A 105,772-nucleotide genomic window follows, 5' to 3' on the forward strand; every position below is an offset into this window, starting at 1 on the left:
TGTGCGAATATTGGTCAACGAAGGTACCGTGCGCAGAATTCGCGATACCCCCGTGTATATTCTAGCCACCGACTCTATCTGGGCGGGCAAGCCAGATCTGGATAAATGTTACGCTAACCACAATGGCGAACCCGTCATCGCGCTGGTTCATGAGCCAGATTATTTTGACGAATTCACCAGCAAATACCCGCTAGACCTGCAGCTCTCGGGCCACACACACGGTGGCCAATGCCGTATTCCTCTGGTCGATGTTGCTCCCTTCTCCGTCCCCTACGGTCGTAACTACGTCTACGGTGAATTCCCTCATCCAACCCAACAAAACGCCCGCTTGTTTGTCAGCCGCGGGCTTGGAACTACAGCCATCAGAGTGCGTTTCGCCTGCCCGCCAGAACTCGCAGTGCTAACATTGCGAAAGAGCTAGCTGGATTTAGCGTAGTGGTAATGACGCATCCAGCTGGGAAATATCAACTAAGCAGTTCATCACGATTAGCTTAGATGATTGCAATCTCAGCGGCACTGGCTATCGTCACCAATCTCATAAATTAGCACTATCAATACACATGGATCTGAAAACTAAGATTGTAGCTTCTGTTGGAGCCCTAACTGTAGCTACGACGCCGCTCACTACCCTCGCCGAAGAAAAAGATGAGCACATTGAAAAACTCATCGCCCAGATGAATGTCGTGGAAAAAGTCGGCCAGCTCAACCTGCCTGGGGTTGGCGCGGCGCTCGCCAAACAAGACCAACTGGCAAAGCTCAAGAAAGACATCCACAGCGGACGTATCGGCAACTTATCTAACGTTTTCAATTTCGAAGGCAAACGCATGCTACAGCGCGAAGCGGTGGAAAACTCACGCCACGGCATCCCGCTGTTATTTGCTACCGACGTCATCCACGGATACAAAACCATTTTCCCCATCCCGCTAGGTGAAGCCGCTTCGTGGAATATTGAGGCGATGGAACAAAGTGCTAGAGTAGCTGCTAGAGAGGCCTCTGCAGCTGGTGAAGCTTGGACCTACGCACCTATGGTGGATGTATCTCACGATCCACGCTGGGGACGCAACATGGAAGGTGCTGGCGAAGACCCGTATCTATCATCATTGGTAGCCGCCGCTCGAGTACGAGGATTCCAAGGCGACGATCTATCACAACCTGATACCATCCTCGCCTGCATGAAACATTACGTTGGCTATGGCGATGTGCAGGCTGGCCGCGACTACCACGCCGTGGACATGTCTGAGCGCCGGTTGCGCGAATTCCACCTACCGCCATTCAAAGCCGCTGTGGAAGCTGGCGTGGAAAGTACCATGTCAGCCTTCAACGAGATCAATGGCATTCCATCAACAACTAACAGCTACCTACTGCGCGACATCCTGCGCGACGAATGGGGCTTTGAAGGATTTGTGGTTTCCGACTACACCGCCATCGAAGAACTGATCCACCACGGCACCGTAAAAGACGCTGCCGACGCAGCTCTGCAGTCATTAGAGGCGGGCATCGATATGGATATGGTCTCCGATGTTTATGTCGACGAGCTACCAGCTCTGGTGAAATCAGGCAAGGTGGACATGAAACTGCTAGATGACGCAGTACGCAATGTGCTGCGCGTGAAAAAGAAACTGGGTCTGTTTGACGACCCATACCGCTACCTTGACACAGCCCGTTTCAAAGAGCTCAATGAAGCATCAATTGACAGCGATTTAGCCTATCAGCTAGCTGCCGAGTCATTAGTGCTACTGCAAAATGAAAATCAAGTTCTCCCTCTATCAGCTGGCAAAAACATTGCCGTTGTTGGTCCGCTAGCTGAAGCCAAACGCGACCTGCTAGGCTGGGCTATCTGCACCGGCAAGTGGGAAGACATGGAGACAGTAAAAGAAGGCATCGAGCGCAATAACAAAGGCGGCAATGTCATCTATGCCAAAGGCTGTGACTTTGACGATGATGACCGCAGCGGATTTGCCGAAGCGCTCGAAGCAGCCAAACAAAGCGACGTCGTTGTCATGGTACTAGGTGAAGCCTGGGCAATGAGCGGTGAAGCTACTAGCCGCAGCGACATCACCATTCCCGGCGTTCAGACCGAGTTGTTAGCTGAAATCAAAAAACTCGGCAAACCAATCGCCCTAGTAGTTATGAACGGACGCGCACTCGCGCTGCAAGATGAAAGTGAACTGGCTGACGCCATCCTCGAAGCTTGGTATCCAGGCAACGAAGGCGGCAAAGCAGTAGCTGATACACTCTTTGGCCACAACAACCCACAGGGTAAATTGCCAGTCACCTTCCCACGTTCTGTTGGCCAAATTCCTATCCACTACGATATGAAAAATGGTGGCCGCCCACAAGATCCTAACGATCTCAAGAACCGTTGGGTTTCACGTTATACCGACATCCTCAATACCCCACTCTATCCATTTGGTCACGGCTTGAGCTACACCACCTTTGAATATGCAGATGCCAAGATGTCTAGCGAGACCATGGACTCAGGTGGCAGTGTGGAGCTCACCGTGCAACTCAGCAATACTGGCGAGCGCGAAGGCACCGAAATCGCCCAGCTGTATATCCGCGACCTCGTTGCTAGCGTCACGCGCCCAGTGCGCCAGCTCAAAGGCTTCCAGCGCGTTGCCCTCAAGCCAGGTGAAAGCAAAACGCTCAGCTTCACCATCGACGAAGAAATGCTCTCATTCTACCGCCGCGACATGAGCTGGGGAACTGAACCCGGCGAATTCCAGGTCTTTGTTGGCGGCTCTAGCGATGCCGAGCTGATGACCAGCTTCACGCTCACTGAGTAAATCTACCATCCATCTATCAATAAAAAAAGCACCGCCAGCTGGCGGTGCTTTTTTGTGACTAGATCTAGCTGTGGATCAATATCCAGCCAGCTAAGCTGACTAACATTCTATCTTAGTCTTCAGAAATATCGACATCGACGTAAAACTCTTCAGCCAGCCAGTCGCGGCCTAGCAGCAGCTTGTAGGTCATTGCTGAGCGGTCGCGCAGGTTGACGTCGATGGTTTTGCTGACGCCACCCCAATTTAACGTTAGAGGCACCTGATAGCGAGTCTCGCTACCTTGAGCATTACGCACGTGAACTACCCCTGAGATCTTAGATTCAAGGGCAAATGATTCGCCATCGGCATTGATGACATTAAAGCTTACAGCTTTGCCGATATTTTCTTTTTCTTCCTCGGAGGCGTCTTTGATCACCACATCCACGGCATTGATAGATGTTGTTCTCGCTCCCGTATCAGTACGCGCGAGCAGCGATTGACCGAGCTCAGTCACTTCAACCAAGGCCGTTTCACCAATGATCACACGATCACTGGTGCCGCCAGTTGATTGTTGTTCACAGCTGTTGAATACGAATAGGGCTGTCACAGCTATTGCTGATAGAGATAATTTCTTAATTTTCATAATAAATGAATGTTGGGAGCTTCGTTATTAGCGAAGCTATTGATTAATAATTTGACGGTCTATTTATCCTGATCCTCACATTGTTTGAGCCCAGCTGCAGAGCGATAGTTATTGGGATACAACTCAATAGCCTTGGCAAAGGCATCGCGGGCTTTTTCCACTTCACCAAGCTCTAAGTACGCTTCGCCAATTAGGTTTTCCATCGGGGTACTGATAGATGAAGGCATCATCATAGATGGACGAGCCTGGCGATCAGCCGCAGAGCGCAGCCAGTTGATAGCAGCCAGCTTGCTGTCATCGTTAGCTTCTAAGGCAATCTGGCCAGCCAGACACATATCTAATACAGCTAAAGTTGAGCCAGCACGGTGAAACTCTGATAATGAGCTAAAGTTATTGGTAAAGCGCACCGATTGTTCCATCGAGGCAATCTTGGAGATCATGCCGCGGAATGCTTGATGGATCCCTTTCGCGGCCGGATAGTCTTTAGCTGCTAGTGCTTTATGCGCACCACAATAATAGGCCAATGCTTCGACGTAGCCGCCAGCTAGGCTTTTCTCGCCAAAAATCTGTTTATCCCCTTTCTTAGGCAGAGTCTCTAATGCCTTCTGATAGTCGCCTGGCTGTCCGCGCCCGATGTACATTCTAGCAGGCAAGGTACGGGCATCCCAAAGCACCATCTGGGCAGTGGCAGAAGCGAGGCGATCTTCTGAAATATTCAGCTTGCTGATTGGGCTCGCCAGTTTGATGGCGAGATCAAACTTACCCATATCATACAGGCAGCTTGAGCGATAGAGATAGGATTTAAGTTCTGTCTGGCAGTCGAAGAATGATACCCCTTGGGCTTTGCGGTATTCTTTGAACAACCTGCTAGAGTTGGCAAATGCTTTGTCCGCTTCTGCTAGTTTGCCGGACCGCCAGAGGAAATGACCTAGCAAATGCTGCCATGGCGCAAACTCAGGATTGATTTCAGCGAGCTTACGCGCATACGGCAGGTATTGTTTTTCAAACTCAGCCATACTAGCTGGCGACTCAGCAACGAGCGCGAGATAGTACTCGATAATCATCAGATCGTTAGGGTTTTTCTCCATCAGCGCCTTCATGTCCTTGATTGCCGCCACCTGAGTTGGCCTCGCGTCACCAAATTCATCGTAACCACCACGCAACAGAAAGATGCCAAACAAACGAGCTAGGGATTCGTTAGGGTAAAAATCAGCTATGCGATAGAACATCTCTCCCGCCTTACGGGGGCTATCCACTAACAATGTCGCCACAGCTGTGGCAAAACGGCATTCGTAGTCAGGAAATACAGCTTCATTGAGCTCATCAACGGCCTCTACCAGATCGAGCATTCTCTCCATCGCCACGTTTCTGTAGGCGAGGTCTTCGTTAAATGGACGAGCTAGAGCCAAACACATACCAGCGTAGGCCATCAGGCATTCAGGGTCTTGCTGAATAGCGGCTGCAAAATGTCGATACGCTTCAAAATCCCACTGCGCGCTGACTAACGCAAAGCCGTGTTCAACGTGTTTTTGTGCCAGCTCTGAGTTGGTAGCCACCATCATGCTCGGCACCGCTGCTTCCAGCTGGAATTTTGGTGGACCAAGTTTTGCCACGCGTGGAGCAATGCAAAATTTAGCATCAAATTTACCTTCTACTTTGATCGCATCAGCAGCGGCCACCGCATTGGCAGGCTTCTCATCAGCCACCAGCGGCAGCGAAGTCATTAGTAATGAGATCAATGGGGGGATGGCAAACAGCTTGTTCATGGCAAACTTTTAGCGCATATCCGAGCTAGTTCCAGAGTAAAAAACGTGCGCTTTGTAGTTCGCGTTTGTCAGACTCAATGGGTTCAGCTAGATGCGCCACTCAGGAGCCGACGATTTACTGATATGCGCCGTATTAGGCTCGACAGCGAGCGTGCTCGTACGCATGTTTTGCGGCATGAAACTCGGACTTATCGGATGTGGAAAAATGGGCACCGCTTTGGTGCAAGGAACAATTCAAGCGGGAGCTGTAAATTCAGCTGATGTGTTCTGTGCAGATCACTTTGCCGAAGCTACCCAGGCAGCCAGCGAGAAAATGAACGCCATAGCTTGCCAGTCAAATAGTGAAGTTGTCGCCAAAGCTGATGTTGTTCTGTTATGTACCAAACCAGCGCAAATCCCTGACGTTCTAGCTGAAGTAGCTGACTCTATTCACGCCAATACCCTTTTCATCTCTGTGGCAGCTGGCGTGAAAATTCAGGCCATGGAAGCTGCTAGCCCAGCGGGCACACGCATTGTTCGCTGCATGCCAAATACTCCGGCGCTAATCGGCAAAGGAGCTGGCGCCTACGCTGCTGGCAGCCAGGCCACCGCTGATGATTTGGAAATTGCTCACCGCATTCTTGGATCTGTTGGAGAAGCCATTGAAGTCCCTGAAAACCTGCTCGATGCCGTCACCGGTCTATCAGGATCTGGCCCCGCTTACACCTATACCTTCATCGAATCTCTAGCAGACGAGGCGATTGAGCAAGGACTCGAGCCGGATCAAGCGGTCAAGCTCGCCGCCCTCACCGTCCTTGGCGGAGCTGCCATGGTGCTGGAAACTGAGTTCACTCCAGCTGAACTACGCCAACATGTCTCATCACCTAACGGCACGACTGTAGCAGGTCTGCAGGCAATGGGTGAAGCGGGCTTTGTTGAGGCATCTCGCGCAGCTGTCAAAGCTGCCACCGCTAGATCTATCGAGCTGGGCAAAGCCTAAGGATTGAGGCAAAAAAATTCGCAAGACTCCAGCTGGAGCCTTGCGAATCACACACGGACTATGGACAAAAATCTTTAGCTACTAGGCCAGTTAGCGGCCTGGTCGCTGTGGTTTTTCAGGCTTTTCTGGGCGCTGTGGTTTCTCTGGCTTTTCAGGTTTTTCTGGTCGTTGTGGTTTTTCTGGCTTCGCAGGTTTCTCGGGCTTGCTAGGTTTCTCCACCTTATTGGGGCGCTGAACTTTGTTCACCTTATTACTTTGCGCGCGCTCAGCTTTAGCCGTTTGCCCTTTATTTTGTTTCTCATTGGCGGCCACTCTATCATTACCTTTGGCTGATTTGTTATTCCCCTTGCCATTAGATTTCCCCTTCTCTGATGCTGCATGTGGCTCTTTTTCTATCTCGGCCTCACCGTCTGAGCCGATGCGCTTTTTATTTTTCGCTGACATCAAAGTACCCATCTTCACACCTAGCAGCTCTTGGCTAATCTCACCCCAGCCAGCTCCGGCAGCACGCATTTCTAGTACCCCTGTACCTAGCTCTGCATTACCACCAAACAAGGCACCTGATAGGTTATCAATATTACCATCAAAGCCATTTTGCTTCAGCATCTCTTCAGCTAACAACAGGCTGATCTTGACGTTACCAAAGCCCATCCCGCCGTTAGTATTTTCTATGGTCACGGTTTCAGAGCCAGATTCAATTTCGATTCTAGTCTCCTGCACAGGATTGCCATTAACATCAACAATCTGTTGGCCGTTGTCGTCTACTTTATAGACGGGATTACCATCAACATCAAAAACTGGTACCTCAACTTCAATCTCAACATCCCTATCGTAGGTAAAATCACTACCATTGCGCAGTGAGTCCACTAATGATTCAGCATGTTCACCAGCCATTTGATCAAAGTCACCAGCTATTTTCTGCGTGACCTTCTCCTGCCCAGGCGATCTAACTCCTCCTTCGATTTCATCCTGCGCTGGCGCTAACAATTGGCCACCACAAAAGGTAAATCCCATCACTGCTGACACAGCAGCTAGTTTATTTGTTTTCATCTCTATTCTCTATTCTAATGATTAGAGGGTATTTTCAGGGGTCATTAGAGGGTAATTCTAATCTGCAGCCCGCCACCAAAGTCTGGGCTCCCATCACTTAAACCAAAATACATGTATGTGGTAAGCAGTCTGTCCTCAGGCAGTCGATATCCAAGGTAGCTGAAGATTTCTAAGGAATCGTCAGATGTGTCTGTACTAGCTTGTTGAAAATCTAATGACGCACCAAAATTAATCTTCTCACTGTAGCGGTAATCGCCCCCAACAGAAGTATAAAAAACATTATCGAGCTTGTATTCATCTGGGCTGCCTTTGACTTTGTAGGCCAGCGTGACCATGGGGCTAAATTTCCCCATAGCTTTGAAATAATCGATCTGCAGTGTGTAATCAAATTCACCAGTGCCTAAGCCTTTATCAGAATCAGCTGTTGGAAGTTTGACTTTACCTACTAAGTCTAGGAATCCCCAATCAGAAGGAAAAGAATCTAGGCTATATGCGGCTGTCGCCCAAATATCACCCAGACCTTCTTCAGTCTTTGTATCCCCTCCCTTAGGGCCAACAATCACGCCTCCTTCACCGCCGCCAATGACTGAGCCATCGCCCGACATGCGAATCCACGGAACTGTTAGTTTGAAGTTCCACGGGCCATTTAGATAGCTGAGATTAAGTGGCAGATAGAGAATTTCCGTTTTCTCAGCATCACCGTATTTACCTGAGCTAAAGTCGATGCCGGTACCAAACCGCCATGTTCCTTCTTCCTCTGGATAGAAACGATCAAAAACGGGTGATAGAGATTCGACAGCTCGAGAAAATGAGAACTCATCGGATGATCCTGATGTCTGATTGGACTGGATGCCAGACTGTGCGCATAGGGGTACCATCATAGCACCAATAAAGGCGCCAGAGACTATGGCTATATACATGACTAAATCGGTAATACAAAAGTGGACTACCGCAGTCAAAAATAAACACCAGCCTAACAAATAGCTCAAATGCCTACCTCGCACACCAATAAACCACCCACACATTGACTTCGAGTCAATTAGACATCACACAAGCTCAGCTACCTATCAGAACAAACGTTCCCAGCCGCGCTGGTAAAATTTATCTAGCTAACTACAATTGATCTGATGGTTCCCGCTAAAGCTGACATTTATCTAATCAAAATTGATAAACGCTGAGCGGATTATGACACAGAAAACCTACGTCTTAGCTACAGTGAGAAAAAAAAACTGAAATCAACTTTGCACATTGTCCATCATCTGACTACATAAAAAGACGTATGGCGAAGAAAGCACTCGGGAAAGGATTGGGCGCACTGATCAAGACACAATCGAACTCAGCTGGAGCAACAAATTCATCAGCTGGAGACAAAGTGCTTCACGTGGCAATTGACAAAGTCATTCCCAGCCCACTCCAACCCCGAAAACATATCCCCGAAGGTCACCTAGACGAACTGCTAGACTCGATCCGTGAGCACGGCATCATTCAGCCGCTTATCGTTCGCAAGGTAGATAACAAGTACGAACTCATTGCAGGTGAACGCCGTTGGCGTGCCTCCACCAAGTTAGGTCTGAAGACCGTACCTCTAATCATCCGCGAAGCTGGCGACCAAGAGGTGCTAGAGATGGCTCTCATCGAAAACCTTCAGCGCGAAGACCTTAACCCGATAGAAGAAGCTGCCGGTTACGTCCGTCTAGCAAAAGAATTTGGCATGAAGCAAGAAGCCATTGCCAAACGTGTGGGTAAATCCCGCGCCAGCGTGGCCAATGCCATGCGCCTGCTCGACTTACACCCAGATATTCAAATCTACGTTGCCAATACCAAGCTCAGTGTCGGCCACGCCAAAGCGATCCTTTCTCTGAAAAAACATGAACTTCAGCTCATGGCTGCAGATCAAATTCTCACCAAGAAACTCACTGTGCGTGCCGCTGAAAAGTTAGCACAAACGCTCAACCGCGGACCACTTGAGCAAAAGGCTAACGATGAGAGTAATCGCGAAATGGATGCCACCATCCAGAATATTCAGACAAAACTTCAAGCTAATTTTTCCACCAAAATCAACATCTCGCACGGCGCTAAAAAAGGCAAAATCGAGCTGGAATACTACGGGCAAGAGGACCTTCACCGCATCATCGAACTCCTTGGTATTCAAGTAGATTGATCATTGCGCAGAGACATTAGTTCGCTTATCTTACACACATCCAGCCAGCTGGAATTCCATCAGCCCACCGTGCAAACCCTGCTGCGATGGGCAATTTCTCGTATCCCAAAATTCGCTTTCACAGCTTTGGGGTTGCCAAGTAGCCCAATCTGTGTCAATCCCAAACTTGCTCTGCCAGCAAGGCATCTACTTATTCATCATGACAGAAACTAAATTTTCCGACCTCGGGCTTAAGCCAGAGCTCCTCTCTGCCGTACAAGCCCTTGGTTTTGAAAGCCCGTCCCCAATTCAAGCCAAAGCCGTGCCAGCTATTTTAGAAGGTGGCGACATTATTGGTTTGTCTGAGACTGGCTCAGGGAAAACTGCCGCCTTTACTCTACCTGCGCTTCAGATGATCGATCTGCAAGCCCGTCACCCCCAAGTTCTCATTCTCTCCCCTACTCGCGAGCTCTCTGTACAGGTATGTGAAGAAGCTCACCGCCTCGGCAAAGATCTCGACGGTCTGCGCACCGTACCTGTTTACGGTGGCACACCTATCGACCGCCAAATCCGCTCACTCAAGGGTGGTGCGCAGTTGGTTGTTGGTACTCCTGGCCGCTTGCTAGACCACATGCGTCGCCGCACGCTCAACCCACGTAACATCCAGCTAGTCGTTCTCGACGAAGCTGACCGCATGCTCGACATGGGCTTCCGTGAAGAAATGGAAGAGCTACTCTCTGCAATGCCTGAGAGCAGACAGACATTGTTCTTCTCCGCTACCATGAACAAGCACGTTGAGCGCTTGATCAAAAAATTTGGCAAGGATCCAATCCCTGTTAGCGTGGAGCGCAAAACCAAAACCGTTTCCACCATTTCACAGTGTTACTACGAAGTACGTAACCGCTCTAAGGTTGAGGTTCTATCTCGCCTGCTAGACATCGAGCCACCACGCTTGGCTGTCATTTTCTGTAACACAAAACGCTCAGTAGATGAGTGTACTGAATCATTGTTAGCCCGCGGCTACACAGCTGATCGCCTACACGGTGACATTAGCCAGCAACTGCGTGATCGTACCATGCAACGTTTCCGCGAAGGCAAAATCGAACTGCTCGTAGCTACTGATGTGGCTGCTCGTGGTCTCGACGTCGACGACGTGGAAGCAGTATTCAACTACGACCTGCCTCAAGATCCTGAAGATTACGTTCACCGTATCGGCCGTACAGGCCGTGCTGGCCGCAAAGGTCGCGCAATCAGCTTCATCTACGGTCGTGACGTTTACCGCTTGCAGAGCATCGAGAAATACACTCGCCAGCAGATCCAGCGCATGGACATCCCTAGCCAAGAGCAAGTGGAAGGTCACCGCGCTGACAAGCTGTTTGAAGAAGTTAAAGAGCAGCTAGCAGCTAGCCCTAACCAAACATTCCGTCACTACATCGACCGTCTGCTTGACCAAGGATACGCACCTACTGAAATCGCCTCTACTCTCTTTGAGATGCTGCGCAAGAAGTTGGGCCGCGAAGGTGAATTCATTGCTGAAGACTCACCTAACTACACTAGCAAAAAGCCTACTCGTCCAAACAAGCGCGATCGTGAAAGACGTGGTCGCCGTGACGACGACCGTGGTGGTAGAGAGCGCCGCGAACGCCGCGACTTCGACAAAGACCCACGCTCAGAGCGTGGTGAGGGAGATCCTCGCCCAAGAATGAGCCGCGACAAGCCAGGTGGCCGCCAGAACCGTATCGGCAACCGCCCAGGTTCATCATGCCTCTTCCTCGGTGTTGGTAAATCTGACGGTGTTCAGCCAGGTGAAATCATCGGCATGATCTACCGCGAAAGCAAAATTGAAGACGGCGCCGTTGGCCAAGTTCTTCTCTTTGAACGTCACACTCTCGTGCAGATCAAAGAAGAATGTGCTCCTAAAGTCATCAAAGCATGCCGATCAAGCAAACTTGCTGGTCGCAACTTCAAGATCGACTTCGACCGCCAGACATAGTCTGACTAATAATTCTATCAATCAAAAAGCCGCAGCTATCAGCTGCGGCTTTTTTTGTGTCGCTAGCCCCCTAGCCGCCCATCTAGAATCCAGCTAGCTGAGCAAAAAAATCAGCTGCTATCTATTCAAGACAGCAGCTGATAGTAGGTCATATTAGATTCCTCTAGCTACAGCTCCAGTCATTATGGTAGCGATGCCTCCACCTTGATGAAGTAGCTTTCAGCTGGCTCAGTGAGCTTGAGATCATAGCTATTCTCAGGAGAAGTCGCTGTAATGTTAGTTTCAGCGGCAGTCCAATCTACCATATTGCTAGAAACCATCACCGCATAGCTACGACCATCCGCACTAGTCCATTTCAATGGAATGCTCACGCCGCTAGCCTCACCTGTGATTTCCACTAAGAAACGTGAGCTCGGGTCTCTAGGATTGGTCCCCGTGATGAATTCATCATAGTTGCTCACTCCATCGCCATCGCTATCGAGCTCAGAGTCATCTGCACCTTCGTCTAAATTGTACATTTTCTCGTAGCTATCAGGCATGCCATCATTATCGCTATCAATAGCTGCGCTAACACTAACGGTCACCGTGTCTGAGGCAATCCCGCCAGCGTCATCGGTCACCTGCAGAGTGAAAGTGTATACACCATCAGCAACGATGAGCTCAACTTGCTCGCCTGAGGCGATCAACTCACTTCCCAGTAACCATCTATAGGAAACAATAGAGCCATCACTATCGCGGCTAGCAGAACCATCCAAAGTGATCCGCTCACCAGAAATGCCATCTGTATCAATCACCACTTGATCTCTCCCAGCGTCTGCTATAGGTGCCGTGTTTCCATTGCTAGGCAGAATGTTATAATCCATCAAAGATCGAATTTCTTCTGTGCTGAGTGCGGAGCTAGTGATCCAAACTTCGTCCACGGCGCCGTTAAATAAGGCCAGCGCGTTGATCACCATTGCCGTATCATCAGCGCTGTCCCAATCGTCATACGCAACGCCATCTTCATAAAAGGTTAGCTTGTTGCTAGATCCATCACAGCTGATAGCAATATGATGCCACACATCTGTATCCAGCGCTCGCGGAGCAGTGGTCGACCACCATGTGACTTCATCACTGTAATGGCTAGCACGCAGGTAGTAATTTCTATCACCACCACGGTGATAGTTATACTCGAAGCTATTGTTCACCTTATTACGTTGATAGGCCAGTTCGTAAGACTTACTTGTATCCCTCTCATCACTCTTGATCCACATGGCTATGCTCCAATCATCACTGGTAGAGAATTGGAATGTTCCCACTGAAATGTAGGCACTGCCGGTAGATTTGAAGCTACCTGCTCCAAAGCGTCCGTCGTTAGATAATCCTCCGCCACTCCCAGCCAGACTGCCGTGACGACCATTACCTGATACATCCGCATAGTCTGCATCAAAGGCATAATGAGCGAGAACATCATCTCTAGCGGCATAAACCATCACTTCTACCGAAGCTGAATCCTCATAAACGCCATCCGATACCGCATAGGTGAAATGATCTATTCCACCAACACCTAGCTCAGCTGTGTAATAAAGAATATTGCCTTCTACACTAACCATGCCTTTTTCTCCATTCGTTACATTGACAATGCGTAGTTCATCACCGTCAGGGTCAACATCATTAGATAGCACAGCTATCGCTGTTTTTACCCCTGCTGTCACTGTGAAACCAAAATCATCATTAGCTACTGGAGCCTCATTGCCATCTAGTAAATCGACAGCCACGGTAGCTATGTTGGAATAATAGATTCCATCGTCGACGCGGAATGTGAAAGTATCTACGCCTATATAACCTGGCACTGGTGTATAAGTCACTACATTGCCTGACAACCTAACTGACCCTGTCAAAGGCTGATCAACAATACTGTATTCGAATGATCGACCAGTAGGGCTAGATGCAGATAGATTGATAACAATGGGCCCGCCATCTTCCAGAGTAGATAAAGACCGGCTATTAGCAACAGGCGCATCAGCGGAACCTTCAACTTGTACTAAGACGGTTGCTTCCACCTCGTTACCATTTTCATCGCTTAGGATATAAGAAAAAATATCCTTCCCCTGGAAGCGTTTGCCCGCTGTATAAACAATCGTCATCGTATTTCTATCCAGACTCACTTGCCCCTGCTGAGCAGGGCTGACGGATACAATCGTCAGGGCGTCGCCATCATCATCTTCGTCATTTGCTAGAACATCAATGACAACTGAATCCCCCTGAACGACAGTGGCATTATCATCTACGCCAACTGGTAGGTCCTCTACTGGATGCACCGTAATCGTTACCGTTGCCGGCGGTGAAGTTAGTCGCAAATCTGATCCCTGATAGACAAAACGATCAACACCATAGAAGTGGTTATCTGGTTTGTAGCTAAATGTTCCATCTGCCTTCAAACTCAACTGACCGTGGCTAGGTGGAGTAATCACCGTGGCAATACGAAAGTCATACTCGCCATCATAGTCATTCGCTAACAGACCTAGATAGGGATCGGTAACAGATAGAATGGTATCTTCATCCATCTCGTAGCTATCATCAGTTGACTGTGGCGCCGTATTTTCAATAGGCACCCCTAAGACCTTAATATTATCCAGTCGGCATTTTGGCCCGTTGCTATCAGACTTAAAATAAAATCTCAGCATGAACCTTGAGTTGCGATCAGCACTCGCGGGAAGATCAAATTTCACAAGCTCCCAATCCATATGACCGTCCTCATCATCTGGGCTTGGTGATTCATTAAGATTGCCGCCGGCAGGAACAACAGAATTATCTAGCGGCACAAACTGGCTACCCGCAAACGCATTCCCTGCAGTCGGACCGCCAATAGATGAATAATCGACACCAGCACCAGCGTTAGTGATTACATAGAGTTGACCGTCTACCAGTGAAGATCCAGACGACAAGGTGGTAACAGTCTCAGTTGCCTGCTCCAACAGACTCCACGACGAGCCCCCGTTATCACTCCAATAAGTATACAAAACGCGGCCATTGGGTAATACATCAGTGAGCTTGCGCGCATATTCTACTGAGATCGTATGATAATTAGAAGTGTCGACCTTTACATCTAGACTGTCTTTAGACGCATCTTGAGTACCACGATTGATCTGTATCGCATGATTATTAAAATCACCTTCTTCAGCTGCCTCTGAAGGCTCATAAGTGTAGTTTAGAAAAGATCCCGCGATCCAGTTCTGAGCGCTGAGCGACCTACTGCTCCAATTCTCAGTGAAAAAAGCACGCTGAGATGAGAAGACTTTTTTCACATTGATATTCACTCTAGCTGGCTGGCTCGTCGATGTTCCATCGGTGATCGTATAGGTAAATGAATCAGCCCCGGCAAAATCACCATCAGGCGTGTAGCTGAAAGTACCATCTGCATTCACCCTAACTATACCACCTTCCACACTACGGCTATCATAGCTAGATACCCAGAAATCTTCACCTTCCGGATCGTAATCATTGGCTAACAATCCATCAGTGGCGTCAGCAATTTCAAAGGTGAGTGTTTCAATCGCCTCATAATAGCCAGAAGTATCATCCACAGCAATAGGCGCGTCATTCACCGTATCATTCACAGTAATGACGACCTTCACGATATTGCTGCGTCCTTCACTACCAATCGCTAGATAAGTGAACCAGTCTTTGCCTGAGAAGGTACGTTTAGGTTGATAGACAAATCCACCATCTGCAGCTAGCGCCAGCGAGCCAAAATTAGTCGACTCAATAACTTCCGCTCTAACTGCGGATCGACCGAATTGCTTATCATTAGCCAATACACCTTGAGCAGAGGAAACCACCAACGCGAGATCCTGATCAATAGTGTAACTATCAGCTAGGGCGCGTGGCACATCCGCTGGATAGCTTGCATAACGTCGCACCTTGAATGCATCAGAAACATCCGCATCTCTTGAACCACAGTAAGCGGTCACCTTGACAATTGCTTCTCCAGAAGCTGAGCCAGCATAACTAAGTGTTAGCTTTGTACCCACTAGTTGTGTGCTGAGAATCTTACTATCACCACTCACCTCAACCTTATAGTGCAAATCCGCGTTTGGAGTCGCGCCCAGAGGTTCAAAAAAGACCTTTGATAGATCGATCACCGACTGTGTTTCCTCGAGCGTCACTGCGATATTTTCGATCGGCTCAACGACGTAGACTTGAAAGCCATCGAAATCAGCTGGCAACTTATCCTCTTGATCGTGAATCCAGTTATCATGCGTTACTGAAGGAATTTCAAAAGCGCTAGCTGGCACATATTCTGCACCGTAATTATATGGTTCCAACTCTTCGTTAGTTTTACCCATCTCGCTCTCAGGAGTAGGCATATTGCCTGTTCCATTAATGAATGGTCTAGCTTCGGCAGTCTGCTCGTAGGCCAAAAATCCTCGGTAGATATTGCCATCGGCAAGGTAGTACATGTGGTTCGCGACTGCATCGGTATAATCTTTACCAGCGTGACCCATCGCGGCAATTCCCTTAAAGTCACTTTGCTTACGACCAGCTAAGGCCCTGGGGCTTAAGTTGCGTGCAAAAGTAACATCTTTGACGAGTCTGAGGTAATAGTTAGAATGAAACTTACGTGAATAAATATTATTGATATTGTTCAGATAGCCACCGACCAGAGCGTCCATATTGCCTCGCCCCGTATTACTAACACCACGTTCAAAACCTTCAAAATGGCAATCAAAGAACTTCCAGCCAGATCCTTTGTTATGGGTCTGAAACGCCTGCCCACGAGGATCATCAATGTCGCCAATAAATACAGAGTCATACATGACCATGTTGTGGAAGTACTTTTGGTTCACCCCTTCTTCTACACCAAAAACCAACAAGTTAGTCATGTAGTTAGCTGGACCGCTTGACTGAGAAAAAGTCGCAAATACCCCGGTCTGGCCACCGTAGAAGGTATTATCCTTCATCCTTGTTGACGCATGAAATAAGCCAGCCATTTCACTTGTTTCTAGCTCTGGTTCTTGTGCGAACTTCGATGGCAAACTTGCAGTTTTAAAATCAACCAAGTCTTCATCAGTCTGCCAGTGAGCGATACCGTGACCAGTGAAACCTGTCGCCACATTCCGATCTAACCTAACGAACTGTGAGTGAATCCAGAAGCCATCCCCTGCATTACCAAAGATTTTGAATAGATCTGTGCCACCATTGTTATGCGTTCCTGTACCATGAGTACGAATTGACACATTATCATAAAACTCACCAATCTCATTTCCAGCTTCGGAGATGAATGAGGCGCCATCGATGTCGTATGAAACATTTCGGTTAATCTTAACGGCGCTGGAATGATTCACGTAGGCCCAGCCAGGTGAGCCAATCACCGAACAACCTTCAACAATTGCTAGATCTTCAGCTGTACCTGCGCGATGAAAGTGAACCGGATAACGCGCAATTGGATTGTACGCGACGCTTACCACCGCTCCATTGTCATCAAATTCGGCACTTAGAAGTTCATCTTTAGACACTAACTTGTTAGTACGCCCCATCTCACGAAACTGTACATAACGAATATCAGCCTTATTGCTGTGCATCATCATCGTATGACCTCGGTAAATATACTCAGCACCAACCTGCACTTCTTCATTACCTGGCGCTGTTTCCACTATGATATTTCTGGTTAAATTGATAATATGCATGCGCAGAATTAACCCATCACGCGTATGGTTAGGCGTGAGGTGATCTTCGCTTAATGCTCTATCTAAAGTCACGATAGCATTTTCATAATCGACAGCGGCGATAGTTCTAACTTCATCCCCTTCAGCATCGCGCCTACAGTTGGCGATGACAATCTCATCGCCTACCAACCAGTTAGATGGCAACCGATCCAGCTGGATAGATATATCGCCAGCACGCGCGGCGGTAAACGTAGCGCTGGGATCGCGCTCCATACCGTAAGCAATCCACGAGCCATGAACAATGACACCTAAGCCAACCTTAAGTGGGTCATAATCCGGACTATTGGTATTCTCAGTTTCAAATTCACCAATATTATTAATGATAATTCTAGCAGTAACTGAATCATCAATAGGCTGGTTTTCAGTTCCCATGGTAAGTTTACCAGAAATTGAAACCACCATAGTATCAACGACTAACTGGGTGTTGCGTTGATTGGCAAAATCTAACTCACCGTCAACCCGAATCGTCTGATAGGAATCGTCGAACACATCGTCAACACGAACGCTAAGGCCTTCAGGAATAAGGATTCTAGCGCCTTCAGCTGGCAAACTTCCCCCCCACGTTTGAGCTTCAGACCAGTCACCGTCTTGCACGGCTGTGTCAGTGACATCGCTGTCAGAAACTAAGTTCATGAGAGCCATGTGTTCATAATACTGCGGCGTACCTTCAGTATGTTGAGCGTGTGAGAGTAACGTCGTTAGGGCAACAGCCGTTGCAAATAGCAACTGCCGGAACAGGTTCTTTATAGGGTACATAATTTGTGCGAATTATAGGTGAAGTCTTCGCATATCCCATAGAACTCAGGAATCTGAGGCTATTGGGGTAAGGATGCACGAACAACCTTTTGGGCTGCAAAATGGCAGTTCGAAATCACTAGTGAGGAGATATGCAATACTGCTGGTCTCAGTTGGGTTGCTGAAAAAAGCACTATTGATTTAGTGATACCGATGCCCCCTAACTAGCTAATCCAACTTTAACGGTCAACGTGAATTTCATATTTGTGCCACCAATTAGAAAACAAACGTCCATCGATCGGCAAGATCTATCAATCCGCTCAAAACAACTAAATCGAAACAATAAAATCAATTATTAAACAGTCAGTTAACATGTCGCCAGATGAGTGTTAGTGAATAATGCACAACTCACAGTAAATAAATCCACTTAGCCGCAAAAGCTGGCCTATTCACCAACTCAAGGAGCACAAGACATTTGACTTTGCTATTGCCTAAAGGCCATTAAGATTAGCTCTATGAGCGACGAGCAAAATCAAAACGAAAAGATGGCTTATGGCATGGTTGGTGATGATGGCCTCACTGACGAGCAGCGTAGGAATAAATACACAGGAGATGTCGACTGTGAATACCTTGAGCCTCACATCAAACAAGGCGTGGTGATCTTTGTAGATCCGAGCATTGATTTAGATGAGGCCGGCGCGGCTTTCAGCTCAGATGACAAAGTAAAAGTAGATACCTGGCTGAAAGCTGGTGATTTAGTCAAGGTAGACGAACTGCACCTCAAGTGGTGGCAGAGCCAGAAAACACGCTTCATGGCTCAGATTGTTAAGCCATTTGTTCTCGTCAAAGAAATCAAATAGCGAGTGCGCTAACAGCTGGGTCCAGCGACCCAGCTCCTAACGAATCCATTCCTAGTTAGCTGAATTTACCTTTTCACGCCATTTTTTCTCAACTTCATAAACCCAATCAGTGCGCGAACCGCCAACCTTCAAATGTGCTGGTGGGTTGAACGGGTCGTTATGTTCTAGCGGCTCAATTGAAGCTAAAACCAAGTTTTTCATCTCGATATAGTTAGGATCCAACGTATCCTTCCAGCCATTTGGCAGCTGGCCCCATCCGCCAGCACCTCTAGCTAGAGGTGCCATCAAGATACGGCTCTTCTCAGGGGCGGCGTTGTTAACTAGCGCAGCATATGGTTCATTGGCTATCCCAGCACCAAACCTTTCAGCGATTCTCTTGCGCAGTGCAGCTTCACCAGCAGAATCAATACCGCGATCTTCCTCGCGCACCCATGAGTAATCACCATAGAACTGGCCATTAGTATCTAACCACTCAATCACAGGTAACGCTTCCTCAGCTGATAGCTTCACCCCATAATGATCATTCATTAGTAGTTCAGGTAGCTGGCTGGCATGCGATAGGAAATCTTTCACTTCACTAAATGACGGCTCTTGGTTGCGGTCTAGCATACGGAAATACTTGTTGTTAGTAATCAAGTAGTCATAAGAATTACTTACACGAATGGTGCGTACATTTTTGGGATAACGGTCAACTTTCTTATCAAAGTAAGTTCCTAGCAAGTTGACTCCACCAGCAATATCTTTGTCCAAGCCGTGGCAAGAAATACAATGTTGGTCGAGCACCGGCTGAACAGAACGCACGTAACTGAAGCCATTTTCATATTCAGAACTTTCACTAGCTTGCAGTGTCTGCACTGGGGCATTCATTGACATGCGAGAGAGTTGCGGCGCAGCATTACGAGGTTCGTGGCAGCCTACGCAGCTCATCGTTTCCCCATCGTGCAAAAATATGAAACTACGCATATTCATCACCGACATTTTATTCTCATCTAGCAGCTGAAGCTGAAGTGGCACGCCAGCTGGAGCTTCAAATGCAACAGATCCGTCATCGGCGACCTCAGCGGTACCAATAACGCGCTTCGGTACTTCTTGCATGACCCAGCTGCGGTGCGGCACAGTCGGTGCGGGCTGATTAAATAGCTGATTCACTCGGATATGTTTGATCTCACCTTGCTTGATATCAGCAGTACTCTGATAGACATTCTGAATCATCATCGTACCTTTACCTGTCTGGCTATTTTCTGGTAACGAAGACGCAATTTCGCGAACGAATTCACGCTCTCTTAGTGGCAGCGGTGTGAAACATGACATCTCAGGATCTCTATAAATCTGTTCACGATAAGCTTTCCCATCCACATGATAGACTAAATAAATACCATAGGCATTATCTGGCACAGGCCTCCATCCGTGATCTCCCTGATTAGCATGCTGGTCTCTAGAATAAGCTGCTAGAAAAATATCTTCAGCTAGAGGAAACGGCGTCGCGTAAGTTGAAGGTTGAGAAATCCGCCCATCTCCTTCAGGAAACAAAACCTCAGGCGTTAGTCTGGTGATAGGCTCAGGACCTTCATCTCCCACACGAGGGTCGATCAACACGATAGAGCCAGCGGTGAACGAATGGTGAGCTGTCGCCGTAGCCATCACTTTGTGAGAGCCAGGAATCGCGCTCGGTTCAGCAATAGACATCGGCATTGCCGTAAGATTACCATAAAAGTTAGCTGTCTTTGTGCCATCTGGACGAGCTGTCCACAATGCATGGAAATTAGTATCATGACGATTGATATACTCCCAGCGGTTGAAGATAACACGGCCATCATTAAGTACAGCTGGGTCAATCTCGTTAGCTTCACCAAAAGAAAACGGGCTGATCTTGGATCCTTCTGGATTTGTTTTGTACAGATAGGATGCTGGTGAATTGCGGCCAGCATGGCAACGCGCCACATTCTGTGAACGTGTAGAGCTGAATACAATATTTCCGTCAGGTAAATAACAAGGGTCGTGGTCTTCTATCAGCACAGTATAGCGTCCGCCTTCACGCTCCATCGGATCTGCAGAAGTGCCAGTCACCTGTCTAAGCCAAGAACCATCAACCGCTGCTTCGTAAATGAAAAATCGACGATGTGACGCTTCGGGCTCGGTATGGTCAGCAAATGAAAAGATCACCTTTTCGCCGTCAAAGGATAAGCTTGGATGCAAAATTGAACCTTGGGGTAGTTTATCTTTAGTTAGGTACTGCAATGGTTCATTGCCTTGTTTCCAATTTTTCATCACCACTAAACCTGGTGACACACGGCTGTGTTTTGCCAAATATTGATCTGAATTATGATAGAACAAAGGCGGCTGACGTTTATTGAATAACAAATCATCAAATGCCATTGACGGATGGTTGAACAAAATCTTACGTCGCAGCTGGCTAGCTCGCGCGGCAACTTTCTCGACATCCCCCGATGACGCAAGTTGCTTGAATTCATTGATTTCAGCAGAAAAGTCTAATTCAGGAACGACACCAGAAATCAACTTCGCCGCCATCTCGACACTTTCTAACTCGCCTGCAATTTTTTCAGCCCTCAGAGTTTCTTGATAGTTTTCCTTATACTGAATTTGTGGATTCTCCCAGATAACCTCAACATCGCTGTTACCAATGATTCTCCTAACAACAAGCTCAACTCTATGAGCCCCCTCTATAGGCACATCCAGCTCAATAGCTGGATCCCCAACAACTAAGTTCCTAGAACGAAACTTAATCTCATCATCAACTCTAAGCTCCAACATACAGGCCCCGCCCTCAGTGTCGGATGTTGCTACAGCTTTTACCTTCGAGGTAAATCTTTCTGCCTGGCCCTCCACCAGAAACCTCAGTATCCCCTGGCTAGAAACATATAGTTCACGCTGGCCTGAGCCATCCAGCTCACGCACCTGCCACGCAGCGATAGAATGTTCAGCTAGAGCAGGGTCGAGTGCCCAATTACTCGTTGGCTGCGTCTCAGCTAACACTGAGCTCACACAAAGAGCTGAAACTCCAAGCGAAGCAACCGCCCGCCTAACTATTTGATACTTAGTCATACTATTGTAAAATAATGATTCCGTGCAAGGTTCCCGCCATCTCGGCATCATGCCATTTCCAAACCAGTTCCCCCTGACGGTTAAATTCTAGCAACTGAGGAGCCTTCTTACTATCCATAGGCTTATGGCCCGTCCAGTGGGCTAACATGATATTGCCATTATCCATATGCTGGATCTGGGATATGAAATGCATTTTGAATCCATCTTGCTCAAGCTTTTCAGGCAAAAGACCAACAACTTTCCAATCACTATCTAACTCGATTAGCTGACCGCCATAACCAGTAGACACCCAGAAGTGCCCCTTACTATCGGGCTCAATACCATACGGCTTTGCCGCTTTAGAGACCGCTTTGGCCAAATCTAACTCGCGCACCACCGTGCCATCCTTTTTCACCTGTTTTACTTTGGTCTTCGCGCTGGTGAATAAAAAATCGCCCTCCTCTGAAAATCGCAGTTGGCGAAAAAATTTCCCCATCTTAAGATCGTAGCTCTTTACCTCATTGTCCTCTGCATCGAGCTCTATAATCTCGTTTGAGTTCGCCACAAAAGTATGACCGTTTTCTGTACGTACAGCGGATTGCACCCCTTTCCAGCGAGAAACGTCTTTGAGCATCTTACCAGTTTGAACATCATACTCTCTATAACCGGTTAGTGTATTCACTAATACTCTTCCCTCCGAGAGCAAGTGAACCTCACGGTTACCTGGCAGCTCAACAGCCCAATTTTCGTTAGGGTTAAATTCATTCACATGAATTAGCTGAGCGCGTGACTCATCGGTTGCTATAAACTGATGTTTTATCACCGCACCGTCATCAGCCATGGCCATACTCCCCCACATGACGGATGCCAAAACCGGCGCAACTAGTACATTAAACAAACCCAATGATCTCATATAGATAAAATACAGAGCTCAATTTCTTGTTCTATCAAGAAGACAATATAATGAGCAAAACAATCAATATATGACGCCTACCATATACAGTCGATTTTTTGATTCATTCCAAAATTAACCGACTACGTAGATTTTGTCGTCAGCCACTGTAATTGATATTAAGAGCGCGATTAACAAATAACATTTGAGCTAGCTGAACGCCCCTAATCGCCCTCCGATCCATGAATCTGGCACATGCTAAGCATGCATGACACTTCAGTTAAGCCATCTGATCAACAAAGTTAAGAAATTGCAACCATTGTAAATAAAGCACTTAAGACAATCATTAATTTAAATCATAACACTCATGAATCTCATGATTGCTCAATGGCACTGTGAGTGCTCAAGCCAGCCATGTGAGTAAAACGACTCTCTTACAAAAATGAAAAAAAGACTTATCATCCCTATTATTGGTCTCCTCGCTAGCGCTTCCCTGCCAGCGGAAACACTCGATCTAGAAAAAGATTCACTTAAGTTTGGTTTCATCAAACTGACTGATTGCGCTCCCATCGTCATCGCCAAAGAAAAAGGCTTCTTCGAAGACGAAGGTCTACAAGTTGAAGTCATTGCTCAGCCTAACTGGAAGACCTTGCTAGATAACGTCATTTCTGGCGAACTAGATGGTGCTCACATGCTCTCAGGCCAGCCAATTGCTGCTACTATCGGCTTTGGTACCAAGGCTCACATCGTCACCGCCTTTACCATGGACCTCAACGGAAACGGCATCACTGTATCTAACTCCATCTGGGAACAGATGCAGGAAAACGATCCTAGACTCGATAGCCCAACACCTCCACACCCTATCTCAGCGGAGGCGCTCAAGCCAATCGTTGAAGAGAAGTTAGACGACGGTGAGAAACTGCAGATGGGCATGGTATTCCCAACATCTACTCACAACTACGAGCTACGCTACTGGCTTGCAGCCTCAGGTATCAACCCAGGCATGTATACAAAGTCAGACATCGGTGGCCGAACAGATGCTCAGGTAGAACTATCAGTTACTCCTCCACCAATGATGCCAGCAACGCTTGAAGCAGGTAACATTCAGGGCTACTGCGTAGGTGAACCATGGAACCAAGCAGCTGTAGAAAAGGGAATAGGCGTACCTGTGACTACTAACTTCGATATCTGGAAAAATAACCCAGAGAAAGTATTTGGTGTTTCTAAAGCATGGGCTGACGAAAACCCACAAACATATCTCGCTGTAACAAAAGCACTCATCCTTGCTGGTCAGTGGTTAGACGAAACTGATGCAAGCGGCAAGCTGGTTAACCGTGAAGAAGCTGCACGTATCCTCTCACGCCCAGACTATGTTGGAGCTGATTACGATGTGATCAAAAACTCAATGACAGGCTTCTTCTTATTCCAGAAGACAGACAAACGTGAAATGCCAGACTTCAACGTCTTCTACAAATACCACTGCACCTACCCATGGTACTCAGACGGTATTTGGTTCCTCACTCAGATGCGTCGTTGGGGACAAATCACAGAGGCCAAACCTAAAGATTGGTACCTCGAAACAGCTAAGGAAGTATACAAGCCTGAGATCTACCTCAAAGCTGCTCAACTCCTGCTAGACGAAGATAAAATCAAAAAAGAAGATATCCCTTGGGATAGCGACGGCTTCAAAGCTCCAACAACTGAATTCATCGATGGCATCGAGTACAACGGCAAAGAGCCTATCAAATACCTCAATAGCCACAAGATCGGTAACAAAGATTCAGAGTAATACTCTACACTCCCCCATTTGACTCCATATCCAGCCGGGTCAGCTAACTGACCCGGCTCCACTTCCACCATTCAGCACCCTGCTCGTCACCCCAGCCCTAAAGACTGAGCTCCTCATCACACACGCTGTCATGAAAATTCTATCATCTATCAAGTACCCACTTCTCAAGGCCATCGACATTTCAGGCCTAACGTTTCTATCACCTGTAGTTCGTTTGTGCTACGGCGAAGAACCTTCTGTCCAGCTGAAGAAAATCGGCCAATGGATCATCATTCCAGTCGCCGCCATGCTCTTATTTATCTTTGCGTGGAATGCTGGCTCAGGGCTGATCAAAACAAAAGCTGGCACCCTACCCACACCTGGTGAAACAGCCGATGCATTAGGATCTATCAATACCTTTGCTGATCGCGAAGACCTCAAAAAAGAGGCCTATAACTTAACTGGTGAAGAACGCTTGGCTGCTCTAGCTGTTGCCGAAGCCCAGCTAGCCAGCATCACACCTAAGGTGCAGGAAACTACAGATGCCGTGGCTCAAGCAAAGTCAGAGCACGAAAAAAGCATCGCAGTTGTCGTTGAGCCATTAGAAAAAAACTACGACGAGCTGAAAGAAAAGTTCTCACAAGCTCAGGACAAACGCAAACAAGAGCTCGAGAGTGTATCTGAAACTCTAGTCATTGGAGACAAAGCTAGCTACACCAAATTTCTCGACTTAGTAAAAGCTAACGAATCCCAAACAGATGCTGAAAAAACTGAGCTAAGCTCACTCAAAGCAGCCATCAGTGATGCTCGCAACGATAAGTCTAAAAAAGTTGCTCTAGCATTGTCCATGCAGACAAAAGTAGCTGAAGAAAAGCAGTTCCTAGAAAAGCAGATTGAGCAACTCACCAAGCGCAACCGCTCAATCATGGTAGAATCTGCCGAAACTAACATCTCCACAACTACCGAAGAACTCTATCAACTCACCGGAGCTGACGCCTACAAAAAAGCACGCAGTATCGCTAAAGATGAATCTCGTTTAGAGAAAACTATCGAATCAAAATACGCTCAACCAGCTACACTTTGGTATCAAGTTAGACGTTCCATCCTTTGTGTATTTACCGGATTCATTATCGGTGCTGGCATCGCTATCCCTATCGGCATCCTCTGTGGACTCAACTCTACCTTCATGGCAGCCATGACTCCATTCATCGCCATCTTCAAACCAGTATCACCTATCGTTTGGCTACCAATCGCTCTGATTATCGTTGGTGGATTCATTCCTGATCCAGAAAATAACGCTGTCATTCAGTGGCTCTGGAAAGCTCCTCTTATCGATATATACAAAATCAACCCAGCATTTATCGCCTCAGCAATCACCGTAGCTCTATGTTCACTCTGGGCCACATTGGCTAACACAGCTCTCGGTGTCGCTAGCATTGATAAGGATCACATGAACGTTGCTAGAGTACTCAAGCTAGGTTTCTGGTCACGTCTGTTCAAGATCGTCATCCCATCAGCGCTACCTCTCATCTTTGCAGGACTTCGCATTTCACTCGGCGTCGGCTGGATGGTTCTGATTGCAGCTGAACTTCTATCATCCTCTGAAGGTATCGGTAAGTTCGTATGGGATCAGTTTAACAACGGAGCCTCTGACTCATTCGCTAAAATGATGGTTGTCGTCTTCGTAGTTGGTTTTGTTGGACTCATTCTCGACCGTATCATGATCGTCTTCCAACGCCTCGTTTCCTTCGAAGGATCAAAGGCTGCTATCTAATTCCTAACTCAATAAGAGCATGTCCTATTTGGAACTCAAAGATGTCTCGGTCTCATTTGGCCCAGCATCGAATCGAACTGAGGTTCTCTCTAACCTCAATTTAAAAGTAGAGGAAAACGAATTTGTAGCCGTGATTGGATTCTCTGGCGCAGGTAAGTCCACATTGATGTCACTACTAGCTGGCCTGCAAGAGCCTACTAATGGCGAGGTACTCTTCAAAGGTAAGCCCATCAAAGGCCCCGGCCCAGACCTCGGCATCATGTTTCAGAACTACTCACTGTTGCCGTGGCTCTCAGTCAACGACAACGTCAAACTAGCCGTTAACAAGGTATTTCCAGAACTATCCAAAAAGGAAGTCGATGAAAAAATCCACAACTACGTTGAGATGGTTAGACTCGACCACGCTGGTGACAAAAAGCCACATGAACTAAGTGGAGGCATGCGCCAGCGCGCCTCACTCGCTCGTACCTTATCATTAGATCCTGAAGTTCTTCTACTTGACGAACCTCTATCAGCACTCGATGCCCTAACACGCTCAGAGTTGCAGGACCAGATTCTCAACATCTGGGAACGCGACAAACGCACCGTAGTCATGATTACTAACGACGTGGACGAAGCAGTTCTCATGGCAGACAGAATTGTTCCCCTAACGATGGGACCAAAGGCCACCCTAGCTGATGAGTTCATCGTCAATATGGAGAGACCTCGGGACCGCCACACGCTCAATGACCACCCAGAATTTATGCGCCTGAAAGCGGAAATCACCCGCTTTATGATGAATCTAAACAAAGAAGCTAAGAGTCTAGCAAAACCTGTTAATACCAGCATGCCAGACATCGCACCTAAAGATTTCACCGTACCATCTGGCCGTCCACAATTCAGCCGCAACTTCAAAATCAGCGCTAGCCCGAGCACTCCATCATAATTAACCCTATGAAGACTCAATCAAAATTTGTTGAAATCTCCCACCTCGTCAAAGAGTACCCCAACCCATATGGCGACGACTTTAGGGTCATCGAAGATTTTAACCTGAATATCAAAAAGGGTGAGTTCATCTCACTTATTGGCCACTCAGGCTGCGGCAAATCTACCGTGCTCACCATGCTCGCCGGACTCAACGAAATCTCAGATGGCGGCATCATTGTTGGGGATAAAGAAATTGACGGCCCTGGTCCAGATCGCTCCGTGGTATTTCAGGCTCCGTGTTTGATGCCATGGATGTCTGCCTACGGCAATGTGATGTTAGGAGTAAAAAATATCTACCCACACGCCACCAAAGCACAGCAAAAACAAATCGTAGAACACGCACTTTCAGTTGTCGGCCTAGCTGACTCAATGAAAAAGTATCCAAGTGAAATGTCTGGCGGCATGCAACAGCGAGTCGGTATTGCTAGAGCCATTGCCCTGCAACCAAAAGTTCTCTTGCTAGATGAACCCTTTGGCCGACTGGATTCACTTACTCGCATGGAACTGCAAGATGTGATTGTCGACATCATCGCTAAAGAGCAACTCACTGCCATGATCGTAACTCACGACGTCGACGAAGCTGTGTTCATGGCTGACCGCTGCGTCATGATGTCTAACGGGCCAAAAGCCAGTGTTGGCGAAATTCTCGAAATTGACTTCGACCGCCCGCGTGACCGTGAGAAAATCTTCAAAGATTCACAATTTTTTGCCTATCGTGAGCACCTTCTAGCATTCCTAGAGCAACGCTCACACATCAAAGACAAAGCGCGCATTTTCTCCGATAAATCAACGCTTGGATTTATGTCCGAGCAAGAACTGCACGATTTCCAAGTTAAGCTCGGCGTTCCCCCGCAGCCAGCTCAAGGTCACTAAAACATTTGAATCAATCAAACCTCTCGATTCACAATCAAAGATTAATCGGTAAAGTTAATCGGCAGGTATTTCTATCTCCCACAAATATAACGCGGTAGAGCTTACATAATAAGTTGGCACAATATATGCTACCGCTCTATAAAAAATATGCACTTATTGCAAACAGAACATGAATACTAAAAAATCCATTGCTGTGGCCATTTGTATGGGCCCACTCACCCTAGCACAACTTGCAACTGCTGGATCAGACGACCTCGTCGTTCCAGCCGCCCCCGAAGCCAAACAAATTGGTGATTACCTCAAGCCAGTTTTTGACGTACGTCTTCGCTACGAATACCGCGATCAAGACGGACTTGAGTCATCTAACTCTATCACAGCCCGTGCACGCGCAGGTCTGATGCTCAAAGACCTTCACGGTTTCAGCGCATTGGTAGAGGCTGAAGGTACAGTCGCACTGCTAGATGACTACAACTCAGGAGCTGCTGGAGCCCGTCCATTTAATCCAGGACAAACTGCTATCAGTGACCCTGAAAACCTGGAAATGAACCGCGTATGGGCTCAGTACGAGCGCAACGAATGGGCTATCAAAGCTGGTCGTCAGCGCATCATCCGCAACAACGCTGCCTTCATCGGTAACGTTGGCTGGAGACAGAATGAGCAGACATTTGACGCTGCTCAGCTGAGCTATAAAGCCGAGGCTGCATCTATCAGCTATGTCTATGCTGACCAAGTGAACCGAATTTTTGGTAAAGACGCAGCAGGTGGCGCCAAAGAATTTGAAGGCGACTTCCACCTCATCGACGGCCAATTTGACAGCCCAATTGGCAAAGTTGGCGCGTATGCCTACCTCATGGATGTGGAGAACGTAACTAAAGTGGGTAACAACACCGTTGGTGCCTATAACACTTTTGACCTTCTCTCTGGCAAACTCTATCTCGAAGGTGCCTATCAGTCACAGGGCAACTCTAACTCTTTTGACTATAGCTCAGGTTACGGTCACGCTCACTACACACTCAGCTGTGAAGATACCAAACAATCTTTCTCATTCGGCCTTGAGTACCTTGAGCAAGCCTTCGTTACGCCGCTCGCTACCGTACATGCCTTCAACGGCTTTGCAGACGCCTTCATTGGCGACCGTATTGGTTTAAGCAAAAACAACGATGGCACCCGCTCAAACAACTACGAAGGTCTCTCTGACTTTTATGTAAAGTACACCAAAAAAGGCCTTCCTTACGGTCTTGTAGGCAAAGCCCACGCTCACTACTTCCTCACAGATAGCTTTGATAACAGCTACGGTTGGGAACTTGATGGTGTGCTAGTTAAGAAGTTCAACGAGAACTTCACTGGCCTAATCAAAGCAGCTTACTTCTTCGGAGATAGCCGCCCTGACATCGCCCAGATCACCACTGATCTTAGCTATACATTCTAATCAATCCCATTGTGCGGCCTAAACTTTTGTGTGTTTTCAACTTAGGCCGCACATTTCCCCCACTTTATGAAAACGCTCATTAACACGCTTCCGTGACTCAATATGAACATGATTCTACCAGAACTGAGACAAATTCGTGCATTCAAAGCTGTAGCTGAGCACCTGAGCTTCACAGCAGCAGCCTATGAACTCAACCTGACCCAGTCAGCTATTAGTCACTCAGTTAAGTCACTGGAAAATCTGCTAGGAACCACATTGATTGATCGAGTAGGCAAATCTATCACCTTGAGCCAGGCTGGCAATTTATTTTACCGCAGAGCCAAAGGCATACTAACTGATCTTGAAGTCGCCTGTAATGAGATCGAAGTGCTGAGCCGCTGGGGCCAAGGACGTCTGCGCATTGGTGCGACGAGTACCATTTGCCATTACGTACTGCCCCAAGTTCTAAGCCAATTTCAGAATGAATACGCGCATTGCCAGATTAGTATCGAAACTAACGATACAGAAGAACTAATGGCAATGATGAAGCAAGGGAAGATCGACATCGTCATTGGCCTAACGGACACCCATCCGTACCCAAATTTCAACAATTACCTTCTATTTGAAGACAAGCTCATGCTCTGCATGTCAGCCGACCACGCGTGGGCGAAGTTAGATTCTATCCCGCTCGAAGAGATCAGCAATGAGCAAATCATGATCTACTCGCGCACGAGTACCACCTATCGCATTATCAGCGACCACTTCAAGCTGCGGGATATCCAGCTGAAACGCACGCTCGCGCTAGGAGACATGCATGCCATTAAAGAAATGACCCGCCTGGGCATTGGCGCAAGTATCGTCTCTCCTTGGGTGATAGAGCGAGAGCTGGAGAATAAAGAGCTAGCGATCAAAGATCTACCAATTCCTGCTCCAGTAAGAAGATGGGGGCTATTTACCCACAAAGACCGTGAGCTCATGGCCCACGATCATCGCTTCATTGAGCTCTGTCAGGATATTTGCAGCAAATACCACATGACTGACAAGTTGCTCAAAAGTAAAATAGCTTAAGCTACTAACTGGATAGCAACACCATCCAGTTAGTGACAATGAAGTTATCGAAGCACTTTCACTTCCAATGGCTTCTCAAGCTGGGCACGGAAACTAGCTAGATAGTTTTCCCAGTCTGCTTTATCTTTAAAAGTGTTAGCCTTGACCCAGCCAAATCCGATATAACAATCAAATTTACCGTCTGCTCCGGTGTTGAGTTTGCCCCAAATGTGAGACTCATCTCTCGCCGCTACCTTCACGGTATCAAATTCTGGATTTTCGGAGAAAACAACGCCAACACCTAGAGGACCGGCACCTTTAATACTTTCCCAAACACTCATCCAGCTTGTATCGTTAGAAACCTGACCTTTACCATCATGGGTGGTAATGCCTACGGCTGCAGTAAGATCAATTGGCTTACCATCCTGAGTGAACATAGAAGATGAGTGAAACACGTGCTGCCCCAAATCAATGGTGATGGTTTTAGCCTCTTCCACCTTGCCACCTTTATAATCGTATTCGTAGAACAATGTAAACCGGCTACGCAGAGGGCCATTGCATTCAACTTCACTGCGAGTGAATGTATTAGATGTTAGGTAATCATTTCCAACTACAATAGCTGTACCACCTGTACCACGAGACTTTCCAACATGATATGGGTCGTGCCCTTCGCCATGGTCTTTATGATAAGAAACCTTTTCTTCGAGATGCAGTTTATACCACTTATCGATGATAGGATAGTTCACGCGCTTTAACCACGCGTCAATGCCGCTATCCTCGTTACTCTCACGCAGAGCTGGTCCATAAGTACGGAATGCGATGTAATCATTCTCCCAAGCAAAGTCATCTGCGCGCTCAGGAACTAAGCGAGCGAAGGTACTTCTATCACCATGATCGGCTTTTGACTTACCGCTGGTAATTTCAAATTTCACAGCTTCTAATGCCTTGAAATCCGACTGGAATAATAAGTTTGTGCCGTCCAGTTGAGTAACTAACTCATTTCCTGACGAATCTTTCACGATGTATTCCTCAGCCTTAAAATCAAACTGTGAAACATCTAACTGAACGATCGCCGACTTCAATGGCACTTCGCTAGGGTTGTTAACTTCGAAACGCTGAAGGTCCGCGCTAGCTATGCCTGATAAGGCCAGCATTATGCTGAGGGAATATCTCATTTTCATATATCTATAATGGTTATTTTAGAAAGCTAGGAAGAAACTCCGATAGAAACGGAACAAACGTAATAAGCAAAAGAGCGCAAACCATCGCTATGAAGAAGGGAATCATTGCAGGAGTAACCTTTGCAATAGACGTCTTACCTACGCCACAGCCAATAAACAGACAGGTCCCAACAGGTGGAGTGCACAAACCGATACATAGGTTGGCAATCATTATGATGCCAAAATGAATTTCGGAAATTCCGAGCTCACCAGCTACAGGTAGAAAAATAGGCGTGAAGATAAGAACCGCTGGGGTCATATCCATGAACGTTCCCACTGCTAATAGAACCAAATTGATGCATAACAGAATGATGATTGGCTGTGATGAAATCCCTAGCATAAACGCACTAACTTCACGTGGAATATTTTCAATCGTTAGTAACCATGACATGCCTGAACTAGCGCCAATCAACAACATCACAACAGCTGTAGTAATGCCGGTTTGGATAAAGATGCTAGGCATGTCGGCGAGCTTGACTTCACGGTAAACGACCACAGCTAACAAGAACGAGTAAGCCACCGCAATAGCTGCAGCTTCCGTAGCAGTAAAGACACCGCCCAAGATTCCACCAATAACAATAACGATGAGAAGCAGGCTCAAAATAGCACGGCTGAAAGTCTTCACGATCTCAGCAAATGATGAGCGCTCACCTGCAGCTAGACCTTTGCGTTTTGTGTAGATAAAACAAACAACCATGATCGCTAGGCCTGTAAGAATACCGGGGAGAATGCCAGCTAGAAACATCGCGCCAATAGAAGCGCCTGAGGCAACCGCATATACAATCATGATGTTGCTAGGCGGGATCATCATGCCAGTAGTCGCCGCAGTTGTCGTTACAGCAACATTGAACTCGTTAGGGTAACCCTTACGTTTCATTTCAGGAATCATAAAGCCACCAACTGAAGATACCGCAGCTGCTGCCGATCCAGAAATTGAACCAAAAAGCATGCAGGTGAGCGTATTAACGTAACCTAGACCGCCTGGAAATCTGCCAACACATGCGCCAGCAAAATCAATCAGACGTCTAGCCATTCCCCCTTTGCCCATTAAGATTCCGGATAGAATAAAAAATGGAATTGCCAACAAAGCAAAGCTATCAATGCCGCTGGCCATCCTGTTAGCGACTACATATGTTGCCTCTAAATCTGAGGCAATCAGGCACAGCCATGTCGACAGAGCAATAGCTACGGCAATCGAAGTATTACTGATTAACAGAGCCGCAAAACTAACTAATAAAATAATAATTACGTCATTCATACTTCCTCTTCTTCAAGTTCGTTTTCAGCATGCCCACAAACTAATTTGAGCAAGGTTTCCAAAGTAAAATAAGCCGTTGTCACCCCGCTGATAGGGACAACCACATAGACCCATGCTCGGCTAATTCCCATAGCAGCCAGCACCTGGCCGCTAGCGTAGGTATCTTTCACAATAGCCCAGCCACCTTGGCCTAAAATCACCACTGCAAAAAATAATACCATCAGCTGTGAAAGCACAGCTAACAACCTTCTAGCTGCAGGGTCTAAACTTCTAGCTAGAATATCAACACCTAGGTGTGAGTGGCCAGCAAAGGCCAAACTAGATCCAATCAATGTCACCCAGATGAGTAACATTCTCGCTAGCTCTTCCGTCCAGCTCGCTTGGTTATCAAATACGAAGCGTGTCACCACACCCCATAATACTGAGAAAACTAAGCCGCCAACCGCAACTACAACCAGAGCACTTAGGATTCTAACTATAACGCGGTGAATTACCGCCATGACGGCAAAAAGACCATTCTGATCTGCCCCCTCTTTAGCATCCATCATTCTGCTAGTTTTTGAATTTGCTGCATTACATTGCCAACCTCGGTACCTTTGAAGCCCTCTTTGTAGCTTTCCACCTTCTTAGCAAACAATGATTTATCGGGTTCGACCACTTTCACACCTGCTGCGATTGCGATTGCTTTAGCTTCGTCGGATTTTTCCTGCCAGAGTTTTCGCTGATAGACAGATGACTCTGCAGCTGCAGTTTTCAATACAAGCTGTTGCATTGGCGTCAACCTCGCCCAAGCAGATTCACCTATCAGCAAGACGTCTGGGTTACTGGTATGTTCGTTTTCGGTGAAAAATTTGCTCACCTCATAATGTCTATCGGTTACGTAACTGGGCCAGTTATTTTCAGCTCCATCAACCGTGCCCTGCTGCAGAGCTGAATAAAGCTCGCCGTATGAAATAGGTGTAGGTGATGCCCCCAGCTGACGCATGCTATTGATGGCAATGTTGCTGTTCATCACACGGATCTTTTGTCCTTTGAGATCATCCGGGGTCACTACCGATTTCTTTGTCATGTAGAAACTACGTGAGCCAGCATCGTAATAAGTTAGTCCGCGAAGTTTCTTATCTAAACCACTCGCTAACATCTCATTGCCTAACTCACTATCAAGGACCTTCCAATAATGCTCTCTGTCTTGGAAGACGTAGGGCAAGTTGTAAGCAGACATGATAGGAACAAAACTCTCCAAGGTATTAGAGGATGCCTTTGTCATATCTAAAGCACCGCTCTGCAGTGACTCGATACTAGCAGTTTCACTGCCAAGCACACCTCCTGGGTGAATTTCAATAGTCATGCTGCCACCGGATAATTCTTCGACACGCTTTTTCATATATAGCATGCCCATATGTACTGGATGCGACTCTACCAGACCGTGAGCCAGCTTAAGTTCTACTCGACCACCAGCTGCCTGACCCGAACTTTTGCTTTGCTTGAGACGGAAAGCGAAGCCTGCCGTAGCAACCACCACCCCCGCTAACAGACCGCATAAAAAAAAGGATTTGTGTTTACCTATCATGTTTAGTTATCTTTTCATGTTTATTCGTCGAGACAACACAAAAGGCGACATTCATACCAAACGCATATTTTTGAGTTATCGCTATGTGTCGCTAAAAAAATAGCACTACCACCACAAGAACCATGTACTGTGGTAATAATGCTATTTCTTTCATAATCAAACTAAAAATAATTCATAGTTTAATTTGCGACACTTTGACTTCCAGATGACGTCAAGGACGTCCAAATTATCACTCTCAAAATCTATCGACCCATCCAGCCACCATCAACGACCATCGTATGGCCTGTCATGTAATCAGATGCTGCGCTCGCTAGATAAACGACAGGACCTTTGAAGTCCTCAGCTTCTCCCCAGCGACCAGCTGGAATACGAGCCAAGATAGAAGTACTTCTATCTGCGTCGTTGCGAAGTGCTTCAGTATTGTCTGTCGCGATGTAACCAGGCGCAATGGCATTCACTTGTACATTGTAACCAGCCCACTCGTTTGATAGAGCCATTGTTAGCTGGCCAATTCCCCCCTTACTAGCAGCATATCCAGGAACGGTAATACCGCCTTGGAAGGTTAGCAGAGAAGCAGTGAAAATGATCTTACCTTGCTTGCGAACTAACATCTCTTTGCCAATTTCACGCGACAATACAAACTGGGCATTGAGGTTTACCTCTATCACTTCATCCCAAATATCATCACCGTGCTCAGCAGCTGGCGCGCGTTTGATCGTTCCTGCATTATTAACAAGAATATCAATCACTGGATTTTCTGATTTCACCTGCGCGATGAACTCGCTGAGAGCCTCACGCTTAGAAAAATCACATTGATAGGCAGTAAACTTCCTGCCAAGCGCCTCAACTTCTTTGGCTACTTCAGAGCCACTCAGTTCAAGACTAGCGCTAACGCCTAGAATATCAGCTCCCGCTTCAGCTAGAGCGACAGCCATCGCTTTACCAATGCCGCGCTTACACCCCGTCACCAAGGCGACTTTTCCCTTAAGCTCGAATTGTTGCAAAATAGACATTACAGTTAGAGAATTTGATCCATTCCAAGGTGATCCATATCATCAAAGATTTGGTTTTCACCGCCCATTACCCAGCAGAACTTGTACGCCGCAGTTCCTGAGCCAGAGTGAATAGACCAGCTAGGAGAAATAACCGCTTCTTTAGAACCAATCACGAGATGACGTGTTTCTTGAGGCTCGCCCATGTAATGGAAAACTCGAGCGTCATCTACCATGTCATAATACATGTACACTTCTGAGCGACGCACGTGAGTGTGAGATGGCATGGTATTCCACACACTACCTTCTGCGAGCTCTGTATACCCCATGACTAACTGACAGCTTCTAATGCCTTCAGGATGGATGTATTTATAGATGGTTCTAACGTTGCATGATTCAGCTGCGCCGAGGTGGACAGCTGCGGCGTCAGCCTTCTTTGCTAGAGTAGTTGGGTGATCCGCATGCGCTGGATAACTGGCTAAATAAAACTCAGCTGGCTGAGAATTATCATCACTAAGGAAGGTCATTTCCTTACTACCGCGGCTGACATAAAGGCAGTCGCCATTTTCCATGCGGTACTCTACACCATCTACCGTCACCACGCCGTTAGCTCCAATATTGAGAATACCTAACTCACGTCTTTCGAGGAAAAACTCAGTGCGTAATTCTTCAATAACGCCCAGCTTGAGGGCTTCACCAGCTGGAACTGCTGAGCCTACAATCACACGGTCAACATCTGAGTAGACCATTTCTAACTTACCTACAGTGAATAGGCTAGAAATCAAAAAATTCTCCCTCAGCTCCGCAGTTGTCATTCTACTTACCCGTACTGGGTCCGCTGCTGTTCTTACATCCGTAATCATCTTTATATGTATTTAGAAATTCGTATTAATTATTTCGTATCAGTTTGAATAAGTTTGTAGACTTCACAACCTGCAGCCAGAAAAGCGCCAGGCCCGTAGGCTATCGTTTTATCGGCCCATGCCTCACCTGGGGCTGCACCAATTGGCTGGACGTATCCTAACATCCCATCATCATGCACTTTCTCAAGCAGACAGCTCCAGCCCTTTTTAATAGCTGGCATGTATTGCTCCCTATCTAGTAAGCCTTGGTTGACCCCCCAGGCAAAACCGTAAACAAAAAAGGCAGTGCCACTGGTTTCAGGAGTTTTATAGCTGTGTCCAGCTAACAAGCTCATTGGCCAATAACCTTCCTCAGCTTGCAAACTTAGTAATTTGACAGCCATTTTATTATAAATCTGAGCAAAATATTTGTAGTCTTCAGAATCTTTTGGCAGTTGCTCCATAATCAACGGCAAGCCCGCAAATACCCAACCGTTACCACGTGACCAAAAAATCTTCTCGCCCGACTTTTCACGTTTCTTGAAAAAGCTACTGTCTCGAAAATAGAGGTCCTCGTCCTCGTCGTAGAGGAAATCCGTTGCAGCCTTATACTCCCTAACCATGAATTCACGGTATTTAGGATCACCAGTGGCGGCACTCATCGCCGCCCATGTTGGAGGGGCCATAAATAATGCATCGCACCATGCCCAACGTTCATGAGCTGATTTGGTTCCCCATTTGAGTCCACTCTCAGATTGATTATTTAGGATGAAGTCTAGGCGCTGCTGAGTGCCCTCAAGCATTGTTGGATCCTTATAGTGATCACTCAAGGCTATATACATTTGCCCAACAACATGGTCGTCGGCATGATACTTGCGATCACCTAACTGCCACTTATTCTGTTCACCAACTGATTTCAGCCACGTATAATATTTATCTGTCTCAGCCAGCTCAGCCCATTTCACCATGCCAACAAAAAATGCTCCATTGACCCAGCTTCTCAGCTGGCGGTGACGCTTGAACTTGACTGGAATATTATCCATATTCTGCATCTGCCAATCAGCCACAGACGCCATTTTCTGTTTGATTTCAGCGGGCTGAAAATCAGTCGCACTAGCTGAGCTAGTCATCATCAAACACGCACCTAGCAATAAATTTTTCATCTTCTTCATTATCCTACTCTAACCTTACGTTTGTCACATAGTGACAGGCTCCAGGCGACATCCATAACGATGCTAGCAATCTCAGGAACTTTGCGTTTGGGGAAACTTTGCGTGGAAGCGGTGATGCCGATAGCTGCCTGCACTCGACCTTTTTCATCAAAAATTGGAGCAGCTAGACATCTCACACCTAGAGCAAATTCTTCATCGTCCATGGAGTAACCACGATCGCGAACTCTAGCACACTCAACTTCTAGCTGATCTGCTGAGCGAATCGTCTTCTCCGTTTTGGGTTCATCAAAGTGAATCATTGGAAATAACTCCGCACGCTTGTCAGCTGGCAAAAATGAGATCAATGACTTGCCAGTGCTAGAGCAGTGGACAAATACATTCGTACCTGAGCGGCTAGCTACCCTAACTGGGTCAGGACTATCACATACATCTAAGATGAGGCTATGGGCACCAGCTCGCACAGCTAGGTGAGCAGTTTGCCTAGTCTTCATCGCTAGATCGCGTAGCGCAATGATACAGCGTGAACGCAAGAGAGCATACTTGTCACCACGCAGAGCTATCGCGTCCAGAGCTGGTCCCATGTAGTAACGGGTGCCCTCTTTCTGAGCCATACCCTCTGAGCACAATGAGTTCATCATACGAAACGCAGTGGTTCTGGAGAGTTCAAACTCGCGCTGGATCTCAGCTAGAGACATGCCCTTTTCTTCCATAGGGAGACGTTTTAGCACTTTGGATGCTTTGATAATGCTAGATATTGAGGCCATTTCAGTATTGAAACTAGGGTTCCTAATTAGAAACAAGTCAAATCACTAAAATGTTTTGCTTCAAGAGAAATCTTTCCCCGCCCACACCAAATGGGATCACAGTAAAAGTGAAATCAATACACGACAGAACACCTGTTCACATTCTGAAATATCGATTAAGTTATCTATTTAAAGCCATCCAATCATCTTAACTAGCAGAAAACTTCGATTACAAAATGGACTTTGTACTGCAAAAAAATGGCAAAAAAAATGCGCCAGCTAGAACATCCAGCTGGCGCAATTGATCCAAATGTGAAACAGCTAGTTTCCTAAAGACGCTTTTACTGTGGCCGCAAAGTCTTTTTGCTCCATTTCTTTTCGCTTCAGCATCTTGGTTAAAATGCTCTGAATCCTTTCAGGATTGGTACTGGCAATATTCCGTCCAGAGCTACCATCAGCTTGAATTTTATACAGCTCAGCTGGCTTCTTCCTGTCTCTATCAAGAATGAGCCGGAAAGAATCATCACGCACGCTGATGGACCTAGCCCAATAGCTAATAGCGAGCTCACGGCTAGCTTTACCAGTCTTCGCTGATTGAGCGAAGCTCACACCGTCTAATGGTCTAGCTGTTGCTGTATCCTTAGGCTGACACAACTCTAGCAATGAAGGAAAAATATCTATCGTCTCAACTGGGCTATCGATGACTTTACTATCGTAACCAGGAACTCTGACAATCAATGGGCTGCGGTTAGCTTCTTCATACGGGCTGTGTTTGCCCCACATCTGCAGGTCACCGAGGCACCAACCATGATCGCCCCATAATACCACAATGGTCTCATCAGCGAGCCCTAGAGTTTCCAACTCATTGAGAACTCGACCAATTTGTCTGTCAACATAACGCACGCAAGCGAAATATGCGCGGCGATTCATCAGCTGATTTTCTTCACTGAGAGGATTTTCATCGTCGTATGGCGCATCGTATTTAAAGAACTCGTGGCTTTTGTGCCAGTAGTTTGCATCTGTGTGTTCCTGACGAGGAGCCAAGGGAATATCTTTATCTTTAAAGGCATCCCAATCCCCTTTTGTGGCAACAAATGGTAGATGCGGTTTGATAAAACCAACACCAATAAAAAATCGCTCGTCCTTCCACTTTTGCAGTTGTTTGATAGCCACATCGGCTATCAGACCGTCGGGAAGCTCTGAATCTTCCTCCGCAACAAACTCCATTAGATCTTTGTGCCCACTGCCATCTTCGCGGTGAACGCCACCATGATAACCAAACATTAGTCCCCAGCCTCGCTGCCACTCGCCATATTCCGTTGGCAGTTCATCCCACGCGTTAGGGAGTTCATCGCGTCCATCCCCTTTGCCATTATAAGCAAATTCCTTGCCGTCAGTAGAGTGAGAAACTTTACCAATACTCGCTGTTTTATAACCACTACGGCGAAAAACCTCAGGCAAAGTTTGCGCTCTATCACTCTCTCTAGCTAAAGTTTTGAAAGCATTATTACCCTGCATTTTTGATGTTGCTGGGCTCAAACCAGTGAGCATGGCAAACCTAGATGCTCCACAGGTAGCTACCTGTACGTGATGGTTAGTAAATGAAAGTCCGTTTTTTGCTAGACGGTCAATATTTGGTGACTCGACCCAATCAGAGCCAAAACAATTCAGATCATCACGCAGATCATCTACTGCGATAAACAATACATTGTAGCGGTTTGCCCCCGATGGCTCAGCAGCATAGCCTGCAGTCACCACTGAAAAAGCTGACAGACAAACAAGAAGTTTTGAACTAAACATGCCATCGCATTACAGTATAACTGGAGTCATTCCCAGATTAGATGGAAAAAAAATCCCTCCTTAGCCAGAATCAGCCCCTCACCTGCTAGCTATTAGCACTTTATTGAGCTCGCCTAACCACGCCAATTTTTGAGCTGCTTCAGCAGCTGGAAGTTCTGATAGGCAAAGAGGCCCATAAACATGGCGATGTAGATCTCTTTATATTGAAACAGGGCCAGACAACCAAGCCCGCATGCAATAACAATGCCAATGATAAATACGAGTTTCTGACGCTTTGGCCCGAGTATAGCGGCTAACAGGTGCCCGCCGTCCATCGGAAAGATCGGCATCAGATTAAACAAAGACCAGATAATACTAACGCCCATCAAGTAGAGGAAAAAATAATTTATCATTGCCCCCTCTGGCGTGAACTTATTTATGGCTGGGACGAAATACAAAATAGAGAGGCCCAAAGCTAGCTGAACAGCAGGTCCAGCCAGAGTGACTAGAAATGACTGCATTCTAGATAAGACATTGGGCGGAAAAGTAGCGTATCCACCAAAACTGCTAAGTACCACTCGAGTCGGATATTTGAAAAACTTGATAGCTAGAGCGTGTCCCATTTCATGTACTAGGATGGAGACAAATGCCGCCAATACAAACAGCGCCATCATCAGCAACGCATTGTGAGGGCTATTTGAAGTATACAAAAAGCCAATGATACCGATGGTAAACCAGAATGCTGGCTCCACTCTCACAGGGATTCCAAATAAACGAAACTCGACCATATTGTTAGCTAGCGCTAAGGAGGTTATAGGCACTGACCAGAGCTTTCAGGCCAGCCATCTCGATAGATGAATCGACACCAGCTCCCCACACCAGCTTCTGCTCTTCGCCCTGCAGCTGGATATAGGCTGCTGAATCTGCATCCGAGCCACCACGAACGGCATGCGAACGGTAATCAACCAGCGAGAATTTTTTCAATCCAGCCTGATCTAACGCGTGCACAAAAGCATTGATTGGGCCATTACCGATACCAGAGATTTTTCTTGTTTCGCCATTGATAGAGATTTCTGCATGGCATGCGACTTCACCGCGCTCACCAGCGTGATGATCCAGCTCGTAGTCAATCAAGCTCATCGGCGCAGACACATTGACAAAGAAATCAAAGAAAGCATCTTTGATCTCGTTAGGTGTCAGCTCACGGCTTTGCTCATCGGCCAGCGCATAGATACGAGTGCCCACTTGTGGGTGCATCGTCTTTGGCAAATCATATCCGTGCTCTCGATCGAGAATGTAGGCAATGCCACCTTTTCCGCTCTGCGAGTTGATGCGAATGATCGCCTCGTAGCTACGTCCCAGATCCTGCGGGTCGATTGTTAGATAGGGAACTCCCCAGAACTCAGCTTTATCTTTCTGACGTCTATCAAATCCTTTTTTGATCGCATCTTGGTGACTACCAGAGAAGGCAGTAAAGACTAACTCACCTGAATACGGCTGGCGTTCAGGCACCACCAAATGAGTGGTTCGCTCGTAGACTTCGCGAATGGTTGATAGATCTGAAAAATCTAATCCCGTATCGATTCCATGGCTGTTCATGTTCAGCGCTACCGTGACGATATCAAGGTTACCCGTACGCTCACCATTGCCAAATAATGTGCCTTCTACGCGATCAGCTCCAGCCATCAGGCCCAGCTCGGTAGCAGCCACACCAGTTCCGCGGTCGTTATGAGTATGCAAGCTGATGATCGCCTTGTTGCGCTCTTTCAGATTGCGGCAGAACCATTCGATTTGGTCAGCGTGCACGTTAGGTGTCGCCCACTCTACAGTAGCTGGCAGATTCAGAATAATCTTATTTTCCTCAGTCGGCTGCCACACATCCATCACCGCCTCACAGATTTCCAGAGAGAAATCTAGCTCGGTATCAGAAAAACTTTCGGGAGAGTATTGCAAAGTAAGATCACAATCAGGCAATGTTGGAACTAACTCTTTAATCAGCTCGGCACCTTCGATAGCAATCTTTTTGATTTTCTCCTGGCTGGCGTCATTAAAAGTAATGCGGCGCTGCAGCGGAGAAGTTGAGTTATACAAATGCACAATCGCCTGCTTAGCTCCGTGCAAAGCCGCAAATGTGCGGCGCAACAAATGCTCACGAGCCTGCACCAATACCTGAACAGTCACATCATCAGGGATGCGATTTTCCTCTATCAGACGACGCAGGAAGTTGAACTCAGTATCTGATGCGGATGGGAAACCAACCTCAATCTGCTTGAAACCAATGCGTACAAGCATTTCGAAATACTCAAGTTTCTCCTCCACCGTCATAGGCGTTGGTAGGGCTTGATTACCATCTCGGAGGTCAACACTACACCAGATAGGAGTAGCTGAAATGACTTGATCCGGCCATTGACGATCTTTCAGATCAACAGCTGGAAATGGACGATATTTACGAATGCTTTCGGGCTTCATGATAATTGCGATGTTTTGCGCGCCGCAATATGGGCTAAATCACACGAAAATCAAGGGACTTTACCTACATTCAAATCTACCGTATCCAAAATTAACCATTTTGTTTGTTAACTTTGCTTTCATCACACGTACTAAGGTACTCACCACACATCCCTATTTCATGCAAATCCTGACTATGAAATTTATCTATCCACTCATCTGCCTCACCGCCATCTCCTGTTCTCCAGTATCTGAAAAATACCAGCTGCCTCCAGCCAGTGAGCTCGGTAGCAAAGACGCCAAACTGCGCTCAGAACAATACCAATACGCTGAACAAATCTATCAAGCAGCCACCACAGTGAAGGCGATTCAGCCAGTTACTAGCCAGAGTAAAAAAGCCATCAGCCTAGACGAAGCCTACGAAATCCAGTCGATTCTCGACAGCATGATGAGCCAAAAATACGGCCACGTCACCGGACATAAAATGGCCTACACCAGCGCAGCCTCACAGAAAACTTGGAACATCGACGCGCCAGTTTCAGGTACCTTTTTCAAAAAACAATTTGTTAAATCAGGCGGATCCGTTGAAGCCGACAGCTTCATTGGCTTCCACATCGAGTCAGAAATCGCCTTCGTGCTCAGCCAAGACATCACTCAGCCAATCACCTCAGTGGAAGATGCCGAGAACTACATCAAATCCGTGCACGTCGGCCTCGACGTGCCTGATCTCAGATTCGACCGCAGCGAGCACCCACTCCAGCTAGCTGACGTTGTCGCCATGAGCTGCGGCACCCACACCTACCTCATCGGCAAAGGTGTACCACCACAAGGCTTAGACTATGCTAACATGCAAGTATCACTCGATCGCAATGGCGAAGAAGTATACTCGGGCACAGCATCTAACGTACTCGGCGATCCACGTAAAGCACTCGTCATGCTAGCCAACCAACAGCTAGAAAAAGGTAACTACCTGCGGAAAAATCAAGTTATTCTATCAGGCTCAGTAGCCAGCGCCTACTTCCCGAAAGACCGTGAAGGACGCCTCGGCAGCTACATTGGCAAAGCCACCGGCCTGCCATCCGTTGAGCTCAACGTTAAATAACAAAAATCACCCAAGAAACCAAAAATACTCAGCCAGCTGGAAACCTCCAGCTGGCTGATTTGTTTTCACAGAATGTACAAAAAGCTAACTTCTAGCTAACAACGCACACCACTCTAAGCATGAGGCAGCAATTTATCGCCAAATAAAATCAGTACGCCTAAGAGTACAAATACAATCGACGTCGCTAATTTTACCGTAGCCGTATGCTTATTTTGAAAGTCTATCAGTGCAGAGCTAGTCATACCTCTGAAAGCTAAAGCAAAGATAACCACCAGCGGTAAAATGAATGCTAGATTATAAATTAGTAGCATCACTACAGCATCTGCCTCGCCCTTCTGAATTTGGAAAATGATCGGTGCATAAACTTGTCCAGTACACGCCAGCTCCAATATAGAAATGATCACGCCACTAACAAATGCGGCCAATACAAAATGTCTCGCTTTGGCACGCTTCCTGATCACACCTCGAATTTTGTCTTTTAGAAATGCAGGAAGCTGTAAGGTCATGTCCTTCAGGTTTCCTTTTGCCGCTCGGCGAGAATCTCTGAAGCTCAAAATCGCCACCAAGAACGCAAAGGCGGCAAACAAATAGGTCATCGTATGCTTTACCCATTGGAAGCCATCTAGCTGATTTAGTTTATCTATCACCGAGTGGAAAGCAATGCCCACCGCAAAGTATGACAAAAAGATAGCGCTGATAAATGACGCTCCTACCATCAAAATTTCACGCGGCGATCGACGAGCAACCTGCAGGTACGAAAGGAAGAAAATAATCGTCGCAAATGCACATGGATTAACGCCATCTAGCAACCCAGCACCTATCACCACTGGCAGAGTCATGTTCGCAAATGACTGATCTATCTTCTGCTCAGCTAGCTCAATAGCCTCATCGCCCATGTCGGCCCAGCTGTCATCTAGCGGCATGGCCAAGGTATCAACTACCAGCTTCATGATATGCTCAGGCTGAACACTTGGTGAAATAGCCGCACCCGATTGAACAAATAAAGATGGTGTCTTACCTACTCCTGAAACTTGGAAGTAATCACATAATGCCTGGTTTAATAGCATAGATGATGGTTCCAAAATATTTTTATGCTCAATGACTAACTGAGGGAAATCACCCTTAATCTTATTCAGTTCAGCGTCTAATGTTTCACACTCACTACAGCCAGGTTTATAGAACACAAGCGCCCTAACGGTCTCCCGCTCAGCTACAGGTTCAGTAATCTCAGGCTCCTCAGAATGCTGTGCTAGGCTTGAATCCACCTGCATCTTAGCTAGATCCTGAAAGGAAGTGAACGCCAGTTGTTTGCCGCTGCCAGCAAAATGCTTAAGAATGAGAGGACGCTTCCTTTTATTAATACTGCGCCAATCTACGTAGGCCAGCAATGGTTTGATTCCTGGACCTAATGATTTGTATTGATCCTCAATAAACGATCCCAAACGCCGCGTTAGAGTTTTATCACCAGCTCGAGTCGACAGAAGCGAAATAAAATCAGCTAGATCAATATCCTGACCATGATAGAGCAAAGTGTACAACGCCTCAAAACGCACCCGTTCGTCAGGATCATCATTAGCTAAGCCCTTGATCAACCCAAGTACATGCCCAGATATGCGCGGCTTCTTCCTATTATAGTTCCAGCTAGAATCTGGCCGCTGGTGTGTGTCTGAGAAATAGACCTGCCACTGACCTCTATCCGACAAAGCAACCAAAAGTGCCTCACGCACCCGCGGAGAAACATCGCTCAGACCACGCTCGGCGTTTTCCTCTAACCATGATTGATTAAACCCTGCAACTGTATACCAAGCAGCGCGGCGCAACCACTGGCTCGCATTCTTTGTATATTCTGATACCACCCCAAAGCTAGTATGATCGAGAGCCTGCCTCGATAGAGTTAGAGCTAGCACCTTCTGATCATCCTCAGCTAGATCATTTTTCAACGTCGCTATACACCAGCTATGAATCGCACGTTTTGCATCACGGTCTCTAGCTGAAGATTCCAAATTCCGACAATACAAAGCTGAAGCATGAATCTTACGACCGGGAAGATCTAGCAAAGAAAGTGCTTCCGAAATCAGCGCCAAGTTTTTTGATTCACTGAATGCTGATTGAGCCGCATCTTCTTGTACTGTCTCAGCATCATCATTGAGTAATCGCAAAGTAAGTTCAGAACTCTTCTGCGTCGATGTATAACGTAGCGCTGCAGCAACAGCAGACCGTTGGCTGACGGAATAGCCAGCCAGTGATTTTAGCAATTCTTCCGCACCTCGGTTGTCGCCAGATTTAGCTAGAATGATTCCCGCTCGGAATGCTTGTTCACTTTCACTAGCAGCCACTTTTGCTAACTCATCACGCAACGCACTAACATTATCAGGGAGTGATGATGCGGAACTCGATTCAAGCTGCTTCTCGGTCTGCTTTCTCTCACCGACAGCCACTTGGTTAAAGGCATCGTACAATGAGTCTAACTTTGTTGAAACTTGACTCTTTTTAAGTTGAACCACTTGTGCCAAATAGGCGCTAGTATCAGTCATTTTAGGTAACCTAAGGTGATCAATCACCGCTGAAATTCGCTCAAGCTGACCACTCGTTAAGGCTTCCAACAGCGCCGCTGAGACTGCCTCAATCTTCTCCACCTTTTTGCTGTCCTTTGCTAATATCCTGATAGCTGAACAAGCAATATCCAGATCCTCATGTGAGCTGAAACTTGCCACTAACTTAACATGGCCCTCATCTGAGCTTTTTTCTAATTCACTCAAACACGCAATGATAACATCCACAGGTCGAGTCCTTAAGTGCTCGAGCAAACTGTCAGTGAACTGAATATCCAATCCAACAAAAGCACTCGTCGCCATCGGCACGAGATCGTCATTACTGAGGAACATCTCTTCTAACTGAGATCGTGCTGAGGTCAATTTCAAAGCAACTACAGCTTGTACTGCACCAGAGCGCACAAACTCATCTTCATCACTAAGCAACTCTAATACCTGCTCTGCAGCTCGTTCAGTACGCACCTTGACTACAAACTCCAATGCAGCAGAACGCACTCGCCAGCGCTCATCAGTAAGATAAGGAAGTACTTGATCAATCAATTCATCCGTGACCTGAACTTCGCCCTCTGAATTACTAGAATAAAATGTATTTCGCCCCGCAACCTCTGCTTTACTCAGCTTCGTTAGGCTTTGTATCGTGGACACTAGCAGATCTTCATCATTTCTAGCTAGATAAGGAACGATTAGATCCACAGCCGCCTGACCACCGATCTCGCGCAACCTACGCATCGCCACATGTATCACGTTAACGTCAGCTTCCTCTGCGAGTACATCGGCCACCAAAGGCACCGCTTCTGCATTGCCTAGCAACAAGGCTGTATCAATCGCTGTTTCTCGCACCAATGCATCGGATGAATTGACAAAATCCAGTACGATAGGAATCACCAGAAATCCATTTGTTTTGATTTGGCTAAGCGCCTCAAGCACCTGATCCCTATTACCTCTCGTTAGTGAGCGTGCTATACTATCAGCGCCCTGCGCCCTCGTCTGAGTTAAGACCAAATAATACTGGGCCTCTTTTAACCTGACCAGCTGGTGTTCTAGCAAATCTGGGCTAGTTACAATAAATTCCTGAATATCACCAACCGCTAGCATCCCATATGGCTCTAGCATACGCAGTGCGCGCTTCTGCCTTTCAGCTACAGAAGAAATCAAGTCTCTAATGTAGCTTTGCATTTGATCATCAGTTAGTTGATTGCTTGCTGATAATTTTTCCCCTTTTGAGCCAGCCCATACCATCCAGCGGCTCAAAGCAGCATGATGCTCATCACTAGCTGGCGTATCCCATGGATCGTAGTCAAATTGCTTACCGCTGAAATCCTCTAAAATCTCGATGGCTCCAATCCTAACAGCCAGTCTTTCATCCCCTAAATAAGCCACCATTTGGCTTTTGGGAAATGGCTCAGCCTGCTTTAAGGCTGCGCGTATTAACTTGCGCTGGTGTTTGTCTCCGTAGTTAACCACCGCTTGCTCCCAGTCACTTGACCTGGCTGGATCACTGCTACGGCTAGCAATACGGTCCAAGGCATCCCGGCTAATATCGTCAGCTATGCCCACCGACAACAATGATACATAAATCATTATCAACAGCCGACGAGCTGAGATGGATAGAAAATTTTTCAGCAACAAGTTCATCTAATCTTTGTGTTTATAAAAGCATAGAATTGATCTTCGTTAGTGAAGTAAGGCGTAGGCGAATATGTTTGCGTTAACTCGAACTGAGTTAGAAATTTCGTTCCCTCCTCAACAACAGCATCCTTCTGTATTGGAGGTATCATTCAAACCGTCGGAGGCGAATACCACAACTAGCTTACCATTATGGCTGAGTCCGTGGAGCTTACCCTCTCCCCCCTTTGACAACTTGAGCTGTTTGATCGTGAATATGGTATTAAATAAGGCGTGATCTTTGGCGATCTCCTGCAGTGAATCATTGCCAAATACTCTTTTGATCTCTCGCTGAAATGAACTTGCCCACGCTTTATTTGAACACCCAGGCGATGCTAACATAAACCCACCGTTCTCTAGGTATTTTTTCAAATTCACCCGCTCTTTGTTAGTCAAAACAAAGTCATCTTCACCTGTAAGAATGACAAACGGAAACTTAAACAGCTCGTCCGACGATAGCTTCACTGGCTTAAAACGGCGCTCAGTAGCAATGCTCGTATGCTGCTGTACGGTGCTGAGAAACTCATCACTAAAGCAGCGTGAGGTTTTAGTTCCAGCATAGATAAGGTTACCACACTGCACCGCCCCCTCTTTAGCAGCCAGTGGCGAAGCTAAGCTGAGGATAAATAAACTAACTAATTTCAAAGTTTTCATAATTCTTCAATAATTTCTAACTACTAATCATTAACAAAATATCGTTTCACAGCATCTTTATATCGATCTGGAACATTTTCTGATTCGGGGCCCGCTTGACTTTGCTGGCTTGCTTGCTCTATCTCAATACGGTTAGTTTCTTTCACGCCATCAGTCCCGAGGGCACCTTTCCCTCCAGCACCACCATGAGCGGACATGAACTGCTGGGGCGAAAATATAGCGCGATCAGGCCCATACATGGGAATTGAGAGGCTATTGCCCATCACAGAATAACCATCGCTGCCAGATCCACCACCGCCACCTCCAGCCCCACCGGAGTTGCCATTTCCCTGTCCCCTTTGGCTCTGACACATCAATGCTTCTAGCATTTGCTGCATCGTCATTGCTACATCTTGAGGTAATGTGAATCGCGGAGCTCTAGATTTGCACATCGAGCAAAAACTATTCTTCTGTTGGAGAAGCTGCTCCATCAAAGACAGTGCTAGAATGGAGTTCGCCGCAGCATCAATAGACTGTCCCTTTTCGGCAGCTGTTTCAGCTGCCTTCATGGCATTATCAATATCGAGGCGGTCCAAAAGCTCTATAAATTGCTGCACGTCCGCTGCCATTTGAGCGAATTCATCATCCAAATTGCCCGCATGCTTTAATAGCTCGCGTTTCATTTCAGCTAGAGCCTGACGATTCTTTTGCTGCAGACGGCCTAAATTGGCTAGATTACCAGCATTAGTCATCTCGCCCATAGCTATCTCTTTTGCCATCAACTGTGTTCTTTCAGCTAATGACTCTTGCGCTTTATATATGCGCATAAATTCTGCCGACTGCTTCATGACCTCCCCAAGCTGTTTTACTTTCTCAGCATCTTGACGAACTTGCGCTACCTTCTTCTCGATTTTTTTGAATCCTGAGCCTAACTCATCAAGCCCCTTGGACATTTCAGCTGGCGAACTACCTTCTCCAAATTGATTCAACTGCTTCAGTGCCTCGTCAGCTTGTTTGCCGAGAGCACTGGCAACATCACGTAAACGCTTTTCCATAGCAAAGGCTTCGAAATCATCACCGATCTTGTTAGCCAATTCTTTTGATTCAGCTAGATGCTTTTTGGCCTGCTCGAGCGCACTCTTAATGCTGTCAGGATCACCTGAGTCTATCGCCTCATGCAACTGACCTATGGCATTCCGAGCCTGTTTCATAGCGTGAGCTAATGCCTGATAGCGAATGGTAAACTCTTCCAACTGAGTTTTCATTCTAATCCTCTCAGCGTATTCTTCTTCACTGATCACCACAACCTTCACAAGATCTGAAACTCCAATTCCCAACTTATTAGGGTGATGATCTTGAGCCTCAAAATAGAACTCTAATGTTTGCTCTGCCTCTACACCTAACTGAGCTAGGTCTAGCTGGTTTTCATAATGATAACTTTTGCCAAATTGCCCTTCAGCAATCAATTTTCCCCGATCACGGAACCCCAGCAAAGTTCTCTGTAATTTGACTGACTTGATGCCAAAATCATCTTCCACTCGCAGCTCGAATGGCACCTTAGACTTGGGTGTAGCTAACAAAAGACTCTGTGGTGAATTAACACTAATGGTTGGCACTTCGTCCTTCTTAACATTCAAGCTGATAGCAAAAGGGCTAGCAGCCTTGGTAAAGCGAACGTCATGAATATGGGCCACCAAATCAGATGACTCCTGAGCAGTCCAAGAAAAACAAACTGAGCTATGACCAACAAGTTCACCACTGACCTCAGTAGTTTGTTCATTGCCGTCAGTATCTTTTGATCGCACCTCTAATAGCCCCCCACCAAGAGGTCGGTTGCTATGCAAAACTAACTCAACAATAGACCCAGCGGCAGCCCTAATCTCGTTACTATCCAGCGAGAACGACTCCATTGCCATGCCCGTGTACTCAGGTGATGAAATTTTGACCGAAGCCGAGGCAACACGAGGCTGAAGCAAAACATCTAGCTGAAACCAATCACTGCGAGCGCGACCGCAGGTAAATGCAAACTCTACAGGCTGGCGGGTATTCTCAAACTTCTTAGCAAATGACTGAGTTCCTTCACTATAGCAAGCTAGGCTTTCAGTGCGGCCTTGCTCCCTATCGCGAACCAAACATTGCACCGGTGACTCTAACTCACCACCGACAACACGAACCTGCACCACTGCGTCCTCTCCGTAAACCACAGCCAATTGGCTATGATCGATCTCGAAGCGCAAGGGACTATATGGAGGTATATCCGACATCGGCTGGAAAAACCTACACCAGCTAACATCAAACAGCTCGGATTTCGTCCACTTGATTACATTAATTGATAGCAAACAAACTCCAGAAGCTAACAAACTAATCAGTAGAAAATTCCACGGTGTCCGTTTACTTAAACTGATACTGGCTAGGCAATCATTGGCCTTCTGATACAAGCGCGCTTTATGAAACTCAGCCATTGAATCAGAATCGCTACTGCCAGAATCATTCAATGAATAAGCGCCTGAAATGCTAGCTCGTTTATCATTTGATAAACTATCGGCCAAATGAGAAAGCTTTCCATTACTAAAGCGATAGGCACACCATAATGCAAGGCATGCAGCCACGATACAAAAACCAAAGAATGCTAACTTAACCCAGTAACGAGTTTCATTAGTATAGATAAAATAATAATCTAAGGCACATAGAGACAACAGCAGCACACAACTAACCACCATCAGACAAGAAAGAGCGATGCAACACCGTCCTAGGCACCATGACAATTTGAGCCGTCGCATGGACTGCTGAAATTGGCTACTTGCACTCATGTTATCTTTATTTTGCATTCTACTATTATTGCTTAGCTTAAACCATTTCTGCGTCTAACCCACCACTCGGCTGACAGTAATAAGGCAATCAATGTTGCCAGCATCCACTTAGCCCAACTTGGCTGCCAATAAGCAACACCGTCACGGTCTATCTGCTGAATGGCACTCATTTTTTCACTTAACACATCTAGCCATGAATCATCCTCTAGGACGAGTCCATCAGTCTGCATGGCAAATGTCTCCATAAAATAAGGGTCAGCACTTAGCTCATCCATCTCAGCTGGCGGGGCTAGAACTAACAAACTAACATCAGGAAGAGAAAGATTATTATCATTACTAGCACGCAGCTCGAAATGATAGTTCCCTGGAACTTCAGGTTCATAACAAGCAATCCATTTCAGCTGACCTGTATCGTCGATCTCCTCAGCTGGAACGATCACTAACTCTTGAGAAAGAGCTGCGGAGCGTACGACTACCTCTGGAGCAGCAACTTCGCCCTCTCCCCTATATGCAGCACGAATTAATACTGGTTCAGCAGGACGTATTTCATCAGCTGATAGATGCAGCGCGTAATCTTGTCCTGGCAAAAACTCAGAATAAGATAACATCCAGTGGATCAGCTGAGTCCAGAACTCTTCATACATATTGCCTAGATCTCTCGCCTCTGGGTAAAAATCCCACTTCCATAGTCCGTCAGCATTAACCAAGCCACTAACGCCTTGCCCATAGCGCCGAACCATCAGCAAGGGAAATTCATGACTTTGCCCGCCTATGCCGTTAGCTTTACCAGTGGCTAACACACGTGTAAATGGCTTCACACCTTCTATTCGGTGAGCATCCTTAAGCGAGGGCAAAGAAGACCATAACGCGGAGTCACTGTCAGGTAGAGCATCACCAAAAAGTCCAGCTATAGCGCCTTCGTTAGTTGGTTGAAAATGGAAATCTTCACGTAAGCCATCAGCCCAGCGCACTGGCTCTAATACCTCTAGGGTGGTAAGTTCTCCAGTATATGGTTTTGACCGGGCAAACAAAACGGCTCCACCCAAATCACGCACAAATACTTTTAAAATTTTAATGCGTTCCTCGTTCAGAAAGTGCTCACAATTTTTTCCGAATACGATGAGGTCGTATTGCATGAGTTTTTCAATCGTATCGGGAAAAACACTCGTTGACGATTCATGAGGGAGTGATTCCGAAGAGTCTACCTGAAACCAGCGGTCTGCACTCAAACGATGCACCGAACTAAGCTCCATGTGCGCCTGACGCCTCATCATTTGTGCTAAGAACTTGCTATCCCAATACGGAGCTCCCTCAGCAATAAATACTCGTGCTTTATCGTTAAGTACTTTGATTCTATATTCCGCTCCATCTCCGTCTATCTTGATATTATCAGACTGGCTAACAACTTCGAGCTTGAGCTGAGTCGATTCTTCTGGAGCATTAATAGCAAAGCTAACAACTTGTTTCTCATTATTCTGCACCAGCACAGCTTTTTGCGAAATGACTTCACCTTGAGCATTTTTGAGAGCCAGCTCAATTCGCTGTGACTCCACCTCAGATAACTCAACTACAGCAGCCAAGGTCAATGCTTGGCCAGGGAATGCAGTCAATGACTTGCGTGGAGTAGAGACTCTTATGCCAGAGAAGATCTTCTCTCCTCCAATGGTGAGTGTATGAAATGGCACCTGCATAGACTTCGCCCGCAGGCTAACTTGTTCAGACTTTCCGCTAGAGGTTTGACGTCCATCACTTAATACAACAACTCCAGCTGGGTTCACTCCTTGGCTAGCTAGCTGCGATAGCAAGCGGTCAGAGCTCGTTGCTATATCGCTAGATTGTCCATCAAATTGGTAACTGTCGCCATCTGATAGTTCAACGAGCTCATCCGCAAACTGGAATCTTCTCACAGTAACTCCTGACTCTTTTGCTAGATCTTGAATTTGACCATCTATCAACAGAGCCCTATCAGATCGAGATTCACCATCATCTAGAGCAGTCATGGATTCAGAGCCATCAAGCATGACGATCCATGGTTTCTCATCATTACTCGTATCAGACTTCCAGTCACCTGGATTAAACAACAACAGTAAAATCAAGAATACAGCGGCTAACCTTAGCAGACTAACGACATAGCGAAGTTTACGCTTCAGCGTAGAACAAGACTGCCAAGTGATGATGAGACTTAAAGCTCCTAGCAATACGCTAATGATGATCACTACTGGCCAGGAAAATACCGGATTAAAATTCATCGCATTACCTCCTTTTTCATACCACGTGGCCGGTACATCGCTAATAAGTTTTCTATCATAAGCAACAATAGGCAGATTAAGATGAGGTATGGCCAGAGCTCCACGCCATCACCTAACGAAGCCATACGCATAAGCTCATCAACATGTAATCTCTCACCAACAGTGAGAAGCTCAGCATCCATTAATTTCAAATTAGATTCTGAGTATGGAAAATTGATGACCTGAGTATCAACAGTCTCACTACCTGAGACCCAGAAATAAACCCCAACAGCTTGTGTATCTTTACTCTGCATCAAGACGCCTTGCTCGCTCATTTTCTGAGCTATAGGAACTGACTCACTACCATCCTTCTTTAAGGTGACTGATGACGCCTCGACGCGTTCATCTAACTTATAGCTTAAATAACTACCAGCTGGATACTGGCTTAACTCTAGCTTGCTAGCACTCTGGTGATGTTTCAGGAATTCTCCAACAAAAGTAACGATACTTGATGACTCCGCCCAGCTAGAACTCTCTAAGCCCACCATGACTCCCCAGAGTACAACTGGCGCACCATGTGCAGAGGAGCTCAACATTGCGGCTTTGCCATCCGAGTATTCTAATAAGTGATTTACATCTTCACCTAAGTCAGCCGGTAGCGAGATTCTTTGATAGACATTACCTGAAACAGCAGAACCAAAATCTCCACTCTCATAGAGTGCAAATAGCCCAGCGTCCTGGCTAGCTAATCTAGCTGACGCTGTAACTGTCCAGAACTGCGATGCATCAGCCGTCCTACTAGACTCACTTCCTAACATAGACCTAGGCTTCCCTTGTAATAAAGTCCTGCCTGCTAGATCAGCAGGTTTATCCGCACTCATGATAGCCTGTAAATGTGCAGCAGGAACCCCGCCAGCTGGCATTACCACCAAACTTGTGCCCTCCTGAGCCCATTGTTTAATCAGTTCACTATCAGAGCCATTCCACTGATTAACAAAAATGTAATCGTAAGTGGTGGCGGCAGAAAAATTAGTTAGTGAATCAAGTTCTACAAAATCGCACTCCACCCAGTCGAAGCAATTAAACAAGCGCTGCCAAACATCGAGCTCGTTAGGCACAACCGTCTCTCCATTAACTCTCTGCTCAGCTGCGTGTATAAAAGCGACTCGCATACTCTGCCTAACTGGCACAACAATAGAGCATTGGTTATCCGCTGGATAGGCATCTTCAGCTAGACTCAGAGTTATGAGAACTTTTTCAGCTGACTGGAAACTGCTACGGAACCTGATTTCGGCCTCGCCCCAGGCTGGCAGTTCGACCATCTGAGAGCGGCGATTACCGCCCATATCGGCAAACACTGATGTACGTCGAGGAGAGCTAGAATAATTATGGACCTTTGCTACTACAGCTAACTCCTGTCCAACCATAGGGTTCGCTACCGAGGTATAAACGTTACTGATGGCTAAATTAGCTACTTCTCCAGAACCAATTTGAACCTTCTTCAGTTCTATTCCAGCCGGCAAATTTATATCCAAGTTAGAGTAAGCAGATTCTTGAAAGTCAGAAAGTAATACAATCTCTTTGCGATGCGTCGAGCCTTCAAGCTGTCTAATGGCCAACTCAACAGCTGAGCCAATCGCGCCATTCTCATAAGCGACATCCGCTCGCAATACACTTTCTTCCAGATAAGTTAGATTCTTCCCTAGCTGAGGGAACACGCTTTGAGCCTGCGCCTGAATCCACACCACATTTGCTAGATCAGGGGCATCAGCTTGGAGTAATTCAGCTACTCGCTGACAAGCCTGCTGGAAGCGAGTCGAGGATCCCTGCTCAGCTGCCATAGAGGCACTACGGTCTATCAAATATACACGGCTCACCCGATCAGCAACAACACCTTCGTCCTTCATGCTGATCATCGGCAAAAGAAATGCTGATAGAAGTGCTAGTAGAGCTAGCGTTCTCAGAAACCACAAAATCCAATCTTGTGGTTTCTTGAAGCGGGCGGTTTTTTTGAGGATTTTCTGTAAAAAATCGACATTAGAAAATGCATATTGGGGTGGTCGATTCCTAGCAAACATGTGCACTAGGAGAGGCAATACCCCAAGCAGCAATATGCCAAATAATGCAGAATTTATGAAAAAGAGATGCATATCTATGCCAGTCTATCAAAGAGGTTGAACCAATTGTCAGTTGTTTTCACCAATGCGTAATCTACCTTCCGCCTAGCAGATAGACGGCGTAACTTCTGCACATGCTCATGCATCTCATCCCGCCAGAGATCTCTTAACTGATCAGTATGCACAACAAGGTGCTCAGCTGATTCAAGATCATTAAAACGAGCCAAGCCAAGCTTAGGGAGCGTGAGTTCAGCGGGATCTAGCACATGGAATAAATGCACACGAAACCCGCGGTGCAAATACGGATTTAATGCTTTGAAAATAGCTTCTGGTTCGTCGAAAAAATCGGACAAAATAACTAATGTCCCCTTGCGTTTGATCAATGGCGCTGATCTTTCTAGAGCTGTAGCTAGAGATGTACGCTCTCCAGGTTTGTTATTTTCTAACGCCGTTAAAAGCTGATGTAGATGCGACCTCGTCGATCCGGCATCAAGAAACAGCCTGATCTGTTCATCAAAGAGCTGCAGCGATACTTTATCATTTTTTGAAATCACTAACCAAGCTAGGCAAGCAGCAAAAAACGACGCGTATTCCAGCTTAGTGATATCCCCCTCTTCACAATAGCCCATAGAAGCTGAGCTATCGACAAACAGGTGGCATTCCATGTTAGTTTCTTGCTCAAAGGTCTTAAGGTAATGTCTATCACTACGGGCAAATACTCGCCAGTCCACCAGCGCAGGGTCATCACCTTGGACATACTGTCGGTATTCGTGAAACTCGATAGAAGCGCCCCGTTCTTTAGACCGGTGACGACCAGACAAATACCCTTCAACAAGGGCTTTCACTCCGAACTCGTAATGCTTGAGTTGGCGAATGTCCTCGGGGCGTATGTATTTGTATCTAGTCGCAGCCACGTTTTTAGTTCTGATTTAACAGCTTTTCAATGATCGTCTCGACTAAGATTCCCTCACCACTTGCATTATAGTTAGGAATAATACGGTGCCTCAATACTGGTAAAGCCACTGCTTTAACTTCATCAATAGAAGCTGCACTCTCACCTCGCAACAAAGCCAGAGCTCTAGCAGCTCTAGCTAGACACTGTGATGCACGGGGGCCTGCTCCATATTCCACATACTGGTTCACAAACTCGTTAGCACCTGCTGTATGCGGACGAGACCCATGTACTGTTTGAAGAATATATTTCACCACACTATCAGGCAGCTGGATATCCAGAGTGGCGTCTTGTAGCTTATTCACACCGTCGGCATCTAATATAGCTTCAGCCTCATCACAGTGGTGGCCAGTCGTACGGCGAATGATTTCTTCTTCATCAGCCATTGATGGGTAATCAATTTTGATATTGTAGAAGAATCTATCGAGCTGCGCTTCAGGCAAAGGATACGTTCCTTCATGCTCGATTGGGTTCTGCGTGGCAAAAACAATAAATGGTTCTGATAGTTGACGAGTCTTACCAGCTACGGTCACCTGCTTCTCTTGCATCGCTTCTAGCAGCGCGGCCTGAGTTTTTGGTGGGGTACGGTTAATTTCATCAGCTAGAATGAGGTTAGCAAATATTGGTCCCGGTACGTACTCGAAGTTACGAGCCCCATCACTGGATGTTTGTAAAATTTCAGACCCAACAATATCTGTTGGCATCAAATCTGGAGTGAACTGGATACGTTGAAACTTTAGCCCCAGTACTTTACCGAGGGTAGAAACTAACAATGTTTTAGCCAATCCAGGCACCCCAGTAAGTAGGCAATGCCCACGGCACAGTAAAGAAACCATTAGTTCTTCGACGACATCATTCTGGCCGACAATCACTCGGCCAGTCTGCTGGCGGATTTTTTTTACAGAATCTTGGATCTCGCTCCACTGCTCTTCAGCTCTAATATCTTCACTCATCACTCTATCAAATTTCACACTTCTACTAACACTAACTAATAGATATTGGCAGCAAAAACTTCACTATTCTAATCAAGCGTCTTACTCTTTACTAGAGCGATCAAAGTTTTCAGACTTCATCTGGTAGACAATATAGAATGATCCAGCCTGAGCATTAGCTTCATCAGATGCATCGCCGAACATTTCAGCTAGTTTTTTATCGTATGCCTCATCGTCTCCAGCTGGAACGGATAAGAATAACTGCTCCCCCGCTCTTGCTGAAACAGCAGTCACCTGCTTGAAACCTGATACATCAGACATATCTAACTCTAAAGAATCTAGATACTCCTCAGCCTGTTTCCCATGCATTAGGTAAGCAGTGTAGCTACCAAACAGACCGTGCCCCTTCATGAAAACACATATAGTATTAGGCAGACGATCGCGTCGTTCAAAAAACCAATGATGCATCTGCTTCAGCACAGACTGATCAAATACTTTACCTACCAGAAGCCGCTCGAGATCCTTTTTGTCTTCGCTGGTAAAGTTCCCCCATATGGGAGCATGAGGCTTGATGATGGACTCACTGATAGAAGATAGACTTTCAGGCCTTTTAGTCTCGTCAGCCATGATCTCATCGAGAACCATCTTCTGGCTTAGCTCTGCGGTATTAATATAGGTAATTAGTTGATCAACATTCATCGTTGATACTTCGCTCGTTACCTCATTGTAAATATCAGATCCCTCTTCAGGGGGATCAGGTACTGGCGAGTCTGCACGGTCTCCTAGCAGGTGGTTAGCGTGGCCTACAATCATTGATCTACTCTCTTCCTCAGATGATAGATTCGCCACAGACATCATCCTTAGCGCTGTGTCACCATCAACAAACCAAAGAACACACCATGCTACATAAGTGTCAAAATGAAGCACACCGTTCATTTTCTCTAATTCTGAAGGAGTTAGCGTTGAATGGCATTTCATAAGCGATCTCCACAATTCTCGCTCCTCTCCGCTTAACTCCTTATTTTTCGTTTGCTCACGATCATCAGAGTAAGGATTATAGATTAAATTCAAATTAAAGCACTTTTCGATCAAGACATCGAGCGATTCGATCTTGCCTTCAGCACTTTGATAGCCGACTACAAACTTCAAATACTCAGCTTGATTGAACTGAGATTTATCGGACTCAATGGCCGTCCAGTAGTGATTCATCCCGGTTTCTAATGATACTTTTCCCGCTTGAATCTCAGCTAACATCTCAGCAGGAGGTTTAGATACCATCAGTGATTTCAAGGCGTCTATATATTTATCCACACCGCCTTTTTGTTTCATCCTGTACTCAAAGCTTCTATCATCACTAGATTCACGAGATTTTAGCTCTGCTTCAAGTTTAGTGACAAAAGTGCTAGCTTTCGCCTTACGCGAGCTCACATACTTTTGAATCAAATTTAGGTCGATGTTTTCGCCTAGCAGGAAATACTGCTGTATCGCTTTATCGTGAGATTCATTGTATTCCGCTGAGCACAGATACGTTAATCCAGCTTGAACAAAGTCACTGTTTTCTTGCTGCAAGAAACTAATCGCTATTTCACTATCAGAGCGGTTATGATTACTATCTAACCATTGCTCAGCATATGCAATGAGAGCTGAGGATGAAATTTCGTCCCCCCTGCTAGACTGTACCGGAAGCGCCGATTTGATTAATGATTGAGCGACGTCGCCCACTGACAGCGGGCGCAGCATGGCATCATATTGCTGCATGGCTAGGTCTTCAGCTGGCATATCATCGTCATAGTAGCTTTGACTCCAGCTATTAGATCGATCAGCAGCTTTCCGAGCTTTTAAAATCGTAGGATCATCTACTAGCAGGATCAGCGTCTCTAGAGCTTTTCTGCGTTTCGCAATGATTTCACTGGCCCATTTTTGTGGCTGGCTATGCCGGGAAGAATACCCATAGCTGTTACGGCTGTTCTCATTAGCATTTGGATCTTGCGGTAAGATCCAGCCTGTGGGAGCAGACAAAGAAATATCATCAGTCCTAGCTAGCAGTTGGTCAATGATGGCTAGCACTTCAGGATCAGCTGAGAATTTTTCGTGTGCAGGGATTTTTCGTTCCGTAGATTCTAGGCCCAGTCCAATTTTGGCTGAAAGTAGCTGGGCTCCGTAATAATTCTTCCAGCCACGAGGAAAGGTTTCGGCTAGCAGGTCTACTGATTTTCTAAATGCCAGTAGATCGTTATCTTCATAATATTTCTGATAGCTCTCAGAGTATTGGCTTTCAGCTAACATGTTCACCAATTCATCAATCACTTTGTCATTGATTGAAGCTAATGCAAAAATTGCCGAAGCTAACTGGTTAGCTTCCTTTTCATACCCCGCGCTGTAAATCGCTGTCGCCATCGCCAGACAGCGCGCACAGATTTGCGCACCACTATCATTGTACTCCCAAGTACGCGCGACAAATAGGTTATTTGATTTTAAAGATTTCAGCTGCTTGCTCATGGAAGAAACCAATTTACCGGGTTCAGCATTTTCCCAGTCAGCTAGCTTATGATTCCCATCGGAGTCATTGCCTGAGCCCACGAGGAACTTCATCAGGGCCCCGCGCTGTTTCTTTCTTTTTAAATCTAACTCGAAAAACTCACGATAACGAATGGTGCCTATGCCATCTTCTTCATTAACTAACCACGCGTACTCGGTGTCAAATAACTTGCTCTCATCAAATGAATAACACTCTAGGTAGCCGATACTATACTTGTCATCATAGGCTAAATCATCGGGCAAGCTAACCTTTACTAACTGCAAGCCTTCACATGAAGGGAAACCTAACTCCAGCAGCTGATCAAAGGCCTTGTTATAACTAACCTCAACTTCTGCAGCAGGCGCCGAATTACTCTCAGCCTCTTCAGCTGGCACAGGAATAAAGCCCACTAACAAAAATAATGTAGTCGTCAGAGCAGATTTAGTGAAAGGCATACTTTCAACTAATGAAAAAATCCGCTAGACTCAAGGATAAAGCCTCCAAGCCACCCAACAGATAACTGATTTTCTGTGAGACAGAAACCAACGACTACAGAACACTGCTAGAAAAGCGTCCCTACAGGGAAGAAAACCTACTTACTACGGTTAGGTCGCTGGTCTTTTTCGTACTCGATGCGGTCAGCTAGGTTTCTAGCTTTCACTTTGTGGTCGCGTTTATTTCGGCGCTCTACATTCATTTGGCGTTTTTTCTGACGCTTTTGCAGTTTGGCAATTTCTTCGTCGAGCTTGAGGTAGCTTTCGTACCTATCAGTAGGTAGCGCTCCGGATTCAACGGCGGCGCGGATGGCACAGCCGGCGTCATTGCCGTGTTTGCAGTCGTGATATTTGCATTGGCCAGCCATCTCTTCGATGTCGGCAAAGCTCTCACGCAATGTTTCCTCGTTCGTCCACATCTGCACTTCGCGGATGCCTGGGTTATCGATCAAAATGCCGCCGTCATCTAGCGGGATGAGTTCGCGCGCGGTGGTGGTGTGGCGTCCTTTTCCGGTGACTTCGTTCACCTCGCTGGTCCACTGCCATTCTTCGCCCATCAGCTGGTTTACGAGGGTGGATTTTCCTACGCCGCTGGAGCCGACGAGGGTGATAGAGATGCCCGTTTTGAGATAGGATTTGATCACTTCGAGCCCTTGCGCTTCGGCAGCGCTGGTGATGTGCACATCGACGTCGCTGGACAAGGCGCGAATGGCCTCAGCAGCTGCTTCGTTTTGCTCAGCTGGAAAGAGGTCGCATTTATTGACCAGCACAACAGCTTTGGCGCAGCTACGTTTGATGAGCATGAAATAGCGCTCCATACGACGCGGATTAAAATCTGGCCCAGCATCGGTGACGACAACAACAACGTTGACGTTAGCTGCCATCACTTGCTCTTCGCTGGATTTCCCAGGGACTTTGCGTGAGAAGCAGGTTTGACGGCTCATGCGCGCACGGATGATGGTATCTAGATCTCCGCCACCTAGGTCGAGAGCGACCCAATCGCCCACAGCTGGCAGGTCTGCATCACAAGCGGCATCGTGGTAAACTTTCCCGCCCATGACGACTTCACGTTCGAGGAAGTCCCCCTCTTCATCAACCATCAATGCGCCATAGGTGATTTTGTTATCACGAATGAGACGAGCTGGCACCCAGCCTTTTTTTGCGTACTGGGCAAACTCTTTAGCAAATGCCTGATTCCAACCTAGATCTTCGAGCGTCATATTTAGTGAGAAAATGGCCCAACTAGCGCCATTGGGCAATGCTTGATCAAAAAAAATGCGCTGGCAGCATAGCCAACGCATCGATGATTCTTAGTGAATGGTCAAATTATGTCCACTCTGCGATATACTGAGCCTGCTGAGGCACGTCTGGGCTTTGGCGGAATTTTGATTTTGGATTCAATTTCCACACTTCACGCAGTTTGGCTAATCCAGCCACGCCAGATCCGGCTTCACGCGCCAGCCAGCATCCGACCATCATACCGGTTCTGCCCACACCACCGTAACAATGCATGTAGACTTTACCGCCATTTTGCACTTCGAGGTTGATGAGATTGATCACAGCATTGGTATCATCTGGAGAATACGGAATATCGTGATCAGGCACGCCGACACGTACGACGGTAGCTTTTCCTCCACTTAGGCGATTAACCACTTCCTCGTACTCAGGCAGTCCGTCATCTACTTCGGTCAAGTTAATGAAACATGTGATGCCAAGGCTGAGAAGCCCTTCGATGGTCTTTTCGGTCTGCTCAGAATCCTCCGATGCTGGGTACTCTCCAGCCATCAGACGCCCCTCATAAACCCAATAGCTGTTCTGCACTGGAAGTGATACTGGAGTAATCATACTGATTTTTTATATACCCTAGCTGAGTTGATCGATTCAACTAGAAAGATGACAAATTTATATGTGTTATTGCAAATTACTGATCGTCTGGAAGATAGCTGTGACCATAAGATAGGCCATCATACCGATCATACCCGCCATCATGATCAGAACGATTGGCATAATCAAAGCCATGATGCGCTGAAGGCTTTTTCCGAGCTCGGAATCGAAGCGTTCTGCGGCGCGGCGCAGCGCGTGATCTAGCTTACCCGTCTTCTCGCCGACCACGACCATATCGATGAGCAATGGTGGAAACATGCCGGTTTTTAATAATGATCGTGAGAAGGTGCGCCCGTCCCCCACCATCTCGATCACCTCGTCCATATGCGAGCGGATGTAGAGGTTCATGGTGGCATCGCGGGTCAGCTCGAGCGCGCGCAGAAGAGGCAGTCCATTGCCCACCAAGTTGGCGAGTGTTTCGAGAAATTGCACATAGAACCGGCTTTCAATCACCTTGCCAATCAGCGGGATTTTCAGCTTGGTTTCATCCCAAGTAAGTCGGTTAGCGGGCGCATCTTTCCAGGCTTTAAAAATAATCAATACGGTGACGACCACACCTAAGATAATCATCCACCATTGCTGGAAAAAATCACTCGCCGCCATCATGATCTTGGCTCCAGTAGGAATTTCTCCCCCTGGGGTACTCACAATCAACTTCGTCAGCTGAGGAATCAGCTTGGTCATGAAGATGATGGACACACTGATGCCCGCCACCACAAGGAAGGCTGGGTAAATCAATGCCATGACCACTTTGCTCTGCAGCTCAGAGAGTGTTTTGAGGTAGTGAGCTTGGCGCTCGAGAATGGTATCCAGCGCGCCTGAGGCTTCACCAGCTGCGGCGAGGTTGCAATATAGTGGGCCAAAACTATCGCTGACCTTACGCAGCGCTACGGAGAAATTACTACCATCGCGCACCAGCTGGCGCACCCCTTGAGAAACCAGCTTCAAATTGCCCAGCTCCTCGCGATTTTCCATCGACTTGAGCGCTGGCTCCAGCTGCAAACCAGCTCTGAGCATTTCGCTGAGCTCCTCAGTAAACAGGATGATCTCAGCCTTTTTGAGTTTTACCTTTTCACCAGCTTCCAGCGTTTTCTCCTCCTCTTTTTTCGTGCTGCTCGCAGCTGCTTTGCTTGCCTTAGCGGGCGCTGGCGCTTTCTTCGTCTTACTCTTTGCTGGCGTGGATTTCTCAGTGGTAGCGGTCGCCGTGGCGCCAGCCGCCTGAGCCGTCAGATTGACTGGCTGGAGGCCACGTTTTTTTAAGATTTTTAATGCGGACGGTCGGTCATCCGCAGTGATTTGGCCAGTCTCTACCTTGCCATCACGAGCCAGCGCTTTGTATTTGAAAACAGCCATATCAGGTGCAGTGAAAATGAATTATCCTAGCTCGGAAGTCGTTACAGAAATTACCTCTTCGATGGTGGTATCCCCAGACATCACCTTCATCCAGCCGTACTCTCGCATCGGCACATAACCGTCTTTGTAGGCTTGTTTCAGCAGATCCTTGCTTTCCGCGCTCTGCGCTACTAGGTGCTGCATAGCCTCGGTGATCACGGCGATTTCATAAATAGCTAGTCGTCCAGCAAAACCGGTATCGCGGCAGCGGTTACAGCCAGCTGGCTCATAAGCTTGACCCGTGAGTTCTAGCGGAATTCCCAGCTCCACTTTTTGCTGATCAGAAACGTCGACCGGTTTACGGCAATGCGGACACAAACGACGCACAAGTCGCTGGGCCAAAAACGCCCGAACCGCAGCGGAAACGAGGAATGGCTCCACGCCCATATCCACTAATCGACCAATCCCGCCGAGGGAATCGTTGGTGTGCAGAGTACTAAATACCAAGTGACCTGTCAGCGACGCACGGATGGCAATTTCAGCGGTCTCCAAGTCACGAATCTCACCAATCATGACGATATTTGGATCCGCCCGCAGAATGGATCTCAGGCCGCTAGCGAAGGTCAAGCCGATCTCGGATTTTACCGCAATCTGCATCACCCCTTCGAGCTTGTTCTCCACAGGGTCCTCAATCGTCACAATTCGTGTATCAGGTGAGTTCACCTCGCTGAGGAATGAATAAAGACTGGTCGACTTACCTGAACCCGTTGGCCCGGTGATCAAAATAATGCCATTAGAAAGCTTCAACAATCCCTCAATGGTATTGCGAATGTTCGCCTCCATGCCGAGTTTGTTGATGTCGAATTTCTGCTGGTTGAGCAATCGCAAGCTGACACTTTCCCCTTCCACCGTGGGCACCGTAGCTACACGAACGTCGATGCCCTCACCTTCAAACTGCAAGTTAATACGACCATCCTGCGGCAAGCGGCGCTCGGCGATGTCGAGGTGAGACATGATTTTCAGACGCGCAATCACTGAGCTCTGCAGGGCCTTGATGTTATCAGGCACGGTGACCGGCACCAGCAAACCATCAACTCGGTAACGAATACGCAAATTATCAGCCAGCGGCTCAACGTGAATATCCGTCGCTTTTTGATCCAAGGCTTCACGCAAAATTTGATTCACAAATTTCACCACGCTGGCCTCTTCGTCTTCATCGGCATCAATGACATTGGCTTCGTCGCGCATTTCGATGTTATCCACATCCATGTCGCGACCTTCTAAAATCTGCTCAAAAGTATCCGCCCCCACACCGTAGAGTTTGCGGATCGCTTCGTGAATGCGCTGGCGTGAAGCCATTTTCCACACGATGGGCAACTCGATCTGCTGAGCGGCTGCCTGACGGGCAATCAAATCCAACGGGTCATAGGTTGCCAAAACCAGCTGGGCATCTTCCTCCTCACCTTCGACGGCCACGGGAAACAAGCGGTGCAGCAATGCTACTCGTGGTCCGCAAAACTCACGAATGCCTTTATTCTCGGTATCTGCTGAAAATTGCTCAATCCACTCCATCCCCAGCTGGCTGGCCAGCCCTTGCAGGTAGAGGTCTTCGTCAACCATGCCTGAGTCTAGGATCTCATTGATTGGAGAGCGCTGCTGGCTGGCAGAGTCGGTGATGAGCTGCTCCAAGGCATCTGTATCATGGCAACCACTCTCTTGGGCAGGTGAAATCAGCAAACTAGTCATAAAGTATCGTTACTATTTAAAAAAACGGGCAAATGGCAATCTTCTGTCGTAAAAACATGCATTTCTTTCCTATCTGCCATCCAGCTGGCTGAATGACCCAAAAAAGCTAATGCCCTAATTCTCACTTTATTAGAGGTAGAATCGCTACCACCCGTAATGATATGAACCCAAACTAGTGCAATGGGTTGTTCAAATCGAGCAATCAAGACAAACACAAGTTTGCCAGAACCCGTAACGAAGCTCCGTTGCACCCAGCCAGAGAGACTAATACTTGCGCCACAGGCTAGGAATGAACAGGACTAAAATCGCAAATAACTCCAAACGACCAAGCACCATGAGCAATCCCAAAAAGACTTTGGTAGCTGGCCCCAGATGAGCAAAATTCTCCGTTGGGCCCACATCGCCAAAACCAGGGCCGATGTTAGCGAGCGTCGCCACCACCGCACCAAAGCAAGTGAGCATGTCGATGCCCTGATAGGCCTCGAGAAGCGCGACCACAAAACATGAGAAAATAGTCACAAAGGCGTACAGAGCAGTAAACATCACGGTTTGCGAGCGTTGCTGCTCACCCAGCGCATTGCCATTCACATGCATGCGGAAGACCTGATACGGACGAAATGCACGCACAACCTCGAAGCGTGCTGTTTTTAAAAAGACCAATAAGCGGCTGAGTTTAAGCCCACCCGCAGTAGACCCCGAGCACCCTCCCATCAGCATCAACATCGCCAAAATCATCAACGCGTAGGCTGGCCAAGGTTCGTAATCGACCAAACCAAAACCTGTAGTTGAGGTGATAGAAACCACGGTAAACCAAGTTCCGCGCAGAGCATCGAGGAAATTACTACCATCACGAATCACCAATCCAGCAGCAATTAACACCGCTGAAAAAAGACAAATGATCACAAACCATTTCCCCTCTTCCTCATCGCGCAAGCGTTTCCAGCGGTGGCTAAGGATCACTCCCCAGATCAAAAAGCTAATGCTGCAAATGACCATAAACAAACTCAGCCAGAGTTCGATCAGCCAGCCATTTCCCCAATCGCTATAATACGCAATGCTGGCATTATGCGGGCTAAACCCACCAGTAGAAACCACCGTAAATGAATGACACACCGCGTTGAACCAGCTCAGACCCATCAATTTCAGCCCCACCAAACAAACTGCGGTAATCACCAAATATACCGTCCACAAGGTCATGGCCGTATCGCGAATCCTAGCAGTACTCGCCTCACTAGTCTGGAATGATGATTCATTGCGAAATAACGATTTTGACCCCATGCCGAGGTAGGAAAGCACCGCAACAAACAAAACCAGAATACCCATGCCGCCAAGCCACTGGGTCATCGACCGCCACAACAAGATGCCGCGCGGCCAAGATTCGATGTCCGTCATCACCGACGAACCCGTTGTGGTGAATCCTGATAAAGATTCAAAAAATGCGTCGCTAGCTGGCATTCCCGGCTCACAAATCATGTAGGGCATGCCGCCCAATGTGCCGCAAATCAGCCAGCCCAAACCAACAATAACGATGCCCTCGCGCCGCGGAATACGTTTGATTTTCCCCACCCCAAACAACATCAGCACGATGCCGCCCATAATGCAGATGCCAGCTGACATAAACAAAGCCGCCATCGCGCCCTCGTCACCCGCCACCGTATCAAAGTAGGCAAATAGACCGCAAATAATCATTGCCATGGCCTCGAGCAAAATCAGCGCACCGAGGGTTTTTGCTAGAATCTTTAAATTCATCGACTCAAAAATTTATACCTAACGAACCAGCTTAAGGAACTTCCTGCGGCTCTTCGGCGTCACCACCGCATAGATGGTATCCTCGGGCTCTAAAATATCACCAGGGCTAGGCACGCTAGCGTGCACGCCGCGGATGATACCAACCAAAATACAACCTTCTGGCCACTCGACTTCAGCCACGGTATTCTCAGCTACAATTGACCCCTTGCGCACTCTGGTTTCAATAATTTCGCCAGCTGAGAGTTTTTTCACCGTATGGAATCTATCTTCCGTGAGGAAGCGTTCCAGCTCGCGCCGCGTCGCCTCACGTGGGCTCACCGCCGAGAGCAAGCCAAAGTGTCGACCACTCTTGCTGATGGCTGTAGCATAATCACTGCGGTGAATCAAAGTCAGGCAGGCATTAGAGCCGAGATTGTGCGCCTGCAAACAAGTCATCACATTATCTTCGTCACTGCCGCCGGTAGCGATGAAAAAATCGGCGTCACCAACTTGCTCTTCTTCCAGCTCAGCGAGGTAGGTGCCGTCGGTATTAATCACCGTGGTATTAGACAACAAACCTGTCAGCTCTTGAGCTCGCAATGGATCACGTTCAAAAATACGCACGCGGCAGTTCATGCTCTCAAGCATCTGCGCCACCGAAAGCCCATATTCTCCGCCACCAAAGATCACCACATTAAATGGTTTTGCCGCTTTGCCATCACCCTGCTGCAGACGGTTAGCTAGCTTCTGCAGTTTGCGAGGTTCGCCAAAAATAGTCACCACGTCATTCGCCGCCAATGAATCGGTAGCCGTGGGAATGAAATGTTCGCCACCTCTAGCAATGCTAGCTACGCGGGTTCGCTCAGGAGCCTTGAGGTCAATCAGGCGCTTGCCAACGACTTCACTCTTCTCGTGTACTCTCACCTGCTGCAGCTCAATGCGACCGCGGGCAATTTCCTCAATCATCAATGAATTGGGATTGCGGATAAATTTGGTCAGCTCCACCGCACTGAGGCGCTCTGAGCTGAAGATATGATCAACGTTAAAATGCGCCTTGTAGTCAAACAACCACTCTTCGCGCTCCACATCTGGCTGAACACGAGCAATCACCTGCTTGGCTGCAAATTTCTTTGCCATCGAGGCACTCATCAAGTTGACCGTAGCATTACTTGTCAGCGAAAGGAAAAGTTCACACTCCGCCACACCAGCCTCCAGCAGAATAGAAACTCTAGAACCACAACCAGTAATCACTCGGCCGTCAATCTGCTGCTCGAGTTCCGCTGCAATAGCGGGGTTCTGTTCAATCACAACTATACTATGAGCGGCTTTAGACAAAGAGAGCGCCAAATGACGCCCGATTTCTCCTGCTCCTACGATGATAATATTCATGTCAGCACGACGATTCTGTCACTCTAGCGCCTACAAAGCAAGGCGCATAAACAAATGTATCTAAACGAAAAAAGCCTCCCAAAGGGAGACTAACTTAAAATCAATAGCTTACCAATCTGCATTCTGGCCACGCGTATCGACGTGAACAAAACTACTGTAACGACCAACTCCACCTTTGTATTTACCTTGGTCTCTCAGTTTCTTAGCCATGGCCGCCGCGCGCCATGGTGAGGCACCGTGGAAGGTGACGTCTACCGCCACATTTTGCATGTGGAAGGAGCGAGATTTACCGCGCACGGCACGATTGTAGCGAGGGCTGCGATAAGCCGAAACAATCTCTTTAATCGGCGCTCCCATATTGCCAGCCATGTGGTCTACCAACAGCAAGGTTGGTTTCATTTTTCTCCACTGTGATTTGGGTGGAAGATCGTTGGTCACACTACCGCGTTTTTTGAAATGAGGAGCAATCACCATGTAGGGCGTCACATTTCTCAACTTCATGCCCTGAATGTAGCGCGCATAGCTCATCACATCGCGTCCCTTCAGCCGAGTCCATTCATCTGGAATCCCCGGAACTGGAGCTCTGCTACCAAATAAACCAGCTTCTACTTCATTGCCCGACATCAATAAGCCAGCCATCGAAGCTCCGAACAAGGTCATAAAACCGCGACGCCCCAGTACACTTAGGGCATCTTCTTTGGCGAATTCGATGTCGGCTTGCTGATCCATATTTAACTCATTCAGTATCAAATAATTTAACTACCATAGCCGTAAAGCATTAACAACCAAAAACTTAACTTTCTCTGACTTTATGATTAAAATGAACGTAATCAGCCAGGAACTATCAAGTTTTAGAGTCAATCAACTTACAGATTGGTTACCCCCAAGAAACATTCGTGCCGCGAGTATCGACATGAACAAATGAGCTGTAGCGTCCGATGCCACCTCTGAAGAGGCCACGAGACCGTAGCGTGCGGGCAGTACGGGCAACGTGAGAAGGTGAAACACCGCTAAATTGGACGTCTATCGCCATGTTTTGCATATGCAATGAACGGCTCTTGCCGCCGCATGAACGATTGTAACGAGGAGATCTGTAAATGGATGTAAGCTGTCGCACTGGCGCGCCCATCGTTTCAACCATCTCATCAATCACTTTGAGAGTAGGTCCGATGTTGTTCCACATGCTTTTTGGCGGCAGTGTGTTGTAAATTGAACCTCTCACCTTGAAGTGAGGAGCAATCACCATCTTCGGTGTAATGTTTTTCAATTTCAACTTCTCAATGTGCCGCGCATAGCGCAATACATCAGCGCCGCGTTGCTGCACCCATTCATGTGGAATATCGTCAACTGGTTTTTTCCCAAGCAATCCAAAGTAGGCTGCTTGTGAATCCAGCTTCGATACCATCAGAGCCGCTACCGCTGTACCTGAAAGCCCAAGAAACTTACGTCTACCAAGGGCCGACAGTGAATCTTCTTCAGGCAAAATTTCAGTTATGCGCTTCATTAAGACTGCTTATGCCTAGTATCGATTAAGCTTTCCAGCACAAAGTTGAATAATTTTCTCATGCTTGTATGAAAAATGAAGAAACTAAGCTCTGAGATAACAGACGTGTATGCAATCGGTTACAACAACCACAAAAGATTTCTGTCAAATGACTATTTAGTAAACAGCTGTTAAGTTTTTCCTTGTGATACGTATGACCCGCGTTCAATCATCTTTCATGGGCAAATCAGAAAGGGCATTCTCCTACACATCCACCTTTCCAGCCGTCTTTACATTTCTTTGCATCTCATTGATTCTGAGCAACTGTCGTTTTTTACCTGAAGTAGATCACACGCTCAATCAAAGTGCCGCAATTCCAGCTAGCCGTGACGATAGTTTAAATACCTATTCCCAAAAGGCGCTAAAAAACGCCTCAGCTGACGAATCCGCCTTTTTGCTGATTGCCGACAACCAAGAAGCCATGGATTGGCGGCTGGCTCTGGTCGATCAAGCGGAGAGTTCGATCGATATCCAAACCTTCATCTGGTCTGGAGACGCGTCCAGCGGGCTACTTTTCACACGCATCTACGAGGCGGCAAAACGTGGTGTACGCGTGAGAATTTTATTGGATGATTTTTTGCTCAACTCAAACGACCGCGACCTCGCACGCATCAGCCAGTTTCCCAACTTAGAGATTCGCATTTTCAACCCAGTGCCTGTGCGCGGCACCAAATTTGGCGCCTTGTTTTATTACCTCACGCATTTTGATACCATCAACCGGCGCATGCATAATAAATCATTTATCGTCGACGGCGTGTTTGCGGTGAATGGCGGCCGCAACATTGGCGATCATTATTTTGGCCTCGATAAAAATTACAATTTTCGCGACTTAGATGTGCTCACGACTGGCCCGGTTCTGCCTGAAATTCAAAATAAATTCGATCGATTTTGGAATGATAGCCAGAGTTACCCAGCGGAGAAAATCCACCGTCGCCCACGCGAGCAAAGTTTTGCCACCTACGAAGCCAACTACGAACGTGTCTACCCAGCGGAAAAATTACAAATTTTCCCACGCGTCCGGCAAGATTGGACCAAGCGATGGAACCAGCTGGCCAAGCGCGTGAGCTACGGCAAGGCCACATTTATTGGTGACGCTCCCGAGCAAAAAGGCAAACGCCGTACCGTCAAAGAAGTTGGTGAACTCAGCGCCAATGCCAAAAAGGAAATCTACATCGTATCGCCCTATTTCATCCCCGACAAAAATTCACTTCTCGAGGTAAAAAAACTCATCGATACTGGCGTCAAAGTAAAACTTCTCGTGCCTAGCCTGGGCGCCAACAACCATACGCCAGCGCACAGCCATTATCGAAAATATCGCAGAGCCATCCTCAATGCGGGCATCGAACTCTACGAATACGATAGCCAGCCAAGTGAACACCAGCGAGACCTCGCGGATACCTCACCGGTGCGCGCCAAATGGATTGGCCTGCATACCAAAGCCTTTGTTTACGATAGAGAAACCTGCTTCATTGGCTCATTAAACCTAGATCCCAGAGCGATGGACATTAATACGGAAGCGGGGTTGATCATTAACTCACCAGAGCTCGCACAACAACTCGCGGAGCAAATTGACGAAATGTGTGCGCCAGCAAATTCTTGGCGCGTCATGTTCGATCACCGCGGTCGTATTATCTGGAACCGTGGCATACAAAATCTATCGTGGCAGTCAGCGCGTAACGACGGTCAGCGCACGCTTGATGCGATCTTGCGCTGGATCCCCATCGAGCAACAGCTTTGATAAAGGCAGCTCAGATCATCAGCCTGATAAAAAAATCCAGCTGAGCTCGCGCCCAGCTGGATGGTCATTTTTCCCAGCTGGGATCTAAAACCCAGCTGGCTGTTGATTTTTTTATGTCTAGCTGCCAATCGACTTGCGAGCGTAGTCAGAACGCTCACGCAGCACGGATAGGCGGATTTTATTGCCGGGCTCTTCTTCAGCTCGGCTCAGCGGCCAGATAAAATAAATATCGCGGCATCCTTTGGCTGGAAAAACTCGGGAATCAAATGCTGGCACCACTTTGCCATTTTCACGGTAGGCAGCTTTCACCGCTAGGTTTCCTTTGAAGTCAGCCCCCAGCCGGTGCAGCTCTTCAGCTCCAGCGCCTAGGCTCACACGATCTTTACCTTCAGGCCCGAGCAACAACATCAGCGGTTTATTTGACAGATTTACAAAGCGGCATGAGCCAGCTGGAAAGCCATTCAGACTATCGTCAATCGCCCATACTTTGTAAGGAAGTTCCCCTTCAGCTGGTTTTTCCTGCTTCTGAAAAATCAACAAGGGAGCACGACCTTTGCCTGAGATATTCACTCTAGCTGCTGGGATCAATTTCCCCTCTTCCAGCTGATCAACTGCCCGGAAGAAAATAAGCTCCGGTTTGCCGCGATAGCCCAGCGCCTGAGAACGTCGTGCTGAGGGAATCGTCATCTGCACACCGCCATCTGGACCAGCGAGCATGAGCTCGCTAATGTCGCCGCTGAGCGAGTAGGTGCGTATCTGCACCCGGCCACCTTCTTGAGCAGCCAGCTGGTCAGCCAGCCCCATAGTAATGAGCAAACCCAAGCTAATGACGGCTAAAATTCGGGATAATGTTTTCATATTAGATTTCGTTTTTGTTTAACCAGCGGAAGCTACGCACTTCGAACTTGCGACCAAAGTCGCCCTCTTCACCTTGGTCAATCGACTCCCATCGATTATCCGGATCGGGATTCACCGGCTCAGGCGTGCGCTGAACCACCGCTTCACACCATGCTTGAGCAATGATTTTGCCCGAGCTGTCCACGGCATCCCCATAGGCACGGATAGTGAATGTATCACTGCGCGCGGTCACCGTAGATCCCATTGCTTGCAGCACATCCCCCTGCGTTACAAAAAGCGTAGACGAGCCAGCTATTGGTACAGAGAAGTTGTTATTACTTGGGTAAGGTTCGTGGTTTGGCAGACTATTGAAATCACTCACCGTGAATGATCCATCACGGTCTAGGCTGTTATTAATAGCCGTTGCGTTGATCGCCTGCTGAATGGTTCCGGAATTGCGGTAGAAGTTATTGGAGCTTGTCGGTATGCGGTTAACAAACTGACCAATGGTCAAGTTTGGCACCACTTCCCCACTGCGGCCAAGCTCCTTAGCGCGGTCTTCAGCTCTGCCTCTGATTTGATCAACAATCTGTTTGGCCAAAGCCTCGATCTGCTGATCGGTCAGATTGCGATAACCTGCCCACGCGTCAGCTGAGCTAGCGCTTGCGCTAGTTGTGCCTCCTGAGTTAGCCAGCGTAAGCTTAGGCATAGGATTCACATTGCTATTACTCTCCGAGCTGATGGTACTATTATAGGTATCAAAATCCTGACCTCGGAAGCCAGTTAACACCGCTCTCCAAGCCTCTTCTGAGGTTGAGTTGATATTAAATGCCCCTTTCACCCCAAGGTGAGCCGCTGCTAGCGTGTAATCTTCTAGATCAGCAATCACTTCCTCAGCGCTCAGTGAACTCTGCATGAGAGTCATCCGGGTATTAGCCAGCGGCTCACTCTGCTCCACAAACTCAGTGATCACTTCTTTTATCACCGAGTCAGCATTGCCATTGGCATTGTTGTATACGTTGTCGGTTGGTCGCGGTGCGATTGAGGAAAAGAAATAACGATCCCACAAAGCCTGGTTGGCAAAATATGCCGAGTCAAAATGTACCCGGGAACGACCACTTGCAGACTTCGTTTCAATCAGCTCAGAAGTATTACTTATCTGTAAATTTGGAAATGATGAGCCAATAAGAAACGCTGGATTATTACCCTCAATCGAAACATTAGCATGCTGTAGGCCACCCAGTCCTTGTAGAGGAGCTGTTGGAATTTCCATCACCACGGCTGTTTTCTGTCCAGCTGAGCCGTGACCGTCACCCCAAGTTCCCGAATCTCCTGTGAAAGAATCCATCAAACGTGGAAATCCCATCTCCGCATAATCGTAATGGTAATTCACCATTGGCGATTGCGCTCCACTACCAGGCATCAGATCAATTCCCTGAGACGGTCGGTATTCCACATTACTATCAGAAGCAGCCATCGGATTGTTGAGCAAAAATGCAGGGAATCCAGCACCGCTCACGTCATCGTATGATGTTACCGGTTTGATGTAATAATCTAGGACATTGATAGGTGTTGGGCTCAAAAGATCACCGTCGATCAAGTAACTCGGAGATGCCCGCAGGATTGCACTTTGCCCCTTGCCTTGGAACTCACCCGTGGTTGCCGTTCTCAATCCACGGCAAAATGCACTGTAGACGGTATTGTACCCACCTCGATCACGGCTGTAGAGCTCTAGATCCTGTTGTGCATAGTTATCCCAGTGGAAAAATATCTGCACTGAAGTCTCAGCTGGAATCTCACGCATTGGACTCGCATCGTTGGCTCCAGTATAAGCATCGTAATCAACATCGATGTTAATCCCCATCTCGTTGGGATCAAAACCCGACCCCATTGGCTCCATATTCATCACTGAACCCCATGACTGACCAGCAGTAGGCACAAAAACCTTAACCTCACCCGGCTGGAATTGCTGTCCACTAGGAATAATAAACTGGGCATCGCCCTGACCACCACCACTAGTGATAGAATCCGTTTGCCCATCACGACTGATCACGTTAGCGTATCTAACTTCCTCATTTTGCCCTTGGCTATCAAAACGCAATAAAACCTCCAAGTTGCCGATATTTTTGATAAACCGCATCTCTTCAGTCTCTAGCCGCACGTTATAAGGATTGTGCAAAAAAACTACAGGTAAGATTCTGCCATAAATGGTAAATGTCTCCTCCTCGTCATCGTCTCCATCACCCAGATTATCAGGTACTGAATACGCACTCATGTAGAGCATTACACGGTTCATGTATGGCACATAATTTGCCTTAGTTGGGCGTACAACATCGACCGTTCTTGAATTGCCGTGTACCCACCAACCTTCAAATTCCACCTTCTTATTTGCGTGTGGATCTTGCTGTGGCCCCCCCCAGCGCCATGCATAGGTAGCTGGCGTACGGTACCACATGCCCATCTCTGCTTTATTGGGATAATTAGCCCTAGCATCCAGAGTCGGACGTGTATTCTTAGTACTTACATCGCGGTAGAGGCGATAGTAATCACGCAAAATATCAATCGTTGGCCCATAAAGGTAACCTTCATCTGATGGGGAAATTCCTCCTGAACCAAGCTCATCAAACTTATTATCCTGACCGTCTTCAATATACAACAAACCAAGGTCGCGGCTGCTTGCCCCAGAGCTTCCAAATGGTGCGTCAGAATAAACAAACGGCGTATAATTCTCAATATCCTCAGCTTCAAAATCAGTATCGCGCTTTTCAAATAAGGTCGATAAATCCGTCTTCAGCCCGCCATATAAATTATTAGTCATGATGCCGACAGAATTCACCGTCAAGTTATGGAAATGCTGCTTTAATAAATCCTCATCCAGGCCACCGAGCTGCTCAGATGACTTCTTGCTCACCAACTTCTCCATATCAGCATCTTCAGGATCCACGCCCTGCAGCGAGTCCATCATCTCCACAGCTGCACGCTGCATGCCTCTAGCTGCCAGTCGATTTTCTTCCTGAGTATTCTGTAGGTCTACGCGAGCTTTGACACCCTCATCACTCACCCACCAGCCGTAGTAACCTTTCAGGTCACCCGTATCACTAGCTATCTCCACTCTTGGAACAAATACATCCATGTCAGGGTCGTCCTCTACAGAGCCCACACCAACCATCTGCACCCAGTCCTCACTGCTAGCTGGTACATCACCAGAAATCTCAGCGTAATCAGCCAATGGATCACTCTCAGGACGCGATACAAACCAAGTCAAAAAATCGCCATCAGGCTGGCCATTCTCCTCAGCATCTTCAGAGCTCCAAGCTCCCACCCAGTGAGCTTTGCCCGAGCCTACACTCTCGTCCAGGTTCGCCTCAGCTGATACTCGCTGGTCGGGCCCCATATGCTTCTGCAGCTCACCCAGCGCAATGCTCAATGCCAAACGCGCATTAGCTCTAGCCTCGGCTTGAGCCTCACCATGAGATACTGACCGCTGCGTCACCGTAGACAAACTGAGCATCGCCAGCGCCAATAAGGTAACCACCATCAATATCGCGATCGTCGCAATCAAGGAAAAGCCCTTTTCATGATATCGACGCCACCTAGATATGACCCTGCTTTGAATTTTGGCTCTACTCTTCATATTGAAATATACTATGTATTTACAGCGATGCTCCCGTAGCCATTCGCCTAATCTTTCACTATAAACCTACTATCTATTCAAACACCTACCAGCGGCATTGCAAGTCACCGTGAGCCATGGACGCAAAAAACCATGAGGGAAACCCCTCATGGTCAAAGAAATCTTACTCTCTGTTAATGAATATTAGCCAGAGGTTTTCGCTTTATCTAGCATGAGCTTACCGTATTTGCTATTTTCGCGAAGCTGTTTGATCGATACTTTATGCCCCTTTCCTGGGTTACTTTTAGGGCTTACAAAATAAAGATCTCTAGCAAGCTTGGATGGGAACAATCTTGAGTGCATTAAGGTTTCGAAACTGCTACCCTTTTTAGCGGCTACTTTGACCTCTAGATTCCCTGAAAACCCCTCTTTGAGGGCATAAGGTTTCAGCTCACCAGGCTTGATGATAAATTTATCTTTACCTCCTTTGCCGACAGCAAAATACATACTCACCTTAGATAAATTCATGAACATCATTGAGCCGTTCTTGAACATACCTGGGTCATCGTTGATTGCTGTAACCTCATATTTTATTCCGTCACGTGGTTCGTCTAAGCTCCTAAATAACAATAATAAATATTTGCTATTTTGAGGCAAAGTGACTTTCGCTACAGGTTTTGGAACTTCCCCCTCTTTCAAGCTATTAAGATGCTCACGTTCGAAAAAGTTCATCGTACGCTTGCCTCGATAATTGTAGACTTGAGATCTGCTTGAACTAGGGACGCCAACCTGGAGCATCCCTTCACCTTGTGAGCATAGAATTGAATCAATGGACTTATCCAAAGAAAACGTGCGGAAGTGAAGCCGTAGCGAGGACTCTTGGGCCAAGCCACACAGCATGCCCAATAACCACAGCGCTGAGATAAATAGACTCTGTTTTTTCATAATAATTAGATTTCGTCTTTATTAAGCCATCTAAAGGAAACGATAGCAAAACGTCGCGCCTTATCATTTGCATTCGCATCTACTTCCAGTTCGTTGTTTGGGTCTGGCTCCACTGGCTGAGATGTGCGTTGCACAATCGCCTCGCACCACGCCTGAGCGATGATTTTCCCGTTGCTATCTACTGCGTCACCGTAGGTTCTGATTTTGAAAGTATCGCTGCGTACCACCAAACTCGCTCCGATTGCTTGCAATACATCACTCTGCAAAACAAAAGCAGGGCTAGAGGCTGATACCGGCAATGACAAATCTTTGGCGTCGCCTTCGTAGGCTATTTCATAACTTTCACCCCCCTGATCTTTAGAGTCATAAACTCCATACGAATCCATGGAGGAATTGATCCCTGAGTCAGATAAAGCCAATTGGATTAACCCTTGCTTCCTATGCTCGGTAATCGAACTCTCTGGCGAACGGTTTACAAATTGCCCCATCGTTAGGAAAGGCACAACTGGCGTACTCCCACCGAGGCTTTCAGAACGCTTTCTAGCCTCAGCTACCAAGCTCTCAGCCAAAGCCGCAATCTGTCCGTCATCAAGCTGGCTGAAACCAGTCCAACTATCGTCGCCATTTCCTCTAGGCCCCTTTACTCCCGAGCCAGGGCTCAAGCTTAAGCGAGAAAAACTACTATTTTCACCGTTTGCTTGGTCCCCTGACGCAGTTCTCATTGATTGATCTCTGAAAGCGGACAAAACAGCCTTCCAAGCCTCTTCATTCGTTGAGTTGACATTAAATCCACCCTTCAAATACAAATAAGCTGCGCTAGTATCGAAATCTTGCAGTTTATCCTCAACCTCTTGGCGATCCACTGACTTGGACTGCGCAATTTCAAACTGTTTATTATTAAATGACTCCACAGAATCATAAACATCTGTAATCAACTGCTTGATGTCGCTCGATGGATCTTTCTCACTCTCATAGCTACTATCAGACGGTTTCGGTCCAATAGACGAGAAGAAGTAGCTATCCCATAGGTAATGGTTACACAGATAACTAAGATCATATTGCGTCTCGTTACCAGGCTCTACAATATTCTGCGATGAACTTAGATTGAGATTATAGAATGAGTTGCCAATGGCTAATGCTGGCTGGTGACCGCGTGGTGCCACATTGGTATGCTGCAGCGCACCCAGTGACATCATTGGAGCAGTTGGCACCTCCAGCACCACACTATACTTCTCACCAGATGCCCCGTTTTGGCTCCCCCATGTGCTAGAGCCATAGGCTCCATCATTGGTTTGGGTAACTAATGAATAGTCGTTACATTCATCCAGATAAGAATATGTATGCGCTGAATATACCGAAGCCCCAGGACGAAATACTCTACCTTCTTTCATATTCGAATCTGAAGAAGAAAGAGGGTTACCAAAAACAAAAGCTGGAATGCTGCCCTTTTCAGACGAATCCACTGTATTATATTTAGCAGGCTTGACGAATAGGTCATCCACAACGATTGGGGTAATTGCCGTTAGATTTAGCACTGCATGAGGGTCGGCGCTATTGCACACTCTATCCGGCTCATTTTGTAGCTCTCCATCTTTCGAAAAATACCCCTTATAACTGCCTTCATTAGTCCTAGTGAAACCACTAAAAACGGTATTAAAATCACCTCCCCTATCACTCTCAGAAATTTCAAAATCTTGTTTACTCCATTGTTGCCAACCAAACATCATCTTCAGCTGAGTCTCTGGATCTAAGCCCTGTAACATTTTAATGATGGCTTGCGTTGCTTGGTTTGCACCCGAAGCTGTGTGCGGGTCAAAGGTCATCGCCATAGTATCAGGATCAAAACTATCACCTAGTAGGGTCATTTCCATAGTAGTCCCCCATGGCACTTTGCCATTAGGTACAAAAATTTTCACCTCACCAGGCTCAAATTCGGTTTTATTATTCACTACAAATTGTGCATCAGGAGCATTTCCGTCACCACTATTGATGATTTCGGACCCCTCTTGTCTAAGCAAACTAGTTAACTGTAGTTCATTGATAGAACTTTCGCCCTCCTCAGTGATGACCTTAAAATAGAGATTTGCATCGCGCAGGTTGCGCAAATAGCGCATCCGCTCAACCTCAAGCTTCACGTTATAAGGATTGTGAACATACATCACTGGCATGAAGCGCAGATGGATATCATAAAGCTCATCGCCTGATTCTATCGCTTGCACCGATACATACATAATCAAGCGATTTAAATAAGGAGTAAGGTTGCCATGCAATAATCGAGTTGTCGGAAATGTTCCACCACCCCAGAACGCAATATTAATTGTCGATTCTACTTCAGGGTCATTTTTAATACCGTTCTTCCATGAAGTCACGCAGGCTGTTCTGCGCCACATGTCACTGCCAAACTCAGATTTATTTGGATAACTCGCACGAGCTTTCACCATTGGCGAGCCACTGGTACCGATATTTTGTTTATAAAGTCGATATTGGTTACGCAGAGTATCAATGGTAGGTCCATACACATTATCATGTCTGAATAACAAACCCTTATCAACACTGCGAGAGCTGGTGACTGGAGTACCGCTATTTACAAAACTAGCATAATCAGCTGGGTCAATCCCCTCAAAATCATCATCATCCATCTCAAATAGAAGAGACAAATCTTTTTTCAGGCCGCCCTCACGGTTATCAGTCATGATGCTACGAGAATGCGATGTTGCACTATGGAAAAGCTCCCTTGAGATATCACCACTCAAGCTAGACATTTGCCCAATAGACTGCAGGCTAATCAACTTGTTAATCTCTGTACTGCCTGCGTCAAAGTTAGCCAAACTAGCCATCACCTCCACAGCAGGTCGCTGGTTAGTTTGAGATGCTAGAGCTATCTCCGTTTGCTCTTTATCTAAATTCACTCTGGCCTTCACGCCTTCATCACCGACCCACCAAGCATAATTGCCTGAATGCAGTCCCATGTTATTATTTACCTGAACCTTCGGAGCCATCACCTGAGCTCTATCATCAGATTGAATGTCAGCAGAGCCAATGCCAACCATTTCAGCCCAGCTGGTGTCAGCTACGCTTGGCGCAGACGAATGAATATCTGTATATTGAAAACCATTCTGCATGGCGTTAGAGTCTCTAGAAACTAACCATCCCTCAAACTCACCGTCGGGGTTACCATCATTATCATTATCCTCTGAGCTCCAAACACCAACCCAGTGAGCTTTACCTGCACCCGGATTAGGATCTAAATCCCCCTCAGCCGTCACTCGCTGGTCTGGGCCAGCGGTTTTTTGTAGCTCGCCGATGGCGATCATCAGCGCCATGCGCGCATTCGCTTTCGCCTCCTCCATGGCATCGCCGTGGCTTGAAGACCTAACTTCTACGGTGCTCAGACCGAGCATCGCCATTGCGGTAATTGCCATCAGTGCCATGACGGCAATAGTGGCAATAAGTGCGAACCCTGACTTCGCACCTAACATGCTTTTCAGTCGCAAACTTTTCTTCGAATCCCCCCCTAATCGCTTCATTTTTTTGTCATGTTTGTAGTCTCCACGGCGGCACGAAATCATCGATACCCTGCCCCAGTTTCAAATTACAATGTAGTTACAAGGTATGACAACTCAATGGAAAGAGATTAAACGGACGTACAAACGATAACAACGAGCACATTTAAGACCACAGACCCAACATAACAGAAATAGATGACAAACAACTAACGATCAAAAAGTAGCAAAACGACTAGAAGAAACTATATTTGGTCAGGCTTTTACTAATAAAAGAAACTTATTTCACAGTCAGGAGCACCTAAATAGAATTAGTTAGCGCAATAGAAGGCCATTTTTCAGCTCTTACCCCTAAAGCGATCAAGCTAGGTCATCTAGTCTAAAATAGATCCGCCAAGTACCGACTCATCGTTTAAAATTCATTTAATATAAGTAACTGCAGAGCAGACCTTCACGCCCTGCATAACTAGCGATCTAGGCCCACAGAGCATCTGCAGCCGGCCACGCCTAATGTAATCTAGCCAAAGAAGCGCAATGCGCTACTCCAGCTCAGCTAGCTGAGTAGCGCACAAGAGTTAGTTATTTTGGTTTGCCGCTAGAATCTGTTTGGCAAAGCTGGCGTTCTCTCTCAGCTGGGAGATGCGCACCTTATGTCCCTTGCCGGCATTTTCCTTCGGCCAGATAAAGTAGAAATCTCGAGCCTTCTGGCTAGGGAAAATTCTTGAGTGCATGAGCACAACAAATTTGCCCTTATTTTTAACCGCTACTTTGACAGGCAAATTACCAGTAAAATCAGCTGGCAATTTGTAGTCTTTGAACTGATCAGCTTTGATCACAAAGTTCTCTTTTCCCTCTGCGCCAAGGACAAAATACAATGTATGTCCGGTGAGGTTGAGAAACTTCATCGAACCATTAGAAAACGCCGATGGATCATCATTGATCGCGTAGACATCGTAACGAAGTGTACCATCTGGCTGACTCTGTTTGTTGAATAAAAACAAGATATGTTTGGCGTCTCCACTCACCTTAACTTCGCCAATGGGACTAGGTTTTTCGCCAGTTGTTAGCGCACTCACCGCTTTTGGATCGTAAAAGCGCACAATACGCGATCCTCTATACTTTTGCATATCAGAGCGAATATGGTTAGGCACATCTAGCACCTTAGCTCCATTTCCCAAACCACACTGAATGGCCTCAATCTCGCCGTTCAGCGAGTAGGTCCGGTATTTAAACGAAACGGAATCATCCTGAGCTAGCAAATAGCTTGAGAACATCAGCCCCAACAGCATTGTAATAATTATCTTCATTTTCATTTTGCGGTTAACTTTCTAATTACACTTCATCTTTGTTTAGCCAGCGGAATGAAACGATCTTAAACCGCCTCGCTTTGTTTGTTGCTCCATCAGCTACTTCCATAGGGTTGGTGGCATCAGGCTCAACCGGCACCGCAGTGCGCTGCACTACAGCTTCACACCAGGCTTGAGCGATGAGATTGCCGTTAGCATCATCAGCTGAGCCATAACTACGAATGACAAAAGTATCACTGCGAACTGTGATAGAAGCACCAATGGCCTGCAGCACGTCGCCTTGCAGCACGTAGCTCGGGCTAGAGGCAGCCAAAGGAATTTCATAATCTGCAGCATCGCCTTCGAAAGGCACTTCATAAGCATTGCCAGAACCCTGTTCATCAGACTCAAACATGCCGATATCCTCGATAGATGAGTTGATTCCAGACTCTTCTAGAGCGTATTGAATCAGCCCCATGCTCTGCTGCTCAGCATCATTACTGCTAGGGGTTCGATTCACAAACTGACCTAAAGTTAGGTAAGGTGTCATCGGCGTTTCTCCTGGATTGGTGGCGAAACGATCACGAATCCCCTCCACAATTTCTTCAGCCAATGATGCAATTTCATCGTCATCTAACTCAGCAAAGCTCAACCACGAATCATCATCAGCACCTCTCGACTTTTCCACCGGCTCACCTGCTGAAAAAGCAGCTCGCGGAAAGGCACTTACATCATCTAACTCTTCTTCACCACCTGCGGTTCTCAGAGATGAATCGCGATAAGCCGATAGAACCGCCTTCCACGCTTCTATGTTTGTTGAGTTCACATTAAACCCACCATCCAAATACAGGTAGGCCGCGCTGGATTTATAATCAAGTAAGCTATCAATCTTCTCCTGTTCAGCCGTAGTGCTATCGCCTGAGATGGTAAATCGCATATTATTCAATTGCTCTTCTCCAGCCAACACCTCTTCAATCAGAGACTCCATGTCTGAGCTAGGGTCGGCGGTAGAGCTGTAGCTAGAGTCGTCAGGCTTAGGGCCGATAGATGAGAAGAAATAGCTATCCCATAATGCTTCATTGCAGAGATAGCTGAGGTCATATTGCGTCTCACCTGATACCTCTTCTACAAGATTATCAAATGAAGTCATTGATAAGTTAGGAAATGAATTCGCAATTGCCAGCGCTGGCATGTGCCCTCGGTGAGCCACATTAGTATGCTGCAGCTGACCTAAAGATTGCATCGGCGCTGTAGGAATCGCCAACACCGTAGAATATCGCTCACCTTGAGATCCGTTATGGCTTCCCCAAGTGCTGACCCCGGCTGCATCTAACTCAGACTGCGTTACCGCTTCGTATTCGTTATCAGGCTGATCATAGAACCCGTAGGTATGAGCAGAATAAAGACTCGCACCCGGTCTAGGAACTCGCGCTGCCAGCATGTTACTATCAGATGAACACAATGGATTCCCATGAATGAAAGCTGGCACGCTCTCTTTGTTAGTTTCATCAGGTGTATCAAATTTCGCAGCCTTCACCATCACGTCTTCAATCGTCACTGGTTTGATAGGCGTATAATGTCCGACTGGATATGCTCTCAACCCACGTATGGTATTCCAGTCATCACTTGCCTCACCATCAAATGAATCATAGTTAGTGTCAGCTGGAGCCGGGAAGAATGTACGTGTCATCCCACTCCATACGGTATTGTAGCCGCCGCGGTCATTCTCCAAGATTTCAAAATCTTGTTTACTCCATTCCTGCCAAGTAAACAACATCTTCAGCTGGCTGTCAGCATCCAGATCTAGCAATGAAGCAATACCCACATCGGTAGGATCCCCAAGGGCTCTGAGGTCAACAGTCATCGCCATCTCGTCTGGCTGGAAGCCATTGGCCAACTGCACCATTGGCATTTGTGTCCCCCATGGCACCTTGCCGTTAGGAACAAACATCTTTACCTCACCAGCCTCAAAGTTGATAGGACCATTGATGACAAATTCAGCCTGCCCACCTTCCCCGTTATTTTCGCTGATAGTGCCGCCACTGTTTGCTACAAGCGTTAGGAAATCTACAGATCCTAAACCTCTTCTAATCTTAGGGTTTTTGATTAATTTGTTATCTTTAATCACCCACAGCTTGGCATCACGTAGTGTTTTTAAGTAGCGCATGCCATCCACTTGAATGTCTACGTTGTATGGGTTGTGAATATACAGAATTGGCTGAAATCTCAGCTGGATATCGTACTTGCCCGGTGTGCCAGTGCTCACAGCCTCCGCGCTCACATACATCATCACGCGGTTCAAATATGGCGTTAAGTTGCCATGAAGCAGACGTGTCGATGGACGGGAAGTACCGTTGCCGCCCCAGTATCTAACGGAGGTATTTTCTTCAATGGCTGGATCACCGGTGATGCCGTTTTTCCATGATAATACACAGGCGGTACGGTTCCAGCTATCAGCACCCAGCTCGGTCTTGTTAGGATAGCTAGCGCGAGCAGAAAATAATGGTTCCTCGGCAGAGCCTTGGTTTTCTTTATAAAGCCGATACTGGTTACGCAAAGTATCCATCGTTGGCCCAAACACGCCCTCGTGGCGAAATAACAGCCCCTTTTCTTCAGTGCCACTGCCAGATACAGGTGTATTAGCATTCACGTACTCGGCGTAGTCAGCTGGATCTTCGTCTTCATAATCCTGATCCGTCATCTCAAACAAAAGGCTCAGATCCTTTTTAAAACCTCCATTGCGGTTGTCTGTCATCAGACTGCGAGATGAAGCCGTTAGGTTGTGAAAATGATCAATCACTAGATCTTGATCCATCCCCTCCACCTGACTTAATGATTTCAAGCTAATGATTTTCACCATTTCATTAGATTCGGAATCTAACTCGTCTAAGCCAGAAATAACCTCAATCGCTGGTCGCGGTGAACTCTGTGAGGCGAGGTCCACATCATCTTGAGTATTTTGTAAATCAACACGAGCCTTCACACCTTCATCGCCAACCCACCATGCATAACTACCACTTTGCTCACCATTTTCATCATTGATGATCACCCGCGGCGCCATCACTTGGGCTTTACTATCCGCGCTAACATCAACCGATCCCTCACCTACCATTTCCACCCAATCGTCATCAGTCTCGTCAGCAGCCGCAGCTTGCACGTCTTCATAACTATAACCGTTAGCTAGTGCATCATCATCTTTAGAAACCAGCCATCCCTCAAAACTACCATCAGCTACATCATCACTATCAGCATCCTCTGAGCTCCACACACCTACCCAGTGCGCTTTACCAAACCCGGGACTGCTATCGATATCACCTTCCGCCGTCACCCGCTGGTCTGGACCTGCAGATTTCTGCAGTTCACCTAGAGCGATCATCAGCGCCATTCTAGCATTCGCTCGTGCGTCAGCCATTGCTCCGCCGTGGTTAGAAGAGCGCACTTCTACGGTACTTAAGCTTAACATCGCCAATGCAGTAACTGCCATCAGCGCCATCACGGCAATCGTGGCGATCAGCGCAAAACCGCGCTCGCGGGATGGCAACTGGCCATTCCTATTCTTAACTAGGTTTAGAGAAAACAGGTGGACTTTCATAACATTTATGGGTTCATTTAGTTTGTGAAAATGTTTTTTAAATACGTCGCCGCCCTCATGGCTGAGAACAAAGCTAAACGTTTAGCTAAACAAAAACTGTAACCACACTGTACCTACCTTCAACAAAAAATGTGTCTGACTAATTCAAAGGGGGGCTCAATTTAAAACAACAAAAGGAGCACTATATTCGCCCAGAGCAACACAATATAAACAAATTCAGCCAGCGGCGCTGATATGAATCCATTATCACAGCAGCCAAAACGCGCAGATAAAGAAACGCACAATATTCACCAAAACCAGCCTACAAAATGCCATCTAATTGCTCATGAACTTTTCAGGGCGGCTAAATTATTTTTCACCAGAAATGCGAAGTTTCCCCGCTAGCTGAGAGAAAACACAGATTCCCCGCATCCACCTAGCACTTAATTCGTTCATGATAAACACGAACAGTCGATTGATTAAACCTCTAAATCAGCCACTTATTGATGAGTAGCCAACAATAAAAACCACCAAAAACTGACTCATCAAGAGGCCAAACTAGCTAACATAACCGTCACCTCACGCTAGGCCAAAACCACAATAATATGGCTGAGCTCAACTTGACTCCTTCTCCTAGCCACAGCTATGGCGACTGCATAAGCCAGCTGTGCTCATTTCTATTCTTCAGCGCTTATTGCATCTCTAGCAAACGCTCAGCCATTGCCCGCGCCTCATCACCTGAGGTACCTAGCATACGCACGATCTCATCAACTCGCTTATCTTCAGCCACATTAACAAGTTCAGAGTTTGTACGTCCATCGACGACTAACTTCCTAACGACGAAGTGCGAGTTGGCTACAGCGGCAACCTGAGGGAAATGCGTAATAGCAATCACCTGATGCCTAGCTCCTAACTTAGCCATCTTCACTCCAACAGAGCGCGCAATCTCACCACCCACATTGGCGTCGATTTCATCAAATACCATCAAAGGCGTAGCGTCCTGCTCGGCCAATGCGCTCTTCAGCGCCAGCATCACACGTGACATCTCACCGCTAGAAGCGATAGAGCGTAATGTCATCGCTGGCTCACCAGGGTTAGGACCAAACTCAAAATCAACACCCTCCAGACCGTTAGACTGTGGTTCTTGCGCTTTCACTGGTACTTCAAATACAGATTGTTTGAAGCCTAACTCTTTAAGATGAGTGCCAACTTCTTTAGCTAGACGTGGTGCAGCTTTGCGGCGCTTCTGACTCAGCTGAGCACCAGCGTCTTCCATCAGCTTGCGCAGCTCAGCGACTTTCTGTTCTAGCTGGTCAATTTTCTCACCGCGGTTTTCAATTTCATCTAACCTCTTAGCGGCCTTATCTCGGCGCTCGAGCACGTCTTCTAAACTCGGTCCATATTTCCGCTTCAATGACTCTAGCAAATTGATCCTCTCTTCCAGCTCAGCTAGATTTGCTGCATCCAGCCCCTGTGCATAATCCATCAAACCAAGTTCGATTTCCTGCAGCTCAAAAACTGCTTTTTCTGCGCCAGTTAACAAATCCGTAAGCTCTGGATCCATGCGCTCTAGATCGCGTGATAGACGCTGAACTCCTGCCAGCTGGTTCATTACAGCCTCGTCGCTACCACTCAAGATACTAACGATCTGCGTGGTCAACTCATTGAGACGTGAAGCATTACTAGCGCGTTTGTATGCATGTTCTAATTCCTCATACTCGGCTGGTACTATCTGCGCCGCGTCAATTTCATCAATCTGATGACGCAGGATCTCAATCTCTTGATCACTAGCTTGCTCAGCTGCGATTACTCGCTCTAACTCACTCTGAGTCGCGTGCCACTCGCGCCAAGCTTTATGATATTTGGCTAAAACTTTTTCTGCGCCAGCATAGGCATCTAGCATAGCTAACTGACGTTCAGTAGATAACAATGACTGATGATCATGTGGCCCGTGCAGGTCTACCAAATGCTCGCCCAATCTCTTCAGCACAGATAAAGTAGCAGGTGAATTATTGATAAACTGCTTATTACTGCTCGCTGAGATAGTTCGCTTGATAATCAGCTGATCGTCATCACACGCATCAATGCCACTTTCAGCCAAGATGCGGTTGATCATTTCAGGTCTAGCTAGATCAAATACCGCCTCAACCGTAAGCGAACTCTCTCCGCGACGAATTAATGACTTCTCAGCGCGTTCACCCAAGATTAGCTTCAACGCACCAACAATGACTGATTTGCCAGCACCCGTTTCACCGGTTACTCCAATCAATCCACTTCCGAGCTGCCAAACAAGCTGGTCAACCAACGCCAAATTCTGAATTTTAAGTAAGCTAAGCATTCTATTTTTGCTACCTGCTGCGGATTATGCAAAGCTGAGCCGGGAAGCAAATCAAAAACCGTCACATTCATGCCATCACCACTCTCACTAACATTTTTAGGTACTGGAACTTCAACAGGCGTACCAGTCATTGGCTGTGATTGTCCCGTTTGTACTTCGGATGATCCACGAAATATACATACACGATCATCCGTCTATCTGGATACGCCAGCTGGTAAAATACTGGTCGACAGCGGCCCAGACCTTCGCGAACAGGCGCTGCGCGAAAATCTACGACAGGTTGACGCGGTATTATACACTCACGCCCACCTAGACCACATCACTGGTTTCGACGACCTCAGAGCATTTTGTTGGAGACGTGAAGACCCGCTGCCGATGTACGGATCTAACGCCTGCATTGACGAGCTCAAGCGTGTCTTTTCATGGGCATTTGCCAAATCTAATACTCACGGCGGCTACATCAAGCCAGACCCTATCTGCTTCACTGGCCCGTTTCAGCTAGATCAACTGCGCATCACTCCGCTACTTGTTAACCACGCTTCGGTTGAAACTCACGGCTATCGATTTGACTACCCTGGTGCTGCTAGCATTGCCTATATTTCTGATGTGAAATCTATCCCCGCACAAACGATCATACAGCTAGAAAATATCGACATTCTCATTATTGACGCCCTCAAAGAAGGTGAGCATCCTACACATATGGGTGTACAAGAAGCCATTGATACAGCCGAAAAGGTCAACGCCAAACAAGTTTACCTAACGCATATCTCACACTCTATCGACTATGCAGAGCTCGAAGCAAAACTTCCCCCACACATCCATATTGCCTACGACGGCCTCAAGATTTAATTCCTTTTATCATGTCTAAATTCCTCAAAATCTGCTTCATCGTCCACTGCCTGACAGCGCTATGCTGCCTAGCCGACACCGCGGGCATTGATCCCGCTAGAGTTGCCATTCTCTATAACATTAGCGAACCAAAATCCAAACAACTGGCCGATTACTACGCCCAACAACGAGCCATCCCAGCTGAAAATATCATTGGGCTTCCTCTATCAACAAAGGGCACTATCTCGCGCAAAGACTACATTGAGAGCTTAGAAAAGCCACTTCGTGCTCTCATGATAAAAAATGGCTGGTGGCAGAGAAGCCGCGATCCAAAAGGCAACTTTGTAACTACCAAAAGTAAAATCGACGTCCTCGTCTGCGTCAAAGGTGTGCCCTACAAGATTGCCCGCTATCATGAAGACCCTGATCCAGAAAAACAAAAAAAAGGGCCTAGCGGACAACAAAATGAAGCCGCAGTTGATTCAGAACTCGCCATCCTCGGTATCGATGGCATCCGCATCGAAGGACCACTTTCCAACAAATATTTCGATAAGAACATCCGCTTCTCACAAGCTCGCCTGCCATACATGCTGCTAGTTGGACGCATTGATGCACCTAACTGGCAAACCTGCATTCGCATGATCGATGATGCCATTGCTACAGAAAAAACTGGTCTATGGGGAATGGCCTACGTTGACATTGCTAAAAAAGGTGGCGCCTATGACGCTGGCGATAAGTGGTTAGAAACTATCATTCATAAGAACAATGCCTTTGGCATCCCAACAGTTGTGGATAGAAACAAGCAGACATTTGTCACCAACTACCCGATGACGGACGCTGCGCTCTACTACGGCTGGTATACTAGCAAACGTAACGGTCCATTACTCAACCCAGATTTTCGCTTCCGCCGCGGCGCGGTCGCCATGCACCTTCACTCATATAGTGCCGCTAACCTGCATAATAAAGATGCTGGCTGGTCAGGCCCAATCCTCGAAGCTGGCGCAGCTGCCACAGTTGGCAATGTCTACGAACCTTACCTAACGATCTCACATCGCTTTGATATCTTACATGATCGCCTAATGAAAGGTTACACGCTGGTAGAGGCAGCCTACGCTGCTATCCCCGCTCTATCATGGCAGAACATTGTACTCGGTGATCCACTCTATCGACCGTTCATTCATATCGGTGGATCAGGTGAAGTTGTTGCCGAGGACCGCTATTATAGAGCTCTCAAGTTAGCCCACGAAGAATGGCAGATGACTCCTGATGTGCTGGTGAAAAAACTGCGCAGCCGTGCCGCAGAAAAGAATATCGGCCTATTTTATGAAGCGATCGGTCTGTTCTATCAACAACGCCGCGAGCTTCCAGTTGCCCAAGCCTTTTTCAGCTCAGCTCAAAATACCTACCTAAAACCAGCCGACCAAATTCGCCAAGTCCTCTTGCAGGCCGACATCCAGCGACAAGAGGGAAATAAAGATGCCGCCATAGAAATTCTCAAAGAAAATTTACCTTTATTTGATGACATCCCCGAAGCAAAGGCAATCACTGCTACGCTCAATATCCTCGATCCACCACCTCCAGCCGAACCAAAAGGTAAACCTGAAGCCAACAAAAAATAATTCCATCTAGCATGAAACTATTCTCTCACATAGCCATCGGCTGGTTAGCCACAATCAGCCTATCCCTAGCAAGCCCTGTAGATACTGCGCCATTAGAAAATTGGCTAGCCGAACAGGCTCAAATAAAAACTGGTGAAATCAACATCACACTAGAAAAATATGATTCCAAAGGACTACTGGTAACGAGCCAGCCGTGCCGCGCATGGGTAGACCGCCCCGAGTTTTTCCGCTGGGATATTGGCTCGCCAGTCAACAAGCAGATTATCCGCAATCCTGAAGGGTTTATGGTCATCGACCAAACGGCAAAATCATTCCAAATACTCAGTAAAGAATCCAAGTTGTCGCAGAAATATTCTATTCTCTGGCAATCTATCCCCGATGACATTGAGCACCTCAATAAATACTTCAATGTCGTATCTAGCAGCCAATCGGGAAATGTATATACTGTCACGCTACAGCCCAACAGCTCAGCTCTCAGAAAATCTATCCCTTGGATCATTGTTTACCTCGACCGCAATGCTAACGACTTGTTAGCTATAGAATTTCATAAAAAGGACAAATCCAGTCTACGCGCCCACTTCAGATCTAGTAAGCATTCTAGCAATCTCTCTGAAACTCTCTTCTTGCCCAAACTCGACGGCTTCGACATCAAAAAATAGAAGCTAACAAAACATCCTCCTAGATTACTACAGCTGGGCCTACAGCCGTAGTAGAATGAGCGTCTCAAGATCCGAGCATTTAAAAATAATCGGCTGCAAACTTGGCGCAAAACTAACAAAAATATACATTTTTTACTAAATGCCATTGATATCAGCCCGCATGTGCGATTAGTCTGATTTCAGTCAAGTACCCAACATTTATATAAAGTGGCCGACAATTCTTTAAATACAAGGCATACATTGCTGCAAAAAGTATCCAACCAGAACGATGAATCGGCCTGGAAAGAATTTGTTTTCTACTACGAGAAATACATCTATCTAGTTTGCCGCAGCACGAACCTCGATCACCACGATGCTGAGGAAATTGTCCAACAAGTGCTCGTCAAACTGTGGAAGAAACTTCCTGAATTCCACTACAACCGCAATCAACGGTTTCGCTCGTGGCTGTGCCAAGTGACAAGAAACTGCGTGATGGATCATTTTAGAAAGATCCAACAGCAGCAATCACGATTAGAGAAAGCCTATGCAAGCCAGCACTGGCAGTATTACAAGGAAGACAGCCTGCCCGATCTTGAGAAAATTGCTGAACGTGAATGGGAGAATTACATCGTTAACATGGCTTTAAGAAACCTGAAAAATAGCGTTTCAGAAAAGATGGTCGAAGTATTCCTCGCACGAGAAGATGGCGTCAGCGCAAAGGAAATCAGCATAAAAATGGGCATCCCTGTCAATACCGTTTATGTCTATCAAAAGCGCATGACTACCAAACTGGCTGAAGAAATTCAGCAACTCTGTGCGCAGCTAGATTAAGCTCAGGCGATCAGCGTCTGATGATGCGTACATCGCCCACCTGCCTGTCTTGTATATGCTCATACTGATCAATGGCTATTTCTACTGAAACAAGCCCTTCAACATTCAAGACTTTGCTCAGATCACTAACGAGCGTGCCAATGATGTTAATATCCTTCGCACTGAGGTAGCGGAACTCGTCACCATGCAGCGCCCGCATCTCTGATAGATCTAACTTTTCAAAATAGAGGCCTCGTAGCGAAGTCAGTTTATTCACTTTCTTATGTCCATTTAATGACAATGAATACCCGCGCGAGTTTCTCGTTAAACTGTAATGCCATCCATGCTCTGAGCGGTTAGCTTGTCGCGTAATAAGGCCAAACACCTTCCTGACATCATTAAGCGCCGGCTCATCTCGGTAAAAGTTAGCCGCTATTAATGAGGTAATTTCCGGGTCGTTGATTTCTACAATCAAACTTTTAAGGTCTTCCACGCTCCATGTTCGCTTCGCCTTCTTCACACGAGAATACAGCTGAGAAATCTCGCGTAACTCAGTAACATCTTCACCACTGTGCTCTTGGTAAATTTTCAAGTATTCATCAGCTAAGTAAAACTCTAACTCGGCTAAGGCAATTAGAGCCAAATTATAATAAGCATAAGTGAGACCAGAATCTCTATCTACAGCCTCTTCTAGCAACTCTTTTGCATCCATTAAGCTGCCAGCGCACATTCTATCAATCCCCTCGCGCATCAAAGCTGGCGCCGCTTCAGAGGCCATTTTCTCACGCTCCAAGCGCTCTAATTCATACAACCTAAGTGCATCTAGGGCGCGTTTCTCATTGAGGTTTGCTCGCGCTTCGTTCCTTGCCGCTAGCGATGCACTATGCGACGCCAGCCGTTCACTATGAACTAACTGAGTGATCGATACAGCCAAGATAAAACTAAAAACCAAAATCAAACTACCCACCAATTGATGGCGCTGAAATAGCAAAACTAAAGAACGCATGAAGCCAGCCTGCTCAGCACTGGTAGCGTAACCTTCACGCCACTTCTCGATGTCTGAACGCATTTCGCTCACACTCTCGTAACGTTGCTCTGGGTCTAACTTTAAGGCCTTCATCGCAATCGCAGCTATGGCTTCAGGAATCTTAAAATACGGATTCTTTCGTTCGCTAAGGTTGCGCACTCTACCTTCTAAGGTGGCGATTAGACTCGCCTTAGAATTACGCGATTTTACAGGAGGCCTGAATGCTAACAAAAAGTATAACAACGCGCCCAATGCATATATATCAGTCTGCTCATCTTTATTTCCATAGCTAGAATCCACTTGCTCAGGAGCAATATAGCCAGGAGAACCTTTGATCACCCCGTCTAAGGTGTAATCGTTGAGCATAATCGGATCTAACGATCGGCGCTCCTTGGTGTCTTCATCTACGTCTTCTAGCAGTCGCGCGATTCCCCAGTCACAAACAAGAACCTCACCATATGGACCAATCTGGATGTTAGCTGGTTTTAGGTCTAAGTGGACAACGCCTTTAGAATGCGCGTATTCAATGGCATCACAGACCTTGAGGAAGATATCCAAGACTTTTTGTAAACTGTAGTCACCTGGCTCTCCCTCAGATTTGATTCGCAAAATCATCTCCTCAACAGTTGAGCCCTCAATGAGCTTCATTACAAAAAACGGCTTTCCCTGTTCTGAGATACCTGCATCGTAAACAGGTACGATGTTAGGGTGCTCTAAGGAAGCTGTTACAAATGCTTCACTCAAAAATTTCTCACCTTTGGCATAAGAATCGGAATCGATCAAATTAGCCATCGCGATAGGCCGCGAAGTACGCAGGTCGTACGCTTTGCTGATGATCTTCGCTCCCCCGCGCGCAATGGCCTGGTCCATTTGGTAGCGATCTGTGGCAGAGCGCACCCGCTGATAGACAGGATAGTTATCCTCACTATCCTCTTCATCCTCAGCACGCGTGAAATACTTTCCCAGCGATCGCACATCCTGATAGAATTCTTCGTTGCTCAGAGAATATTTTTCCATAATTAGCTGGGGTGACTATATGATCGGTCAGCGGTCAGATTCTACAGTCACCTAGCACTATTAGACAAGCTTCGATCAAACAAACAGCTGGACATTCTGCTAGTGCCCACCTAGATGCAGACATCATTATCAAATGTTACTCTGTATAATCCAACACCTTACATAATCGATTAAAGCTCTAAGTCTTCACAAGGAATATATTAGCTTGATAGTGGACTTTGTTAACTTAATATAATCTATAATTTACAGAGCTTTACCAATTAGACCTGTAAAGAAACAGCCGCCCACCCATTCCTAGCCGCTATGAAAGCCAGCCAAGAGGACATTATCATCAAATCAGAAGAATCATTTCAGTGCTTCCAAGTCATCACTGATAAGCTCGTCTGTCCCTATCACTATCATCCTGAAATTGAAATCGTCCATATTCAATCAGGTAGAGGTCAACGGTTGATAGGCGATTTTCAATCTGATTTTGGCAAGGGTGATTTTGTCCTGATAGGTAGTGGGCTGCCACACATGTATACACAAGTTGGTGATGACACAGTGAAATCTTACTGTCTGCAATTCAAAGCCCAAGCACTCGGCACTGATTTTCTCAAAATCCCCGAGATGGCAAAAATTGCCGCGATGCTAGAACGCGCCAAGCGTGGCATGACATTCTCAAATGATGTTGAAGAAAAGGCTAAAAAGATCCTCGCGCGCGCCAACCGTGTCGGTGCTGGCCCAGCTCGCATCTGTGCGCTCATCGAACTGCTGGAACTTCTAAGCGAAGATGAGGAGTCTAAATGTCTAGCTAGCTTAAGCTACAACGCACCTAGCAGCCCAAAAGAACTTGATAGACAGGAAAAGGTCATCAACTACCTCAACCAACATTGGCCAGAGCCAATCAAACTCGCTGAAGTCGCCAAAATAGCTGGCCTGCACCCAAATTCGTTCAGCCGCTTCTTCCGTAAATGTTTCCGCCGTACTTTCCAACAATACCTCATCGAGCTCAGGCTCAGCCATGCCGCTAGATTATTGCTAGAAAATAATGATACTATCACTGGAATTGCTTTTGATTGCGGATTCAGCGACCTTTCTAACTTCAATCGTCAGTTCCTCAAAAACTACGGCAGTACACCTCGCGATTACAGAAAAAGGCTGAGTACTGGCCGCAAGTAAACAAAAAGGCATCCACTAGCAGTGGATGCCCTTGATTAAGTTTCTAGCTAGTTATTTCACTTGCAGTTTGAATGCGCTTGTTGGCCACATTTCAGAATTCACCAAATTAGGTTCCGCTCGCTCACTCCAAGCAAAGCGCACCCACTCAGGTGACTCAACTCCTTCAGCTGAGAGCACCACACAATCCCCCTCAATTTTTGCTTTTGCTAGAGAGAAATTACCATCAGCGCCAGCTAGCTCAAACCAATCTGGCTGCTTACCGTCACGCGTGCTTAGTCCGTCAGCCACCTCGCTGAACTGGACAACAACATTGCCTTTCAGCCTATGAGCACTCAGCGCTACAGGGCCGCTTGCGCAGACATCTTTTTGTCCGTAGTGATTTTTCAATGCCACCTGAGCTAACCGCTCACCAACGGGCTTCTTGTTTAATGGGTGGATATCATTTATGTCTCCAACATCATTAATAACAACCATTGATGAATTCTCTATCACCTCAGCTGCCTTTGCTTGAGCTAACCAAAGCTCCGGCAGTAAATCAGCACCACGATTATAGCTATAAGGCGCGATCTGGACAAAATACAGCGGGAAAGAATCACCACCCCACACTTGGCGCCAGTCATTAGCTAGGGTCTGCATCTTATCTACATAGTGCTCACCATCATTTAAGTTCGCCTCGCCCTGATACCAAATCATACCCGCAATCGGCATTTTGGTATACGGGTGCACCATCGCATTATAATAAATCTGAGTCCCCTCTGGAGTTAGACTTGGCGCCCAGTTTTCTATCTGCGTGCCTCCAATGCTTGAATGAATCAGACCAATAGGAATATCTAGCTGGTTCTGCACCATACGCCCAAAGTAGTATGCAGTAGCCGAGAAGTTATTCAAATTGTCAGGGCTAGCTACTAACCATTCAGCTTGAAACTCTAGCTCCTCCTTTTTCATTCCACTCAGACCTTTCGGTGTCTGCACGAAATGTAAATCGTTATGCTGGGCATTACTGATCGCCTCAGGTCCACCATCGGTGTTAGCCAGGCCCCACTGCATATTAGACTGACCAGAGCAAAACCACACATCTCCCACCTTCACATTAGTAAGTACCAATTCACGGCCGCTACTTGTTAGCTTCAACTCACTACCTTGGTTGATAGGCTGAGCTGGTAGAGTGACCGACCAAGACCCCTTGCTATCAGCTTTGGTCTGAATTTTCTCACCGTTCGCAAATTGCACCGTCACCTCGCTAGCTGGTAACGAGGTCCCCCAAACAGGAATCTCACGGTCGCGCTGCAATATCATATTGTCGCTAAACAAATGGTCAAAACTAAGTAGCCCCTTCACGGGCAGGATAAAAGTGCCCGTAGCCACACTACCTCTGCCGTCATCAGCTTGGAACACAAATTCATTATCACCTCTATCAGTGAATTTAGGTTCACCTGAAAAACTGCCATCAGGCTGCAACTCTAACCAACTAGGGCCAGCTAGTTTTTTAAATGTCAATTTATCACCGTCTGGATCCTCGGCCCAATCATTCAGAGAACCACTGAATGTATCAAGCTCCATCACATCATCCCAGCGCATAGTATACGGGTGCGAAACAAAACTAACTGGCAGATTCCCATCACCACGTATTCCAGCCACTGAGGCATTATCAATAAAATGGCGCTGAAATACAGGGCCTTCACCGCGCACTTCTGTTCCTAGCTGAATTTGCCCATAACTGGCTCCATCTGGCGCTACAGCGGTACCAGAAAGGTTGTGCCATTGCTGCACGGGTACAGCTAAATTATCCGCTTTTGCCACCACTTGGCGGGCACCTAACGAATTATTATCACCATCAAACCAAACCACTCTGATAGCTGGCTCCCATCTCGAATCCTGGCTATCAGCATTCATGAAATCTACCGAGAACTGATAGTCTTCGCCAGCAACGACACTGAAATTCTGATAGACATAAGTGGCGTCCCAGGTAATGACAATAGCCTTATTGTCTTTAGCCAATCGCGTGTCGAATTCCCCACTAGTCAACCACGACTTGCGTGTCTCCGGCTTCCATAGCTGCCGTCTCCACCCCTCGCAGATGAAATGCGGAGCATCTCTATCTTCGGCAAGGCCAATTTCAAAATCTCCATTGATCAAGAGCTCTTCAGGCGCAGCTGCTAGCTGGCCCAATGGCGCTAGCAGTATGAACCAGACACAAGCACGTTCTCTAAAGCTTAAATTCATGCCAATAAGGTAAGCCAGAAATACTAGAAAAACACAGCTTATCATTGCAAATTTCAATACAAAGATTACCAATAATGATAATTAAAACAACTAAACGCTTGGAAAAATAACACAAACAGCTTGAGATTTCGACAAAAAAAGACGCCTGAAGTTTCCCTCAGACGCCCTAGAATTTTAAGTCAGCCAGTAAGCCTAACTTAGAAAATAAAATCGACTACTTCTGCACCACTTTCTCAAGCAGCTTGTTGATGCGCTCAGTCATTTCGTGAGTATTGTCTAGCAGACCAGCTGCCAGCATCGCGTTATCGGTCAGCTGTTGGGCTACCAACTCAGCAGTTTCGCTATCGCTTTCAGCTAGCTTTGCTAGACCGTGGATCACGCTGTGACGTGGGTTAATTTCCAGCTCCACCTTGCTCTCAGGCATTGGCTGGCCCATCGCTTGCATCATCGCGCGCATTTGTGCGTTAGGAGCCTCCTTAGGTGTCAGCGCAGCTACTGGGCTATCTACCAGACGACCACTGCTGTTCACATTTTCAATGCGCTCACCCAGTGTGCTCTTCAGCCAATCTTTCAGTTTAGTCTCGTCAGCTTCGCTCAGTGCTTCACCTTCGCTGACTACATCTTCCAGCTCGATGTCTGAGCTGTTAGCAGCAACAAACTTCTTACCTTTAAACTCAAAGATTGAGTCGAGAACGTACTGGTCAACCGGCTCAGTGAAGTAAGCCACTTCAATGCCACGTGCCTTGAATGCCTCAAGGTATGGTCCTTGCTCGATAGCATCTTTTGAGCTGCCTAGCAGGTAGTAAATTTCTTCCTGACCATCTTTAGCGCGGTCGATGTACTCAGCAAAGCTAGACTTCTCACCGTCGCTCATTGAGCTCTCGAAGCGCAGCAATGATACCAGCTGCTCCTGGTGCTCAGGACTTGTTGCGATACCTTCCTTGAGGAAGCGGCTGAACTTCTGATAGAACTCGAGGTACTTCTCAGTCTCATTTTTTGCCTGTCTATCTAGGAACTTGAGGAATCGCTTAGTGATCAGCGTATTCAGCTTCTTGATCAGCGCACTGTCCTGCATGGCTTCGCGAGAAATGCTCAGCGGCAGGTCTTCGCTGTCGATCACACCACGTAGGAATCGCAGCCAATCTGGCAGCAATTTCTCCGGCTTAGAATCAATCAGCACCTTGCGGCAGTAGAGAGAAACACCAGCTTCCATCTGCCCCATGCCAAACTGCTCTTGGTTTTCCTCAGGAATAAATAACAGCGCGTGGATAGAAAGTGGCGCGTCAGCTGAGAAGTGCATGGTGCCACGTGGTTTGTCCCACGCGTGCGCTACAAATTTATAGAATTCTTCGTACTGCTCTTCGGTGACGTCTTTCTTAGACTTCAGCCAGATCGCCTCCACTGTGTTGACGCGCTCGCCATTCAGGTTGATTGGGAATGAGACGAAGTTAGAATATTTTTCAAGGATCGCTTTGATGCGGTCAGCCTTGGCAAACTCCTCCATGCCTTCCTTCAGCTTGAGCACCATCTTAGAGCCACGCTCAGCGTCAGCCGCATCGTCGATGCTATAACCGCTAGCACCATCACTGGTCCATACGTGACCATCCGCAGCTGGATCTGATGAACGAGTGAAAACTTCCACTTCACTAGCAGCCATGAATGAGCTGTAAAAACCAACACCAAACTTACCAATCACGTCGGCGTTGTTCTCGCCCTGTTCTTTGATCTGCTCAAGAAATGCCTTAGTGCCAGAATGTGCAATCGTGCCCAGGTTCTGCACCAGCTCAGCGTGAGTCATGCCAATACCATGATCAGCAATCGTTAGCGTATTATTCTCCTCATCGGTTGTGATATTGATCTCCAATGGCAGATCAGCCTGATAGATGTTGTTATCCTTCAGCTGCAGCAAACGCAGTTTCTCAAGCGCATCCGATGCATTCGATACCAACTCACGTACAAAGATCTCTTTGTCCGTGTAAATCGAGTGAATCACGATGTCGAGCAACTGACGTACTTCAGCTTGGAATGATTGTGTTTCTTTTGACATAATTTCAGCTATTTCGCTGGCCAAAATCTAAGCTGCAAACCGCCAGCTGCAAGGGTTTTTTAGAAAAAATCGCAACAATAGATTCATAAGGATCCCTATCAAATTAGCTTTAATAAATGCTATACAAAGTGGTTAGCCGTGTTGAATCTAAATATACAAAAACAAGCATTAGATATGACCACCGAAACCATAAAATCCCGTCAGATAAAACATCTCATCTTCGACCAGGACACAGCAAACGAATATATTCCCCCAGACAAAAAAACCAACAAAACACCTGTCTGTGTACCTAACCTTTCAAAAATCAACATACTCGTTGGTCCAAACAATTCAGGGAAAAGCCGTCTACTTCGACGAGTTTTACAGGGAAAATTTAAGCATTTTCAGAAAGTTGATCTCACTCAACGCGAACTCTCTATTATCAACACTGCTTTCTCCCAATACATCGAACCTAACAATCAATCAGCTAATAAATTTAGCTCGTGGTTGCATAAAGAAAACGACACTCAAAATGGAAATGCCCCTGAAGATGCTTGGCTAAATTATTGCGCTCAGTCGTCTATAACAGGATCAACACTTAAAGATCACTTTTTAGCTGATTATTTATACCAACAATTCATCAATAAACTTTGTTTAGGTGGTCAGTCTCTGCCTGAGAATGAAATCAACCGCTTCATAAACGAGGGAAGATCATGCACGCAATCTTTATCCAGTCATATACAATCAAATCAAATTAGTGACATTAATAACATAAAATACGTCTACATACCTCTCCTAAGAGGCCTGAGGCCATTAATGAATGCAAGTGACTTGAATACAGCTCTTGGACTAACTATGAAAGATGAACAAGTAAGTATTCCATTAAGTAATCGAGTGAATTCATTATTTGGAGAGGCTAATGAACGTGACCTTGAAAATTTATTAGATTTTTACAAAAATACAACTTTACGAGATTACCGGGAATTAAAATCCTCAGACATATCTATCTACACAGGTTTAAACATCTATTATGATATCCGTCGCTTGCTTTTGGGTTCCCATCACGAGCGCTTAAAAGCTCGAAAATTTGAAGAATTTCTCAGCCAGCATTTTTTTGAAGGGGCCGAAGTGGAACTAACCCCAAGAGCCTCACTCAAAGGTGTATTACATGTAAAAATCGGAAAAGGTGAAGATATGCCTATTCATATGCTAGGAGATGGAATCCAAGCAATGATAGCAATCCTCTATCCACTATTGACCCAGCTACATCAATCTGACTTCTATTTTATCGGCATAGAAGAGCCTGAACTCAACTTGCACCCAGGTCTACAAAGACAACTGATTAAAGCTCTAATGGATATTCCAAACGCTCAATTCTTTTTAACCACCCATTCAAATCATTTCCTTGAGTCCTTGTTTGATGAAGAAGATATATCTCTATATAAAATTAATAAAAACTACACTCACGATGATTCATCAGTGAGGGCTTATACTCAGATCACTCCTTTAGCAGATGGCAACAAATCCGTGCTAGCAGACCTAGGCGTCATCAATTCATCTCTATTTCTTTCTAACTGTACAATCTGGGTTGAAGGGGTAACTGATAGACACTTATTTCAACACTATTTATCACTCTATCATAACCACTTATCTAAAACAACTAAACCTGTTGCTCTATACGAAGGCAAACATTATTCGTTTGTAGAATACGGAGGAGCAAACATTACACATTGGTCCTGGTTGGATTTAGATAAAAATCCAATCAACGTTGAAAGGCTATGCGGCACAGTCATGCTTATAGCTGATGATGATAATGCTACTAAGGGGGCAAAAGCCGAAAGACTAGACTCTCTCAGTAATAAACTTGAAGAGAGGTTCATCAGGTTAAATTGCAAAGAAACAGAAAATTTGCATTCAGACATTGTTCTAGGTCGAATACTCTCCACATACGCAAAGTCAGGCTGTGATTGTACATTCAAAGCTAAGTGGTCTACATATCAAAAACGGCCAATCGGCAAATACCTTGATGACATTATTAAATCAAAGGGGTTCACAATGAAAAACTCTCAAAAAAATTTCAAATCGGGCAATACAGTTTCCAATAAAACTCAATTTAATGAAAGAGCAATCAAGGCTACAAAAGTATGGGATGATTTAACAGAGGAAGCTAAACGCGTGACACAAGAAATATACCAATTCATATTAAAACAAAACACAGCTGATTGTTATACTTCATCGAACTCCAATCACTAATATCACTCTTCATCAATTGCTTCAGCTTCGACGGGCCATTTTAGGGCTTTGGTCTGAACGTGTTCTGGTGGTGGTTAGTTGCCGCCTTCTAAGGAGATGACAGCGACCTCAGCCTTGTACTTTTCTAGCCCATCAATGTCGCAATCTAACAAAACATTGTCATCACTACCGATCACCAGAGGCACCCCCATATCGTCGGCATAATCGAGATCGTAGTATTTATGACCACCTAACTAACCTACAGTTGAGTAAATGCCAGCCCACGGCCAGTCGCCCCATGCACTGTAGTGAAATGCGCGCCAAGTGCTTCATGAAATTTCTTCCATGAACAAGCTCTGCTAATCAAATCAATCACCCCATGCCTGAACCCGATCCAGATAAAATCATAAGCTTCAAATCTTCCGCCGATTTATCGCTATGGTTAGAGCAAAATCACGAAAGTGAAAATGAGCTATGGATCAAAGTCTTTAAGGTGAAAACAGGCATTGCTAGTGTGACATGGAGCGACATCGTCGTTGAAGCGCTTTGTTGGGGCTGGATCGATGGCATCAAGAAGTCAATCGACGAGCAAGCCTACCTGCAGCGAATTACCCCCAGAAAGGCTAAAAGTAGTTGGTCGAAAAGAAACCGCTCTCATGTAGAGCGTTTGATAAACGAAGGGAAAATGCACGAGCCCGGATTAATACATATTCGCGCCGCCAAAGCCGACGGCAGATGGGACAATGCCTACGCGACTAGTGAAATAGAAGTACCCGATGACTTCATCGCAGCACTTGAGAATAAGCCTAGCGCAAAACAATTTTTCCAAACACTAACGAAATCAAACCGCTACATCATCGCTCACGGGCTAACTAGCGCAAAAAAACCGGAAACGAGACAGAGGCGGTTTGATAAATTCATGGACAAGCTAAGCCACCAAGAGAAGCCAAGTTAGAAAAATACCCTAGCTCAAGAAAGTAGATTCGACTCTATCTTGTTCTGAAGCCAAAGAGCCCAGCTTGCGTTTCGCCTATAGTCTCCCTCCACCACAGGAAAACTCCGCCCTTGTCGCATGGGGGGCGCTAAATTAAGCTGGCCCCAGTACTTCATCTAATGGCTTCCACTTCACTGACCTCGGGCCCACTAAGCTCACACATACGCCGCATTGCACTGCCGATGAGTATCGGCTTTTTCTTCAATACGATGTATAACGTGGTGGACTCGTTTTACGCGGGTAAAATTTCCACGGAAGCGCTAGCGGCGATGGCGCTCTCATTTCCGGTTTTCTTCATCATCATCGCGGTCAGCGAAGGCATTGCTAGGGGAGCCTCAGCGCTGATAGCTAACGCAGTTGGCTCTCAGGATCACAAGCAAGAAGCCGCCCTATCAGAGCAGGTTTATTCACTCGGATTTTTCTGCGCCATTGGACTTACGCTTGTCGGCATCTTCTCAGCTGAGCCGCTGTTTCGCATCTTGGGGGCGACAGGGAGCTATTTGGACCTAGCCTTAGCCTATATCAGACCGCTCTTTCTAGGCTCCATCTTTTTCATCCTCAGCAGTATGAGCAACTCAATCCTGCTAGCTCATGGTGATAGTAAAACCTTTGGGCGAGTGCTGGTGATAGGTTTTTTTATGAACCTCATTCTCGACCCGTGGTTCCTTTACGGTGGCTTTGGCCTCCCCGCCATGGGCATCACTGGCATTTCACTAGCCACCATTTTGATCCAGGCCATTGGAGGGATCTACCTTCTATCTGTTGTGATTAGACGTGGTCACCTACCGAGAAATCTAGTCCAAAACATTCGCCCTAGGCTGCGTGTCTACGGTGAAATCTTACGCCAAGGGATTCCAACAAGCTTCAATATGATGTCAGTTGCTCTTGGATTTTTTGTCACCACTTACTACCTAAAATTCTACGGCGAGGCGACTGTGGCCGCCTTTGGAGTCGGCACTCGAATCGAGCAAATTGCCTTGCTACCAGCTATTGGCATTGGCTCAGCCGTCGTCGCCATCGTAGGTCAAAATAATGGGGCAGGAAAATATGAACGAGTACGCGAATGCATCCAACTGTGCACACGCTACGGCATGATTCTCATCACCACCGCCTCTGTGCTCTTGTATGTTTTTGCCACCCACTTAGTCACCATTTTCACAGACGACCAAGAGGTCATTCAGCTAGGCCGAGACTACGTGCGAATCGTCGCTTTTATTCAATGGGCCTACGTCGCCGGCTTCATCTACATCGGCTGCCTGCAAGCCCTCAAGCGCCCAATGTACGGCTTTGTTGAAGCTATCCTGCGCAAGATCGTGCTACCATTAATAGTCTTCCACATCGCCGTTAGTGTGCTAGAGGTCGAGCTCACTGGCTTCTGGTGGAGCATGGTCGGGATTAATACCGTCATGGCAATTATCACCATCAGCTATACTCGCGCCACACTGAAGAAACTCTACACAGCGAGTTAGGCTGTTCTACAAAACCTTTAGATTACTGAAGTTTTAAACTCAGATTCATTCGACTTCGAACTCCTCAGCTTCAACTAACCATTTGAGAGCCTTTGTCTTAATATGTTCCGGTGAAGCTTGGTGGCCACCTTCAAACGAAATCACCACCACCTCGGCATTGTGTTTTTGCAATACCTCAATATCGCGCTCTAACCAGTGATTGCTATCATTGCTGCCAATCACCAATGCCACCCGCATATCATCGCAATAATCCAGATCGTGATATTTGGTTCCTCCCAGCCAGCCCACGCTAGAATAAATGCCAGCCCACGGCCAATCAACCCACGCACTGTAATGAAATGCTCGCCATGCGCCGCCTGAGTTGCCGCCCATGAATAGTCGGTCGTGATCAAAATCAACCCCTTCAACGATCTGCGGGAAAACCTCTCTAAAACGCAAAAGCATCTCAGCCTCACGTTTGTCATCGTCACCAGTATTGCGGAAGCTTCCTGCGCCTATCAAAATAATGCCCGCTTCTTCAGCTGCATGAATGTGTTGTTTCACATGACGCAATGCCTTCGCTCCAGCATTAAATAAAATCACTGCAGGCATCTTAGCATCATCAGCCGCCAACTTAGCATGCGCGGATGGATAATAAATAAAGAGATCTGTTGGATATTGGCCTTCCGTTACGATGTGCTCAAATCGACCACCTAACTCAGCAACCTGAGCGTCTATCAAATCTCCCTGTTCGCCCCATTCTACCAGCCACGCTTTATCAACAATGCCAAAGTCATCAAAGTGGTATTTCACGTCCTCCTTATCATTGATTTTCAAGACCACCTCACCAGTCTCTACCTTATAACTAACCAGCTCGGCAAAAAACTTCTCCCCTTCAGCAGTCGCCCAGCTACGCGAATCTGTATTGGCACAGGCTAAGGAACAAATGCAGAGATAGAAAATATACAGATAAGATTTCATATAAGCAAAAACTAACACGCTCGTTTCATTGCGCCATAAAAATCCCTAGCGTAAAATATCCCTCTTACTGCTAGTGGCTAAATTCTAAATAAGAAGCCGCCCGACGAACCGTCAGCTGGCTACTAAAAGCCGGCAGTGTAAAACTGGCTGAAATGAACTGGCTGAAATGAACTGGCTGAAATGAACTGGCTGAAATGAACTGGCTGCAAAGAACTGGTTAAGAGAACCGCAGAATAAGTCGATCCAGCTAGAAGCTAAAAGCGGTGCTAAAGCACGCGCACTCTAAACGCATTCGCCCAGCTACAAAGCTTGGAACACTAGCACCTACAGCGAAGCGCACTTTCAGGCCGCAGGCCGTACTTGCAGCGAGCTTGAGAGCGCACCTTATACTTGCAGCGCAGCGAACCTTCCACCTGTAGCGAAGCGCACCTTAGGGCGCAGCCCGTACTTTCAGGCCGCAGGCCTTACCTGCACTGCTCACTGCTCACTGCGCACTTTTTCCCACTGATCACTCCCGCGCAGCGGGGCACAAAAAAGCCCTTACTAAGCTTTCACTTAGTAAGGGCATATAAACCTGGCAACGACCTACTCTCACATGGCCTATCGCCACACTACCATCGGCGCAACAATGTTTCACTTCCGGGTTCGGAATGGGACCGGGTGGTTCCACCGTGCTATGGTCACCAGAAATCGAGTGACTAGTTTCAAGTTTTCAGTTTCAAGTGGTCTTGATGCTGAGCTTGGGGTCAGTCGATTTCTATTGGCCTTAGCTGGCTGGAGTATTTGTTACGATTGCTTTTTGGTTTTGGTTAAGAGCGTTAGCTGGGTTCTTTGTTTTAGTTTGCTAGTTACTTGAAACTGACAACTTGAAACTTGAAT

General features: G+C 46.8%; 67 protein-coding genes and 1 rRNA gene (1 of these 68 only partly in view). 22 read left to right on the plus strand and 46 right to left on the minus strand.

The features are described 5' to 3' along the window. Together JIN82_RS01960 and JIN82_RS01965 are read left to right on the plus strand one after the other, a co-directional pair. Positions 1–421, plus strand: partial view of a metallophosphoesterase gene (locus JIN82_RS01960; RefSeq protein ID WP_200309950.1) — the 3' portion only. 452 nt of this gene lie to the left of the window's left edge; only the last 421 of its 873 coding nucleotides appear in the window; its start codon lies beyond the left edge, outside the window; it ends in the stop codon at positions 419–421. Between the two features lie 139 nt (positions 422–560). Then, entirely contained in the window at positions 561–2,786 is a 2,226-nt protein-coding gene (locus tag JIN82_RS01965; RefSeq protein ID WP_200309951.1) for a glycoside hydrolase family 3 N-terminal domain-containing protein, read from the plus strand. Positions 2,787–2,898: 112 nt separating this feature from the next. Here JIN82_RS01965 and JIN82_RS01970 read toward each other — a convergent pair whose 3' ends face one another. After that, positions 2,899–3,408, minus strand: coding sequence for an ATP-dependent zinc protease family protein (locus JIN82_RS01970; protein ID WP_200309952.1), 510 nt, complete (start codon positions 3,406–3,408; stop codon positions 2,899–2,901). Positions 3,409–3,467: 59 nt separating this feature from the next. Beyond that, positions 3,468–5,174, minus strand: coding sequence for a tetratricopeptide repeat protein (locus tag JIN82_RS01975; RefSeq protein WP_200309953.1), 1,707 nt, complete (start codon positions 5,172–5,174; stop codon positions 3,468–3,470). Positions 5,175–5,349: 175 nt separating this feature from the next. On the opposite strand from JIN82_RS01975, the gene proC reads away from it, so the two are divergent. Then, positions 5,350–6,153 carry a pyrroline-5-carboxylate reductase gene (gene proC, locus JIN82_RS01980; RefSeq protein ID WP_200309954.1) on the plus strand — a complete coding sequence of 268 codons (804 nt, stop codon included), beginning with the start codon at positions 5,350–5,352 and terminating at the stop codon, positions 6,151–6,153. 90 nt (positions 6,154–6,243) lie between these two features. Here proC and JIN82_RS01985 read toward each other — a convergent pair whose 3' ends face one another. Further along, a complete protein-coding gene (locus JIN82_RS01985) occupies positions 6,244–7,203 on the minus strand; it encodes a hypothetical protein (protein ID WP_200309955.1) in 960 nt (319 codons plus the stop codon). A 44-nt stretch (positions 7,204–7,247) separates the two neighbouring features. Next, positions 7,248–8,123 (minus strand): transporter, encoded by an 876-nt coding sequence (locus JIN82_RS01990; protein WP_200309956.1) that lies wholly within the window; start codon positions 8,121–8,123, stop codon positions 7,248–7,250. 359 nt (positions 8,124–8,482) lie between these two features. On the opposite strand from JIN82_RS01990, the gene JIN82_RS01995 reads away from it, so the two are divergent. Both JIN82_RS01995 and JIN82_RS02000 read left to right on the plus strand, forming a co-directional pair. Further along, positions 8,483–9,364: a ParB/RepB/Spo0J family partition protein gene (locus JIN82_RS01995; RefSeq protein WP_200309957.1), complete on the plus strand. Its 882-nt coding sequence runs from the start codon at positions 8,483–8,485 to the stop codon at positions 9,362–9,364. Positions 9,365–9,563: 199 nt separating this feature from the next. After that, entirely contained in the window at positions 9,564–11,336 is a 1,773-nt protein-coding gene (locus JIN82_RS02000; protein WP_200309958.1) for a DEAD/DEAH box helicase, read from the plus strand. Positions 11,337–11,518: 182 nt separating this feature from the next. Here JIN82_RS02000 and JIN82_RS02005 read toward each other — a convergent pair whose 3' ends face one another. Then, the gene (locus JIN82_RS02005) at positions 11,519–17,800 is read right to left on the minus strand and encodes an Ig-like domain-containing protein (protein ID WP_200309959.1); all 6,282 of its coding nucleotides are present in this window, start codon (positions 17,798–17,800) and stop codon (positions 11,519–11,521) included. 494 nt (positions 17,801–18,294) lie between these two features. On the opposite strand from JIN82_RS02005, the gene JIN82_RS02010 reads away from it, so the two are divergent. After that, positions 18,295–18,639 (plus strand): DUF2288 family protein, encoded by a 345-nt coding sequence (locus tag JIN82_RS02010; protein ID WP_200309960.1) that lies wholly within the window; start codon positions 18,295–18,297, stop codon positions 18,637–18,639. 51 nt (positions 18,640–18,690) lie between these two features. Here JIN82_RS02010 and JIN82_RS02015 read toward each other — a convergent pair whose 3' ends face one another. Both JIN82_RS02015 and JIN82_RS02020 read right to left on the minus strand, forming a co-directional pair. Continuing rightward, a complete protein-coding gene (locus tag JIN82_RS02015) occupies positions 18,691–21,702 on the minus strand; it encodes an HzsA-related protein (protein ID WP_200309961.1) in 3,012 nt (1,003 codons plus the stop codon). A gap of 1 nt (position 21,703) precedes the next feature. Next, positions 21,704–22,594 (minus strand): NHL repeat-containing protein, encoded by an 891-nt coding sequence (locus JIN82_RS02020; RefSeq protein ID WP_234041705.1) that lies wholly within the window; start codon positions 22,592–22,594, stop codon positions 21,704–21,706. A gap of 421 nt (positions 22,595–23,015) precedes the next feature. Here JIN82_RS02020 and JIN82_RS02025 point away from each other — a divergent pair, with 421 nt between their 5' ends. The 6 genes from JIN82_RS02025 to JIN82_RS02050 all read left to right on the plus strand — a co-directional run bounded on the left by JIN82_RS02025 (position 23,016) and on the right by JIN82_RS02050 (position 30,430). After that, positions 23,016–24,362, plus strand: coding sequence for a CmpA/NrtA family ABC transporter substrate-binding protein (locus tag JIN82_RS02025; protein WP_200309963.1), 1,347 nt, complete (start codon positions 23,016–23,018; stop codon positions 24,360–24,362). 130 nt (positions 24,363–24,492) lie between these two features. Then, positions 24,493–26,115, plus strand: coding sequence for an ABC transporter permease subunit (locus JIN82_RS02030; RefSeq protein ID WP_200309964.1), 1,623 nt, complete (start codon positions 24,493–24,495; stop codon positions 26,113–26,115). A 19-nt stretch (positions 26,116–26,134) separates the two neighbouring features. Then, positions 26,135–27,040: an ABC transporter ATP-binding protein gene (locus JIN82_RS02035; RefSeq protein WP_200309965.1), complete on the plus strand. Its 906-nt coding sequence runs from the start codon at positions 26,135–26,137 to the stop codon at positions 27,038–27,040. A gap of 8 nt (positions 27,041–27,048) precedes the next feature. After that, entirely contained in the window at positions 27,049–27,954 is a 906-nt protein-coding gene (locus JIN82_RS02040; protein WP_200309966.1) for an ABC transporter ATP-binding protein, read from the plus strand. Between the two features lie 169 nt (positions 27,955–28,123). Beyond that, positions 28,124–29,383: an alginate export family protein gene (locus JIN82_RS02045; protein WP_200309967.1), complete on the plus strand. Its 1,260-nt coding sequence runs from the start codon at positions 28,124–28,126 to the stop codon at positions 29,381–29,383. 102 nt (positions 29,384–29,485) lie between these two features. After that, complete coding sequence (locus tag JIN82_RS02050) at positions 29,486–30,430, plus strand: LysR family transcriptional regulator (RefSeq protein WP_200309968.1); 945 nt, start codon at positions 29,486–29,488, stop codon at positions 30,428–30,430. Positions 30,431–30,474: 44 nt separating this feature from the next. Here JIN82_RS02050 and JIN82_RS02055 read toward each other — a convergent pair whose 3' ends face one another. From JIN82_RS02055 to leuA, 11 genes are all read right to left on the minus strand, one after another. Beyond that, entirely contained in the window at positions 30,475–31,590 is a 1,116-nt protein-coding gene (locus tag JIN82_RS02055; RefSeq protein WP_200309969.1) for a DUF4861 family protein, read from the minus strand. Positions 31,591–31,603: 13 nt separating this feature from the next. Next, entirely contained in the window at positions 31,604–32,887 is a 1,284-nt protein-coding gene (locus JIN82_RS02060; protein WP_200309970.1) for a TRAP transporter large permease, read from the minus strand. Beyond that, positions 32,884–33,435: a TRAP transporter small permease gene (locus JIN82_RS02065; RefSeq protein WP_200309971.1), complete on the minus strand. Its 552-nt coding sequence runs from the start codon at positions 33,433–33,435 to the stop codon at positions 32,884–32,886. The genes JIN82_RS02060 and JIN82_RS02065 overlap by 4 nt, the downstream gene beginning before the upstream one ends. Then, complete coding sequence (locus JIN82_RS02070) at positions 33,432–34,457, minus strand: TRAP transporter substrate-binding protein (RefSeq protein ID WP_200309972.1); 1,026 nt, start codon at positions 34,455–34,457, stop codon at positions 33,432–33,434. Before JIN82_RS02070 ends, JIN82_RS02065 begins: the two co-directional genes overlap by 4 nt. Before the next feature lie 242 nt (positions 34,458–34,699). After that, positions 34,700–35,464, minus strand: coding sequence for an SDR family NAD(P)-dependent oxidoreductase (locus JIN82_RS02075; protein ID WP_200310022.1), 765 nt, complete (start codon positions 35,462–35,464; stop codon positions 34,700–34,702). Between the two features lie 11 nt (positions 35,465–35,475). After that, positions 35,476–36,312: a 5-dehydro-4-deoxy-D-glucuronate isomerase gene (gene kduI, locus JIN82_RS02080; RefSeq protein WP_267906492.1), complete on the minus strand. Its 837-nt coding sequence runs from the start codon at positions 36,310–36,312 to the stop codon at positions 35,476–35,478. Between the two features lie 29 nt (positions 36,313–36,341). Then, positions 36,342–37,463, minus strand: coding sequence for a glycoside hydrolase family 88/105 protein (locus JIN82_RS02085; RefSeq protein ID WP_200309974.1), 1,122 nt, complete (start codon positions 37,461–37,463; stop codon positions 36,342–36,344). Beyond that, complete coding sequence (locus JIN82_RS02090) at positions 37,463–38,227, minus strand: IclR family transcriptional regulator (protein WP_200309975.1); 765 nt, start codon at positions 38,225–38,227, stop codon at positions 37,463–37,465. The genes JIN82_RS02085 and JIN82_RS02090 overlap by 1 nt, the downstream gene beginning before the upstream one ends. 300 nt (positions 38,228–38,527) lie before the next feature. After that, positions 38,528–40,006, minus strand: coding sequence for a sulfatase (locus JIN82_RS02095; RefSeq protein WP_200309976.1), 1,479 nt, complete (start codon positions 40,004–40,006; stop codon positions 38,528–38,530). A gap of 113 nt (positions 40,007–40,119) precedes the next feature. After that, complete coding sequence (locus JIN82_RS02100) at positions 40,120–40,773, minus strand: site-2 protease family protein (protein WP_200309977.1); 654 nt, start codon at positions 40,771–40,773, stop codon at positions 40,120–40,122. Positions 40,774–40,777: 4 nt separating this feature from the next. Next, entirely contained in the window at positions 40,778–42,454 is a 1,677-nt protein-coding gene (gene leuA, locus JIN82_RS02105) for a 2-isopropylmalate synthase (protein WP_200309978.1), read from the minus strand. 175 nt (positions 42,455–42,629) lie between these two features. On the opposite strand from leuA, the gene JIN82_RS02110 reads away from it, so the two are divergent. Then, positions 42,630–43,535: a 2-keto-4-pentenoate hydratase gene (locus JIN82_RS02110; protein WP_200309979.1), complete on the plus strand. Its 906-nt coding sequence runs from the start codon at positions 42,630–42,632 to the stop codon at positions 43,533–43,535. A gap of 113 nt (positions 43,536–43,648) precedes the next feature. Here the strand turns inward: JIN82_RS02110 and JIN82_RS02115 are convergent, their stop codons facing one another. The 16 genes from JIN82_RS02115 to JIN82_RS02190 form a co-directional block, all read right to left on the minus strand. Next, a complete protein-coding gene (locus JIN82_RS02115; protein WP_200309980.1) occupies positions 43,649–47,668 on the minus strand; it encodes a HEAT repeat domain-containing protein in 4,020 nt (1,339 codons plus the stop codon). Positions 47,669–47,830: 162 nt separating this feature from the next. Further along, entirely contained in the window at positions 47,831–48,406 is a 576-nt protein-coding gene (locus JIN82_RS02120; RefSeq protein WP_200309981.1) for a DUF4159 domain-containing protein, read from the minus strand. A gap of 23 nt (positions 48,407–48,429) precedes the next feature. Beyond that, the gene (locus tag JIN82_RS02125) at positions 48,430–50,649 is read right to left on the minus strand and encodes a hypothetical protein (RefSeq protein WP_200309982.1); all 2,220 of its coding nucleotides are present in this window, start codon (positions 50,647–50,649) and stop codon (positions 48,430–48,432) included. A 578-nt stretch (positions 50,650–51,227) separates the two neighbouring features. Next, the gene (locus JIN82_RS02130; protein ID WP_234041707.1) at positions 51,228–53,444 is read right to left on the minus strand and encodes a vWA domain-containing protein; all 2,217 of its coding nucleotides are present in this window, start codon (positions 53,442–53,444) and stop codon (positions 51,228–51,230) included. Beyond that, on the minus strand, positions 53,441–55,573 hold the full coding sequence (locus tag JIN82_RS02135; protein ID WP_200309984.1) for a vWA domain-containing protein: 2,133 nt from the start codon (positions 55,571–55,573) through the stop codon (positions 53,441–53,443). Before JIN82_RS02135 ends, JIN82_RS02130 begins: the two co-directional genes overlap by 4 nt. A 2-nt stretch (positions 55,574–55,575) precedes the next feature. Then, complete coding sequence (locus tag JIN82_RS02140; RefSeq protein WP_200309985.1) at positions 55,576–56,454, minus strand: DUF58 domain-containing protein; 879 nt, start codon at positions 56,452–56,454, stop codon at positions 55,576–55,578. A 4-nt stretch (positions 56,455–56,458) separates the two neighbouring features. Next, a complete protein-coding gene (locus JIN82_RS02145; RefSeq protein ID WP_200310023.1) occupies positions 56,459–57,445 on the minus strand; it encodes an AAA family ATPase in 987 nt (328 codons plus the stop codon). 81 nt (positions 57,446–57,526) lie between these two features. Further along, the gene (locus tag JIN82_RS02150) at positions 57,527–60,397 is read right to left on the minus strand and encodes a hypothetical protein (RefSeq protein ID WP_200309986.1); all 2,871 of its coding nucleotides are present in this window, start codon (positions 60,395–60,397) and stop codon (positions 57,527–57,529) included. Positions 60,398–60,534: 137 nt separating this feature from the next. Continuing rightward, entirely contained in the window at positions 60,535–61,656 is a 1,122-nt protein-coding gene (rsgA, locus tag JIN82_RS02155) for a ribosome small subunit-dependent GTPase A (RefSeq protein ID WP_200309987.1), read from the minus strand. Positions 61,657–61,762: 106 nt separating this feature from the next. After that, positions 61,763–62,281, minus strand: coding sequence for a protein-tyrosine phosphatase family protein (locus JIN82_RS02160; RefSeq protein WP_200309988.1), 519 nt, complete (start codon positions 62,279–62,281; stop codon positions 61,763–61,765). Between the two features lie 66 nt (positions 62,282–62,347). Next, positions 62,348–63,673: a type II secretion system F family protein gene (locus JIN82_RS02165; protein WP_200309989.1), complete on the minus strand. Its 1,326-nt coding sequence runs from the start codon at positions 63,671–63,673 to the stop codon at positions 62,348–62,350. A 21-nt stretch (positions 63,674–63,694) separates the two neighbouring features. Then, the gene (locus tag JIN82_RS02170) at positions 63,695–65,398 is read right to left on the minus strand and encodes a GspE/PulE family protein (RefSeq protein ID WP_200309990.1); all 1,704 of its coding nucleotides are present in this window, start codon (positions 65,396–65,398) and stop codon (positions 63,695–63,697) included. A gap of 264 nt (positions 65,399–65,662) precedes the next feature. Further along, positions 65,663–67,147, minus strand: coding sequence for a TrkH family potassium uptake protein (locus tag JIN82_RS02175; RefSeq protein WP_200309991.1), 1,485 nt, complete (start codon positions 67,145–67,147; stop codon positions 65,663–65,665). Positions 67,148–67,165: 18 nt separating this feature from the next. Then, positions 67,166–68,515: a Trk system potassium transporter TrkA gene (gene trkA / locus JIN82_RS02180; protein ID WP_200309992.1), complete on the minus strand. Its 1,350-nt coding sequence runs from the start codon at positions 68,513–68,515 to the stop codon at positions 67,166–67,168. Positions 68,516–68,623: 108 nt separating this feature from the next. Then, positions 68,624–69,244 carry a YcbK family protein gene (locus JIN82_RS02185; RefSeq protein WP_200309993.1) on the minus strand — a complete coding sequence of 207 codons (621 nt, stop codon included), beginning with the start codon at positions 69,242–69,244 and terminating at the stop codon, positions 68,624–68,626. Positions 69,245–69,392: 148 nt separating this feature from the next. Continuing rightward, positions 69,393–70,019: a YcbK family protein gene (locus JIN82_RS02190; RefSeq protein WP_200309994.1), complete on the minus strand. Its 627-nt coding sequence runs from the start codon at positions 70,017–70,019 to the stop codon at positions 69,393–69,395. Positions 70,020–70,212: 193 nt separating this feature from the next. Here JIN82_RS02190 and JIN82_RS02195 point away from each other — a divergent pair, with 193 nt between their 5' ends. Next, positions 70,213–71,796 (plus strand): phospholipase D-like domain-containing protein, encoded by a 1,584-nt coding sequence (locus JIN82_RS02195; protein WP_200309995.1) that lies wholly within the window; start codon positions 70,213–70,215, stop codon positions 71,794–71,796. Positions 71,797–71,913: 117 nt separating this feature from the next. Here JIN82_RS02195 and JIN82_RS02200 read toward each other — a convergent pair whose 3' ends face one another. From JIN82_RS02200 to recN, 7 genes are all read right to left on the minus strand, one after another. Next, positions 71,914–72,654: a hypothetical protein gene (locus JIN82_RS02200; RefSeq protein ID WP_200309996.1), complete on the minus strand. Its 741-nt coding sequence runs from the start codon at positions 72,652–72,654 to the stop codon at positions 71,914–71,916. Position 72,655: 1 nt separating this feature from the next. Next, on the minus strand, positions 72,656–76,195 hold the full coding sequence (locus JIN82_RS02205; protein WP_200309997.1) for a hypothetical protein: 3,540 nt from the start codon (positions 76,193–76,195) through the stop codon (positions 72,656–72,658). Between the two features lie 255 nt (positions 76,196–76,450). Beyond that, positions 76,451–77,191 carry a hypothetical protein gene (locus JIN82_RS02210; protein ID WP_200309998.1) on the minus strand — a complete coding sequence of 247 codons (741 nt, stop codon included), beginning with the start codon at positions 77,189–77,191 and terminating at the stop codon, positions 76,451–76,453. A 5-nt stretch (positions 77,192–77,196) separates the two neighbouring features. Continuing rightward, positions 77,197–80,760: a type II secretion system protein gene (locus tag JIN82_RS02215; RefSeq protein WP_234041708.1), complete on the minus strand. Its 3,564-nt coding sequence runs from the start codon at positions 80,758–80,760 to the stop codon at positions 77,197–77,199. A 509-nt stretch (positions 80,761–81,269) separates the two neighbouring features. Next, complete coding sequence (locus tag JIN82_RS02220; RefSeq protein ID WP_200310000.1) at positions 81,270–82,007, minus strand: type 1 fimbrial protein; 738 nt, start codon at positions 82,005–82,007, stop codon at positions 81,270–81,272. Between the two features lie 19 nt (positions 82,008–82,026). Then, on the minus strand, positions 82,027–85,572 hold the full coding sequence (locus tag JIN82_RS02225; protein ID WP_200310001.1) for a hypothetical protein: 3,546 nt from the start codon (positions 85,570–85,572) through the stop codon (positions 82,027–82,029). A 670-nt stretch (positions 85,573–86,242) separates the two neighbouring features. Continuing rightward, on the minus strand, positions 86,243–87,889 hold the full coding sequence (gene recN, locus JIN82_RS02230; protein ID WP_200310002.1) for a DNA repair protein RecN: 1,647 nt from the start codon (positions 87,887–87,889) through the stop codon (positions 86,243–86,245). Positions 87,890–87,958: 69 nt separating this feature from the next. On the opposite strand from recN, the gene JIN82_RS02235 reads away from it, so the two are divergent. From JIN82_RS02235 to JIN82_RS02250, 4 genes are all read left to right on the plus strand, one after another. Then, positions 87,959–88,738, plus strand: a complete 780-nt coding sequence (locus JIN82_RS02235) for an MBL fold metallo-hydrolase (RefSeq protein WP_200310003.1) — start codon at positions 87,959–87,961, stop codon at positions 88,736–88,738. A gap of 11 nt (positions 88,739–88,749) precedes the next feature. Further along, entirely contained in the window at positions 88,750–90,336 is a 1,587-nt protein-coding gene (locus JIN82_RS02240) for a TIGR03790 family protein (protein WP_200310004.1), read from the plus strand. Between the two features lie 11 nt (positions 90,337–90,347). Continuing rightward, a complete protein-coding gene (locus JIN82_RS02245) occupies positions 90,348–90,995 on the plus strand; it encodes a LolA family protein (RefSeq protein WP_200310005.1) in 648 nt (215 codons plus the stop codon). Between the two features lie 207 nt (positions 90,996–91,202). Beyond that, entirely contained in the window at positions 91,203–91,805 is a 603-nt protein-coding gene (locus JIN82_RS02250) for an RNA polymerase sigma factor (protein WP_200310006.1), read from the plus strand. A gap of 10 nt (positions 91,806–91,815) precedes the next feature. Here JIN82_RS02250 and JIN82_RS02255 read toward each other — a convergent pair whose 3' ends face one another. Then, positions 91,816–93,828 carry a serine/threonine-protein kinase gene (locus JIN82_RS02255; protein ID WP_200310007.1) on the minus strand — a complete coding sequence of 671 codons (2,013 nt, stop codon included), beginning with the start codon at positions 93,826–93,828 and terminating at the stop codon, positions 91,816–91,818. Positions 93,829–94,131: 303 nt separating this feature from the next. Between JIN82_RS02255 and JIN82_RS02260 the strand changes: the two genes are divergently transcribed. Next, complete coding sequence (locus JIN82_RS02260) at positions 94,132–94,989, plus strand: AraC family transcriptional regulator (protein WP_200310008.1); 858 nt, start codon at positions 94,132–94,134, stop codon at positions 94,987–94,989. A 51-nt stretch (positions 94,990–95,040) separates the two neighbouring features. Here the strand turns inward: JIN82_RS02260 and JIN82_RS02265 are convergent, their stop codons facing one another. Both JIN82_RS02265 and htpG read right to left on the minus strand, forming a co-directional pair. Further along, positions 95,041–97,212, minus strand: coding sequence for a sialate O-acetylesterase (locus JIN82_RS02265; protein WP_200310009.1), 2,172 nt, complete (start codon positions 97,210–97,212; stop codon positions 95,041–95,043). A 214-nt stretch (positions 97,213–97,426) separates the two neighbouring features. Beyond that, a complete protein-coding gene (htpG, locus tag JIN82_RS02270; protein WP_200310010.1) occupies positions 97,427–99,259 on the minus strand; it encodes a molecular chaperone HtpG in 1,833 nt (610 codons plus the stop codon). A gap of 138 nt (positions 99,260–99,397) precedes the next feature. Here htpG and JIN82_RS02275 point away from each other — a divergent pair, with 138 nt between their 5' ends. The 3 genes from JIN82_RS02275 to JIN82_RS02285 all read left to right on the plus strand — a co-directional run bounded on the left by JIN82_RS02275 (position 99,398) and on the right by JIN82_RS02285 (position 103,933). After that, complete coding sequence (locus JIN82_RS02275; protein ID WP_200310011.1) at positions 99,398–101,491, plus strand: ATP-dependent nuclease; 2,094 nt, start codon at positions 99,398–99,400, stop codon at positions 101,489–101,491. 358 nt (positions 101,492–101,849) lie between these two features. Continuing rightward, entirely contained in the window at positions 101,850–102,425 is a 576-nt protein-coding gene (locus tag JIN82_RS02280; RefSeq protein WP_200310012.1) for a YdeI/OmpD-associated family protein, read from the plus strand. A gap of 158 nt (positions 102,426–102,583) precedes the next feature. Beyond that, entirely contained in the window at positions 102,584–103,933 is a 1,350-nt protein-coding gene (locus JIN82_RS02285) for an MATE family efflux transporter (RefSeq protein ID WP_200310013.1), read from the plus strand. 45 nt (positions 103,934–103,978) lie between these two features. Here JIN82_RS02285 and JIN82_RS02290 read toward each other — a convergent pair whose 3' ends face one another. Both JIN82_RS02290 and rrf read right to left on the minus strand, forming a co-directional pair. Beyond that, positions 103,979–104,893, minus strand: a complete 915-nt coding sequence (locus JIN82_RS02290; protein WP_200310014.1) for an alpha/beta hydrolase — start codon at positions 104,891–104,893, stop codon at positions 103,979–103,981. Positions 104,894–105,465: 572 nt separating this feature from the next. Next, positions 105,466–105,581, minus strand: a 5S ribosomal RNA gene (gene rrf, locus JIN82_RS02295). Between the last annotated feature and the right edge of the window lie 191 nt (positions 105,582–105,772).

The sequence above is a fragment of the Persicirhabdus sediminis genome (genome assembly GCF_016595495.1).
GTDB classification, from domain to species: domain Bacteria; phylum Verrucomicrobiota; class Verrucomicrobiia; order Verrucomicrobiales; family Akkermansiaceae; genus Persicirhabdus; species Persicirhabdus sediminis.

Excerpts from the sequence above, each read along its gene's own strand:
- JIN82_RS02050 (WP_200309968.1), top strand. The coding sequence starts at position 29,486 with ATGAACATGATTCTACCAGAACTGAGACAAATTCGTGCATTCAAAGCT.
- JIN82_RS02060 (WP_200309970.1), bottom strand. The coding sequence starts at position 32,887 with ATGAATGACGTAATTATTATTTTATTAGTTAGTTTTGCGGCTCTGTTA.
- JIN82_RS01990 (WP_200309956.1), bottom strand. The coding sequence starts at position 8,123 with ATGTATATAGCCATAGTCTCTGGCGCCTTTATTGGTGCTATGATGGTA.
- JIN82_RS02010 (WP_200309960.1), top strand. The coding sequence starts at position 18,295 with ATGAGCGACGAGCAAAATCAAAACGAAAAGATGGCTTATGGCATGGTT.
- JIN82_RS01985 (WP_200309955.1), bottom strand. The coding sequence starts at position 7,203 with ATGAAAACAAATAAACTAGCTGCTGTGTCAGCAGTGATGGGATTTACC.
- JIN82_RS02290 (WP_200310014.1), bottom strand. The coding sequence starts at position 104,893 with ATGAAATCTTATCTGTATATTTTCTATCTCTGCATTTGTTCCTTAGCC.
- JIN82_RS02215 (WP_234041708.1), bottom strand. The coding sequence starts at position 80,760 with ATGATTTCGTGCCGCCGTGGAGACTACAAACATGACAAAAAAATGAAG.
- JIN82_RS02285 (WP_200310013.1), top strand. The coding sequence starts at position 102,584 with ATGGCTTCCACTTCACTGACCTCGGGCCCACTAAGCTCACACATACGC.
- JIN82_RS02260 (WP_200310008.1), top strand. The coding sequence starts at position 94,132 with ATGAAAGCCAGCCAAGAGGACATTATCATCAAATCAGAAGAATCATTT.
- JIN82_RS02015 (WP_200309961.1), bottom strand. The coding sequence starts at position 21,702 with ATGACTAAGTATCAAATAGTTAGGCGGGCGGTTGCTTCGCTTGGAGTT.
- JIN82_RS02225 (WP_200310001.1), bottom strand. The coding sequence starts at position 85,572 with ATGAAAGTCCACCTGTTTTCTCTAAACCTAGTTAAGAATAGGAATGGC.
- JIN82_RS02095 (WP_200309976.1), bottom strand. The coding sequence starts at position 40,006 with ATGTTTAGTTCAAAACTTCTTGTTTGTCTGTCAGCTTTTTCAGTGGTG.
- JIN82_RS02005 (WP_200309959.1), bottom strand. The coding sequence starts at position 17,800 with ATGTACCCTATAAAGAACCTGTTCCGGCAGTTGCTATTTGCAACGGCT.
- kduI (WP_267906492.1), bottom strand. The coding sequence starts at position 36,312 with ATGATTACGGATGTAAGAACAGCAGCGGACCCAGTACGGGTAAGTAGA.
- JIN82_RS02070 (WP_200309972.1), bottom strand. The coding sequence starts at position 34,457 with ATGATAGGTAAACACAAATCCTTTTTTTTATGCGGTCTGTTAGCGGGG.
- JIN82_RS01965 (WP_200309951.1), top strand. The coding sequence starts at position 561 with ATGGATCTGAAAACTAAGATTGTAGCTTCTGTTGGAGCCCTAACTGTA.
- JIN82_RS02055 (WP_200309969.1), bottom strand. The coding sequence starts at position 31,590 with ATGAAAATGAGATATTCCCTCAGCATAATGCTGGCCTTATCAGGCATA.
- JIN82_RS02000 (WP_200309958.1), top strand. The coding sequence starts at position 9,564 with ATGACAGAAACTAAATTTTCCGACCTCGGGCTTAAGCCAGAGCTCCTC.
- JIN82_RS02030 (WP_200309964.1), top strand. The coding sequence starts at position 24,493 with ATGAAAATTCTATCATCTATCAAGTACCCACTTCTCAAGGCCATCGAC.
- JIN82_RS02085 (WP_200309974.1), bottom strand. The coding sequence starts at position 37,463 with ATGAAGAAGATGAAAAATTTATTGCTAGGTGCGTGTTTGATGATGACT.
- JIN82_RS02045 (WP_200309967.1), top strand. The coding sequence starts at position 28,124 with ATGAATACTAAAAAATCCATTGCTGTGGCCATTTGTATGGGCCCACTC.
- JIN82_RS01975 (WP_200309953.1), bottom strand. The coding sequence starts at position 5,174 with ATGAACAAGCTGTTTGCCATCCCCCCATTGATCTCATTACTAATGACT.
- JIN82_RS02135 (WP_200309984.1), bottom strand. The coding sequence starts at position 55,573 with ATGCATCTCTTTTTCATAAATTCTGCATTATTTGGCATATTGCTGCTT.
- JIN82_RS02190 (WP_200309994.1), bottom strand. The coding sequence starts at position 70,019 with ATGAAGCGCATAACTGAAATTTTGCCTGAAGAAGATTCACTGTCGGCC.
- JIN82_RS02170 (WP_200309990.1), bottom strand. The coding sequence starts at position 65,398 with ATGACTAGTTTGCTGATTTCACCTGCCCAAGAGAGTGGTTGCCATGAT.
- JIN82_RS01995 (WP_200309957.1), top strand. The coding sequence starts at position 8,483 with ATGGCGAAGAAAGCACTCGGGAAAGGATTGGGCGCACTGATCAAGACA.
- JIN82_RS02245 (WP_200310005.1), top strand. The coding sequence starts at position 90,348 with ATGAAACTATTCTCTCACATAGCCATCGGCTGGTTAGCCACAATCAGC.
- JIN82_RS02210 (WP_200309998.1), bottom strand. The coding sequence starts at position 77,191 with ATGAAAAAACAGAGTCTATTTATCTCAGCGCTGTGGTTATTGGGCATG.
- htpG (WP_200310010.1), bottom strand. The coding sequence starts at position 99,259 with ATGTCAAAAGAAACACAATCATTCCAAGCTGAAGTACGTCAGTTGCTC.
- JIN82_RS02235 (WP_200310003.1), top strand. The coding sequence starts at position 87,959 with ATGCCATCACCACTCTCACTAACATTTTTAGGTACTGGAACTTCAACA.
- leuA (WP_200309978.1), bottom strand. The coding sequence starts at position 42,454 with ATGAAGCCCGAAAGCATTCGTAAATATCGTCCATTTCCAGCTGTTGAT.
- JIN82_RS02020 (WP_234041705.1), bottom strand. The coding sequence starts at position 22,594 with ATGAGATCATTGGGTTTGTTTAATGTACTAGTTGCGCCGGTTTTGGCA.
- JIN82_RS02035 (WP_200309965.1), top strand. The coding sequence starts at position 26,135 with ATGTCCTATTTGGAACTCAAAGATGTCTCGGTCTCATTTGGCCCAGCA.
- JIN82_RS02145 (WP_200310023.1), bottom strand. The coding sequence starts at position 57,445 with ATGAGTGAAGATATTAGAGCTGAAGAGCAGTGGAGCGAGATCCAAGAT.
- JIN82_RS02150 (WP_200309986.1), bottom strand. The coding sequence starts at position 60,397 with ATGCCTTTCACTAAATCTGCTCTGACGACTACATTATTTTTGTTAGTG.
- JIN82_RS02240 (WP_200310004.1), top strand. The coding sequence starts at position 88,750 with ATGTCTAAATTCCTCAAAATCTGCTTCATCGTCCACTGCCTGACAGCG.
- JIN82_RS01970 (WP_200309952.1), bottom strand. The coding sequence starts at position 3,408 with ATGAAAATTAAGAAATTATCTCTATCAGCAATAGCTGTGACAGCCCTA.
- JIN82_RS02040 (WP_200309966.1), top strand. The coding sequence starts at position 27,049 with ATGAAGACTCAATCAAAATTTGTTGAAATCTCCCACCTCGTCAAAGAG.
- JIN82_RS02200 (WP_200309996.1), bottom strand. The coding sequence starts at position 72,654 with ATGAAAACATTATCCCGAATTTTAGCCGTCATTAGCTTGGGTTTGCTC.
- JIN82_RS02130 (WP_234041707.1), bottom strand. The coding sequence starts at position 53,444 with ATGAATTTTAATCCGGTATTTTCCTGGCCAGTAGTGATCATCATTAGC.
- recN (WP_200310002.1), bottom strand. The coding sequence starts at position 87,889 with ATGCTTAGCTTACTTAAAATTCAGAATTTGGCGTTGGTTGACCAGCTT.
- rsgA (WP_200309987.1), bottom strand. The coding sequence starts at position 61,656 with ATGACGCTCGAAGATCTAGGTTGGAATCAGGCATTTGCTAAAGAGTTT.
- JIN82_RS02125 (WP_200309982.1), bottom strand. The coding sequence starts at position 50,649 with ATGTCGGATATACCTCCATATAGTCCCTTGCGCTTCGAGATCGATCAT.
- JIN82_RS02110 (WP_200309979.1), top strand. The coding sequence starts at position 42,630 with ATGAAATTTATCTATCCACTCATCTGCCTCACCGCCATCTCCTGTTCT.
- JIN82_RS02265 (WP_200310009.1), bottom strand. The coding sequence starts at position 97,212 with ATGAATTTAAGCTTTAGAGAACGTGCTTGTGTCTGGTTCATACTGCTA.
- JIN82_RS02025 (WP_200309963.1), top strand. The coding sequence starts at position 23,016 with ATGAAAAAAAGACTTATCATCCCTATTATTGGTCTCCTCGCTAGCGCT.
- JIN82_RS02100 (WP_200309977.1), bottom strand. The coding sequence starts at position 40,773 with ATGGTCGAGTTTCGTTTATTTGGAATCCCTGTGAGAGTGGAGCCAGCA.
- JIN82_RS02065 (WP_200309971.1), bottom strand. The coding sequence starts at position 33,435 with ATGATGGATGCTAAAGAGGGGGCAGATCAGAATGGTCTTTTTGCCGTC.
- JIN82_RS02090 (WP_200309975.1), bottom strand. The coding sequence starts at position 38,227 with ATGGCCTCAATATCTAGCATTATCAAAGCATCCAAAGTGCTAAAACGT.
- JIN82_RS02165 (WP_200309989.1), bottom strand. The coding sequence starts at position 63,673 with ATGGCTGTTTTCAAATACAAAGCGCTGGCTCGTGATGGCAAGGTAGAG.
- JIN82_RS02160 (WP_200309988.1), bottom strand. The coding sequence starts at position 62,281 with ATGATTACTCCAGTATCACTTCCAGTGCAGAACAGCTATTGGGTTTAT.
- trkA (WP_200309992.1), bottom strand. The coding sequence starts at position 68,515 with ATGAATATTATCATCGTAGGAGCAGGAGAAATCGGGCGTCATTTGGCG.
- JIN82_RS02185 (WP_200309993.1), bottom strand. The coding sequence starts at position 69,244 with ATGGATCAGCAAGCCGACATCGAATTCGCCAAAGAAGATGCCCTAAGT.
- proC (WP_200309954.1), top strand. The coding sequence starts at position 5,350 with ATGAAACTCGGACTTATCGGATGTGGAAAAATGGGCACCGCTTTGGTG.
- JIN82_RS02115 (WP_200309980.1), bottom strand. The coding sequence starts at position 47,668 with ATGATTTATGTATCATTGTTGTCGGTGGGCATAGCTGACGATATTAGC.
- JIN82_RS02280 (WP_200310012.1), top strand. The coding sequence starts at position 101,850 with ATGCCTGAACCCGATCCAGATAAAATCATAAGCTTCAAATCTTCCGCC.
- JIN82_RS02195 (WP_200309995.1), top strand. The coding sequence starts at position 70,213 with ATGACCCGCGTTCAATCATCTTTCATGGGCAAATCAGAAAGGGCATTC.
- JIN82_RS02120 (WP_200309981.1), bottom strand. The coding sequence starts at position 48,406 with ATGAAAACTTTGAAATTAGTTAGTTTATTTATCCTCAGCTTAGCTTCG.
- JIN82_RS02255 (WP_200310007.1), bottom strand. The coding sequence starts at position 93,828 with ATGGAAAAATATTCTCTGAGCAACGAAGAATTCTATCAGGATGTGCGA.
- JIN82_RS02220 (WP_200310000.1), bottom strand. The coding sequence starts at position 82,007 with ATGAAAATGAAGATAATTATTACAATGCTGTTGGGGCTGATGTTCTCA.
- JIN82_RS02175 (WP_200309991.1), bottom strand. The coding sequence starts at position 67,147 with ATGAATTTAAAGATTCTAGCAAAAACCCTCGGTGCGCTGATTTTGCTC.